This window comes from Lysobacter sp. yr284 (assembly GCF_900107375.1).
Classification (GTDB): domain Bacteria; phylum Pseudomonadota; class Gammaproteobacteria; order Xanthomonadales; family Xanthomonadaceae; genus Lysobacter.
The window spans coordinates 566859-680816 of the sequence record NZ_FNPT01000001.1; the positions used below are offsets into that span (position 1 = coordinate 566859).

Sequence of the window (113958 nt, forward strand, 5' to 3'; positions counted from 1 at the left end):
CGTCGCTGCGCTTGGCCAGCGCGCCCAGCGCCACCGACAGGCCGGCCGGGGCGCCGCCCAGCGGCGAATACAGCGCGGTGCCGGACACCGGCATCTCGCCCTGGTCGGACTTGGTCTTCCAGCGCACGCGGTCGCCGTCGCGCTGGAAGCTTTCCTCGACCTTGGCGCCGAAGGTCGAGGTGCCGGTCACCGCGTAAGTGCGGTAAGTGCCGTCTTCGGCCAGGGTGTAGGTCTCTTTCAGCTCGGGGCCGCGGCCGTTGTCCTTGAACACGAACTCGACCGTGGTGGTGCCGTCGTCGGCGCGGGTCACCACCTGCTGGCCGGCCTGCTTGCCGCCGTCGACCAGGGCCAGGTAGCGCGTGGTCTGCGCCGCCAGCGCGGTGACGCTGAGGCTCATCAACAGGCCCAGGGCCAGGCCGCGCGCGGCGAGGGAGGTCGGACGGGGATTACGCGGGCGCACAAGGGTCATCGGCACGGACTCGGCTGAGTGTTGCGGTGGAAGATCGGGGAAGCAAACGGGAAAACCGGGACGGACCGGCGCAGGCGCTCAGTCGTCCTGGCTGTGGGTGATCATCAGCACATAACCGTCCGGATCGCGCGAGCGGAACTCGCCGCGCGGACGGTAGAACGGATAGCCCATCGGGCCGGCTTCGAAGCCGGCGGCGAGCACGCGTTCGCGCATGCCGTCGACATCGTCGCAATAGACGTAGAACAGCACCGCCTGGACGCCGTCGTCGACCGGCCCGTCGGCGCGCACCAGCATCATCTGCGCGCCGGCGGGGCTTTGCATCCAGGCCCAGATCAACTCGTCGCCGTACTGCGGGACGCGGTGGACGTTGCCGATGGCGAAGCCGAGCAGTTCGTAGAACGCGATCGAGCGCGCCACGCTGGCGACGTGGATCATCGGCACGAACGCCTGCGCGGCCGGCGCGCTCGCGCCGCCTTGCGATGACTGGTTCATTCCACTGCTCCCGGCGTGAAGTGCCCGGAGTGTAAACCGCGCCGGTTGGCGCCGGCCCGGGCGGTTGGTCATGCGCGATCTGCCGGTTCGCGCACGCCCCGGGCCGCCGCGGCGTCGGCCCATGCCTTTCGTCATGGGCTGCCCCCGGGCCCATGGGGTAGGCTTCGGGGTTCCCTTTGACGAGGTTGAAGACATGAAGCACCCGCTCGCCGCAGCGCTGGCCGTGGCCCTGTTCGCCACCCTTCCCAGCCTGGCCCACAATGCCCAGGCCCAGGCCAAGACCGGAAACGCCGTGACCCAGACCGCCCCCAACGCCCAGCCGAGCGCCAACCCGTTCTTCCAAGCCAGCCCGTTGCCGCTGCACTACCCGCAGTTCGACAAGATCAAGGACGCCGACTTCGCGCCGGCCTTCGATCGCGGCATGGCCGACCAGCTCAAGGAAATGGCGGCGATCGCCGACAACCCGGAGCCGGCTAGCTTCGACAACACCATCCTGGCGATGGAGCGCTCGGGCCAGATTCTGAACCGGACGATCTACACCTTCTTCAATCTCGTCGGCACCGACACCAATCCGGCCCGCGAGAAGCTGCAGCAGGCCTACGCGCCCAAGCTGGCCGTGCACAGCGACGCGATCCACCTCAACGCCAAGCTGTTCGCACGGCTCAAGGACCTGTACGGCAAGCGCGAATCGCTTGGGCTGGACGCCGAAGGCGTACGCCTGATCGAGCGCTACTACTCCACCTTCGTCCGCGCCGGCGCCAACCTGGACGAGACGCAGAAGACCAGGCTCAAGGCGATCAACGCCGAACTGGCCGAGCTCGACGCCAAGTTCAGCCAGAACGTGCTGGCCGAGGTCAAGGATTCGGCGATCGTCGTCGATACCAAGGAAGAGCTGGCCGGCCTGTCCGAGGAGCGCATCGCCGCCGCCGCCGAAGCGGCCAAGGCGCGCAAGCTCGATGGCAAGTACCTGCTGACCCTGCTCAACACCACCGGCCAGCCGCCGGAGACCGACCTGACCAACCGCGCCCTGCGCGAGAAGCTGCACAAGGCCTCGGTGATCCGCGGCAGCCGCGGCAACCAGTACGACAACACCGCCATCGTCTCCAAGGTGGTGGCCCTGCGCGCCGAACGCGCCAAGATGATGGGCTACCCGAACTACGCGGCCTACGTGCTGGAAGACGAGACCGCCAAGTCGCCCGAGGCGGTCAACAAGATGCTCGGCCAGCTCGCCCCGGCCGCGGTCGCCAACGCCAAGCGCGAAGCCGCCGACCTGCAGGCGATGATCGACAAGGAACAGGCCGCCAAGGGCGAGAAGAGCTTCCAGCTCGAGCCGTGGGACTGGGCGTTCTACGCCGAGAAGGTGCGCAAGGAAAAGTTCGCCTTCGACGAAGCCGAGCTCAAGCCCTACTTCGAGATGAAGAACGTGCTCGAGAACGGCGTGTTCTACGCCGCCGGCCAGCTCTACGGCCTGAAGTTCAAGCAGCGCACCGACCTGCCGCTGTACCACCCCGACACCAGCGTCTACGACGTGTTCGACGCCAACGGCAAGCAGCTGGCGATCTTCATCGCCGACATGTACGCGCGCGATTCCAAGCGCGGCGGCGCGTGGATGAACTCCTACGTGGAGCAGTCCGAGCTGTTCGGCACCCTGCCGATCGTGGCCAACCACCTCAACATCCCCAAGCCGCCGGCCGGCAAGCCGACCCTGCTGACCTGGGACGAAGTCACCACCATGTTCCATGAGTTCGGCCATGCCCTGCACGGCATGTTCTCGGACGTGAAGTACCCCTACTTCTCCGGCACCAACGTGCCGCGCGACTTCGTCGAGTTTCCCTCGCAGGTCAACGAGATGTGGGCCGACTGGCCGTCGGTGCTGGCCAACTACGCCAAGCACTACCAGAACGGCCAGCCGATGCCGAAGGAACTGCTCGACAAGGTGCTGGCGGCGTCGAAGTTCAACCAGGGCTTCACCACCACCGAGTATCTCGGCGCGGCGATGCTGGATCAGAACTACCACCAGATCGGCGACGTGTCGCAGGTGCCGGCGCCGAAGGACGTGATGGCGTTCGAGACCGCTTCGCTGAAGAAGGACGGCATCTACTACCCGCCGGTGCCGCCGCGTTACCGCACCCCGTACTTCAGCCACATCATGGGCGGCTACGCGGCCGGCTACTACGCCTACATCTGGTCGGAAGTGCTCGATGCCAACACCGTGGAATGGATCAAGCAGCACGGCGGCCTGACCCGCGAGAACGGCGACCGCTTCCGCGCCACCCTGCTCTCGCGCGGCGGCAGCAAGGACGCGCTGCAGCTGTTCCGCGACTTCGCCGGCCACGAGCCGCAGATCCAGCCGCTGCTGGAGCGCCGCGGCCTGACCGCGCCGGCGCCGGCCAAGCCGGCCAAGTAATCCCGGCGGCCGCGGTCGCCCCGGGCCGGCTTCGCGCCGGCCCGGCAGACGCCGCCAGACCCGCCGAAACCCGCTGGACCGGCCTTGCGCCGGGCCGGCGCAAGAAGGGCGGCGTACCGTGTCCGGTGCGCCGCCCTTCTTGCGTTGGAGCGCACAAGGACCACATTCAATGCGTTATCACGATCTAAATATTGAGCTTTAATTGACTGTTTTTAGAGAACTTTTGGCGAATAAAGATTTATGTCACATTAGATTCCAATGGACCCCCATTAACCTGATATTGGATATCGACGGCACTGTTTCTACTTAAGAAAACAGCTTGAAGTTCGATCAACAGGGGACATCAGGATGGCCGCCATTTCAGCAGTCCACCCCGGCTCCAGCGTCAACGGCGCCGACCACCGCAACAGCCGCCGGGTCGCCGTGGTCGAGCGCGACCCGAACCTGCGCCAACAGATCCAGCATTCGCTGCTGACCCGCCAGTTCGCCGTGGTCGAGTGCGCCAACGCCACCGCGCTGTACCGCAACCTGCTGAGCGCGCCGTGCGACATCGCGGTGATCGCCAGCGACCTGCCCGACGACAACCCGCGCAACGTCGCCCTGCACCTTCGCCAGCATTCCGACATCGGCATCATCGTGCTCGACGCCGACGCCGGCTACGGCGCGTCCGACGGCTATCACGAGATCGCCGACGCCTGTTTCCGCAAGCCGGTCGACCTGGACGGACTGGCGACGGTGGTGACCGCCATGCACAGCCTGCAACACCACATGCGCGCGCTGCCCGCGCGCGCCGGCAGCGGCCAGGCCGAATGGGAACTGGCCCTGGACGGCTGGACCCTGCGCACGCCCGACGGCGCCAGCATCGACCTCAGCGCGCCCGAACGCAGCGTGCTGCTGCGCCTGGTCAACACCGGCGCCGGCGGCCACCCGGTCTCGCACGACAGCCTGATCGGCTCGCTGACCAACGACGTCTACGACTTCGATCCGCACCGGCTGGAGATGCTGATCTACCGCCTGCGCAAGAAGGTCGCGGTGATGAGCCCGTTGCCGCTGCCGCTGCGCGCAGTGCGCGGAATGGGCTACCTGTGCACGATCGTGCGCGCGAGCAACTGAGCCGCGCCGCCGGGTTGCGGCTTGCGCGATGCGGATAAGCACGACGGCGGCTGCGGCCGCCGTCGCTGTTTCGGCGGGCGGCGCGGTGCTACCGATTTGCGATCCGCGCGCAAACGCAGATCCAGAGACTTCAACGCCCTGCCTCGATGACGTCCTGGATGCCCGCCTTCGCGGGCATGACGGCAGGCGGCGTACGCGGCAACGCTCCCCACCGTCATCCCGCATAGGCGGGGATCCAGAGACTTCAGCGCCGCGCTTCATGCCAACCCCGACCATCCGCGGTCGCGCGCGCGACAGCGGGCGGACCCGGCGGACGCCCCTCGCTCACGCACACCCACCGCGCGACTGCGAACGTGATCACACGTGAGCGAGCGTGAAGCAGCATGAGTGCTTTGTCCGCGCGCGCTGCCTAGCCTGCAATCGCCGATGCGTCGTCCGCGCCAGCGAACCCGGACGACCGCGGCATCGGGGATTCAGGACAATTCGACGACGGCCGCGAGGCGGCCGCGCTGTGCGCCTGGCGCCTGCGATGCCGGTCGGCTTGCGCCGATTCCGACGGAGGCTGCCATGACCCAGCGCCAACTGCGCCACCCGCGTCACGCCCGTCCCTTCCCCCCGACCCCCGAGCGCCGCGCCAGCGCCTTGCTGCGCGCCTCGCTGCTCGCCGGCTGCATCGCCCTGGCCCTGCTCGCGCGCCCGGCCGTCGCGGCCGAACCGAACGATCCGGCCGCAGGCGCGGCGACCGCCCAGGCCGATCCGCCCGCGGCCACCGCCGTCGCCGAGTCCAGCGACAACATCGCGGCCGACGCCGATCCCTTCGCCAGCCCCGCGCCGATGCTGCCGCTGGTGTTCGACGGCATCCCCAACCGCGACACCTGGAGTTCGGCCAGCGCCTTCGACAGCGGCATGGTCTCGCCGATGAGCATCATCGAGCCGCCGCCCGCGCTCAACAACACCCTGCCCGGCCTGGGCAGCTACCTGCAGAACTGGCTGCTCGGCAACGACTACCAGTCCTGCGGCCTGCTCGGCACCGGCTGCCTGACCATCGACCGCGCCAATTTCAACTACTCCTACCTGTCGCTGATCCTCAACCTGATCCAGTTGCCGAACGCGGTCGACCTGGACGGCAACCAGCCCGCCAACCACCTCACCCTGATCGGCGCGGTGCATTCCGACAGCTACATCCAGTTCCAGGACAGCAACTACACCGGCAACAACAACAACGCCTCGTGCGTGGTGATCGGCGTGGCCTGCACCTGGCGCACCAACGCCGCCCAGAACAACCAGGTGTTGATCGGCGACGGCAGCTACGCCAACGGCTCCAACACCATCGTCATGGGCACCAACGCCCGCCACCAGTTGCCCACCATCAGCGCGGCCGCGGCCGGCTTCACCGGCGGCCCGGACACCAACTACGCCGCGCGCCTGGGCAACTCGGTGGTGATCGGCGACAACAGCTTCGGCAACGCCAACCGTCAGACCATCCTCGGCTTCGGCGCGACCTCGACCCATGCCAACAGCGTGGCGCTGGGCGCGGGTTCCTCGACCGCGGTCGGCGCGCAGACCGGCTACGCGGCGTTCGGCCTGGCCGCGCCGCAGACCTCGTCCGGCGAAGTGTCGATCGGCGCGGCCGGCGCGACCCGCAAGCTCAGCAACGTCGCCGCCGGCAGCGTCGGCACCGATGCGGTCAACCTGGCCCAGCTGCAGGGCGCGCTGGCCACCGCCGCGAGCGACCCGTTCGCGGTCAAGTACGACGATGCCGGCGGCTCGCCGAACCTGCAGAGCGTCACCTTGCAGGGCGCCGGCGGCACCACCCTGGCCAACGTCCGCGCAGGCGCGGTCAATGCCGGCAGCACCCAGGCGATCAACGGCGCGCAGGCGTTCGCGATCAGCCAGTCGAACGCGCAGCGGTTCGGCGGCGGCGCCACGGTGGCGCTCGACGGCACGGTGACCACGCCGAACTACCTCATCGCCGGCAACGGCTACAACAACGTCGGCGCCGCGTTGGCCGCGTTGGACGGCAACGCCCAGGCGCTGGACGCGTTCGCGGTGCAGTACGACGACGACGGCGCCGGCAACCCCAACTACGCCGCGATCACCCTGCGCGGACCGGCCGGCACCGGCACGGTGCTGGGCAACCTCGCCGCCGGGCAGATCGCCGCGGGCAGCCTGCAGGCGGTCAACGGCGGGCAGGTCTTCGGCATCGGCACGGCCGCCGCCAACCTGTTCGGCGCCGGCGCGACGTTCAACGCCGGCGGAACCTTCACCGCACCGAACTACGTGATCGGCGGCAACGCCTACGGCAACGTCGGCTCGGCGTTGGCGGCGCTCGACCTCGGGGCGCAGAACGCGGACGCGTTCGCGGTGCAGTACGACGACGACGGCGCCGGCAATCCGAACTACGCCGCGATCACCCTGCGCGGGCCGGCCGGCACCGGCACGACGCTCGGCAACGTCGCCACGGGGCAGATCGCTGCGAACAGTCTGCAAGCGATCAACGGCGGACAGGTCTTCAACCTCGGGACCGGCATCGCCAACATCTTCGGCGGCGGCGCTGCGTTCAACGCCGGCGGTACGTTCACCGCACCGAACTACCTCATCGGCGGCAACACCTATACCAATGTAGGCGCCGCGCTGAGCGCGCTCGACAACGGCCAGAGCGCCGGCAATGCCTTCGCGGTCCAGTACGACGACGACGGCGCCGGCAATCCGGACTACGCCGCGATCACCCTGCGCGGGCCGGCCGGCACCGGCACCGTGGTCGACAACGTCGCCGCCGGGCAGATCGCCGCCAACAGCCTGCAGGCGATCAACGGCGGGCAGGTCTTCAACCTCGGCACCGGCATCGCCAACATCTTCGGCGGCGGCGCCGCGTTCAACGCCGGCGGCACCTTCACCGCGCCGAACTACCTCATCGGCGGCAACACCTACACCAATGTCGGCGCCGCGCTGAGCGCGCTCGACAACGGCCAGAGCGCCGGCAACGCCTTCGCGGTGCAGTACGACGACGACGGCGCCGGCAATCCAAACTACGCCGCGATCACCCTGCGCGGGCCGGCCGGCACCGGCACCGTGGTCGACAACGTCGCTGCCGGGCAGATCGCCGCCGCGAGCCTGCAGGCCGTCAACGGCGGGCAGCTGTTCGACCTCGGCACCGGCGTCGCCGGCCTGTTCGGCGGCGGCGCGGCGTTCAACGCCGGCGGGACCTTCACCGCGCCGAGCTACTCCATCGGCGGCACCGCCTACCACGACGTCGGCGCCGCGCTGAGCGCGCTCGACGGCAACCAGAACGCCAGCAACGCCTTCGCGGTGCAGTACGACGACGACGGCGCCGGCAACCCCGACTACGCCGCGATCACCCTGCGCGGTCCGGCCGGCACCGGCACCGTGCTCGACAACCTCGCCGCCGGGCAGATCGCCGCCGGCAGCCTGCAGGCGATCAACGGCGGGCAGATCCAGACGATGGGCGACTCCATCGCCGCGATCTTCGGCGGCGGCTCGCTGTTCAACGCCGGCAGCTTCGGCGCGCCGAACTACACCGTGCAGGGCGCCGGCTACGGCGACATCGGCGCCGCCTTCGCCGCGGTCGACGCCAGCCTGACCACGATCAACAACCGCATCGACAACCTGCCGCCGGCGACCACGCCCGATCCGCGCGTGGCCATCGACGGCAGCGGCAACGCCTCGGTCGCGGCCGGGTCGCGCGGGGTCGCGGTCGGCGCCAGCGCCAGCGCCGGCGGCAGCCGCGCCACCGCGATCGGCGGCGACAGCTACGCGGCCGGCGCCAACGACACCGCGGTCGGCGGCAATGCGCGGGTCGAAGCCGATGGCAGCACCGCGCTCGGCGCCAACGCCAGCATCGCCGCCGGCGCGACCAACGCCGTCGCGCTCGGCGAAAGCGCCAGCGCCAGCGCGTCCGGCGCGGTCGCGCTGGGCCAGGGCGCGGTCGCCGACCGCGCCAACAGCGTGTCGGTGGGCAATGCCAACCAGCAGCGCCAGATCGTCAACGTCGCCGCCGGCAGCCAGGACAACGACGCAGTCAACGTCGCCCAGCTCAAGGCCTCGCAGACCGGCACGGTGCGCTACGACGGCAATCCCGACGGCAGCGTCAACACCACCCAGGTCACGCTCAACAACGGCGGCGCGGCGGTGGCCGTGCGCAACGTCCGCGCCGGCGTCGCCAACACCGACGCGGTCAACGTGCAGCAGCTCAACGACGGGGTGAACCGCGCGATCAACACCTCCAACCAGTACACCGACAACTGGGGCAACGCTCTGCGCCGCGACATCGGCCAGCTCGACGACAAGGCCAGCGCCGGGGTCGCCTCGGCGATGGCGGTGGCCGGCCTGCCGCAGTCGTACATGCCCGGCAAGAGCATGGCGGCGATCGCCGCCAGCAGCTTCCGCGGCGAGAGCGGCTTCGCCATCGGCATCTCCACCATCAGCGAGGACGGGCGTTACGTGTACAAGCTGTCCGGCAACAGCAACTCCAAGGGCGACGTCGGCGTGACCGTCGGCGCCGGCATCGTGTGGTGAGCGCGACGGCCGCAGGACGCGCGCCGTCGCCGCACCGCTGAACCTCTCACTGGGACCTCCCCCCGGCGACCCGCGAGCGCCCCGCCCGCGGGAAGCCAGGCCGCCCGGAGCGATCCGGGCGGCCTTTTTATCGGCCGCGATCCGGCACCGGCGCCCCCCGGCGCGAGCCGCTTCGCAAGCCGCGCACCCCCGATCCCGTACCATCGCGCCCGAACCCATCGGCCAGCGGGCGCGCATGTTCTACGTGGGACTCTCGGTGCAACCCGGACGCGAGGACGTGGCGGCGGCGTTCGCCGCGCACGCGCCGCAGGCGCGGCTGCGCTGGGGCGCGCTCGACGACGACTGCGCCGGGGCGGTGTTCCTGGAACTGCACCGCAACGCCAGCGAGTTTCCGTTCGCCCTGCACGCGACCAACCTGGCCGGCGGCGACGACTACGAACTGGGGCTGGCGATCGCGCGCACGCTGTCGCTGGCGCTGCGCTGCCGCAGCGTCTGCGACGGCACCCGCCACGGGCCGGGCCGGGCGCCGGGCTGGTGCGTGGTCTGGGACCAGGGCCGGGCTTATCTCGGCGACGACTACAACAGCCTGTTCTACGACGACTCGCCCGAACTCAGCGCCGAACAGCGCGCGCAGCTCGGGCCGGTCAGGCTGCTTCATCGGCTGGATCTCTAGCGCGTCGCCGGGCGCCTGGCCTGGGCCAGGCTTGGATTGGCCGCCGGCCGCACCCATTTCCTGCCCAGCCCACCGCCGCGCCCTGCCTTCGCATGAACGCCCAAGCCCCCGCCACCGACGACGCCGCCCAACGCCTGCGCGACTGGCTGCGCCCGCACCGCCACGTGTTCGTGCTGACCGGCGCCGGGATCAGCACCGGTTCGGGCATTCCGCATTACCGCGACGAGAGCGGCGCATGGCAGCGCAAGCCGCCGATCGATTTTCGCGCCTTCACCGGCGATGCCCGCGCGCGGTCGCGCTACTGGGCGCGCAGCTTCGTCGGCTGGCCCTCGTTCGACCGCGCCCAGCCCAACGCCGGCCACCGCGCGCTGGCGCGCTGGCAGCAGCGCGAGCCCGCGCATGCGCTCGTCACCCAAAACGTCGACGCGCTGCACAGCCGCGCCGGCAGCCTGGACGTGGTCGATCTGCACGGCCGGCTCGACGAAGTGGTCTGCCTGGACTGCGGTACGCGCCGGCCGCGCGCGCAGGTGCAGGACGAACTGGCGCAGCGCAATCCGGACTGGCGCGACCTCGACGCCGCCGTCCTGCCCGACGGCGACGCCGACCTGGAAGGACTGGAGTTCGAACGCTTCCAGATTCCGCCCTGCGCCGCCTGCGGCGGCCTGCTCAAGCCCGACGTGGTGTTCTTCGGTGAGAACGTGCCGCGCGCGCGCGTGGCCGCCGCACAGCAGTCGCTGGCCCAGGCCGACGCGATGCTGGTGGTCGGCTCTTCGCTGATGGTCTATTCCGGCTTCCGCTTCGCCCGCGCCGCGCGCGAGGCCGGGCTGCCGCTGGCGCTGCTCAACCGCGGCGTGACTCGCGCCGACGCCATCGCGACCTTGAAGCTGGAAGCCGATTGCGGCGAAACGCTCGATGCCGCCCTGGCGTAGCCGCGTTCGCTCCTTGTAGGAGCGGCGCGAGCCGCGACCGCGACAACACGACTGCGGCGCAAGTTACGGCGTAGTTGGTTTGTCGCGGTCGCGGCTCGCGCCGCGCCTACAGGGGACCGTTTTACTTCGCGACCGGGGCGATCTTGCTGTGTTCCAGGAACAGTTTGCGCGCGGCCACGCCGATGTCGGGGTTGTCGATGAAGAAGCCCTGCACGCCCAGGCCGTACAGCTGCAGCGCCTCGCCCAGCGCGCTCTGGTCGATGCCGTTGGCGGTCTGGGTCAGGAACGGTTCCTCGGCGCGCACGGTGTAGGGATGCACCTGCAGGCCCAGCGCCAGCGCGCGCGCGAGCAGCGGGTGGATCAGGCCGGTGTTGCGCGTGGCCAGCAGCGCGTGGCCGTCGCCGTCGGCGTCGCGCTTGGCCGGCAGCGGCGCGCGCTCGATCAGGCTGGCCTTGTACGGGCCCAGGCCGGAGACGTAGTTCGCCTGCATCCACCGCAGCGCCGCCGGTTCGGTCAGCGCGCCGTAGCGGGCCGCGGCCAGGCCGCCGGGGATGGCCTGGGCGAGGCCGCCGTAGATCCGCGCCAGGTCCGCGCCGGTGCGCTGGTGGTAGACGATGTCGTAGGGCGTGTCGCGCTCGAAGTCGCCGTACAGCTGCACCAGCGGCAGGTCGATCCCGGCCTTGGGCAGGATGCGCTGCTTGAGCTCGATCAGGTTGCCGACCTCGAAGCTCTGGATGTAGACGCGGTGCGGGTCGGTGAAGCCCTCGGCGACCAGCGTGTCGACCAGTTTCTGGCCGAGCGAGATCCTGATCGGGCTGCCGTCCAGGTGCCGGCCCTCGCTGGCGAACCAGGTCGGGTGCTTGGTTTCCGGGTAGATGCCGACGACCCGGCCGTCGCGGCTCTCTTGCTTCGCCAGCGCGATCACTTCCTTCAGCGTCGCGATCGGGAACTGGCCGTCGTAGCGGGTGTTGCCGGGACGCACCTGCGGGATGCGCTCCTTCGCGCGCAGGGTCTTGAGCTCGGCGAGGGTGAAGTCCTCGGTGAACCAGCCGGTCAGGGTCTCGCCGTCGATGGTCTTGGTGGTCTTGCGGTCGGCGAATTCGGGATGCGCGGCGACGTCGGTGGTGCCGGAGATTTCGTTCTCGTGGCGCACCACCAGCTCGCCGTCGCGGGTGGCGACCAGGTCCGGCTCGATGAAGTCGGCGCCCTGGCGGATCGCCAGCCGGTAGGCCTCCAGGGTGTGCTCGGGGCGATAGCCGCTGGCGCCGCGGTGGGCGATCACGATCAGGCCCTGCTGGCCGAGCGCGGCGGAGGTCGGGGGCGAGGCGTGGGGCATGGACGGCTTCCGTTCGGGCGCGGCGGCGCCGGCGGCGGCGGCGAACAACAGCAGCGCGAGCGCGGCCAACGGGCGGCGCGGGACGTTCAAATGCGGCATCGGGGAATCCTAGATCGTACGCAAGCGGGATGCACGGCGACGCGGCCGTGGGCCCAGCGTGCCCGGCGCCGATGACAGCCGTTGCGGCGGCGGCTTGCGACAGCGGCTCGCGGCGGCGGGGCCGCTACGGGGCGCGAGCGCGAGGCCCGCTTGAGGGAACCGCCAGCGCAGCCGGCCGCGCCGCTCGGCCACGCGGCGGGCTCGCCCGGCCCGCCTCACTGCGCCGGCAGGCGCAATTCGAACGCCGATCCCGGCGACGCCGGCGCCCAGCCGGCCGCCAGGCCGAGCCGGATCGCCGCGGCGACCTGCGCCGGCGCGATCGTCGCCACGGGTTCGCCGAGCCAGCGATCCGGCCGCGCCGCGGCCGCGACGACATGCAGGACCTGGCCTTCGCCGGCCCCGGCCTGCTGCACCGCAAAACTCAGCGGCGCGCCCAGGCCCTGCGCGTAGGTCGGCCGCGGCCGCAGCGTCCAGCGGTAGGCCTGCCCGTCGACGACGATGCGGCGGCTGCCCTTGCTTGCGATGGCCATGCGCGGCGCGGCCTCCTGCCGGTACGGGGAAGCGCACAGCCTAGGAGTTGCCGCGGCCGCGGCCAAGCGGTGTCGGCCCCGGGGCCGTCGGCCTGTCGCCCTGGCAGGCGCGTCGCGCTGTCGGGCGAGGCTCCCGCCCTGCTCGCCCGCCCGTCCGCGGGCCTGCGAGCGCGAGCGAAGCCTGATGCACAGGGCGCGGCGAACGTCGCGCGGAGCAGCGGACCGGCCACCGGCCCGCCGCCCCGCGCCGACGCCCCTGCAACCTCAGTGGCTGGCCGTGCCGACCGCGACGATGGTCACCTTGCCGTCGTCCACGGTCATGAAGATCCGATCCGGCTCGCGCTTGCCGCCCGGGTAGATCTCGATCATGTCGTGGCTGCTCTTGACCTTCTGCGCAACGATCGGCGAGCGGGCGAGCAGCCCCAGCCACTGGTTGACCTGGTCGCCGTCGACCGGCTCGGTCATCCCGGCCAGGGTCGAGATGGTCTGCAACACCGCCTGGGCCTGTTCGGGGTCGGCGAGCTTCTGGATCTTCTTGGGGTCGACGTGGTTCTGGTACTCGTACGGCATGCGGGCACTCCTGGCGGCGCAAGGTCGGGGCGGCCGCGTAGCGGCGGCGGACGGAGCCGGCGCCGCCCGGGGCGGACGCCTCAGTTTAGATAACGTCCCGCCTGCCGCGTTGTGAGCTCCGCCCGCACGCTATCGCGCCGGCCGACCATGCGCCGGCGTCCGCCGCCGGCCCGCCCAGCCGCTATGATTCGGCGGTCATTCGTATCGGAGCGCTCGATGAGCCTGGTCGCCAAGATCCTGCGGCACAAGTCGGTGGAACAACTGCAGGCGGAGGCGGGCAAGCGCTCGGACTTCCGCCGCGTGCTCGGGCTCTGGCAGCTCACCGCCATCGGCATCGGCGGCATCATCGGCGTCGGCGTGTTCGTGCTCGCCGGCCACGAGGCCGCCACCAACGCCGGCCCGGCGGTCGCCCTGGCGTTCCTGATCGCCGGCATCGCCAGCGCCGCCGCGGCGCTGTGCTACGCCGAGTTCGCCGGCATGATCCCGGTCACCGGCAGCGCCTACACCTACAGCTACGCCACCCTGGGCGAGCTGGCGGCGTGGCTGATCGGCTGGGACCTGCTGCTGGAGTACGCGTTGATCGTGGCGGTGGTCGCGATCGGCTGGTCCGGCTACGTGCAGGTGCTGTTGGAAGGCGCCGGCATCCACCTGCCGGTGTGGGCGCAGGGCGCCTACGGCACCGGCGAGGGCCGGGTGTTCAACCTCATCGCCGCCGCGGTCACCCTGGCCGTCTCGGCGCTGCTGGTGTTCCGCACCGAATGGGGCGCGCGCTTCAATACCCTGATCGTGGCGATCAAGGTGCTGGCGGTGGTGCTGGTGATCGGCGTGGGCGTGTTCTACATCAACACCGCCAACTGGGTGCCCTTCATTCCCGAGCGCATCGTCGGCGAAGACGGCGTCGGCCACTTCGGCTGGAAGGGCGTGGGCACCGCCGCGGCGGTGGTGTTCTTCGCGGTGTTCGGCTACGACACCCTGACCACCGCGGCCGAGGAATCCAAGAACCCGCAGCGCGACCTGCCGCGCGCGGTGCTGCTGTCGCTGGGCGTGTCGATGGTGCTGTACCTGGCGGTGTCGCTGGTGCTGACCGGCATCGCCCACTACTCCACCCTCGGCGGCGACGCGCCGGTGTCCGACGCCTTCGCCGCGCTGGGCCTGCCGTGGATCGCCAAGGCGATCGCGTTCTCGGCCGTGATCGGCATCGCCAGCGTGCTGTTCGCCTTCATGCTCGGCGCGGCGCGCATCTGGTTCTCGCTGTCGCGCGACGGCCTGCTGCCGGGCTGGTTCGCCAAGATCCATCCCAAGTACGGCACCCCGCACCGCCCGACCGTCGCCCTGGGCGTGTTCACCGCCCTGGTCGCCGGCTTCCTGCCGATCGGCGAGGTCGCCAAGCTGGTCAACATCGGCGTGCTCTCGGCCTTCATCATCATCTGCGCGTCGGTGTGGGTGCTGCGGGTGCGCAAGCCGGACCTGGAGCGCAGCTTCCGCACCCCGCTGGTGCCGCTGATCCCGATCGTCGGCATCGCCTTCTCGATCTGGCTGCTGGCCGAGCTGGCGGCGATCACCTGGCTGATCTTCCTGATCTGGGTGTCGCTGGGGCTGCTGGTGTATTTCTGCTACGGCATCCGCCACAGCAAGCTGGCGCAGGAAACGCAGGGGTAATCGCAACGGCGCCGGCGCATCGAGAGGTTGCGCCGGCGTTCGAGTTGGCGCGGTCGCGGCTCGCGCCGCTCCTACAGGTAGGTCGCGTTGTCGCGATGGCGCCCTGTAGGAGCGGCGCGAGCCGCGACCGCGAATCCGCAACCACGACGCCACCTGCCTTATTCGCGCCGCGCCCCGTCGCGGCGCGCTCGCCCGCTCATCGCGGCGCGACGTACCCCCCGGGCACCCCGTTCGGCGACAGCACCAGCTGCCACAGCTGCGCATGCCGGGTGCGGAAGGTCGCCATCGACGCGGCCAGGTAGAACCGCCACATCCGCCGGAAGCGTTCGTCGTAACGCGCGTCCAGCCGCGCCCAGGCGGCCTCGACGTTGTCGCGCCAGGCCTGCAGGGTCCGGTCGTAGTCGGCGCCGAAGTTATGCCAGTCCTCGATCACGAAGCGGTCTTCGGCGTGTTCGGCGATCTGCCGCGCCGAGGGCAGCATCGAGTTGGGGAAGATGTACTTGGCGATCCACGGGTCGGTGTGGCTCACCGACTTGTTGCCGCCGATGCTGTGCAGCAGGAACAGCCCGCCGTCGTCGCTGGCGGGGTCCAGGCAGCGCCGGGCGACGTCGAAGTAGCCGGCGTAGTTCCTGACCCCGACGTGCTCGAACATGCCCAGCGAGAAGATCCGGTCGAAGCGCTGGTCCAGCTCGCGGTAGTCCTGCAGGCGGATCTCGACCGGCAGCCCGCGGCACAGTTCGCGCGCGAACTCGGCCTGCTCGTGCGAGACGGTGACGCCGACGCCGGCGACGCCGTAGCGCTCGGCGGCGAACTTCAGCGCCTCGCCCCAGCCGCAGCCGATGTCGAGCACGCGCATGCCGGGCTTGAGCCGCAGCTTGCGGCAGACCAGGTCCAGCTTGGCCTCCTGGGCCGCATCCAGGTCGTGCAGCGCGCGGCCGTCGCGGTCGCGCCAGTAACCGCAGCTGTAGACCAGCCGCTGGCCGAGCATCGCGCGGTACAGGTCGTTGCCCAGGTCGTAGTGGCGCTCGCCGACGGTGAAGCTGCGGCGGTGGCTCTGCAGGTTGATCAGGTGCGCGCGCAGGCCGTCGAGGATCGCCGCCCAGCCGTGCACCTGTTCGTCGATGTGCGCGCGCATCAGCCGTTCGAGCAGGCCGTCGAGCGACTGCGCCTGCCAGGCGCCGTCCATGTAGGTCTCGCCCAGGCCGAGCGAGCCCTGCGCGATCACCCGCGAATAGAACGACTCGTCCTCGACCTGCAGGTCCCAGGGCCGGTCGCCGCCGATGCGCACGTCGGCCTGTCGCAACAGTGCTTCGACCCGTTTGTGCAACGACACAAGCGACATGGCGACCTCGTGCTCGGGGCGGGGGACGCCCGGTGGGTGCTCGACCTGCGGGTGCTGCGCCGACGGGATGAGGCGACATCGGCCCGCCCCGCTCGTTCCAGGACGGCGACCCGCCCGGCGCGCGTGCGTCGCACGGCGGATCGACGATAGCAAAGCCGCGCCGGCGCGCGATGCCGATCCTGTCGCCAGCAACGAACGCTGCGTTGCGGCGGTTGTGAGGGGCTCTTCCGGTACGGGGCTTCGCTGAACGGTGCGAGGGCCTTCAGGCCCGACGCTTTCGTTCCAGATCGCTGCTATCGCAGCGGAAGGCGTCGGGCCTCAAGGCCCTCCCGCAGTTCGGCAAAACCTGGGCCTGAAGGCCGTTGCGCACCTCAGGACGGGCTCGGGCCGAAGGCGGTCCTCAGCGGCTCAGACGCCGCCGAGGAACAAGCCGCGATAGGCCGGGGCCAGATGCGGCAGCAGCACCGAAGCCGGCACTTCCACCGTCTGGGTGCCGTCCGAGTACGGGCCGACCTCGTAGGGCGCGAACACGAACTTGAGCGCGCTGAGCTTGCCGTCGGCGCCGCGCACCGGTTCGAACATGGCGAAGTTGGCCGGATCGGCGCCGGTGCCGTCGTCGATCATGCGGCCGCCGGTCTCGATCTGCTCGGCGCGCACCGCCGGGGCCAGGTCGTCGGCGTCGATGCGCTGCGACAGCGCCGAGTGCAGCTGCTCGCGCACGTACTGCGAGACCGCGGCCCAGCCGGCCTTGTCCGGGATCAGTTCCGGCGCGGTCAGCAACTTGTTCTGCCGCGGCAGCCAGACGAAGCGCGCGATCAGCGGCGCGGCGTGGGCGCCGCCGGTGTAGCTGCTGCCGTCGGCGGAGACCGCGACCAGCTCGGGCGTGTCGACCACGTCGTCGAAGGTCAGCGACAGCTCGTACGGCGAGGGATTGTCCTTGGCGGTGCGGCCGTTGGCGGCGTCGATCAGCTCGGCGCGGGCGCCGTCGGCGTAACGCTTGAGCTCGCGCGCCAGGCCCGGGTACTTGGCCGCCTGGGTGGTGTAGGTGATGCCGACCACGTAGCCGGGCGTGGTCTCGACCACTTCCTTGAGCTCGACCGGCGCATCGGCGGCGTCGGCCACCGGCGGCGGCAACGCCGCGGTCGGCGCCGGCGCGGTCGACTGGCTGGTCGCGGGCGTGTCGGCTTCCTTCTTGCAGGCCGCCAGGGCCAGGGCCAACAGGCAGACGGCGGCGGTGACGCGCTTCATGCAGCGATCCTTTTCGGGGCGTCCATGGGAGTTTCGCGCGACATTATCGCCCAAGGCGTGATGCCGGCATCTAGGCCGCGGCGTTGGAGCCGCCGGCTGCGGCGCGCGGCCGCGCGCGCGTTTGCCCGGCGTTCACCACTGCGTGCGTTGCGGCAACAGCCCTTGCAGCTCGGCGTCGGTGAGATTGCGCCATTGGCCCGGCTTGAGCCGGCCCAGCTTGACGTTGCCGATGCGCGCGCGCAGTAGCTGCTTGACCCGGAAACCGAAGTGCGCGGCCATCAGCCGGATCTGCCGGTTGAGGCCCTGCACCAGCACGATGCGGAAACCGAAGCGGCCGAGCTTGCCGGTCTTGCACGGCAGCGTGGTCTGGCCGTGGATCGGCACGCCGCGGCCCATGCCGCGCAGGAATTCCGCGGTGACCTCGTGGTTGACCGCGACCAGGTATTCCTTTTCCAGCTTGTTCTCGGCGCGCAGGATCTCGTTGACGATGTCGCCGTTGCTGGTCAGCAGGATCAGGCCTTCGGAATCCTTGTCGAGGCGGCCGATCGGGAAGATCCGGCGCTCGTGGCCGACGAAGTCGACGATGTTGTCCTTGACCCCGGACTCGGTGGTGCAAACCACGCCGACCGGCTTGTTGAGCGCGATGTAGACGTGCTGGCGCTTGCCCTTCGCGGCGACGCGCACGCGCAGGACGTCGCCGTCGATGCGGACCTCGTCGCCCTCGCCCACTTCGCTGCCGACCCGGCCGCGCACGCCGTTGACGGTGACCCGGCCCTCGGCGATGAGGCGGTCGGCCTCGCGGCGGGAGCAGAAACCGGTGTCGCTGATGTGTTTGTTCAGGCGCATGGGCGAAGCATGCCGGAAAACCGGCCTGCGGAAGGCGTGGGGGGCGCGTAGGCTGGCACAGTCGCGCGGCGAAGGCGAGTGCGGCGGCGCCGATGGGGCGCGGATGGCTCAGGTTCGGGCCTTCTCACGGCCCGGCGGCTTCCGAGCCGCCGCAGGAGGACGGCTCTTGTGGGAGGGCTTCAGCCCCGACGCTTTTGTGCCGGGTCGCCAGAATCCGAGCGGAAAGCGTCGGGGCCGAAGCCCCTCCCACAACCGCAGCGCCCAAGCGGGCTTGCGGGGGTTCAGCCTCGATGCGCGGCCGGCTCAGGCCGGATGCGCGGCCGACTCAGGCCAGCAGCTGCGAATACTCCGGATGCCGCTCGGCCCAGGCCGCGGCGTAGGAGCACGCCGGGCGCACCTTGTAGCCGGCCTGGCGCGCGTAGTCGAACGCGGCCCGGACCAGGTCGCTGGCGATGCCGCGGCCGCCGATGGCGTCGGGCACGCCGGTGTGGGCGATGACGAGCTGGTCGCCGCGCAGCTGGTAGTCCAGTACCGCCTCCACGCCGTCGACGACGGCGGTGAAGCGCTGCTGCGCGGGGTCGTGGTTCACGGGGACTGGCATGGTCGGGTCCTGTGCGGGTCGGGGGCGGCGGATCGCGCCGCCGCCGCCGCGGCGCGCCGCCTGGGCGCGCCGCGGCCGGCATCGAAGCGATCCGATACCGACGAAATCCGGCGTCGCCGGTGCGGCGACGCCGGCGGCGGGGCTCAGCGGTTGTCGCGCTTGCCCTGGTTATGGCGGTCCTGGCTGCCGATCGCGCCCTGGATCGCGTCCATCCGGCTCTCGGCCGCGTGCAGTTCGCCGGCCTTGTGCGCGGCGCTCTCGGACTGCGGGCCCGGCGCGGGCACCTGGCCGTGGCCCTGGTCGAGCTGCTGCCACGGCTGCGGCTCGCGCGCGGCCTCCTGCTTGGCCTGGAGCAGGCGGCGGGTGTTTTCCAGCGCCTGTTCGGGGGTGATGTGCGCAGTCGGCTCGGCGTTGGACTCGTCGGATTCGGCCGTCGCGTCGCCGTGCGGTTGCGCGCCGGCAACCGTCGCCTCGGCCTCGGCCTGGGCCGCATCGCGGTCCGCTGCGGCTTGCGATTCCAGCGCGGTTTCCGCCGCACCTTGAGCCACCGCGCTCGGCGCGGCCGCAGGCTCGGCCGGCTGTTGCGGCTCGGATTGCAACGCGGGCGCGGCGCCCTGCGAAGCGGCGCCGGCCGCGACCAGCGAACCGGCCGGGACCGAGGACGGCGCTTCGGCGGCCGGCTTCGGCGCCGGCTTGGCCTTGGGCTTGCGCTCGGCCTTGGGCGCGGGCGGCGTGGCCGCGGCTTCGGCGAACAGTTCGCCGCTACGCTGCGGCTCGTCCTGCGTCAGCGCGGCCGGCACCGGCTTCGTTCGCGCGGGCTTGGCGGCCGGCTTGGGCGCGCTCGCGGCGTCGGCGTTCGACGCTGCGGGCTGGGCTGGCTTGGCCGATGCAGAAGCCGGAGCGGACGCGGGCTTGGCCGCGGCAGCCGCAGGCTTGGCAATCGCAGGCTTCGTGGCGGCCGGCTTCGTGGCGGCCGGCTTGACTACGGCCGGCTTGCTCGCTACGGGCGTCGCGGCTGCGGGCGTCGCGACCGCAGGCTTGGCCGGCGACCGCTGGGGCGCCGGCTTGCTCGCCGCAGCGGCCGCAGGCGGCCGCTTCGCCGGCGCCGCGGCGACCGGCGCCGCACGCACGGCCTTCTTCGGCGCCGCTGCCGGCTGCTTCGTCGCAGCCTTCTCGACCGCGGCCTGCCTGGCCACGACCGGCGTGCTCGACGCCTTCGCGGCCGCAACCTTCTTCGCGACCGGCTTCTTCGCCGCCGCGACCTTGCCGGCGGACTTCTTTGCGACCGGCGTGCGGGCCACGACCTTCTTGGTCGCGGCCTTCTTCGCCAGCGGCTTCTTGGCAGCCGGCTTGGACGTCTTCTTCACGACCTTCCCGGCCACCGCCTTATTGCTCGCGGCCTTCTTGCCGGCCGCCTTCTTCGCGACCTTGACCGTGGAAACCTTCGTCGTCTTCTTAGCTGTCTTGGCCGCGGAAACCTTCGTCGTCTTCTTCGCAACCTTGGCCGCGGAAACCTTCGTCGTCTTCTTAGCAGCCTTGGCCGCGGAAACCTTCGTCGTCTTCTTCGCGGTCTTGGCGGCGGACGCCTTCTTCGCAGCCTTCTTCGCCGCGACCTGCCTGACGGGCTTCGCCGCCGCGGTCTTCTTCGTCGCTTTCTTCGCCGGCGCCGGCTTAGCCACGGCCTTCTTCGCTTTCTTGACCGCGCCCTTGGCGGCCTTGGCCGCGCGCTGGGTCGCGGTCTTCTTGCCCGCGGCGCGGGTGCGCGCCGACTGGGCCGTCTTGCTTGCGGACTTGCCCGCCTTCTTGCTCGCCATGCTTGACTCCTCGTCGAGTGTTTGCGAATGCGCGAATGATAGCGGCTGCCCCCGTGACCACATCAGCCTTGTGCTGTTGGCAACACGCGTCCGTGTTAGCACGCGCCACCTTCATGGCGGGTGAGCGGAAGTGAGACTGCGCCGCGCTGCGTCAGGCGACTGATCGTGGCCGGCTTGTGTTGACGCTTCGCGTCACTTTTCGGTCATACAAGCTGGGGAAAACCCTGGCATGGAACCTGCGTGGAACTGTGCGTAAGTCCACAGTTACGACGAAGGGGAATTCCAATGGCTCGCCAGATCGACCGCTACAGCGACGACGCGCACAGCAACGCCGTCATCACCCGCCTGTTCGACCTCGCCCGCAACGGCGAAGGCGACGATGCCGAGCTGCGCGACCTCGACGCGCAGATCCAGGCCGGGCTGGCCGCGGCCTACGGCGAAGGCGAGCTGGAACTGGAGAACCCGCTGGCGGCGTGAGCCCTCGCCGCGCCGCGACGCGACGCAAAAAACTCGGGCCCGAAGTCCGTCCCGCCGCTGCGGGAGGCCTTCGGGCCCGTTGTTTTTGGCGCCGCCATCGCCCCGCCTTTGCGGGAGGGGCTTCAGCGCCGATGCTTTCGTGCCGGACCGCTGCGACTTGAGCGAACAGCGCCGGGGCCGAAGCCCCTGCCACCCAAGCGCATCGATCCGCCGGCGTGCGGCCTCAGCCCATGAACCCCGGCCCGCGCGGGCTGGCCAGGCGCTCCAGGAAGAACCAGAACAGCGCCGGCTTCATCAGCAGCATGAACAACAGGCCGTAGATCGCCCCGGAGAGATGCGCGTTGTGGTTGATGTTGTCGCCGCCGCGCTTGTCCATCCAGTACGAATAACCGACGTAGGCGATGGCGTAGACCACCGCCGGTACCGGTATCACGAACACGATGATCCAGTTCCACGGGTCCACCAGCACGAACGCGAACAGCACCGCCGACACCGCGCCGGACGCGCCCAGGCTGACGTAGCCGGCGTCCTTGCGATGGCGCAGGTAGCTCGGCAGGATCGCGACCACGATCGCCGAGAGGTAGAACAGCGCGAACATCCCCGGCCCGACCAGCTGCGAGAACACCCCTTCGACCGCGCGGCCGAAGAAGTACAGGGTGATCATGTTGAACAGCAGGTGCATCCAGTCGGCATGCACGAAGCCGTGGGTCAGCAGCCGGTCGTACTGGCGAAAGCGCTCGACCCCCGGCGGCCACAGCACCAGCCGCTCGTACAGGCGGCGCTTCTCGAACGCTTGCCACGACACCAGCACGGTCACGGCGATCAGGACGAAAGTGATCATGGTCGGGTCGGGCTCGCGGATCGGAAAGGCTCGGGAAGACGTTCAACCATGGCCGCTAGGCGGTGCGGTAGTGGTCCTGCATCGGGTAGCGCCGCGCGTACAGGCCGAAGGCCGCCGCCGCCACGAACGCGAAGCCGGCGAAGAAGAACATCAGGAACGCGTTCTCGCTCAGGCCGGTGGCGGCGATGTGCGAGGTCACCGCCTCGTTGCGCACCGCGGCGTTGGTCAGCATCACCCACAGGTTGCCGAAGGTGCTGGTGAGGTACCACAGCGCCATGATCACGCCCTTCATCGACTGCGGCGACTGGCTGTAGGCGAACTCCAGCGCGGTCGCCGAGACCAGCACTTCGCCGAAGGTCAGCAGGATGTAGGGAAGGATCTGCCATGCCAGCGACATGGGGTGGCCGGCGTCCATATACAACTGCAGCACCGCCGCGACGATCCACGACAGGCCCGAGACCGCGATGCCGAAGCCCATCCGCCGCAGCGGCGTGGGGTTGATCCCGATCCGGCGCAGCGCCGGGTACAGGACCAGGTTGTTGAACGGGATCAGCAGCATCACCAGCAGCGGGTTGATCGCCTGCATCTGCGAGGCCGCGGCCTTGGCCCCGCCCTCGCCGGAGATCAGCCAGCTCGGCCACCACCACAGCTCGGTCGGCACCACCATGCGCTGGCCCTGCAGCACCCAAGTCGAGGCCTTCTGGTCGAACAGCGACCAGAACGGGGTGACGAAGGCGAACACGATCAGGATCCGCAGCACCGCGCGCACGCCGTCCACGGCCGCGTCGGGGTGGATGCCGCGCGCGCGTTCGAGCTGCAGCGAGATGCCGTAGCCGCCGAAGCCGATCAGTAGGCCCAGCGCCATGCACGCGCTCTTGACGAAGCCCAGGCTCGGGATCAGCGCCAGCGCGCCGGCGGCCAGGGCCACGCCGACCGCGGCCACCGCCACGCCCGGGTTGCCCTGCCCCGGCGCCTTGGCGCGCAACGCGGTGCGGGCGACGTTGAAGAACGAATCCGGGTCCGGCGCGTTGCGGGTCGGCGGCACCATCACGTAGCGCTTGCGGCCGAGCCAGAAGATGAAGGTGGCCAGGAACATCAGCGCGCCGGGGATGCCGAACGCCACCGAGGGGCCGTATTCGCGCAGGAAGATCGGCATCAGCAGGGACGCGAACAGCGAGCCGAAGTTGATCGTCCAGTAGAACGCGTCGAACACCAGCTTGGCCTTGTGCTTGTTGCTCTGGTCGAACTGGTCGCCGCAGAACGACACCACCAGCGGTTTGATGCCGCCGGCGCCGAAGGCGATCAGGAACAGGCCGGTGTAGAAGCCGGTCTGGTTGTGTTCGAACAGCGCCAGGCAGGCGTGGCCGGCGCAGTAGACCAGCGAGAACCAGATGACGGTGTTGTACTTGCCGAAGTAGCGGTCGGCCAGCCAGCCGCCGAGCAGCGGGAAGAAGTAGGTGCCGATCATGAACGTGTGGAACACGTCCTTGGCCATGCGCTCGCGCTCGGCGAGGTCGCCGGTGGAGGCCATCAGCAGGGTCCCGACCAGGAACGCGGTCAGGATGTTGCGCATGCCGTAGAAGCTGAAGCGCTCGGCCGCCTCGTTGCCGATGATGAAGGCGATCTGGCGGGGCATCTTGCCCTGCGAATCGGCGGGGGCGGTGGCGGCTTGGGTCATGCGGCGGTCCTGGTCGTCGGTCGAATCGCGCGTCCTTCGCGGGGCCCGGCGCATGCGCCGGGCGGTCCAGCGCCACAGACTACCCCATCGTCCGCGCCGCCGGCTTGGCCGGCGCAGTCGCCAGGGCCGCGCCGGCGGGCGCCGGGCCCTGCCCCGCGGCTGCGCGCGCCCGGCCGGCGCGCGGCCGAACGACCGTTCAGATCGCCGGGTCGCCGACCTGCAGCTGGTACTCGAAGTTCTGCTGCATGCGGCCGTACTCGGAATCGTACGGATTGCCGTAATTGGCGCCGACGCTGAGCCGGTGCGGCCCCGGCGCCAGCGGCGGCAGCAGCAGCCAGTAGCCGTCGGCGGCGGCGCGGTAGCGGCCGCCGCGGTCCGGGCCGGCGTGCGCGCGCGCGGCCTGCGGATCGAAACAGCGCGAGGCCAGCCGCAGCGGCCGCGCCAGCGGCTTGCCGTCGAGCAGCACCACCGCGCTGGCCAGGTAGTCGTTGTTGACCGCCGCCGCCCGCTTGACCTCGGCGCAGTCCATCGCATTGGGGCCGGCGGTGGGCGCGTGGAAATACATGTTGATGACCGGGACCAGCAAGTGCGCGCCGGCCGGGACCCGGCAGCGGCGCTGGGCGGTAAAACTGCCGTCGGTGCCGGCCAGGAACCAGACCGGGCCGTCTTCGTCCTGGCCCGTCGCGCACAGCCGGCCGTCGCGGTCGCGGTACGGCGCCAGGCCGCCGGGGAAGGCGTTGTTCGCCCAACGCCACCAGCGCACCGTCCACTCGGCCGCGGAGACGCCGGCGACCGCGGCGGGCAGCGCGGCGGCCTTGGCGGGGGCGGCCGGCGCAGCCGCGACAGCAGGCGCGGCCGGCGCCGCTGCCGCCATCGCCGCGGCAGCGGCCGAACTCAACGCCAGCGCCGCGCACCATGCGGCGCGGCGGCGAAACGGGACACCGGGACGAGCCCTGCAGTCGCGCTCCTTGCGGGGGTCTTGGATCGGGCTCAGGCCCACTCTTCCAGGCCTTCGCGCCGGTACAGCTCGGCGAAGCTCGGCCGCGCCTTCATCCGCCGCGCCAGCGCGCCCAGGTGCGGCCAGTCGTGCGCCGGCCGCGGCAGGTTGCGGCTCCAGCGCATCAGCATGGTCAGGTAGAAGTCGGCCGCGCTCAAGCGCTCGCCGAGCAGGTACGGCCCGCGCTCGCGCAAGTGTGCGTCCAGGCGTTCGCAGGCGGCCTCGAAGCGGGCCTGGGCGCCGCGGCGCACCGCGTCGTCGTCGCACTGCAGGTCGCCCGGATACCACCACAGCCGCAGCGGCGCCTGCACGGTGGCGGTGAGGTTGAACATCCACTGCAGGTACTCGGCGCGCTGCGGGTCCGCGGGCGCCGGCGCGAACGCGCCGTCGCCGTGGCGGTCGGCCAGCAGCATCGCCAACGCCGCGGCCTCGTAGCGCGGCTGGCCGTCGACCAGCAGGGTCGGCACCACGCCGTTGGGGTTCAGCGCGAGGTAGCCGGCGCCCTTGTGTTCGCGCCCGTCCATGTCGACCGTGCGCAGCTCGTGCGCCAGGTCCAGTTCGATCAGCAACCAGTGGACGACGAAGCTGGCGGTTCCGGGCGAGTAGTACAGCGTGTACATGGCGGCTCCTGGCGGCGGCGCACGCGCGGGATGCGGCGTGCGCAGGATGCGGAGTCTAGGCGATGCCGGCCGCGCGCGCGGGCCGCGCGGCATGACTGCTGTCATCTCTCGACAGCAGGCCGTTTCGCGCACAGGCGCAGGCCGGCGCGATCCCTTACATTTAGCCGGCCGCACATTCAGCCGGCGCTCGCCGCGAGCGCCTCCCACCCGACATCGCGCCGCCGCGTCAGCGGCCCACGCCGCGCTTTCTTCCGGAATACGCAATGACCCGCCAACCCGAGTTCCGCGCCTGCCTGCCCTCCGCCCTCGCCGCCCTGTGCCTGGCCAGCGGTTTCGCCGCGCCGGCGCTGGCCGCGCAGCCGCCGCTAACCACCGTGTCCGAGCGCAGCGGCTTCCTCAAGACCGGCCGCTACGAGGAAGTGATCGAACTGTGCGCGCGCTTCGCCGAGCGCTATCCCGACGCGGTGCGCTGCGAGGACTTCGGCACCACGCCGGAAGGCCGGCCGATGAAGGTGCTGGTGGTCACCCGCAGCGGCGCGTTCGCGCCCGAACAGGCGCAGGCCAAGAATCTGCCGGTGCTGCTGATCCAGGGCGGCATCCACGCCGGTGAGATCGACGGCAAGGACGCCGGCTTCCTGGCCCTGCGCCAGGCGCTCGACGGCGAAGCGGCCAAGGGCGCGCTGGCCAGGCAGGTGCTGCTGTTCGTGCCGGTGTTCAACATCGACGGCCACGAGCGCTTCGGCGCCTGGAACCGCCCCAACCAGCGCGGTCCGGAGGAAATGGGCTGGCGCGTGACCGCGCAGAACTACAACCTCAACCGCGATTACCTGAAAGCCGACGCACCGGAAATGCAGGCCATGCTCAAGCTGGTCCAGCGCTGGGACCCGCTGGCCTACGTCGACCTGCACGTCACCGACGGCGCCAAGTTCGAGCACGACGTATCGATCCAGGTCGAGCCGGTGCACGCCGGCGACGAAGCCCTGCGCAAGGCCGGCGCCGCGCTGCGCGACGGCACCATCGCCAAGCTCGCCAAGCAGGGCTCGCTGCCTCTGCCGTATTACCCCTCGTTCGTCGAATCCGACAACCCGGCCTCCGGCTTCGAGGACGGGGTGCCGCCGCCGCGCTTCTCGCACGGCTATTTCTACCTGCGCAACCGCCTGGCGATGCTGGTGGAAACCCATTCGTGGAAGGACTACCCGACCCGGGTGCGGATCACCCGCAACGCCATCGTCGACCTGCTCGAGCTGGTCGCCGCGAACGGCGCGCAGTGGCGCGGCGAAGCGCTGGCCGCCGACGGCCGCGCCAGCCGGCTCGGCGGGCAGGACGTGGCGCTGGACTACAAGGTCGGCGACAAGAGCCGCACCGTCGCCTTCCGCGGCTATGAATACACGCGCACGCCGTCGGACGTGTCCGGCGCGCTGATGACGCGCTACGACGAGACCAAGCCGCAGGTGTGGAACGTGCCGCTGAAGTACGACATCCAGCCCGGCCGGCAGGTGCCGGCGCCGCGCGGCGGCTATCTGGTGCCGGCCGCGCAGGCGGCGTGGGTGGCGGCCAAGCTCGACCAGCACGGCATCGAGTACCGGCGCCTGGATGCGGCGCTGAGCGGCGCCCAGGTCGAAGCCTTCCGCGCCGACAAGGCCGAACTGTCGCCGCAGTCCAGCGAAGGCCACCAGCGCAATACGTTGAGCGGGCAGTGGAAGCGCGAGACCCAGGACCTGATCGCCGGCGCGCTGTTCGTGCCGATCGCCCAGGCCAAGTCGCGCCTGGCGATGGCCCTGCTGGAGCCACAGGCGCCGGATTCGCTGGCCGCCTGGGGCGAGTTCAACAACGCCTTCGAGCGCAAGGAATACATGGAGGATTACGTGGCCGAGGACGTGGCGCGCGAAATGCTCAAGGACCCGCAGGTCAAGGCCGAGTTCGAAGCCAAGCTGCGCGACGATCCCGTCTTCGCCAAGAGCCCGCAGGCGCGGCTGGACTTCTTCTACCGCCGGCATACCGCGTGGGACGAGCGCTACAACCTGTATCCGGTGCTGCGCACGCAGACGGTGCCGCGCTGATCGCGGCGTAGCGGCGCGATCTTCCCGTAGGCGCGGCGCGAGCCGCGACTGCGACAACGCAGCCATGCCGGAGCTTGCATCGCAGTTGCGTTGTCGCAGTCGCGGCTTGCGCCGCGCCTACAGGGGGAAAACCGTCCCGGTGCGGGCGGCTGCAAGGGCTTGGCGTTATCCTCGACGCGTCGCTCGCTTCAGGAAACGCCGCATGCGCCGTCTCGCCTTCCTCCCGCTCGCTGCGCTCTGGCTCGCGGCCTGTTCCGCACCCGCGCCCGCCCCCAGCGCGCAACAGGCCAAGCCCGCGGCCGTCGCGGCGCCGGCCGGCCCGGTGTTGCGCGCGGTCGGCACCGAGCCGGGTTGGTCGGTCGAAGTCGGGCCGGGCAAAACCCCGACGATCCGGCTGGATCTGGATTACGGCGAGCGCAAGCTGGTGGTGCGCGACGCCACCCCGCTGGAGGATGTCTCCGGCTACACCGGCTATACCGCCGACGGCGTGTGGGTGTCGCTGGCCTACCGGCGCGAGCAATGCAGCGACGGCATGAGCGACCGCGACTATATCGCCAGCGTGGAGCTGCAGGTCGGCGACCGGCAGTACCGCGGCTGCGCCGAGTCGGCGCCATGAACGGCGCACGCTGGCGCCGCGGCGCCGGCGCAGCGCTCGCCGCCGCGCTGTGCGCGCTGGCCGCGTGCGCGGCGCCGCAGCACGCCGCCGCGCCGGCGCGCGATGCCCAGGCCGGCGAAGTGCGCGTGCTGACCCTCAACCTGTGGCACGACAAGGGCGACTGGCCGCGCCGGCGCGCGCTGATCCTGGCCGAAGTCGCGCGGCTGAAACCGGACCTGATCGCGCTGCAGGAAGTGCTGCAACGGCCGGGCCTGCGCAACCAGGCGCAGGACCTGGGCGAGGCGCTGGGCTATCGGGTCGGCTTCGTCTCGGTCGATCCGCCCGACGCGCCGCGGCGCTACGGCAACGCGATCCTGATCGCCGGCGCCGGCGCCGGCGCCGAGGTGCAGCAACGCAGGCTCGAACCGCTGGACGACTACCGCAGCGCCGCGCACGTGCGCGCCGACAAGGCGGACACGGACTTCTACGCCACCCACCTGCACAACGAACGCGGCGGCGGCGCGATCCGCGCGCGCCAGGTCGCCAGCCTGCTGGCGTTCGTCGACGCCAGCGCGCGCGGCACGCGCACCGTGATCGCCGGCGACTTCAACACCGAGGCCGACGCGCCGGAACTGGCCGCGCTGCGCGCGCGCTACGCCGACGCTTTCGCCACCGCCCATCCCGGCCTCGCCGGCGATCCGGCGCGCGCCAGCACGCTCAACCCGGCCTACCTGCCGGCGCAGCGCATCGACCACGTGTTCTACGACCGCCGCGGCTTCGCGGTGAAGGAAGCGCGGATCGTGCTCGACCAAAGCCGCGACGGCGTGTGGCCGTCGGATCACTTCGGCTTGTTCGTGCGCCTGCAGCCGTTGCCGCCGGCCGAGGAGCCAGCGCCGGCGCGCCGCTGAGGCGGCCGCGCGCGGCTCAGCCCTGCAGCGGCCACTCGCCCAGCAGCGAATACTCGTTGCGCTTGCCCAGCACGCTGTGCAGCAGCACGAAGCGGTCGATCCGCCACGCCAGCGGCTCGATCGCCAGCGGCGGGCTCAGCCCGTGCCCGGCTTCGCGCACGATGGTGACGTGCGGCGCGTGCGCGCGATGGCTGGCGACGACCTTGACGCCCTGCCTGGCCAGGGCCACGCCGAGGCGGTCCCACAGCGCCGCCAACGCCGGATTCGGCTCGGCGCTGCCCAGCCACCACGGAATGTCGCGGTTGGCGAAGCTGCCGGCGCGGTCCAGGGCGAAGTCGAAGGCGTCGGCCCGCACCGCCGCGGCCGCGGCGCCGGCGCGCTGCGCCAGCGCTTGCGGCAGTTCGGCGAAATCGCCGAGGAATTGCAGGGTCAGATGATAGCGATGGGCGCCGATCAGGCGCCCGCCTGGCCGCTGCGCCGCCTCCAACGCCAGCGCGCGTTCGCGGATCTGCGCGCGCGTGCCGGCGTCGGGCCACAGGGCGAAGAACAGGCGGTGCAATTCGGCGGGTTGGCGCGGCGCGGGATCGCCGAACAGGGACGACTGGTGCATCGCGCAAGTCTAACCCTTGCCCGCGCCGCGCCGCCGCTCAGGGCTTGCCCGCAGGCTTGGCTTGCGGCTTTTGCGCAGGCGGGGCGTTGCTCTTGGCCGGCTCGGCATACGTCCCCGCCGGCTCGCTTTCGAGCTTGCGCGTATCGGCCAGCAAGGCCTCGGCGGCGACCCGGCGCACCGCGGCCGGATCGGCCTGGCGCAAGTCGGCGTCGGCGCCCAGTCCCAGCGCCTTGGCGGCGTCGGTCAGCACGCGCTTGTTGGCGTAGGGATGCGGGTGGTCGAGGTCGTCGTCCTGGGCGCGGTAGAACCGGTCGAGCAACTTGCCGCGGCTGCTGTCGGCCTGGGCCAGCTCGACCAGCTTGGCGCGGTACTCCAGCCGCCACGGCGGCAGCTTCGGCCAGCGCGCGAGGTCGGCGAAATGCTGGGCCTCGTGGCCGAGGAAGCTGACCTTGAAGTCCTCGCCCTGCAGGTCGCCGTAGGACTCGCGCACCGCGTACAGGCCCTCGGGCTTGACCCAGCCGGCCGCGCCGGTCTTGCCGCAGGCGGTGTAATGGCTCCAGCCGCGGCTGATCCAGCCGTCCATCACGAACACCTTGACCGGCTGGGCGACGCCGCCGGGCAGTTCGACCGTGTAGTCGCGCTGCTCCTGCCCGCCCCACAGGAACAGGTCGTACAGCGGCGGCGTGCGGCCCTGCAGCGGGTGCAGGCCGCGCTCGCGCAGGCGCGCGTCGAGCTTGGCGTAGAGCGCTTCGAACGCGTCCTCGCCCTCGCCCGGCGCCGGTTCGCCGACGGCCGCGGCCAGTTCGGCCTTGAGCGTGCGCTCCAGTTCGCCGCGCCGCTGCGGTTCGCGCACCGCATGCCACCAGTAGCGCTGGTAGATGCCCAGCACTTTCGCGGCGAACGCATCGTGCGGCGCGTTCGCCGCCGGCGGCGGCGCCTTGCGCTCGTGGCGCTCGAGCATGCATTGGCGGAAGTCCGCGTCCTGGCCCTGGAACTGCGCGGCCGGCGCGTCCTTGAGCGCGGCCAGCGCCGCCGGCACGTCGGCGCGCAGCGCCGCGCCCAGCGCCTGGCTGACCGCGCTGGCGGCCTGCGCGCCGCTGGTGGGCGCGGCCGCCGGCGGCGCGGCGGTGGCGCCGATCGCCCAGGCGATCAACACCGGCAGCGCGGCCGCCGGCAACAGGAACAACAACGGGGAACGGTGTCTCATGGCAGGGCTCCGGGGTCGCGCGGCGCGCGTGTCGGGGCCATTAAGCGGCGCGGGCGGCGTCGGGGTCTTGTACGCACTTGATCTTGGTTCCGATCCGGCACTCGACCGGCCCCAGCACCTGCCGCCGCAGTTGCAGCGGCGTGCAGCCGGCGTGCGCGACCACGACCTTGTGCAGGTGGCTCTGGTCGGCGAAACCGGCCGCCGCGGCGACCTCGGCCAGCGGCATCGGCGCGGCCAGCAGGCGCAGCGCCCGGCGCCAACGCGCCTCGCGCCGCAGCGCGCGCGGCGACATGCCGAAGCTGCGGCCGAGCGCGCGGCTGGCGTGTTCGGCGCAGACGCCGAGCTCGCGCGCCAGTTCGCCGATCTCGCGCTCGTCCTCGGCCATGCGCCGCAGCAGTTCGCCCTGCCAGTCCGGCAACGCCGCCGCCTGCAGCGGTTGCGCGCAGGCCAGCAGGTCGGCCAGGCGCTGCGGCGCGCGTTCGAACACCTCGCGCGCTTCCGCCAGGTCGTGCACGCGCCAGGCGCGCGCGGCGAAGGCCGGATCGGCGGCCACGCCGGGCGTGGCCGACTGGCTCAGCTCCAGGTTGATCGCGCTGGCGCCACTGCGACCGAAGCGGTCGCCGTGGGCGTGGAAGGCCGGATGCAGGACCAGCGTCCCCGGCGCGCACGGCAGCGGGCCGTCGAGGCTGGCTTCGGTGTAGTCGCCGTCGAGCACCAGCGCGGCGTAGGGCTCGCGATGGCGATGCGTGGCCAGGGTGGCGTTGCGTTCGTGGCGGGTGCGGTAGGCGGCGGTCATGCGGGTTGCGATGCGGCGGCGAGCGGGCGAATGCGGGCCTCGGGCGCGGGATGTGACGCAGCGGGGGCGTGGCGGACGGCGCGCATCGGGGCTCCTGCGCCGGTGAGCGGCGTCGATGCGGCGATTACGGGCTTGCGGCGGGGGCGGCGCAATGGCCGGAAGTTGGGGGATGCGGGGTCTTGGTTGCGCAATGGAGCGCGCCGGGCGCGCGAGCGCCCCCAACCAGCGCCGGGTTCTTGTGCGACGGTCGGTACCGGGCGGCGTTGCGTCCGGCGCGGTGTCGCGGCGGAGCGGAAGGCGTCGGGGCTGAAGCCCCTCCCACAACAGCCGGCGGGGCCGCAGCCCCGCCCATCGAGCCCTGCCCCGGCTCAGCCTTCCAGTTCGGCCCAGCGCGAGTAGGCGTGGTCGAGCTCGGCCTGGGCCTTGGCCAGTTCGGCGTTGTGCGCGGCCATCGCAGCGGCGTCGCGCTGGTAGAAGGCCGGGTCGTTCATCTGCGCGGTCAGGCCGGACACGCGGGTTTCCAGCGATTCGATCCGCGCCGGCAGTTGCTCCAGCTCGCGCGCGTCCTTGTAGCTGAGCTTGCGCTTGGCCGCGGCGGGTTCGGGCGCCGGCGCGACGGCGGCGGCGACCGCGGGCCGGGCCATCGCCGCGGCGGTGGCTCTGGCCGGCGCGGCCGCGGCCGGCCGCTGGCGCAGCCAGTCGCTGTAGCCGCCGACGTATTCGCCGACCGCGCCCGCGCCCTCCATCACCAGCGTGGAGGTCACCACGTTGTCGAGGAAGTCGCGGTCGTGGCTGACCAGCAGCAAGGTCCCCGGATAGTCGCCGAGCAGTTCTTCCAGCAGCTCCAGGGTTTCCACGTCCAGGTCGTTGGTCGGTTCGTCCATCACCAGCAGGTTGGACGGCTGGGCGAACAGCTTGGCCAGCAGCAGGCGGTTGCGCTCGCCGCCGGACAGGCGGGTGATCGGCGCGCGCGCGCGCTCGGGGGTGAACAGGAAATCCTGCAGGTAGCCGATGATGTGCTTGCTCTTGCCGCCGACTTCGACGTACTCGCGGCCTTCGGCGACGTTCTCGATCGCGTTCCAGTCCTCGCGCAGGGTCGCGCGGTACTGGTCGAAATAGGCGATCTGCAGATTGCTGCCCAGACGCACTTCGCCGGCCTTCGGCGCCAGGTCGCCGAGCAGCACCTTCAGCAGCGTGGTCTTGCCGCTGCCGTTGGGGCCGATCAGGCCGATGCGGTCGCCGCGGAACACGGTGCCGGAAAAGCCGCGCAGCATCGGCTGGCCGCCGTAGTCGAAGTCCACGTCCTTGGTTTCGAGCACCTTGCGCCCGGACTGCTCGGACTGGGCGAACTCCATGCGCACGTTGCCGACGCCGTCGCGGCGCTGGGCGCGCTCGGTGCGCATGGCCTTGAGCCGGCGCACGCGGCCTTCGTCGCGGGTGCGGCGGGCCTTGATGCCCTGGCGGATCCACACCTCTTCCTGCGCCAGCAGCTTGTCGAAGCGCGCGTTCTCCTGCGCCTCGGCGTTGAGCCGCTCTTCGCGCCGGCGCAGGTAGTTGTCCCAGTCGCCGGGCCAGCTGGTGACCCGGCCGCGGTCGATCTCGACGATGCGGGTGGCCAGCGCGCGCAGGAAGCGGCGGTCGTGGGTGACGAACAGCAGCGCGCCGCTCCAGGACTTGAGGAACTGTTCGAGCCAGTCGATGGCTTCGATGTCGAGATGGTTGGTCGGTTCGTCCAGCAGCAGCAGATCCGGCGCGGAGACCAGCGCGCGCGCCAGCAGCACGCGCCGCTTCATCCCGCCGGACAGGCCGGAAAACGCCGCTTCGCCGTCCAGGCCGAGCCGGGTCAGGGTCTCTTCGACGCGCTGGTCCAGGCCCCAGCCCTGGGCGTCCTCGATCTTGGTCTGGACCTTGGCCACCGCGTCGGCGTCGTAGTGCTCGGCGTGGCTGAGGTGGTGGAACTCGGCCAGCCAGTGGCCGAGTTCGCCGAGGCCGTCGGCGACCACGTCGAACACGGTGCCGGTGGCGCCGGCGGGGACTTCCTGCTCGAGCCGGGCGACGCGCACGCCGCCCTCGCGGCGGATTTCGCCGTCGTCGGGCGTCAGCTCGCCGGCCAGCAGTTTCATGAGCGTGGACTTGCCCGCGCCGTTGCGGCCGATCAGGGCGATGCGTTCGCCCGGCTCGATGGCCAATTCGACGTTTTCGAGCAGCAGCGGGCCGCCGACGCTGTAGTCGGCGTTCTGTACGGTGATCAAAGGCATCCGCCCATGGTATCAGGCGCCGCCGCTCCGGCGCTGTATGGGTTGAGCGGCCGGCCCGCTACGCAGCCGGCCGGCAGGCTCTCAAATCGGGTCCACCCCGATGCAGACCCGATGCTCGAACCACAGCTCGAATTCGGCCCCGCCCAGCCGCCAACGGCCCGACTCCAGGCCGTGATCGAACCCGCCCAAGCGCGCCGGCCGGCCGAGGTAGAACTCCACCTCGCTCAACGGCAGCGCTTTGACCAAGCCCGCCAACATCGCCCCGTCGACGGCCCGGCGGGCGCCGATTTCGGCCGCGAGCAGCGCCGCGTGCCGATTGGACGCTTCCACCCGCAGCCTGAACTGCGCGAGCGGTCGCCGGTAATCGCCGACTGTCACATACGTGGCCGAACAACCGAAACAAATCGCGGCCGCATCGGCCGACGGCCCATCGCCGTCGAGCAGGGGCAAGCCGCACACGAAACAATCGCGATGCGCGGACCGATTGCTTATCGCCGGCAAATCGATATCGAAACAAGGCACCTCGCGCGCAGCCCTGAGTTTCTCGATCCGGGCGGGCAACGAAGGGAAATCGACGATTCTGCTTTTCAGCATGGGTCCGGCCGGGTTTGTCGGGTTTATCGGCGGCTATCGGCTTGCCGAGCCCGCAGCCTGGCATGCGCCCGCTCCCCTGGCGAGCGCGGCCCTCTGACACGCCTGCCCGCGCGGGCGCATACTCGGCGCAGGCGCCCGGCATCCGCCGCCGCGCCAGCCAACCAGGACAACGTCATGAGCAAGGGCATGGACCGAAAGAAAGAAACCAAGAAGAAACCGGCCAAGACCATGAAGGAAAAGCGCGCCGAGAAGAACGAGAAGAAAACGACCAAGGGCTTCGGACCCGCCTGACCCCCGGCCCGGCCCCGCCCGGGCCGGCCTCGTCCTGCAGCGGCGACGCAAGCCGCAACCACGCCGACTCACCCGCCTCGAACCTGCTTCCCCGGTCTTGGTCCTGGTCCTGGTCCTGGTCGTCGCCCCGCCGATCGCCGCCGGCCGGCGCACTGCGCCGATCGCCGCCGCGCGCTTACGAACTGCACGACAACATCGAACACCCCGCCTTCTCGCGCGCCCACTGCGGCCGCCGCGCCGCGAACGCCTCGCGTCCGGGCTGGTCCTCATACGGCCGGCGCATCACCTCGAGCAATTCGGCGACCCCGCCCGGGTCGCCTTGCTCGGCGCGGTCGATCGCCTGCTGGGCCAGGTAATTGCGCAGCACGTAACGCGGATTGGCGGCGTTCATGCGCGCCACCCGCTCGTGCGCCGGCCACGCGTCGGCGCGCGCGCGCTGCGCGTAACGCGCCAGCCACGCGCGCAACGCCGGCGCGCCCTCGCCGGCCTTGGCCGGATCGTAGAAGGCGTCCGCGAACACGCCGGTATCCGCGGCGTCACCGCCCACATCCACCTGCGCCAAGGCGCGGAAGAAGATCGTCATGTCGACCTCGTTGGCTTGCAGCCAGCCGCGCAGTTCCTGCATCAGCGCCACGTCCTCGTCGCCGCAATCGCGCAGGCCGAGCTTGCCGGCGATGGCATCGCGTTCGGCTGCGTTGTAGGCCTCGACGTAACGCCGCAAGCCGTCCTGCAAGACCTCGGTCGCGATCAGCGGCGACAGCGCGCCGGCCAGCCGGCTCAGGTTCCAGTACGCCACCTGCGGCTGCTGGCCGTAGCGGTAGCGGCGGCGGCCGGCGTCGGTGGTGTTCGGGGTCCAATCGGGATCGTAGTCGTCGACCCAGCCGTACGGGCCGTAATCGATGGTCAGGCCGAGGATCGACAGGTTGTCGGTGTTCATCACCCCGTGCACGAAGCCGACCCGCATCCAGTGCGCCATCAGCGTCGCGGTGCGCTGCGCCACCTCACCGAACCATTCGCCGTAAGCGCGCTCGCCGGGTTCGCCCAGGTGCGGGAAATCGCGGCGGATGCAGAAGTCGACCAGGGTCTTCAGCAGCGCGGTATCGCCGCGCGAGGCCGGCAGTTCGAAATTGCCGAAGCGCAGGAACGACGGCGCGGCGCGGCACACGATCGCGCCGGGCTCGGCTTGCGGGCGGCCGTCGTAGAACATGTCGCGGACCACGTCCTCGCCGGTGCCGACCAGGCTCAGCGCGCGCGTGGTCGGCACGCCGAGGTGGTGCATGGCCTCGCTGCACAGGAATTCGCGGATCGAGGAACGCAATACCGCGCGGCCGTCGGCGCTGCGCGAGTACGGCGTGGGGCCGGCGCCCTTGAGCTGCAGTTCCCAGCGCCGGCCGTCGTCGGCGAGCGCTTCGCCCAGCGAGATCGCGCGGCCGTCGCCGAGCTGGCCGGCCCAGGCGCCGAACTGGTGGCCGCCGTAGTTGGCCGCGTACGGCTGCATGCCCGGCAACAGCGCGTTGCCGGCGAACGCCCGGGCGAACTCGGCGCTGGCGACCTCGGCCTCGCTGAAACCCAGCGCCGCGGCCATTTCGGCCGAATGCGCCAACAGCGCCGGCGCCGCCACCGGGGTCGGATCGACCCGCGAATACAGCGCGCCGTGGACCTGGCGCACGCCCGGCCCGGTGTCCGGGTCGCCCGGCAGGTCGCGGACGAAGGCGTTGTCGAAGCGCAGTGCGTGCATGGGCGGCGGGAACGGTCGGAGATGCAGGGGAGATGGGTGCCGACGGTGGCGAATCCAAGCGGCGGACGGGTTTCGCCGCGCCTGCCCCAGCCGTCATTCCCGCGAATGCGGGAATCCAGGGACTTCAGCGCCCTTTACCCCGAACACCATCGCCGCAAGCACCCGGCGATCTCAGCCCAACAGCGAATACGGCCCGCCCTTCTGCAACGCCCGCTGGTACGCCGGCCGCGCGCGGATGCGCTCGACGAAGGCCTGCATCCGCGGCCGGCCGCCGCCGGCGCGCGCGGCGGCGGCCTCGACCGGGAAACTCATCTGGATGTCGGCGGCGGTGAAGCGCTCGCCGGCGAACCATTCGTGCTTGCCCAGTTCGCTCTCGATGTAGCCCAGGTGCAGCGCCAGCTGCGGCCCGACGAAGGACTGCATCGCCTTGTCGGCGATGCCGCGCGCGACCGGCTTGACGAAGAACGGCATCGGCGCGGACTTGATCCGCGAGAACACCAGGCTCAGCAGCAGCGGCGGCATCGCCGAGCCTTCGGCGTAGTGCATCCAGTAGCGATAGCGCAGGCGCTCCTCGCCGTCCAGCGGCTGCAGCGGCGGCGACACCCGCTGCTCGCTGTCGTAGCGCTCGCACAGGGTTTCGATGATCGCCGCCGACTCGGCCAGCACCTGCCCGTCCAGTTCCACCAGCGGCGACTTGCCCAGCGGATGGATCGCGCGCAGCTGCGCCGGCGCCAGCATGGTCTTGGGATCGCGCTGGTAGCGGACCACCTCGTAGGGCAGCTCCAGCTCCTCCAGCAGCCACAGCACGCGCTGGGAACGGGAGTTGTTGAGGTGGTGGACCTTGATCATGGCCGGCGCCGTCGCGGGGAGGATGCGCGCATGGTAGCCGGCCTGCCGCGGGCGCGCCGGCTCAGCCGCGGCTGAACACCAGTTGCGCCGCCAGCCGCCGCTTCCACTGCTCCAGCTCGCCCTCCACCCACGGGCACTCGGCACGGAAGTTGTCCCACTCGATCTCCCAGGCGGCGATGTCCGGCAGGGCGTCGTCGGCCCAGTCGGCGTAGTCGCGGTTGCAGCGGATCGCCTCCACGAACAGGCGCAGCGGCATGTTGCAGTGCTCGGCCAGCAGCACCGCGTCGTACAGGTCCTTGCCCTGCGGCCACATGTCGGTCTGCAGCCACACCAGCTTCCACGCCAGCGACAGTTCGGCGGTGACGCCCAGCAGCGACACCGGCTCGCCTTCGGTCAACGGGATCTCGACCGGCACCGGCGGCTGCGGCAGGCGCTCGCAGAACACGAAATCGAACTGGACCTGGCCTTCCGGCAAATCGTCCAGCGACCAGACGATGGTCATGCGCCGGCCTTCGGCGCGCTCGTAGGTCCAGATGTCGTCGTGGCCGACCCGGTCGCAATGGATCCGCACCGGGCCGATGGTTTCGCGCTCCGTCAGCAGACCCGCCAGCGCCTGCAGCATCCCGCGCGCTTGCTCGTCGGTCGGCTTGAGCGTGTCCGGCAGCACCACCCAGTCGATGTCGCCCGGCGCCCGCGCGCGCTCGCCGAGGTGGGCGTGCAGCAGCACGCTGCCGCGCAGGACCAGCCGGTCGCGCCACGGCGACAGGCCGATCGCGCGCAGCATCTGCGCCTGCACCGATGCGCGCGCGGCGTACCAGCGGTCGCGGTCCGCGTCGCTGGCGAAGGCCGGATCGCCGGTGCGGAAGGCGTCGCGGCGATGCTTGAGCGCCGGGTCGAACAGGTCCGGCCGGCCCTGGCCGCTGAGCTGGGTGCTGTCGGGGTAACGGATCTCGCGCGGGTGCGCCGCTTCCTGCGCCGCGCGATGCGCTATCGCGAACGCCCGCGCCCGCGCCCGTTCCGCCGCCGCGGCTGCGGCCTTGTCGGCCGGGCTATCGCCCTGCACGCCCAGCCAGCGGCTCATCCTTTCCCATATCGATCCAGCCATCGTCCACCGCCAGGTTGTCGTCGTACACCACGTATTCGGTTTCCGCGCCGAGCCGGCGCAGCCCCATCGCATCGAGTTCGCCGAGCAGCGCGCGCAGTTGCGCATACGCCCGCTCCAGGCCGCCATGGCTGCGCTGGGTGACGAAACGCTCGCCCTGCCCGTCCTCGCGCGTGCGCAGCGCGTTGCGCGACAGGTGCGCGCCATGGCCGCCGATCCGCGCGGCCAGCGCCGCCAGGTCGGCGCAGGCGGGCAGCAGCAGCTTGATGTGGCTTTCGAAATAGCGGCCGGCGACCGCGCCGGCATCGTCCTGCGGCACGCCGCGGTTGCCCGGCGCGGCCTCGATCTTGATCCGCACCGGCGCCAGGCCGGCCGCGCGCAACTGCGCCGCGACCGCCTCGGCGCGTGCGCGCTGCTGCGCGAACCCGCCGCGGCCGCGCCAGCTCAGCATCGGCTGCAGCGGCTGCGCGCCGCGCGCCAGTTCGATGTGCAGGCACTTGAGGCCATGCGCGGCGGCGAAACGCTGCAGCGCGCCGCCGCAGTCCGCGGCGACGGTCAGGTGGGTTTCGAATTCGCCTGCGAACCCGGCCGCCTCGCTGTCGAACCCGGCCGCATCCGGGCCCGCGGCGGCGCGCGGCGCGGCGGGCGGGGTTGGCGGGCGGCGCTGGGCGGAATCGGTGTCCATCGGGGCGGTTTCGCGGCGGGGCGCGGGCAATCCATGCGGCGAGCGAGCATAGCAGCGCCAGGCGGCGCTTCCGCGTCGCCGCGCGGCCGTTTGCGCGCCACGCATCGGCCGACCGGCGGCGCGCGCGGCCGGCGGCGGATGCGCGCGGCCAGCGCTCGCATGACGGCGCGCGCCCCGCGGCCGCACAATGCGCATCGCCCCCTCGCCCGCCCGCCATGACCGACACCTCCGCCGCGCCGCCGGCCGCTTCGCAGATCTGGGTCGACGCCGACGCCTGCCCGGTGGTGATCAAGGACATCCTGTTCCGCGCCGCCGAGCGTGCGCAGATTCCGCTGACCCTGGTCGCCAACCAATGGTTGCGCACGCCGCCGTCGCGCTGGATCCGCGCGATCCAGGTCCCGTCCGGGGCCGACGTGGCCGACACCGAGATCGTGCAGCGGCTCGCCGCCGGCGACCTGGTGGTGACCCAGGACATTCCGCTGGCCTCGCTGGCGCTGGCCAAGGGCGCGGTCGCGCTGAACCCGCGCGGCGACCTCTACACCCGCGACAACATCGCCGAGCGCCTGTCGATCCGCAATTTCATGGAGGAGCTGCGCGGCGCCGGGGTCCAGACCGGCGGGCCGCCGGCGCTGCACGCGCGCGACCGGCAGGCGTTCGCGGCGCAGTTGGACCGCTGGCTGGCGAAGCGTCCGCGCTGAGGCGGCTCGCGCGCCGGCGCCGGTCAATCGATCCGGTAGCACTCGCCAGCGATCTTGCTTTCGACCCAGGCTCGTTCGACCCAGGTGCCCTTGAAGTGGCGGCAGAAGAAGCGGCCGAACACGCTGCCGTCCAGATACGCCACCGCCGCGACGGCGGCGAGCGCGACGACCATACACGCGAGGGCGCGCTGCATCTGGCGCCGCCTCAACGCTTGCGCGCGGCGACCAGGCGCGCGCTCGCCGCCACCGCCGCCAGCGCGACGCCGAGCGCGCCGAACGCCACCGCCAGGCTGCTGGCCTTGGCGATCCAGCCGATCCCGGCCGGGCCGATCAGGATGCCGGCGTAGCCGAGCGTGCTGACCGCCGAGATCGCCGCGCCGGCCGGCATCGCCTTCTGCGCGCCGGCGGCGCTGAACAGGATCGGCACGATGTTGGAGCAGCCCAGCCCGACCAGGGCGAAGCCCAGCAAGGTCGTGCCGATCCACGGCAGCGCCGCGGCCAGCGCGAAACCCGCCGCCGCGCACACCCCGCCCAGCGCCATTACCGGCCGCGCGCCGAAGCGCTGGACGATGCGGTCGCCGCTGAACCGGCCCACGGTCATCGCCAGCGCGAACACCGCATAGCCCAGGCCGCCGGCGCTGGCCTCGGCGCCGCGCTGCGCCACCAGCAGCAGCGCGCTCCAGTCCAGCATCGCGCCTTCGGCCAGGAACACCGCGAAGCACAGCGCGCCGACCAGGATCACGATCCCGTGCGGCAGCACGAACATCGCGCCGCCGGGGCTGTCGTCGCCGTAGCGCAGCAGCCCGCGGCTGCCGGCCAGCATCAGCAGCGCCAGCAACACCGCCACGCTCAGCGCCGCGACCAGCGGCGTCGCCTGCAGCCACAGCAAGGCGCTGACCAAGGCCGCGCCGGCGATGCCGCCGACGCTGAAGAACCCGTGGAACCCGGACATCAGCGGCCGGCCGCTGGCCTTTTCCACGATCACCGCCTGGATGTTGATCGCCACGTCGATCGCGCCGACGGCGGCGCCGAACGCGAACAGCGCCGCGGCCATGCCGGCGACCGTGTCGAGTTGCGCCAGCAGCGGCAGCGCCGCGGCGACCGCGGCGCTGGCCAGCAGGATCACCTTGCGGCAGCCGATCCTCGCGGCCAGCGCGCCGGTCAGCGGCATCGTGGTCATCGAGCCGGCGCCCAGCGCCAGCAGCAACAGGCCGAGGGTGCCTTCGTCGATTCCGGTGCGGGCCTTGGCGTAGGGCACCAGCGGCGCCCAGCCGGCCATCGCCAGGCCGGCGATGAAGAAGGCGATGCGGGTGGACAGGCGTTCCAGCGCGCCGATCGGGCCGCCGCGGGCGGCGGAGTCGGAGGCTGCGGCGGGGGGCGAGTCGCTCATTGGAATCTCTTCGGGTTCAAAGGTCGGTGGCCGGCGATCGGGGAGCCAGAGCGGCGGGACCGAAGTCGCTCCCACAAAGGCCAAAGCGGCGGGACTGAAGTCGCTGCCGCGAAAGCCGAAAGCGTCGCAGCTGAAGGCCCTCCCACAGTGGAGGGGTGCAGCGCGAGCGCTGCTGTGGGAGGGCCTTCAGCCCCGACGCCTTGCATTGCGCCGCCGCGCCGCCGCGGCTGCGCTCATTGCGCCGGCCCGGCGCGCAGCACCCGCGCGCCCTTGGCCGCGAACGCGCGCGCCTGCGCGGCGTCGCCGTCGTGCTCGATCACCAGCGCCGCCACCGCATCGGCGGCGAGCACGGTGAACGGCGCGGCGGTGCCGAACTTGTCGTCGGTGACCACCACCGCGACCGCGCGCGCGGCGTGGGCGGCGGCCTGCTTGAACTGCGCGTCCTCGTAGTCGCGCGCGCTGATGCCGGCCTCGTGGTCGGCGCCGCACACGCCCAGGAAATACCAGTCGCTGCGGATCGCCTCGACCTCGCGCATGGCGCCGGCGCCGAGCGCGGCGCCGATGCGCGGCTCGATCCGGCCGCCGATCGCGATCAGCTGCAGGTCCTCGCGCGGCGCCAGCAGGGCGGCGATGGCCGGGGCGTTGGTGGCCACGGTCAGGCCGTAGTCGGCCGGCAGCGCCTGGGCGATGGCGATGTTGGTCGAGCCGGCATCCAGGAACAGCACCTGGCCGCGCTCGACCAGGCCGACCGCGGCGCGCGCCAGCGCCGCCTTGCGCCCCGGCGCCTGGGCCTGGCGCTGGACCAGGGTGCCGCGGTCCGGCGCCAGCGGCAGCGCGCCGCCGTAGACCCGCCGGCATTGCCCGGCCGCGGCCATCTCGCGCAGGTCGCGGCGGATGGTGTCGTGCGACACCTCCAGTTCGCGCGCCAGATCGACCGCGATCACCCGGCCCTGGGCCAGCAGGCGCTCCAGGATCAGGCGGTGGCGTTGCTGCGGCAGCAGTTCCTCGGCGGACATCGGGGCACCGGATCGTTCACGATTGGATGCAATCGTGCACAAACGTGCAATCACGTGCAAGCCTGCCACGGCCGCCATCGCTCAGCGGACCGATCCGGCACAGCCGCGCCGATGCCGGGCGCCGGGCGATCGGCCGCGCCCGCCGGCCGCGCTCGCCGCCCCGCCGAGCGCCCGCCTGCACCTGCCGCAGCGCACGAATCCGCGCATTTTCGCGCCGCGCCCGGTTCGGTCGCGCCGCCGCGGCAGGCCCGCAAGCCCGCCATGGCGGCCTCGCCGCACCGCCGCGCACATCCGAGCCGTAGCTCCACCCGCATCGGAGTAAACTGGTCGGTCATCCGACCGGCCCTGCCGGCGCTGCAAGAGCCTCGACATGAGCGCCGACACCCCCACCGACGCGCCTTCCTCCCCCAAGTTCACCGACCTCGCCCTGTCCGAGCCGCTGCTGCGCGCGCTCGCCGACGTCGGCTACGAATCGCCCTCGCCGATCCAGGCCGCCACCATTCCGCCGCTGCTGGACGGCCGCGACGTGCTCGGCCAGGCCCAGACCGGCACCGGCAAGACCGCCGCGTTCGCGCTGCCGATCCTGGCCCAGATCGATCCGACCCAGGCCAAGCCGCAGGCGCTGGTGCTGGCGCCGACGCGCGAACTGGCGATCCAGGTCGCCGAGGCGTTCCAGAAGTACGCCACCCACCTGCCCGGCTTCCATGTGCTGCCGATCTACGGCGGCCAGAGCTATTACCCGCAGCTGCAGGCGCTCAAGCGCGGCGTGCAGGTCGTGGTCGGCACCCCCGGCCGCGTCATCGACCACCTCGAGCGCGGCTCGCTGGACCTGTCGCAGCTGCGCTGCCTGGTCCTGGACGAAGCCGACGAAATGCTGCGCATGGGCTTCATCGACGACGTCGAGAACGTCCTCAAGAAGACCCCGGAATCGCGCCAGGTGGCGCTGTTCTCGGCGACCATGCCGGCGCAGATCAAGCGCATCGCCCAGACCTACCTGAAAAATCCGGTCGAGATCGCGATCAAGTCGACCACCACCACCTCGGCCAACATCCGCCAGCGCTACTGGTCGGTCAGCGGCGTGCACAAGCTCGACGCGCTGACCCGGATCCTGGAGGCGGAAACCTTCGACGCGATGATCGTGTTCTCGCGCACCAAGCTCGGCACCGAGGAACTGGCCGAGAAGCTGTTGGCGCGCGGCATCTCCGCCGCGGCGATCAACGGCGACGTGCAGCAGGCGCAGCGCGAGAAGACCATCGCGAACCTCAAGGACGGCAAGATCGACGTGCTGGTCGCCACCGACGTGGCCGCGCGCGGCCTCGACGTGGACCGCATCAGCCACGTGCTGAACTACGACATCCCCTACGACACCGAGAGCTACGTCCACCGCATCGGCCGCACCGGCCGCGCCGGGCGCAAGGGCGAGGCGATCTTGTTCGTGACCCCGCGCGAGCGCGGCATGCTGCGCGCGATCGAGCGCGCCACCCGCCAGCCGATCGAGCCGATGGAGCTGCCGAGCGTGGAGACGGTCAACGAGCAGCGCGTCTCGCGCTTCCTCGGCCGCATCTCCGAGGCGCTGGAAGGCGACGAGCTGGGCCTGTTCCGCGACCTGGTCGAGCGCTACGAGCGCGAGAAGAACGTGCCGGCGGTGGAGATCGCCGCGGCGCTGGCCAAGCTGGTGCAGGGCGACAACCCGCTGCTGCTGGCCCCGCCGGCGGCGGCGCCGAAGTACGCGCGCGAGGAGCGCGAAGGCCCGCGCGAGCACCGCGGCCAGGCCACGCGCAAGTTCATCGAGCGCGACAACGCCTCCAACTCGGGCGCGCACCGGCGCGAGTTCCGCGACGACAACCGTCGCGACGACAGCCGCCGCGAAGCGCCGCGCCACGAGCCGCGCGCGCCGCGCGACGAGCGTCCGGCGCCGCGCCACGAGGACCGCCAATACACCCCGCCGGGCGCGTCGCGTCCGCCGGTCAACCGCGCCGAATCGTTCTTCGACGACGATGCGCCCGCGCCCGCGCCGCGTCAGGTCCGCAGCGAGCGGGCGCCGGCGCGCGAGAGCGACGTCGGCATGGAGACCTTCCGCATCGAGGTCGGCCACAGCCACGGCGTGCAGCCGGGCAACATCGTCGGCGCGATCGCCAACGAGGCGGATCTGGAAAGCCGCTACATCGGCCGCATCGACATCCGCGACGACTACACCCTGGTCGACCTGCCCGAAGGCATGCCGCGCGAGTTGATGGAGCACCTGAAGAAGGTGCGCGTGGCCGGGCAGCCGCTGCGCATCCAGCGCGCCGGGCCGGGCGACGCCGAAGGCGGGCGCAGCGCTCGCGGCGCCGGCCGTCCTCCGAGCGGTCCGGGTCCGCGCGGGCCGAAGCCGCACGGCGCCGGGCCGCGCAAGCCGTTCAAGCCGCGCGGGCCGCGCTGAGGCCTGCCCTCGCCCCAACCCCTCTCCCGCACGCGCGAGAGGGGCTTGCGGCCGCCGCGCCGTGGGCCGTTGCTTCTTCCGCCTGCGGGAGAAGGTGGCCGGAAGGGCCGGATCGGGGCCGCCGCGCGAAGAAGTCATAAGCGCCGACGCCCCACAGCGCCGCGCGCTTTGGCATAGTCGCAGGCGTAAGCCGCCGCTAGCCGCTCATGTCCCGCATCCTGGTCTTCCAACACGTCGCCGCCGAACCGCTCGGCACCCTGGATCCGCTGATCCGCCGCCGCGGCCACCGCATCCGTTTCGTCAACTTCGACCGCGACCCCGGCGCCGCGCCCAACCTGGAGCGCTACCGCGGGCTGGTCGTGCTCGGCGGCCCGATGAACGTCGAGGACCGCGCCGCGCGCCCGCACCTGACGACCGAACTGCGCGCGATCGAAGCCATGCTCGAACAAGGCAAGCCGGTGCTCGGCATCTGCCTGGGCGCGCAATTGCTGGCGCACGTGCTCGGCGCGCCGGTGCGCAAGCACCACGTGCCCGAGATCGGCTGGTACCCGCTGCACAGCACCGACGCCGGCCGCACCGATCCGGTGCTGGCGCCGCTGGCCGGCAGCGCGCCGGTGTTCCAGTGGCATCGCTACAGCTTCGAGATCCCGCATGGCGCCCATCACCTGGCCCGCACCCAGACCTGCGAGCAACAGGCCTTCCGCTGGGGCGACAACGCCTACGGCTTCCAGTTCCACCTGGAGATGGACGTGCCGCTGATCGAGCGCTGGCTGGCCAACCCGGCGTATCGCGCCGAACTGGCCGAACTGGGCCACGACACCAGCGAGGACGCGATCCGCGCGCTGACCGCGCAGCACATCGCCGGCATGCAGCAGCGCGCCGACGCGGTGTTCAACAACTTCCTCGACCTGATCGGCCGGCCGCAACGCCGCTACACCCTGCCCTCGCGCGAGTGGGTGTGAGGGCCGCGGTTGCGGCGATGCGGTCACGACGAAACTTTCGGCGCGGGCGGACGCTCCGCGGTCGCGACTTGCGTCGCTCCTACAGGGGCTCCAGGCAGTTTCCGCAGGACGACTGTAGGAGCGGCGAGAGCCGCGACCGCGAGCCCGCAACCGCGTCGAACCCGGCAACGCGCCGGCGAACGACTCCCGCCGCTCCTACAACGCCAGCCCGCTCTCGAACCGCCGCTCGCCCCCATCCAGCGGATCGACGAAGCGCAGCGACTGCGCCAGCAACTTCAATGGCTGCGAGAAATCCTCGTCGTCCGCCTCGCCGCGCGCCTGCAGCGGATAGAAGCGATCGCCCAGGATCGGCGCGCCGAGCGCGGCCATGTGCACGCGCAGTTGGTGCTTGCGCCCGGTGACGGGATACAAGGCGTAGGTCCAGGCCTGCGGCCCCCGCGAAACGACCTCCACCTTGGTCTCGCTGTTGGCCTCGCCGTGCGCCTCGCGCATCAGGAAGAACGGCTCGCCCGCCTCGATCCGCGAGCGCCGCAGCAGCGGGAAGGCCAGCGCCGGCAGCGGCGGCGCCAGCGCGAGATAGCGCTTGTCGATGCGCCGTTCGCGGAACAGCGCCTGGTAGGCGTCGCGGCTGGCGCGCTGGCGCGAGAACAGCACCAGCCCGGCGGTGGCCGCGTCGAGCCGGTGCAGCGGCGCCAGATCCGGTTCGCGGTAGCGGCGCTGCAGCCGCGCCAGCAGGGTTTCGGCGACGAAACGGCCGGCCGGCGCGACCGGCAGGAAATGCGGTTTGTCGACCACCAGCAGGCGCTCGTCGGCATGCACGATGCGTTCGGCGAACGGAATCCGCGGCTCGCGCTCGACTTCGCGGAAATACAGGATCTCCAGGCCGACCTTGTACGCCGCCGCCGCGTCCAGCGCGCGACCGTCGCGCGCATCGAGCACGCGTCCGCGGGCGAAACGCTCGCGCCAGCGCTCGCGGCCGATAGCCGGAAAGCGCGCGCACACGCCGTCGAGCAGGTTCGTCCACGGCCCCGGCGGCAGTTGCAGGCGGCTGGGCGCAGGCGCATCCGGCGCGGACGCGTCCGGCGAGCCTGGGTCGAATGGCGCATCCGGCGGCGGAATCGGCATGCGACCATCATCGCTGGTTTCGCCCGCAGGCGCCGGGCGGAACCGCCCCAGCCCGCGACGAACACGACGACGATGCAGATGCCGATCGCCAACGCTCCGACCGCGGAGCGCCCCGCCGAACAACGCCTGGACGTGATCGACGCCCTGCGCGGCTTCGCCCTGGCCGGCGTGCTGCTGTCGAACCTGCGCGACTTCAGCCTCTATACCTTGCTCGACGAGAACGCGCAGCCCGGCGGCGAACGCTGGCTGCGGATGCTGCTGGCCGCGCTGCTCGACGCCAAGGCGATGACGGTGTTCGCGCTGTTGTTCGGGGTCGGCTTCGCCCTGCAGCTGGAACGCGCCGAGCACGGCGGCGCCGCCGAGCGCCTGCGGGCGCGGCGCCGCTATGCCTGGCGGCTGTGCCTGCTGCTCGGCTTCGGCCTGCTGCACGCGGCGTTCTGGTACGGCGACATCCTGCGCTACTACGCCGTGCTCGGGCTGTTGCTGCTGCCGCTGGCGCGCTGCCGGCCGGCGACGCTGGCGCTGCTGGGCGCGTTCGTCGCGGTGATCGCGACCGCGGCGCTGCAACCGTTCATGCGGCCGTGGGCCGCGCAGTTCGCCCCCGCCGCGCAGGCCGCCGCGGCCGCGCGCGCCGCGTTCGAATCGCCGCACTGGGCCGGCATGCTGGCCGGCAACCGCGACTACGACCTGTGGCTGCACGCCACCGCCTGGAGCCTGCCGTTCTTCACCCTCGGCCGCCTGCTGCTGGGCATGGCGATCGGCCGCGCCGGCTGGCTGCAGCGGCCGCAGCAGCACCTGCGCGCGTGGCGCCGCCTGCTCGCCTGGAGCCTGCCGACCGGCCTGGTCCTGGCGGCGTATTTGCTGTTGCGCGATTTCGGCGGCCTCGGCCCTGAGCTGTTCGGCCTGCGCGGCGACGCCGCGCGCGCGCTGAGCCGGCTGCTGCGCAACCTCGCCTACCTCTCGCTCGGCCTGGGCTACGTGGCCGGTTTCGTGCTGCTGTTCCAGCACCCGCGCGCGCGCCGCTGGCTGGGCTGGCTGGCGCCGGTGGGTCGGATGGCGCTGAGCAACTACCTGGCCCAGACCGCGCTCGGCCTGGCCCTGTTCTACGGCGTCGGCGCGGGCCTGGGACCGCGCTACGGGCTGGCCGGCGTGCTGGCCGCGTTCGCGGCCGTGTTCGCCGCGCAGGCCGTGTTCAGCCACTGCTGGCTGCGGCGCTTCCGCTACGGGCCGCTGGAATGGTTCTGGCGCTGCCTGACCTACCGCCGCGCGTTGCCGCTGCGGCGCGCGCCGGCGGCCGCGGCCGCGCCGGAGCCGGCGCGCGGGTAGAATGCGCGCTGTTTTCCCGCAGGCTCCGCCCATGGCGCTCAACGCCACCATCGTCAAGATCGAACTGCAAATCAGCGACATGGACCGGCACTACTACGCCGCCCACGCCCTGACCCTGGCCCAGCATCCCTCCGAAACCCAGCAGCGGCTGATGGTGCGCACGCTGGCCTTCGCCCTGAACGCGCACGAACGCCTGGAATTCGGCCCCGGCCTGAGCGCCGAAGGCGAGGAACCGGAGATCGCGCTGCGCGACTACACCGGCGACATCGAGCTGTGGATCGACGTCGGCCAGCCCGACGAATCGCGCATCCGCAAGGCCTGCGGACGCTCGCGCCAGGTGGTGGTGGTCAACTACGGCGGCAACGCCGCCGACATCTGGTGGGACAAGAACGCCAACGCGCTGCAACGGCTGAAGAACCTCGACGTGATCGACATCGACAGCGCGTCGGTGGAGGCGATGGCGGCGATGGTCGAGCGCAGCTTCCGCCTGGATTGCCAGATCCAGGACGGCGAAGTGACGCTGACCACCGACAAGGCCAGCCTGAGCCTGGTCCCGCGCCGGCGCCTGGACGCGGGCGTGCGGGTGGCCTGAAGTGGCCGAGCGTTTCGACGCGCTGGTCGTCGGCGCCGGCGCCGCCGGGCTGATGTGCGCGCTGACCGCCGGCCGCCGCGGCCGCCGCGTACTGGTGATCGAGCACGCCAACAAGGTCGGCAAGAAGATCCTGATGTCCGGCGGCGGGCGCTGCAATTTCACCAACACCGGCACCGCGCCCGCGCATTACCTGTCGGCCAATCCGCATTTCTGCAAATCGGCGCTGGCGCGCTACACGCCGTGGGATTTCATCGCGATGGTCGAGCGCCACCGCATCGCCTACCACGAGAAAGAGCTGGGCCAGCTGTTCTGCGACGTGTCGTCCAAGCTGATCGTGAAGATGCTGGTCGACGAATGCCTGGCCGCGGGCGTGCGCATCGAGACCGATTGCGCGATCGAGCGCCTCGCCCACGAAGACGGCGGCGACTTCCGCGCGCACACCGCGCGCGGCGCGTTCGCCGCGCCGGCGCTGGCGATCGCCAGCGGCGGCCTGTCGATCCCGAGCATGGGCGCGTCGGGCTTCGGCTACGAAGTCGCCCGGCGCTTCGGCCACGAGGTGCTGCCGACCCGCGCGGGGCTGGTGCCGCTGACCCTCAGCGGCAAGCACCAGGAGCGCCTGGCCGATCTCAGCGGGCTGTCGTTGCCGGTCACGGCCAGCTGCAACGGCAGCGACTTCAGCAACCAGATGCTGCTCACCCACCGCGGCGTCAGCGGCCCGGCGATCCTGCAGATTTCCTCGTACTGGCAGCCCGGCGACGACCTGCGCCTGGACCTGCTGCCCGGCCACGACGCGCTGGACTGGCTGCAACGGCAGCAACGCGAACGCCCGGCGGCCGAGCTCAAGACCGCGCTCGGCGAGACCCTGCCCAAGCGTTTCGCCCAGCGATTGTGCGAGCACTGGCTGGCCAACAAGCCGCTCAAGCAATACAACCTGCCCGAACTCAAGCAACTGGCGGCGACATTGTCGGCGTGGCCGCTGGTCGCCAGCGGCACCGAAGGCTACCGCACCGCCGAGGTGACCCTGGGCGGGGTCGATACCGACGGCGTGTCGTCGAGCACGATGCAGTCCAAACGCGTGCCGGGGCTGTATTTCATCGGCGAGGTGCTGGACGTGACCGGCTGGCTGGGCGGCTACAACTTCCAGTGGGCGTGGGCGTCGGGCAATGCGGCCGGGCTGGCGATCTGAGCCGGGGCGGCGACTCGACGAAGCCTGCGGCGCGAACCGACACCCCGCGGTCGCGACTGGCGTCGCTCCTGCAAGGGCTCCGGCGAGTTTCGCAGTACGACTGTAGGAGCGGCGCGAGCCGCGACCGCTACACCGCAACTACGACGATGCCCGCGCCGCGAGCGGATGCCCCGCAGTCGCGGCTTGCGCCGCTCCTACAGGGCTTCGGGCGACCTCGCAGGGGGCTCAGTCGTTCTCGACCGCCTCGCCGAACAGATCGTGTTCGTCGCTGCCCATGATCTCGACATCGACGAACTGGCCCACGCGCAAGCCGGCGCTCTCGCCGTTCTGGATCTGCACCAGCCCGTCGATCTCCGGCGCGTCGGCCATCGAGCGCGCGATCGCCAGTTCGCCGTCGATGGCGTCGACCAGGCAGCGCTGCCGGCTTCCGACCTTGGCTTCGAGCTTGGCCGCGGAAATCTCCGCCTGCCGCTCCATGAAGCGCGCCAGCCGCTCCTGCTTGACCTCGTCCGGCACCGGGTCCGGCAGGTCGTTGGCCTTGGCCCCGTCCACGGGCGAATAGGCGAACGCGCCGACCCGGTCGAGCTGGGCCTCGTCGAGGAAATCCAGCAGTTCCTCGAACTCGGCGTCGGTCTCGCCGGGGAAGCCGACGATGAAGGTGCTGCGGATGGCGATGTCCGGCGCGATCGAGCGCCAGCGCTGGATCCGCTCGAGAGTCTTGTCGACCGCGCCCGGGCGCTTCATCAGCTTGAGCACGCGCGGGCTGGCGTGCTGGAACGGGATGTCCAGGTACGGCAGCAGCTTGTCGTCGGCCATCAGCGGAATGATCTCGTCCACGTGCGGGTACGGATACACGTAATGCAGGCGGGTCCAGACACCCAGCTCGCTGAGGCCTTCGCACAGCGCCTTCATCCGGGTCTGGTAGCCCTTGCCGCGCCACTGGCGCTCGGCGTACTTCACGTCCACGCCGTAGGCCGAGGTGTCCTGCGAGATCACCAGCAGTTCCTTGACCCCGCCCATCGCCAGTTTCTCGGCCTCGCGCAGCACCTCGTCGACCGGGCGCGAGACCAGGTCGCCGCGCATCGAGGGGATGATGCAGAAGCTGCAGCGGTGATTGCAGCCTTCGGAAATCTTCAGATAGGCGTAGTGCTTCGGGGTGAGCTTGACCCCGATGTCGTTGTCGGCGGCCCGGCGCGGGACCAGATCGACGAACGGGTCGTGCCTGGGCGGCAGCGCCGCGTGCACCGCGCTCATCACGCTGCCGTAGTCCTGCGGGCCGCTGATCGACAGCACGTCCGGGTGCGCCTCGCGGATCAGCTCCGAGCGCTTGCCCAGGCAGCCGGTGACGATGACCTTGCCGTTCTCGGCGATCGCCTCGCCGATCGCGTCCAGCGATTCGGTCACCGCCGAATCGATGAAGCCGCAGGTGTTGACCACCACCACGTCGGCGTCGTCGTAGGTCTGGACGATGTCGTAGCCCTCGACCCGCAGCTGGGTGAGGATGCGCTCGGAATCGACCAGGGCCTTGGGGCAGCCCAGGCTGACGAAACCGACTTTGGGATTGGCGGGGGCGCTGGCGGACATGCTGGCGGCGGAACCTGATGAGTGGACCTGAACGAACGCGGCGGGCCCGCGACGGCGGGCCTGGGCGTGCGGCGGTGCCGGAGACGGCGGGAAAACCCGTGGGGGCGCGGATTATAGCCTGCGGGGCTAAACTGCCTGCGAATCGGTTTCATCCGCACGGTTTCGCCCGTACAAGGAGCATCCCCCCATGGCTCATTGGATCGACCTGGACACCCCCGCCGGCCCGGTGCGGGCCTGGCGCGCCGACCCCAGCGGCCTGCCGCTCGGCGGCGTGGTGGTCCTGCAGGAAATCTTCGGCGTCAACGAACACATCCGCGCGGTGGCGCAGCGCTTCGCCGACGCCGGCTACGTCGCCCTGGCCCCGTCGCTGTTCGACCCGGTCGAGCGCGAGGTCGAGCTGGACTACGGCCAGGACGCTTCCGCCCGCGGGGTCGAGCTGCGCAACGCGGTCGGCTTCGACCGCGCCAGCGACATCGTCGGCGCCGCCGCCCACCTGCTCCAGAGCGAAGGCCTGCGCACCGGCGCGGTCGGCTTCTGCTGGGGCGGTTCGCTGGCGTTCCTGGCCAACACCCGCCACGGCCTGCCGGCGGTGAGCTATTACGGCGCGCGCACCCTGCCCTTGCTCGGCGAGCCGCTGCGCGCGCCGATGCTGTTCCACTTCGGCAGCCGCGACGCCAGCATTCCGCCAGAGGCGATCGAGCAACACCGCCAGGCGCTGCCGAACGCGCCGATCCACCTCTACGACGCCGGCCACGCCTTCAACCGCGACGTCGGCGACCACTACGAACCCGACAGCGCCGCACTGGCCTGGACCCGCACCCTGGACTTCCTCGCGGACGCGCTGAAATGAATCCCTGGCACCTGCATCCGCAACTGGCCGACGACACCCATCCGATCGCCCAGTTCGAACTGTGCGAACTGCGGCTGATGGACGACGCCAACCATCCCTGGCTGATCCTGGTGCCGCGGGTCGACGGCGCGACCGAACTGGTCGATCTCGACGAGGCCCAGCAGCAGGCGCTGACCCGCGAGATCGCCAAGGTCAGCCGCGCCCTGCAGGCCGGGTTCGCGCCGCACAAGCTCAACGTCGCCGCGCTCGGCAACCTGGTGCCGCAGCTGCACGTGCACGTGATCGCGCGTTACCGCGAAGACATCGCCTGGCCGCGGCCGGTGTGGGGCATGGCCACCGCCCAGCCGTATTCGCCGGAGGCGCTGGTGCAGCGCCTGCACCTGCTGCAGCGCGCGCTGGCGCAGTGAACGATCCGGGCGCGAACGCATCCGCCGCCGAGCGGCCGCCGCGCGAGGCCGTCGAGTTCGAGGCGCTGGCCGACGACGCCTGGCTGCTGCGCCTGGGCGAACGCATCGACGAGGCGCTCAACGCGCGCGTGCACGCGCTGGCCGCGCGGGTGCGCGCGCAGGCGCCGCCCTGGCTGCGCGACCTGGTGCCGGCCTACGCCAGCCTGGCGGTGTTCTTCGACGCCCAGGCGATCGAGGCCGATGCCGTGCGCGCCTGGCTGCTGCGGCAGTGCGGCGAGACGGCCGGCGGCGACCGCCGCGCGGCCGCGGCACCGGCGCGCATCGTCGAAATCCCGGTCGCCTACGGCGGCGAATTCGGTCCGGACCTCGATGAGGCTGCGGCGCAGCTCGGCCTGACCGCCGCCCAGTTGGTCGAACGCCACAGCGGCGGCGACTACCGCGTGGCGATGATCGGCTTCGCTCCCGGCTTCCCGTACCTGTCCGGCCTCGATCCGGCGCTGGCGTTGCCGCGCCTGGCCACCCCGCGCACCCAGGTCGCCGCCGGCAGCGTCGCCATCGGCGGCGCCCAGACCGGCATCTATCCGCGTCCGGGGCCCGGCGGCTGGCGCCTGCTCGGGCGCACGCCGCTGCGCCTGTTCGATGCGCTGCGCGAACCGCCGAGCCTGCTCCAGCCCGGCGACCGCGTGCGCCTGCGCGCGATCGGCGCCGACGAATTCCGTTCGCTCGGCGCCCCCGCGCAGGCGACGCCCGCATGAGCCCGGCGCGGCGCGCATCGCTCGTCCGCGCCCGGCCCGGCCGCGCTGCCGCCGGCGCCTTCGCGAGCGCGCCGCCATGACCGCCGCGGCGCCGCGCAACGAGTGGATCGAAGTGATCGCGCCGGGCGCGCTGAGCTGCGTGCAGGACCTCGGCCGCAGCGGCTGGCGCCACCTCGGCGTCGGCCGCGGCGGCGCCCTGGACCCGCGCTGCGCGCGCCTGGCCAATGCGCTGGTCGGCAATCCCGCCGAGGCCGCGGTGCTGGAACTGACCCTGCACGGCCCGACCCTGCGCCTGCGCGCGCCGACCCGGCTGGCCCTGCTCGGCGCGCCCTGCGAACTGCGTTTCGACGGCCGCCCGCTGCCCGCGGCGCGGCCGCTGGAACTGCCCGCCGGCACCGTGTCGATCGGCGGCATGCGCGCCGGCGTGCGCGCCTGGCTGGCGGTGGCCGGCGGCTTCGCGGTCGAGGCCGCGCTCGGCAGCCGCGCCACCGACCTGCGCGGCGGCTTCGGCGGCCTGGATGGGCGCGCGCTGCGCGCCGGCGACCGCCTGCCGTTGGGACCGGGCCGGCCGCCGCAGCGCATCGATGCGCCGCGCGTGCCGGGCTGGTGGATCGATCCGGACGCCGGCCTGGACCCGCACGCGCCGATCCGCTACGTCGCCACCGCCGCGCCTGCGCTGGCCGCGGCCGCGCAGCGCTTCGGCGACAGCGGCTGGCGGGTCGATCCGGCCAGCAACCGGCAAGGCCTGCGCCTGGGCGGCGAGGCGCTGGAAACGCCCGCCGCCGCCGGCGCCGGCGTGTCCGAACCGGTCGCGCCGGGCACCCTGCAGCTGCCCGCCGACGGCCAACCGATCGTGCTGCTCGCCGACGCCCAGACCGTCGGCGGCTATCCGCGCCTGGGCCGGGTCATCGCCGCCGACCTGCCGCGGCTGGCGCAGGCGCGGCCCAACGCCAAGTTGTATTTCCGCGCCTGCGGCGAGGACGAGGCGCGCGACGCGCGCCGGCGCATGCAGGCAGACACCGCGCGGCTGCACTGGGCCATCGTCGACCGCCTGGGCGGCCGCTGACGCCGGCGTCGCGCGCGACGCGGCACTCGACCAAAACCTCGAAAATTCAAAGGCAACCCGGCTCAGGCAACGAGCCGGCGTAGCGTCGGCAGATACCGGCAAGCGGCATGAAGATGCATAAAAAACATGCACATCGCGCTAAAAATGCGTGGACAAAAAGCTCCATCGCACACGAATAGTGCCAATCGGCAATTGCACGCCTCCCTACATGACGATATGCAATGTCGAGGGCACGTTCTTTCGGAACGTGTGTTATCGACAAGACCACACGATTGGCGTAATCATTTTAAAAATTAGACACAGCCTGGCGGCTCGAGCTAATGAAAATCCCATCGTCTCGTCGAAGCTAAACCGGACATGACTGAAGACAGCCCCCCGCCCGAATCGGCGGCCGCACCCGCCGGGCCGGCAGAGTTCGAGTTTCCGCAGGCCACCCTGGACTCGGTCACCCAGCTCATCGTCGCCGCGCAGGGCGGCCAGCCCGGCGCCTGGGACCGGGTCTACGCGCTGCTCTACAACGATCTGCACGAAGCCGCCTCGCTGCAGATCCGCCGGCGCTGGCGGCGCGGCAGCAAGCGCTCGCCGACCTCGCTGATCAACCGCACCTGGCTGCGCTTGAACCAGGACAAGCTCACTCTCAACAACCGCCAGCACCTGCTCGCGGTGCTGTCGCAGGCGATGCGCTACGCGCTGCTCGACGAAGTGCGCCGGCTCAAGCGGCTCAAGTACGAGGAAAGCTATCTGGCCGACAAGGCCGATCCGCACTACGAGCCTTCCTACGATCCGGACCTGGACCAGTTGCTGTCGATCGATCGCGCCCTGGAAGCGCTCAGCGCGGTCGAGCCGCGCCTGACCCAACTGGTGGAGATGCGTTACTTCGCCGGCATGAGCGATATCGAGATCGGCGAAGTGCTGGGCCTGACCGACCGCACCATCCGCCGCGATTGGCGCAAGGCGCGCGCGTTCCTGGCCGCGCACCTGCGCGTCGGCCCCGGCCTGGACGGCGAGGACGACGCCGCCTGAGCGCACGCGGCCACCGCCCTGCCCCTCGCGCCGAGCCGCGCGCATGAACGCCAACGCGGCCCGCGCCCTGCGGTTGTTCGACGAATTCGTCGAGCTGCCCGCCGCCGAACGCGAACGCCGGCTCGCGGCGCTGGCCGCCGCCGAACCGGAACTGCACGCCGCGCTGCGCGCATTGCTGCAGGCCGATGCCGACGACGACGCCGGCGTGCTCGACCGCTCGCCCGCGCGGATCCTCGCCGACCACCGCGACCGCGCCGCGGCGACGGCATCGACGCCGGCGCCGCCCGCGGCCGCCGACCTGCGCGTCGGCGCGCGCCTGGGCGCGTGGCGGATCGACCGCGAGATCGGCCGCGGCCGCATGGGCACGGTCTACCAAGCCCACCGCGACGACGGCGAGTACCAACAGCGGGTCGCGCTCAAGTGCGTGCGCGCGGAACTGGATTCGCCGCAGGCGCTCGCGGCGCTGCGCGAGGAACGCAACCTGCTCGCGCGCCTGGACCATACCGGCATCGCCGCGCTGGTCGACGGCGGCGTCGACGACGCCGGCCGGCCGTGGTTCGCCCTGCGCTACGTCGAAGGCGAGCCGATCGACGCCTGGTGCGACCGCCGCCGCCTCGGCGTCGCCGCGCGCGTGGACCTGCTGCTGCAGGTCTGCGACGCGGTCGCCTACGCCCACGCCCAGGGCGTGCTGCACCGCGACCTCAAGCCGTCCAACGTCCTGGTCACCGGCGACGGCCGCGCGCAGTTGCTCGACTTCGGCCTGTCCGCGCAGATCGGCCCCTTGCGCGAGGCGGCCGCGCAACCGGCCGCGCCGACCCCGCACTACGCCGCGCCGGAAGCGCGGGAGCGCGGCGCGCAGGGGCCGGCCACCGACCTGTACGCGCTCGGCGTGCTGACCTATCGCCTGCTCGCCGGGCAGTGGCCGACGCCGCTGCACAGCCTGCGCGAACTGGCGCCGGGCGCGGGCGCGGATGCGCCGATGACGATGGCGCTATCGCTCGAGGACGCGCCCGACGCCGTCGCCCACGCGCGCGGCGCCGCCAGCGCGGCGGCGCTGGCGCGGCAACTGCGCGGCGACGTGTCGGCGGTGGCGCTCAAGGCGGTCGCGGTGCGCGCCCAGGACCGCTACGCCAGCGTCGCCGAGTTCGCCGACGAACTGCGGCGCTGGCGCCAGCGCCGGCCGGTGCGCGCGCTTCCCGGCAGTTGGCTGTCGCGCACGCGCAAGTGGCTGCGGCGCCATCCGGCCGCCGCCGGCCTGGGCGCGGCGCTGATCGTGGCCGCGGCCGCCGGCCTGGGCGCGGCGGGATGGCAGCACCGCCAGGCCCAGCGCGAGGCCGAGGCCGGCGAACAGGTCGGCCGGCTGTTCGCCTCGACCCTGGGCACGGCGACGCTGTCGGGCCTGGGCAGCACCCGGTTTTCCTCGCGCGCGCTGCTCGAGCGCACCGAGCGCGAATTGCGCGCGCTGCCGCTGGGCGACCAACCCACGCTGAACGCGCACGCGCTGGCGACCTTGGCCCGCAGCTACGCCCAGATCGGCGATTACCGTCGCGGCGAGGACCTGGCCGACCAAGCGCAGCGCCTGCTCGACCGCGCCGGCATCGTCGACGAGGAAAACCTGATCACCGCCACGCGCCTGTCCCTGCTCAACCGGCGCGGCCGCTACGACGAGGCGCTGGCGCTGGCGCGGCAACGGCTGCAGGAGCTTTCTTCTCGCGACGACGAAGTCGCGCGCGAGTCGCGGATCGCCGTCGGCGCCGAACTCGCGCGCACGCAGTGGGCGCGAGGCGAGACCCTGGCCGCGCTGACCGGCGCCGACGACCTGCTGGCCCGCGCCGAGGCGCTGCCGCGCGGCCACGACGAGCTGATCGCGCAAGTCTTGATCCTGCGCTCGGACTTCCTGCGCGGCCTGAGCCGCTACAAGGCGGCCGAAGACGACGCCCAGCGCGCGCTGGAACTGGCGCGGCCGCTCAATCCGGTGCTGGAGGACGATGCGCTGGAACGGCTGGTGGACTCGCAGCGGGCGCGGCTGAGCCCGCAGTACCCGGCCAACGCCGAACTGCTGCTGGAGCGGCGCCGGCGCTCGTTGGGAGCCACGCACCCCAAATCCGCGCAGGCCGAGGTCTATGTCGGGCTCAACCGTTATCCGAACCTGCCGCGCGCCGACGCGGCGCGGACCCTGGCCCGCCTGGAGTCGGCGTACGGCCGCGACAGCGCGGTCTATGCGCTGGCGCTGTCGCGCATGGCCTTCGCCCTGGTCGATACCGACGAGGCGGAGGTGCCCCTGCAGCGCGAAGCGGTGGCCATCCTCGCGCGCGACCGTTCCAACCAGGAAATGCTGTTCATCGCGCAACTGAGTCTGGCCCAGGCGCTGATCGGACGAAAGATGCAAGGACCGCCGCCGAACGAGCGCGAAGGCGTGGCGCTGCTGCGCCGGCTCATCGCCGCGCGCCACCGCGCGGGCCTGCAAGCGCCGCGCGAGCAGTACGTGCTGATCAACTACCTGGCCCGCTACGGCAGCGACGCGCAGCTGGCGCTGGCGCGCGCGACCCTGGACCAGGCGCTGCGCTCGGCGCCGCAGCTGTATTCGCCCGCGGACGCGGAATGGACCAGCCTGCGCATGCTCGACAACCTGGTGCGCTACCGGCAGGGACAGCGCGCCGAAGCCGACGCGGGTTTCGAGCGCCTGCTGCGCGAGACGCCGCCCGACGGCCTCGGGCTGTCGCAGTCGCGCATCGACATGTGCCGCATCGTCGCACTGCTGTACCGCGGCCGCTATGCCTTCGAAACCTGCCGCACGCCGCAGGCGATCTCGCTGCTGCGCCAGGCCGAAGCGCTCGCCCAGGCGCGCATGTCGCCGCGCGACCGGACCCAAGCGGACGCGGTCGAGGCGCTCAGCAACGCGTTGGCCGGCCGCCAGGGCTCCCGGCTGCCCTTCATGGTTCGCGACGATGGACACGGCGCGCTGCTCGCCTGCCGGCCGCAGGACCGGCGAGCCCGCAGCGCCGCCCCGCACCGCGGGGAAGACCCGCGCGCCGGCGACACGCCATGAGCGAGGCGTTCGCCCGCGCGCTGGCGTTGTTCGACGACTACGTCGAGCTGCCCCGGCCCGAACGCGAGCGCCGGCTGGCCGCGCTCGCCGCCGGCGATCCGCCGCTGCACGCCGCCCTGCGCGCGCTGCTGGAGAGCGACGACGAGGACGCCGGCGTGCTCGACCGCTCGCCGGCGCAGATCGTGGCCGAGCGGCAACCGCGCCCCGCGCCCGGCCCGGCCGCCGATGCCGACGCCGATGCGCACGACGAGGACGACGGCGCCGACCGCCGCGTCGGCGGCCTGCTCGGCGCGTGGCGGATCGACCGCATCCTCGGCCGCGGCGGCATGGGCACGGTCTACGAGGCGCACCGCGACGACGGCCAGTTCCAGCAGCGCGTCGCGATCAAATGCATCCGCAGCGGGCTGGAATCGCCGGAGTTGGCCGCCGCGTTCCGCGAGGAGCGCAACCTGCTCGCGCGCCTGGACCATCCCGGCATCGCCGGCGTGGTCGACGGCGGCATCGATGCCGACGGCCGGCCGTGGTTCGCGCTGCGCCGGGTCGAGGGCGAACCGATCGACGCCTGGTGCGACCGCCGCCGGCTCGACCCGGGCGCGCGCGTCGACCTGCTGCTGCAGGCCTGCGACGCGCTCGCCTACGCGCACGCGCAGGGCGTCCTGCACCGCGACATCAAGCCGTCCAACCTGCTGGTGACCGACGACGGCCGCGTGCAGTTGCTCGACTTCGGCATCTCCACCCGCTTCAACGGCCTGGCCGGCGGCGAGGCCGGCGCGCACCTGGCGATCACCCCCGACTACGCCGCGCCGGAAGCGCGCCAGCACGGCACCCAGGGCCCGGCCACCGACCTGTACATGCTCGGCGTGCTCAGTTACCGGCTGCTGTGCGGGCAATGGCCGACCCGGCTGCACAGCCTGCGCGAACTGGTGCCGATCGCCGCGGCCGGCGAGCCCGAGCCGATGGACCGGCTGGTCGGCGACGACGACGCGCTCGCGCGCCAGCGCGGCTTCGACACGCCCGACGCGCTGCGCCGCGCGCTCGCCGGCGACCTCGCCGCGGTCGCGCTCAAGGCGGTGGCGAAACGGCCGCAGGACCGCTACCCGAGCATCGCCGAGTTCGCCCGCGACCTGCACGCCTGGCGCAGCCATCGCCCGGTCGGCGTGCGCCGCGGCGGCTGGCGCGAGCGCGCGCGCAAATGGCGCCGGCGCAACCCCGCCGCCGGCGCGATGTTCGCCGCGCTGGCGCTGGTGGTGGCGGCCGGCGCCGGCGCGATCGCCTGGCAGCACCAGCGCGCCCAGCGCGAAGCGCGCGCCAGCCAGAGCGTCGCCCGCCTGTTCGCCGCGACCCTGGGCAGCGCCACCCAATCGGGCCTGGGCAGCGCGCCGTTCTCCTCGCGCGCGCTGCTGGAACGCACCGAGCGCGAACTGCGCGCGATGCCGCTGGCCGAGCAGCCCGGCCTGCGCGCGCGCAGCCTGGCGACGCTGGCGCGCAGCTACGCCGTGCTCGGCGACTACCGCCGCGCCGAGGCGCTGGCCGAAGAGGCCCAGCGCGCGCTCGGCGCGCAGGCCGACCGCGACGGCTTCGTCGCCGTGACCCGGCTGTCCCTGCTCAACACCCAGGCGCGCTACGCCGATGCGATGCGGCTGGCGCGCGAACGGCTGGAACAACTGGACGGGCGCGACGACGAACTCGCGCGCACCTCGCAGGTGACCGTCGGCGCCGAACTGGCGCGCGCGCAGTGGTACCTGGCGCGGCCGCGCGATGCCCTGGCCACCGCCGACGGCCTGGTCGCGCAGGCCCGCGCGCTCGGCCGCGGCCATGAGGAACTGCTGGCGCAGGCGCTGATCCTGCGCGCCGGCCTGGGCTATCGCCTGAACCGCGCGGCGCCGGCCGAGGCCGATGCGCGCGAGGCCATCGCCCTGGCCCGGCCGATCAATCCGGTGCTGGCCGACGACGCCCTGGAAATGCTGATGCGCGCGGTCCAGCTGCAGCCCAACCTCAAGGCCCGCGATCTGGCCCACGAACTGGTCCGGCGCCGCACCGCCACGCTCGGCCCCGCGCATCCCAAGACCGCCTACGCGCAGGTGCGGCTGAGCATCTTTCCCGATTCGGGCCTGTCGCGGCAGGACGTGGCCGCCGCGCTCGCCGCGATCCGCCAGGCCTACGGCGAGGACAACCCGCAATACGCCGTCGCCGTCGCGAACGGCTACTGGGCCATCGCCGACAGCCGCGGCGAACAGATCGCCCTGTTGCGCCGGGCCATCCGCGTGCTCGACCGCCACCTGCCCGATGGCAGCGAGTGGCGCATGGCCGCCCGCTACAATCTCGCCCTGCTGCTGTTGTACGAGGATCCGGCGCCGACGCCGGAGCAAGTCGCGCAGGGCCTGGATGCGCTGCGCGAGGCCATCGCCGCCGAACACAGGGGCGGCCTGCCGGCCAACAGCGACGAACTGCTGCTGGCGAACTACCTGATCGACCGCGGCGGCCCGGCGCAGCTGCCCGAGGCCGCGCAGGTGCTGGCCAGCCTGCGCGCGGAAACCGTCGCCCTGTTCGGCGCCGACAACTACCGCCTGCAGGACATCGACTATTACCAGGCCAAATTGCAGTTCCGCCAGGGCCGGCGCGCGCAGGCCGACGCCGCGTTCGCGCGCCTGCTCGCCGCCGACCGCGCCTTCCTCGACAGCGGCGGCACCGGCCAGGGCGCGCTGGTCGACTTCCAGACCCGCAGCCTCTACCTGACCCGCTCCCTGCTCTACCGCGGCCTGTACGCGCTGCAGACCTGCCGCCGCCGGCAGGCCGAAGACTTCATGCAGCAGGCGGTGCGGCTGAGCTCGACCGCGCCGCTGATCGACGCGCAAGAGCGCGCGGTGGTGCGCGCCTACCTCGACGGCGCGCGCCGCGGCGAATTCGCGCAGGCCGGCCGCGACCTGCTCGTCGCCGGCGAGCGCGAAGCGCTCGACCAGGCCGCGCGCCGCTGCGGCCGCCCGCCGCCGCCGTGACCGCGCCGGCGCCTGCCCCGCACATGTCGAAAGTCACTGTGCAAGCGCCGCGCAAGCGCACAGGATGGTCCGCCGTAGCGCCGCGCAAACCGGCGCGCCGGGCGTGCCCGCCGCGTCCGCCCTGGCCCTCCGGAGACCCCCGCAATGCGTCGTAGCCTGCGCCTGCTGTCCCTGTCCGCCTGCGTCGCCGCCGCGCTCGCGGCCGGCTGCACGTCCGAAACCGCCCCGCCCGCCGCCGACGGCGCCGCCGCGCCGGCCGCGGCCCAGCCCGCCGGGGCCGAATGGAACGCCGCCGTCGACGCGTTCTTGCAGGGCTATTTCGAACACAACCCGGTCGCCGCCGCCAACGCCGGCAAGCACGAGTACGACGGCAAGCTGCCCGACTATTCGCCCGAGGCCCTGCAGCGCAACATCGCCTGGCTGCGCCAGCAGCGCGACGCGGTCGCGGCCTTCGGCGACGACCGCCTCGACGCCGGCCAGCGCTTCCAGCGCGACTACGTGCTCAACGTCATCGACGGCCAGTTGTTCTGGCTGCAGGACTCCGGCTTCGCCGCCAAGAATCCCTCGTTCTATCTCGGCGACCTGTCGCCGAGCATGTACCTGACCCGTCCCTACGCGCCGCTGGAACAGCGCATGGCCGCGTTCGCGGCCTACCAGGAGGCGCTGCCCAAGGCCGCCGAACAGATCCGCGGCAACCTCAAGGGCCCGCTGCCGGCGAGCTACATCGACCTGGGCGTGATGGGCTTCGGCGGCATGGCGCAGTTCTTCAAGGACGACGTGCCCCAGGCCTTCGCCCAGGTCCAGGACGAGGCGCTGCAAAAGCGCTTCGCCGCCTCCAACGCCAAGGCGATCGAGGCGATGCAGGGGTTGGCCGACTACCTGACCCAGCAGAAACCGCAGGCCACCCAGGACTTCGCCCTGGGCGCGGACAAGTTCGCGCGCATGCTCAAGGCCACCGAGGGCGTGGACCTGCCGCTGGACCAGCTCAAGGCCGCCGGCGAAGCCGACCTCGCCCGCAACCTGGCCGCGCTCAAGAGCGCCTGCGAGGCCTTCGCCAAGGGCCAGACCCTGCAGGCCTGCGTCGACAAGGCCGGCGCCGACAAGCCGGTCGGCGGCGCGGTCGAGGGCGCGCGCGCGCAGCTCGCCGGGCTGCGCCAGTTCGTGGTCGACAAGGACCTGGTCTCGATCCCCGGCACCGAGCAGGCCAAGGTCGAGGAAGCGCCGCCGTTCAACCGCAGCAACTTCGCCTACATCGAGATTCCCGGGCCGTACGAGAAGAACCTGCCGTCGGTCTACTACATCGCCCCGCCCGATCCGAAGTGGCCCAAGGCCGAGCGCGACGCCTACGTGCCGGGCAAGGCCGACCTGCTGTTCACCTCCGCGCACGAAGTCTGGCCGGGGCATTTCCTGCACTTCCTGCACGCCAACCGCTCGCAGTGGAAGTTCGCCCAGCTGTTCGTCGGCTATGCCTATACCGAGGGCTGGGCGCACTACACCGAAGAGATGATGTTCGACGCCGGCCTCGACGGCGCGACCCCGGAAATCCACATCGGCCAGCTCACCAACGCGCTGCTGCGCGACGTGCGCTACGTGTCGGCGATCGGCCTGCACACCGGCGGCATGACCGTGGCCCAGTCCGAGCAGCTGTTCAAGGACAAGGCGTTCCAGGACCCGGGCAACGCGCGCCAGCAGGCCGCGCGCGGCACCTACGACCCGGGTTATCTCAACTACACCCTGGGCAAGCTGATGATCATGCAGCTGCGCGAGGACTGGACCGCCAGCCGCGGCGGCCGCAGCGCGTGGAAGGCCTTCCACGACCAGTTCCTGAGCTACGGCGGGCCGCCGGTGCCGCTGGTGCGCGGGCAGATGATGGGCGGCAAGGCCGAGACCAAGTTGTGGACGGCGCCTGCCGCGGGTGCGCCGGCGGCTATGCCGGCTGCGGCGCCGGCCGGTGCGCCGGAGGCTGCTGCGCCCGCTGCTGCGCCGGCCGGGGACGCGGCCAAGTAAACACGCGACGGCCCGCGTTCGCGGGCTGCGCAAGGATTCGATTTGGCGAGATCTTTCGCTTGGAACACGGGGCCGTTCGCGGCCCCGATTTTTTGTCTGCGGGCTTGATGTTGGTTGCGGGGGCGGTGGCCGATCGGTGCCGCGTTGCTTTAGCTGGGTGGCTTTAGCTGGGTGGCTTTAGCTGGGTGGCTTTAGCTGGGTGGCTTTAGCTGCGAATCCCTCAACCCGTCGTTCCGGCGAAAGCCGGAATCCATTTTGACTTTGCTGTCGCTCCGGCTTTTGCCGAGGCGGCGAGTGACGACAAGCATCGATCAAGAGCTTCCGTCCGCAAGCGGCCGGGTCACTTTCTTTGTCTTAAGCCACAAAGAAAGTAACCAAAGAAAAGGCCTTAATCTTTTTCGAATCAAAAGCCACCAGGTCCAGCACCGGGCGCGGGGCCGCGCCATAAGGGGCATCCTGCCCCATGGCGCGCGTGCGCATCCATGCGCACGCCCTCCGGGGCTGCGGAACGTGGGCCTCGGGCAAGGTTGCGTCCAAGCCAAGAGCTAAAGCGCAACAACAACGGCAACGGCAGGATCAAGATGGATTCCGGCGTTCGCCGGAACGACGGCCTGTGGAATATTCGCTCTCACACCTCGTCATTCCGGCGAACGCCAGAATCCATTTTGCCGTTGCTTCTGCCGTCGCTACTTCCGTTGCCCTTGGCTTGGACGCAACCTCGCCCGAGGCCCATGTTCCGCAGCCCCGAAGGGCGCGCGCATGGATGCGCGCGTGCGCCATGGGACAGGATGTCCCTTATGGCGCAGCCCCGCGCCCGGTGCTGGACTTAGTGGCTGGTGACTTTAGACCAGCGTTTTTCTTTGGTTACTTTCTTTTGGCGCGCTGCCAAAAGAAAGTAACTCGGCCGCTTGCGGACGAAAGCCCTTGATTGCCGCTTGTCGTCACTCGTTCGTTAACGACGGCTGCGCAGTTGCGTATCCGACTGTAGGAGCGGCGCAAGCCGCGACCGCGACAACACAACTTACGACGAAACTTACGCAATCGCCGCGATGGCGCGGTCGCGGCTCGCGCCGCTCCTACAGCAAGCGCGCCGCAGCAACGTCGGCCCCGCATACGCGCACGCACCAAGAGACAACCAAGGCCCAAGCCCCCGCCCGCAAGCAACCGAACCGCACCCACACCCACACCCGCACCGATGCGACACCGACCCACCGCTCATCCCCAACCCGCCCCCCAACCACATCCCGCCCCCGTTCACCTATCGCCCCATAGTCCCGCCGCCCCAACCCGACTAGACTCGTCCCCGTCCCGGGCCCAGCCGCCCCCGCATCGCAGCGAGACCGCAACAGCATGAAATCCCACGTCGTCGGCGCCCTGATCCTGATCGTCATCGGCACCTTGTTCCTGCTCAACAACCTGGGCTTCACCAACCTCAGCGTCACCAAGCTGCTGGTGACCTGGTGGCCGGCGATCCTGATCGCGGTCGGCCTGGGCCTGCTGTTCAAGCGCAACTGAGCGCCCGCGCGCCCTTATTGCATCGCACCATGTCCGGACGCATCGACTTCAACTGCGATCTCGGCGAAGGCTGCGGCGACGACGCCGCGATCCTGCCCTACGTCAGCTCGGCCAACATCGCCTGCGGCGGCCACGCCGGCGACGAGGCCAGCATGCGCCAGACCCTGCGCCTGTGCCGCGCCCACGGCGTCGCCGCCGGCGCGCATCCGGGCTACGAGGACCGCGAGCACTTCGGCCGCCGCGCGCTGGCGCTGGCGCACGACGAAGTCGTCGCGCTGGTGGCGCGGCAGCTCGCGCGCCTGGCGGCGATCGCCGACGAGGAAGGCGTCGCGCTGACCCACCTCAAGCCGCACGGCGCGCTCTACAACCTCGCCGCCGACGACCGCGGCGTGGCCGAGGCGATCGCCGGCGCGGTCGCGCAGCACGATCCGCGCCTGATCGTGTTCGGCCTGGCCCAGTCCGAACTCACCGACGCCGCACAGCGCCTGGGCCTGCGCGTCGCCCACGAAGTGTTCGCCGAGCGCGGCTACGCGGCCAACGGCCGGCTGCTGCCGCGCGGCCAGCCCGGCGCGGTGATCGAATCGCTCGACCAGGCCATCGCGCAGGTGCGCGAACTGGCCGTGCACGGGCGCGTGCGCGCCGCCGGCGGCGAGACCGTCGCGCTGCGCGCCGACACCCTGTGCCTGCACGGCGACCGCAGCGACGCGGCGCAGTTCGCGCGCGCGGTGCGCGCCGCGCTCGAGGCCGAGGGCGTGAGGGTCGCCGCCCTGTGACGGCGACGACGCGCGAGGCGAAGGATCGCCGCCCGGCTCGCTGCCGGCCCCGCTTCGATCCCCGCTCCGCCCCGCCCTTCCTTCCGCCACGCGAGGACGCTGCCACATGAACTATTGGCCCCTGATCGGCGTCGCCGCGCTCGCGCTCGGCTTCGTGCTGCGGCTCAACCCGGCGCTGGTGGTGGTCGCCGCCGGTTTCATCACCGGGCTGGCGGCGAAGATCTCGCCGCTGGAGGTGCTCGAAGTGCTCGGCAAGGCCTACACCGAGAAACGCTTCCTGCTGCTGTTCCTGCTGACCTTGCCGGTGATCGGCCTGCTCGAGCGCCACGGCCTCAAGGAACACGCGCAACGCTGGGTCGCGCGCCTGCGCGGGGCGACCATGGCGCGGCTGCTGATCGCCTACCTGCTGATGCGCCAGCTGGCCTCGGCGGTCGGCCTGACCAGCCTCGGCGGCCATCCGCAGACGGTGCGCCCGCTGCTGGCGCCGATGGCCGAGGGCGCGGCCCAGGCCAACCACGGCGACCTCGACGAGGACACCCGCCAGCGCATCCGCGCGATGGCCGCCGGCACCGACAACGTCGGCCTGTTCTTCGGCGAGGACATCTTCATCGCCTTCGGCGCGGTGCTGCTGATCCAGAGCTTCTTCACCGAGCACGGCCTGACCCTGGACCCGCTGCACATCGCACTGTGGGGCATCCCGACCGCGATCTGCGCCTTCGTCATCCACTGCATCCGGGTGCTGCGCTTCGAACGCGCGCTGGTGCGGCGGCTGGCGCAGCAGCGCGCGGCCGAAACGGCGGCGCTGGCCGACCAGGCGCGCGACGCATGATCGGCCTGACCTTGGTCTACTGGCTGATGGGCCTGTACTTCGGCGCGCTGGCCTGGCGCGGCGCGCGCGATGCGGCCAACCCGCGGCGCTGGACCACGGCCGCGTTCTGGGGCCTGATCGCGGCGCTGATGTTCCTGGCCGAGCACCTGCCGCACCAGGTGGTCGGCGCCTGCGTGGTCGCGCTGGCGCTGCTGGCCGGCTTCGGCGGCCTCGGCCGCGGCCGCTACGCCGACTCGGACGATGCGGAAAAACACAGCGAATCGCTGCGCCTGGGCAACCGCCTGTTCTGGCCGGCGCTGCTGATCCCGGCGGTGACCCTGATCGTCGCGCTCGGGATCAAGCACGTGCGCATCGGCGCGACGCCGCTGCTGGACGCGGCCAACGTCACCCTGATCGGCCTGGCCCTGGCTTGCATGGTCGCGCTCGCCGCGGCGTGCAAGCTGACCCGGCAGACCCCGTGGAGCGGCGTGGAGCAATCGCGCCGGCTGGTCGACGCGATCGGCTGGGCCGCGCTGCTGCCGCTGCTGCTGGCCACGCTCGGCAGCGTGTTCGAGGCCGGCGGCGTCGGCCAGGCGGTGGCCGGCGTGGTGCGCATGGTGATCCCGGTCGACAACGCCTTCGCCGTGGTCGCGGCGTACGCGCTGGGCATGGCGCTGTTCACCGTGATCATGGGCAACGCCTTCGCCGCGTTCCCGGTGATGACCGGCGGCATCGCCCTGCCGCTGCTGGTCGGCCACCACCACGCCGACGCCGCGCCGCTGGCCGCGATCGGCATGCTCTCGGGCTATTGCGGCACGCTGTTCACGCCGATGGCGGCGAATTTCAACCTGGTGCCGGCGGCGCTGCTGGAACTCAAGGACCCCTACGGCGTGATCCGCGCGCAGTGGCCCACCGGCGCGATCCTGCTGGCCTGCAATGTGCTGCTGATGTACTGGATCGCGCTGCGATGAATACCGACTTCGACCAGGCCCCGGTGCTGCTGACCGGCTTCGCGCCGTTCGGCGGCGAGACCGGCAACCCCAGTTGGGAAGCGGTGCAACGCCTACACGGCGAGCGCATCGGCGGCCGTCTTGTGGTCGCCCATTGCCTGCCGGTGGCCTACGACGGCTGCCTGCCGCAGCTGCGCGAACGCCTGGACGCGCTGCGCCCGGCGCTGGTGCTGTGCATCGGCCAGGCCGGCGGCCGCGCGCAACTGTCGATCGAGCGCATCGCGATCAACGTCGACGACGCGCGCATCCCCGACAACCAGGGCCGCCAGCCCATCGACGAGCCGGTGGTCGCCGGCGGCCCGGCCGCGTACTTCAGTTCGCTGCCGATCAAGGCCCTGCGCGCGGCCCTGCACGAGGCCGGCATTCCCGCCGAGATCTCGCAAAGCGCCGGCACCTACCTGTGCAACCACGTCTTCTACGGGCTGCTGCACGAGCTGCACCTGCGCGGCGACGCGCGGGTTCGGGGCGGCTTCATCCACATCCCGTATTCTCCCGCGCAAGCCGCGCGCCACGCCGGCGCGCCGAGCCTGGACAGCGAACACGTGGTCCGCGCGCTGCGCGTCATGGTCGAGACCGCGCTGGCCACCGAGGTCGACCGCCGGCTGGCCGGCGGCGCCGAACACTGAGCGCCGGCCGGCCTGCCGCAGCGAAACACCGACCGCCGGCGCCCGCGCCGTCGGGCCCCGCGCGGCCGCCCGTCCACCACGCCCACCCCTGACCGCGGCCGCCGCCGGCCGCACCGCCGGAGACCGCCATGCACCGCCCCCTGACCGCCGCCCTGCTCGCCCTCGCCCTCGCCGCGGGCGCCGCCGCGCCCGCCCGCGCCGGGCTGTTCGACAAGAATCCCGACCAGGTCGCGCAGGACGCGGTGGCCAAGGACCTGCGCGCAGTGACGCTGTGGGTCGACGCCACCTGGGGTTTCCGCAACCAGGGCGCGGCCAACGCCCTGAGCCGCGCGCACCAGGCCTTCGTCGGCCGCGGCTACGACGTGGTCAGCGTGGAGCCGTACATCGAGAACGGCGATCTGCAGGGGTTCTTCGTCACTTACCAAAAGCCGCGCGGCTGATCGGGGCGAAGCGGCGGTAGCGGGTTGGCGTCACAACTGCGTTGTCGCGGTCGCGGCTTGCGCCGCTGCCACAGGAAGCCGTTGCGAAGCGAGCCGCGACGGCGGCCGCGACCGCGCAAACGCCACGTCCACGCCCGCCGCGACACGACGCATCGCCGCGCCGCCGGCGCGACAGGCATAAAAAAACGCGCCGGCGCATCGAGCGCCGGCGCGTTTTCATGACGGCTCGTCAGGCTGCGCTCAGCGCGCGACCACCACGCGGGTGCCGGCGATCTGGTCGTGCAGGCAACGGCGGTCCTGGCGGAAGATCATCAGGACGTCGACCAGCGAGATCAGGCCGCCCAGGCACGGAATCAGGCCGATGCCGTTCTGGAACAGATAGCGCTTGCCCATCAGCGTGACCAGGTCGGGCTTGTTGCCGTCCTGGTCGACGATCTTGATCTTCATGACCTTCTTGCCCCAGGTCTGGCCGCTCTGGCTCAGCGGCAGGTACTGGACGGCGAAGAACAGCAGCAGGGCGCCGACGCCCCAGGCGATCTGCAGGCCGTAAGGCTGCTGACCGGTCTGCGCGGCTTGCATCACTGCGTCCATGTAGCCGCCGATGAACATCAGCGGCACCAACAGCACCATCAAGATCACACCGTCGATGATCGCGGCGACCAGGCGGATGCCGCGGTCGGCCAGTTCCTGCTCGCCGCCGTTCGGGGCGATCAGCGGCGACTGCGGGCTCTGGTAAGGGTTTTGCGGGTCCATTCGTCTACTCCTTGGTGGGATGGGTCCGGGCGATTCCCCGTCGCGCCGGCCCAGGTTGAGGCACGGGAAAGATAACAGGGACAGCGCCGGTTCAACGCATCCCAATGCGTTCTTTTTCTTGGCCGCAGCCACGCTCGTGGCGCGCCCGGTGCGCGCTCGGCGGCGATCCGCGCACCGCCGCGGCGCCGGCCGAGGGGGCTAGCGGCCGCGATCGCGGGCCAGAAACGAGCGAGGGCGCGCAACGCGCGCCCTCGCAGTCGGCGACGGCCGAGCCCGGCGGCGAAACCGCGCCGGCCGATGCGGCGCGACGCCGCGCCCACGGACCGGGCGGGCCGGCCGCGGCTCAGGTGCGCGGCAGGGTCACGCCGGTCTGGCCCTGGTACTTGCCGCCGCGGTCGCGGTAGGAGGTGTCGCAGACCTCGTCGGACTGGAAGAACAGCATCTGCGCCACGCCCTCGTTGGCGTAGATGCGCGCCGGCAGCGGCGTGGTGTTGCTGAATTCCAGGGTCACGTGACCCTCCCACTCCGGCTCCAGCGGGGTCACGTTGACGATGATGCCGCAGCGCGCGTAGGTGCTCTTGCCCAGGCACACCACCAGCACGTCGCGCGGGATCCGGAAGTACTCGACCGTGCGCGCCAGCGCGAACGAGTTCGGCGGGATGATGCACACGTCGGATTCCACGTCGACGAAGCTGCCGCTGTCGAAGTGCTTGGGATCGACGATGGTCGAGTTGATGTTGGTGAACACCTTGAACTCGCGCGAGCAGCGCACGTCGTAGCCGTAGCTGGAGGTGCCGTAGCTGACGATGCGCTGGCCGTCGGCGGACTGCTTGACCTGGCCGGGTTCGAACGGCTCGATCATGCCGCCGGGCTGCTCGGACATGCGGCGGATCCAGCGGTCGGACTTGATGCTCATGCGGTGTTCCTTCGGGGGCGCGGCCGGGCCGCGCGATGAACTCGGGGGACGCGGGCGCCGGCGGCGCCCGATCCGGGATTGTACGGGCTGCCGCGGCGGCGCCGGGCCGGGCGGACCGGCGCCGCGCGGTTACAGCAGCGAGGCGGAAATCGACGGCGCCACCCGCGGGCGCCGCGCCAGTTCCGCCGCCAGCCGGCGCGCGGTGCCGCGGTAGGCGCGCGCGGCGGCCGAATCGGGCTGGGCCGCGACCACCGGCACGCCGGCGTCGCCGTGCTCGCGGATCGCGATCTCCAGCGGCAGGCTGCCCAGCAGCGGCACGCCGTACTGCGCGGCCATGCGCGCGCCGCCGCCTTCGCCGAACAGATGCTCGGCGTGGCCGCAGTTCGAGCACACGTGCACGGCCATGTTCTCGATCAGGCCCAGCACCGGCACCTCGACCTTCTCGAACATCCGCAGCGCCTTGCGCGCGTCCAGGGTGGCCACGTCCTGCGGCGTGGTCACGATCACCGCGCCGGCGACCGGGATCTTCTGCGCCAGGGTCAGCTGGATGTCGCCGGTGCCCGGCGGCAGGTCGACGATCAGGTAGTCCAGCTCGCTCCACTGGGTGTCGTTGAGCAAGGTGGTCAGCGCCGAGGTCGCCATCGGCCCGCGCCAGATCATCGGCGTGTCCTGCTCGACCAGCGGGCCGATCGACATCGCCTCGATGCCGTGCGCGCGCAGCGGCTCGATGTGCTTGCCGTCGGGGCTGTCGGGCTTGCCGTGCACGCCGAGCATGGTCGGCACGCTGGGGCCGTAGATGTCGGCGTCGAGCACGCCGACGCGGGCGCCGTCCAGGGCCAGGGCCAGGGCCAGGTTGACCGCGGTGGTCGACTTGCCGACCCCGCCCTTGCCCGAGCCGACCGCGATCAGGTTGCGCACGTTCGGCAGCGGCGACAGCTTGGGCTGGACCGCGTGCGAGACGATCCGCGCGACCAGCTCCAGGCTGGCCAGGGCCAGGCCCTGCGGCGCCAGCGCGGCGGCGATCGACGCTTCCAGCCCAGGACGCAGGCCGTCCAGGGCGAAGCCGGCCTGGATCGACACCGCCACCCGGCCCTCGGCCGCGCCGGCGCGCACGCGCGCGCCGCTGTCGGCCAGGCTCAGGTCGGTATCGGGCAACGGCAGGGCCGCGAGGGTCGCGGCCAACGGGGAATGCAGGTGCTCGCTCATGCCGGCGATCCGGCCGGGCGCGGAAGAAGGTGTGTGCGCATGGGGACTCGTTACAGGGATGCCGCGTCGCGGCCGGCGTACATGTTAAGGCCTGGCCGGGCGGCAGGCGCCGCGGCGCGCGGCGGCGGTGGCCTGCGCGCACCCCGGGAAATACTGAACAAAGCAACTTGAAATTGCATTAAACAAACGGACGCCCTGTTCATGCGTGACGAATACACGCATTGCTTGCCCGGCGCGAATGCAACGCGATCTTGCCCACTCGCCCGAAAGCTGAACAATCAATTCATATAATTCAATCAGTTGAAAAACTGAATTGGGCAAAGGCAACCAACCCGCCATGCCAGAAAGCGAATGTTAGCTGCGTGTTAAGTTCAGTTTCGTAAAGGAACTGTTAAAACCAAGGAAGGCAACCAAAACACGTAGATCGACGCGGCAGCGCCCGCGTTCGCGCATTACTTTCCAGCTAGGGGAAACACCATGGCAGTACCCAATTCGTTCGGCCTGCACCGCAGCAGGCTGACGGCGGCGCTCGTGTCCGCGATCGCCTTCTCCGCCGCCGGCGCCGCCGGCGCCCAGCAGGCCGCGCCGGCCGAAGGCGCCGCCGCCGCGCCGACCGACATCGACGCGGTCACCGTGACCGGCTCGCGCATCAAGCGCATCGGCTTCGTCACGCCCTCGCCGGTGGTCGGCATCAGCGCCGAGGAGATCCGCGCCACCGGCGCGGTCACCATCTCCGACCTGATGACCACCCTGCCGCAGCTGTCGGCGACCTACACCATGGGCAATTCGACCCGCGCCATCGGCACCGCCGGCCTGGGCCTGCTCGACCTGCGCGGCATGGGCGCCTCGCGCACCCTGGTGCTGGTCAACGGCCGCCGCCATGTCGGCGGCGTGTCCGGCTCGACCTCGGTCGACATCAACACCATCCCGGTGGAACTGATCGAGCGCGTGGAAGTGATCACCGGCGGCGCCTCGGCCGTCTACGGCGCCGACGCGGTCGCCGGCGTGGTCAACTTCATCATGAAGAAGAAGTTCGACGGCTACGAACTGCGCGGCCAGACCGGCGACGCCAGCGAAGGCGACTTCAGCCGCTCGTTCTTCAGCTTCACCGGCGGCAACGAGTTCGCCGGCGGCCGCGGCAGCGTGGTGTACTCGGCCGAGTACAGCAAGCAGGACAACTTCGGCCGCGGCGACCGCGCGATCGGCCGCCGCAACCTGATCAGCATGCCGAACCCGGCCTACGACCGCAGCCGTCCGTCCACCCAGGACAATCCGCAGCGCGTGTTCATGGGCCCGGGCGGCAACTCCAGCATCTCCTACGGCGGCACCTTCGACGCCGGCGGCAAGCGCTACCAGTTCGACGACAACGGCAGCTTCCGCCCGACCCGTTACGACGGCCCGCGCGACGGCGCCAACACCTGCGTGAACTGCGACTTCGTCGACCTCAACAACGTCGCCGACCTGCAACCCGCGTTCGACCGCTACAGCGTCAACGCGCTGGTCAACTTCGATATCAACGAGAACCACAAGTTCTTCTTCGAAGGCAAGTACACCCGCACCGAGTCGCAGTTCAACGCCCAGCCGGCGTTCGACCAGCCGCTGCGCATCCGCCGCGACAACGCCTATCTGTCGCCGCAGCTGGCCGCGCTGATGGACGCCAACGGCCTGCGCGATCCCGACAACGCCGCGCAGGCGCTGCAGGTCTCGCGCTTCAACGTCGACGCCGGCCGCCGCGGCGAAGACGTCGAGCGCACCACCCAGCGCTACGTCGCCGGCCTGGAAGGCTTCCTCAACGAGAACTGGAGCTACGAGGTCTCGGCCAATTACGGCCAGACCGAGATCGACCGGCTCAACCTCAACAACCGCATCAACGAGCGCTGGCAGGCCGGCATGGACGCGGTGCGCGACGCCAACGGCAACATCGTCTGCCGCGTCTCGCTCGATCCCAACGCGATCAACCCCAACACCAAGCAGCGCTACCATGAGATCGCGCGCCAGGGCTGCGTGCCGTTCCAGGTGTTCGGCAACGGCGCGGTCGATCCGCGCGCGGCCGACTGGTTCAACTACGACGCCCGCAACCGCACCAAGCTGACCCAAAAGGTGTTCAGCGCCTCGGTCGCCAACAGCGCGCTGTTCGAGCTGCCGGCCGGCGGCGTCGGCTTCGCCGGCGGCGTGGAGTGGCGCAAGGAGAGCAGCCAGGAGATCACCGATCCGCTGGCCGCGCAGGGCCTGACCTTCCTCAACGCGATTCCGAGCCGCAAGGGCGAATACACGGTCAAGGAAGTCTTCGCCGAAACCACCATCCCGCTGCTGGCCGACCTGCCGGGCATCCAGCGCCTGAGCATGGACGTGGCCGGCCGCTACTCCGACTACAGCACCGTCGGCGAGACCAAGACCTGGAACGTCGGCCTGGACTGGGCGGTCAACGACTCCTTCCGCGTCCGCGCCAGCCTGGCCCAGGCGGTGCGCGCGCCGAACATCGGCGAGCTGTTCAACCCGGCGACGCAGAACTTCGCCACCATCTGGGACCCCTGCGACGTCCGCCCGGGCCGCCGCAACTCGGTCAACACCGCCGCCGATCCGGCGCTGCGCGCGCGCAACTGCGCCGCGCTCGGCCTGCCGGCCGACTTCAACGACAACTACGGCGGCCGCTTCCCCGGCACCAGCGGCGGCAATCCGGACCTGAAGGTGGAGACGGCGCGTTCGTTCTCCTACGGCTTCGTCTGGCAGCCCGAGTTCTTCGAAGGCTTCGGCCTGTCGGTGGACTACTGGCGGGTCAACCTCAAGGACGCGATCGACGCGGTCAGCGCCGAAGCCCTGGCGACGCGCTGCGTGGATTCGCCCGGCGGCATCGGCAACAAGTTCTGCGGCATGATCCAGCGCGCGCCGGCCGGCGGCCTGGTCGACGGCCAGGGCCGTGCGTTCCCGGCCGGCTCGATCTCCAACTGGATCGCGCTGACCGAGAACGTGGCGCGCTCGCGCCGCGCCGGCGTCGACGTGGAAGCCGACTACCGCTTCCAGGCCCTCGGCGGCCAGGCCGCGCTGCGCTTCGTCGGCACCCGCCTGATCACCTCGCGCGAATGGTCGTTCCAGGACTTCCCCAACGACTACCGGGAATACCTGAACTACGTCGCCGACCCGCGCTGGCGCGCCTCGCTCAACGCCAGCTACAAGCGCGGCGACTGGCGCGCGAGCTGGGACCTGCGCTACATCCACACCAACCTGCGGGTGGAGCCGTGGAGCTACGCGTCCAACCCGGGCCAGGTGAGCCCGATCCGCAACGGCTCGTACACCTACCACAACCTGCAGGTCGGCTATAAGGTCCCGGGCACCGGGCTGGACCTGTACGTCGGCGCCGACAACGTGTTCGACAAGGACCCGCCGCTGGGCTACTTCGGCGAGACCGAGGACAACTCGAACTACGACAACATCGGCCGCTACCTCTACCTCGGGGCCAGCTACAAGTTCTGACCGCCCGGTCGGGACCGTTCCACCGTTGCAGCGAAAAGCCCGGCACCTGCCGGGCTTTTCGTTTTCGCCGCCCGCGCGCGCCGCATTCGCCGCGGCCGGCCTGAACGCGCCCCGCGCGCCGCTTCCATACCTTTGCGGATGCGGTATAAAGAACCCGTCCCGCAGCGCCGGCCCAAGGCGCGCGGCCATCACGCTCACGTCTCTGGGAGGGGATACATGCGTAAACAACTGCTCGCCCTGCTGCTGCTCGCGCTGCCGGCGGCGGCGTTCGCCCAGGCCACGCCGGTCGGGTCCTGGACCACCATCGACGACAAGACCCAGAAGCCCAAGTCGGTCGTCGAGATCTACGAGGCCAAGGACGGCAGCCTCGCCGGCCGGGTCAACGAAGTGCTGCAGTCCGAGCACGGCCCCAACCCGACCTGCGACAAGTGCGACGGCGAGCGCAAGGGCAAGCCGGTCAAGGGCATGGTCATCCTGTGGGGCATCCGCAAGAGCGGCGACACCTGGGAAGGCGGCAAGATCCTCGATCCGGCCAGCGGCAAGGTCTATTCGGTCAAGGTCACCCCGCAGGACGGCGGCAAGAAGCTGGAAGTGCGCGGCTTCATGGGCTTCTCGCTGATCGGCCGCAGCCAGACCTGGATGCGCCACGAACCCTGACCGGCCGGCCCGCATGCGTGCAGCGGAAACCCGGCCTCGGCCGGGTTTCTTCGTTTTCGGCCTCTTGTGGGAGGGCCTTCAGGCCCGATGCCTTCCGATCAGTGGCCGCGATCTGAAACAAGAGCATCGGGCCTGAAGGCCCTCCCACAAGAGCCACCCGCCCGGCCCCCGCGGCCGCCCATGCCATAATCCACGACCACCTACGGCACCCGTCTATGTCCCGCGAAATCGTCGTCTCCAACGCCCTGCCCTACGCCAACGGCGACCTGCATCTCGGCCACCTGGTCGGCTACATGCAGGCCGACATCTGGGTGCGGGCGCAGCGCATGGCCGGGAACACGGTGCACTACGTCTGCGCCGACGATACCCACGGCACGCCGATCATGCTCGGCGCGGAAAAGGCCGGCACGACGCCGGAGGCCTACATCGCCCAGATCCAGGTCCGCCACGAGCGCGACTTCGCCGACTTCGGCGTGGCCTTCGATCATTACGACTCCACCCACTCGGCCGCCAACCGCCAGCTCACCGAGGCGATCTACGCGCGCCTGGACAACAACGGCCACATCGCCAAGCGTTCGGTCGCGCAGCTGTTCGACCCGGTCAAGGGCATGTTCCTGCCCGACCGCTACGTCAAGGGCATCTGCCCGAACTGCAAGACCCCCGACCAGTACGGCGACAACTGCGAGAACTGCGGCGCCACCTACGCGCCGACCGACTTGCTGGAGCCGCATTCGGTGGTCAGCGGCGCGACCCCGGAACTGCGCGATTCCGAGCATTTCTTCTTCGAGGTCGGCCACTTCGAGCAGTTCCTGCGCGAATGGCTCGCCGGCGACGTCGGCGTCCCCGGCGTGCGCGCCAAGCTGCACGAATGGCTCGACGCCGACGGCGGCCTGCGCGCCTGGGACATCTCGCGCGACGCGCCCTACTTCGGCTTCGAGATTCCCGGCCACCCGGGCAAGTACCTGTACGTGTGGCTCGACGCGCCGATCGGCTACCTCAGCAGCTTGCAGTCCCTGTGCGAGCGCAAGGGCCTGGACTTCTGGTCGTACCTGGCGCGCGACAGCCAGGCCGAACTGCACCACTTCATCGGCAAGGACATCGTCACCTTCCACGGCCTGTTCTGGCCGGCGGTGCTGCACGGCGCGGGCTTCCGCGCGCCGACCCGGCTGCACGTCAACGGCTACCTGATGGTCAACGCCGAGAAGATGTCGAAGTCGCGCGGCACCTTCATCCAGGCGCGCACCTATCTCGACCAGGGCCTGGACCCGGAGGCCCTGCGCTACTACTTCGCCACCAAGACCAGCGGCGGCGTCGAGGACATCGACCTCAACCTCGCCGACTTCGTCGCGCGGGTGAACTCCGACGTGGTCGGCAAGTTCGTCAACCTCGCCAGCCGCTGCGCCGGCTTCATCGAAAAGCGCTTCGACGGCCGCCTCGCCGACGCGCTGCCGGACCCGGCGATGTACGCGCGCTTCGTCGAGCAGCTCGCGCCGATCGCCGCCGCGTACGAGGCCAACGAAGCCGCGACCGCGCTGCGCCTGGCCATGGCCCTGGCCGACGAAGCCAACAAGTACATCGACGAGCGCAAGCCGTGGGTGCTGGCCAAGCAAGACGGCGCCGACGCCGAGCTGCAGGCGGTGTGCACCCAGGGCCTGAACCTGTACCGCGTGCTCGCCGCCGCGCTCAAGCCGGTGCTGCCGCGCGTGGCCGCGCAGAGCGAGGCCTTCCTGGCCGCGCCGGTCGCGCACTGGCACGACCTCGCCCAGCCGCTGCGCGCGCACGTCATCGGCGCCTACACCCCGTTGTTCACCCGTATCGACGCGAAACTCATCGAAGCCATGATCGAAGCCAGCAAGGAATCCCTCGCCGCCACCGCCGTCGAGGCCAAGCCCGCCAAGCCGGCGGCCAAGGCCGAAGCGCCCAAGGCCGAGGCCAAGCCCGCCGATGCCGCCGGCGCGGCGCCGGCGACGATCGCCCTGGACGACTTCGCCAAGCTCGACCTGCGCGTGGGCAAGGTGCTGGCCTGCGAGTTCGTCGACGGCTCCGACAAGCTGCTGCGCTTCGAACTCGACGCCGGCGAGCTGGGCAAGCGCCAGATCTTCTCCGGCATCCGCGGCTCCTACGCGCAGCCCGAGACGCTGGTCGGCCGCAGCGTGGTGTTCATCGCCAATCTCGCCCCGCGCAAGATGCGCTTCGGCGTCAGCGAAGGCATGATCCTGTCGGCCGGCTTCGACGGCGGCGGCCTGTTCCTGCTCGACGCCGACGCGGGCGCGCAGCCGGGCATGCCGGTGCGCTGAAACCGCGATCCAGCCAATAGAAGGCGCGAGACGGCCAGGGCCCTGGCCGAGCCGACCGGGTTTTGCCGGCTCCCGCTTTCCATCCGCCAACGCCCGCCCATGGACCTGACCGAACGCCTCGACCGCCTGCTGCCGCAGACCCAATGCGGCCAGTGCGGCTACGCCGGTTGCCGGCCCTATGCCGAGGCGATGGCGCGCGGCGAGGCCGACATCGATCGCTGCCCGCCGGGCGGCGACGACGGCGCGCGCGCGCTGGCGAAACTGCTCGACGTGGCGGCCAAGCCGTTCGACCGCGAACGCGGCCGCCACCTGGCGAGGCCGCCGCTGGCGCTGATCGTCGAAGCCGATTGCATCGGCTGCACCAAGTGCATCCAGGCCTGCCCGGTCGACGCCATCGTCGGCGCCGCCAAGCACATGCACACCGTGATCGAACCGCTGTGCACCGGCTGCGAGCTGTGCGTGCCGGCGTGCCCGGTGGATTGCATCGTGCTGGTCGAACCAGCGGCCTGAAACCCACGCGATCGACGCGACCTACCTGTAGGAGCGACGCGAGTCGCGACCGCGACAACGCAACCACGATGGAAGTTTCGGCGTAGCTGCGTTGTCGCGGTCGCGACTCGCGTCGCTCCTACAAGACGCACAGGAACCTTCGCGGGTCAGCGCTTGGGCATCGAACCGCTGTGCACCGGCTACAAGCTGTGCGTGACGGCCCTGTCCGGTGGAGTGCATCGTGCTGGTCGAACCAGCGGCCTGAAACCCGCGCAGCCTACGCGACTTACCTGTAGGAGCGACGCGAGTCGCGACCGAGACAACACAACCACGATGGAAGTTTCGGCGTAGCTGCGTTGTCGCGGTCGCGACTCGCGTCGCTCCTACAAGACGCGCAGGAACCTTCGCGGGTCAGCGCTTGGGCATCGAACCGCTGTGCACCGGCTGCGAGCTGTGTGTGCCGGCGTGCCCGGTGGATTGCATCGTGCTGGTCGAACCTGCGGCCTGAAACCCGCGCAGCCTACGCGATCTACCTGTAGGAGCGACGCGAGTCGCGACCGCGACAACGCAACCACGATGAACGTTTCGGCGTAGCTGCGTTGTCGCGGTCGCGACTCGCGTCGCTCCTACAAGACGCGCAGGAACCTTCGCAGGTCAGCGCTCGGGCATCGAACCGCTGTGCACCGGCTGCGAGCTGTGCGTGACGGCCCTGTCCGGTGGAGTGCATCGTGCTGGCCGAACCTGCGACCTGAAACCCGCGCGATCGACGCGGCCTACCTGTAGGATCGACACGAGTCGCGACCGCGACAACGCAACCACGATGAACGTTTCGGCGCAGCTGCGTTGTCGCGGTCGCGACTCGCGTCGCTCCTACAAGACGCGCAGGAACCTTCGCGGGTCAGTGCTTGGGCTCGGCCTTCCTGCTCTCACGCGGGTCGTCCTGCGTCAGCTTCACCGGCGGCGCCGCTGCGGGCGCCGGCGCCGGCATCGGCGCCAGGTCCGCGGTGCCGGCCGCGCAGGCCGAGCAGATGCGTTCGATCTTGTAGCCCTTCGCGCGCAGGCGCTCGACCAACCCGTCGTTGCCGAGCAAATGCAGGCTGCCGACCACGACCAGGGTGTCGCCCTTCTTCTGCTCGTCGAGCAGCTTCTGGATCTGCGGCACCCAGGCCTCGTTGCGCTCGACGTTGACGATGCGGTAGGTCTGCGGCGTCTTCTCCAGCATCTCCACCCGCGCCTTCTGGTCGAGCTTGGCCAGGTCGGCCTCGCGCCAGGCGGTGTGCATCTCTTCGAGCATGCCCGGCACTTCGGTCGGCTGGTCGAGGAACTCGCGCAGCGCCTTGACCTGCTCGTCGGCCGGGCTGGCGTCCATGACGTCGAGCTGGTGGTCCATGCTCTCCAGCCCCGAGGCGCCCTTGCCGGCTTCGGCGGCCTGGCGCATCAGGTATTGGTCCAGGCCCAACTGCGGGCTGAAGCCCAGCGACTGCGACACGCCCAGCACCAGCGACAGGTTGACGAACCACGGCTCCAGGCTGTCGACCTGGCTCAGCGAGCGGCCGTTCTTGGCCAGCACCCGGTTGAGCTTCTCGCGCAGGTCCGCCGGCAGGGTCTGGCTCAGGGTGCGGCCGTCCTGGTAGCGCGCGCGCTGCAGGAAGCGCTGGCCCACCGACGGGTCGAACATCTCGTCGGGGGCGACCTCGAACACCAGTTTTTCCGAACCGGCGAAGGCGCGCTGGATGTCGTCGGACAGCGGATAGTCGTCGGCGCGCAGCAGGTGGAACGAGCCCAGCAGGAACACCGCGTTGTCGGCGTCGGAGACCCGCCACAGCAGCGGCACCGGCGGCGGCTTGGCCGCGGCCTGGGCCGCCTGGGCGACCGCGCCGGTCGCGGTGGCCGAAGTCAGCGGCGCGCTCAGCGCGACCGCGGCGCACAAAGGCAGGACGAACAGCTTGAGCAACCGCATGGGCGACGCAGACCTCGAAGATGGGCGGACGGCCGCGCAGGACGAAGCGGCGGCGGCGCGAGAGAACGGGCGCCCAGTGTAAGGCGTCGGCCTCGCGCTTCGTATTACGGACCCGTAAACGCCGGCATTCGCATGCGGCGCGGCGACTCGGGGCGTTCGGCGGCGACGCGCCTTGCGGATGTTCGCTTGGGCGCCGCCGAATCCGGTCGGGGAATGATCGAAGCAGGACGCTGAAGTCTCTGGATCCCCGCGTTCGCGGGGATGACGGCCGGAAAGCGGCGCGACGACACCCGACCGCACGGACGCCGTTGTGGGAGGGCCTTCAGGCCCGACGCTCTCGTCTCAGAGTAGCGGCCACCACCAAAAACCCGCTCAGGCTAGCGCTCGCAGACCTCCACCGCCGCTGCGACGCCCAGCCCTCAAGACGCGTGCGCCGCCCCGGCGGCCGCCTTATACGTCTTCTCGCCCGCCGTGACCTCCAGGTCGAGCCGGTTGCCCTGCGGCGGCAGCGGGCAGGTCGCGAACGGGGTGAACGCGCACGGCGGGTTGTAGGCCTTGTTGAAATCGACCGTGACCTTGCCCTGCGGATTCGGCCGCGGCACGTCGAGGAAACGCCCGGCGCTGTAGCTGCCGTGGCCGCTGGTGCGGTCGGCGAACACCAGCATCAGCTCCTCGCCGCCCTGGTCCAGGGCCTCGATCCGGTAGCTGCGGCCGTCGCGCTCGAACTCGACCGCGCCGGGATTCGGCGTCGGCTCGACCACGCCGATGATGTTGGCGACCTCGATGGTCTGCCCGGCCGGATGGGCGACGAACTTGGCGCTGAGCTTCCAGTCCTGCCTCGCCGGCCAGTACTCGATGGCGCTGAAGCCGGTGCGGCTGGGCGCGTCGGCGTGGCGCACGCGCAGGTACCAGCGGCCGCCGCGCTTGATCGCGGTCAGCACGCCGCGGCCTTCGTCGAAGCCGATCCGGGTCGGGCCGGCCGGGGAATCGTCGGCCAGCAGCACCGCCGCGCCCTTGAGCGGCTGCTCGTTGAGGGTCAGCGCCAGGCCGCGCTCGGGCACGAAGCGCAGCCGGCCCTTGTCCAGGTTCAGCAGGCCGATGTGGCCGGGGCCGACGCCCAGGCGGATGCCGTTGTCGGCGTCGCTGCCGAAGTAATGCGCGCCCGGCTCGATCGGATGCAGCCCGACCAGGCTGGTCCAGCCGTCGGGCTTGAGCAGTTCGCGGTGGCGCTGCTCGCGCCAGATCTGCTGGTCGCGCTGGAAGTCCTGGTTGGCGTGGACCGCGCGCTCGGCCTCGCGCTCGGCGCGGGCCTGCTGTTCGGGCGAGCCGCAGCCGGCCAGCGCCAGCGCGGCGGCCGCGCACAACAGCCAGCGCGGCGCGCCGGATCGGAACGGAGGCAGGCCGGCGACGGCCACGGCGCACGAACGGACAGCGGCGGTCATCAGCGCCCTCGCAGGAACCAGCGGTCGATTTCCGACAGGGTGAAGCGGGCCCAGGTCGGGCGCCCATGATTGCATTGACCGGAGCGTTCGGTCGCCTCCATCTCGCGCAGCAAGGCGTTCATTTCCGGCAAAGTGAGACGCCGATTCGCGCGCACCGCGCCGTGGCAGGCCATGGTCGCCAGCAACTCGTCGCGGGCCGCGCCGACCCGGCGCGATTCGCCGTGTTCGCGCAGGTCCGCCAGCACGTCGCGCAGCAAGGCCTCGACGTCGCCGTGGGCGAGCAACGCCGGCACCGCGCGCAGCGCCAGCGACTGCGGGCCGGCGCGGGTGACCTCGAAGCCCAGCGCGACCAGGGTCGCCTCTTCGCGCTCGGCCACCTCGGCCTCGCGCTCGGACACCGCCAGGGTCGCCGGCACCAGCAACGGCTGGGTGCGCAGGCCTTCGTGGTCGTGGGCGAACTTGAGCTTCTCGTAGCCGATGCGTTCGTGCGCGGCGTGCATGTCGACCACGATCAGGCCCTCGGCGGTCTCGGCCAGCACGTAGATGCCGTGCAACTGGGCGACGGCGTAGCCCAGCGGCGGCAGGGTCTCGTCGTCGCTGTGCGGCAGCGCCGGCGCCGCGGCGTAGGCGCTGCCGGCGCCGGTGTAGCCTGCGCCCGCACCGGAGCCACCCGCATAGCTGCCCGCGGACGCGCCGCCGCCAGCGCCGCCGTTGTTGCCGTACAGCGCCGCATAGCCGGCCTGGGTCTCCTGCACCCGCAGCGCCAGCGGCGCGGTCGGGCGGTACTGGTACATGCCCGCCTGCGACGGCGGCGCGGCGGCGGACGCGTCGGCGCCATAGCCGGCGCCGGCCTCGCCGGTCTGCGCCGACGGCAGCGTCCCCGCGCGGGTTTCGGCCAGCGCGTCGTGGAGCGTGCGGTAGACGAAGTCGTGGATCAGCCGCGCGTCGCGGAAGCGCACCTCGTGCTTGGCCGGATGCACGTTGACGTCGACCCGGCGCGGGTCCAGCTCCAGGAACAGCACGTAGGCCGGCTGGCGGCCATGGAACAGCACGTCCGCATAAGCTTGCTTGACCGCGTGGGCGATGCTGCGGTCGCGCACCGCGCGGCCGTTGACGTACAGGTACTGCTGGTCGGCGCTGGCGCGGTTGTACGCGGGCTGCGCGATCCAGCCGTGCAGGCGCAGGCCGGCGCCGCTGTGGTCCACGCGCAGCGCGTTGCGGGCGAATTCCTCGCCCAGCGCCTCGCCGATGCGCACGTCCGACAGGCCCAGGTCGATCTGATCGCCCTCGCCTTTCCAGCGCCGGGTCGGCTTGCCGTTGTGCGACACCCGCAGTTCCACGTCGGGACGCGCCAGCGCCAGCTGCCGCAACCATTCCTCGATGTGGCCCAGCTCGGTGCGCTCGGCCTTCAGGAACTTGCGCCGCGCCGGCACGTTGAAGAACAGGTCGCGGACCTCGACCGTGGTGCCCTGCGGATGCGGCTTCGGCGCGACTTCGCCGAGCCGGCCGCCGTCGATCTCCAGCACCGCGCCGCGGTCCTCGCCGATCCGCCGCGACGACAGCGAGAAGCGGCTGACCGAGGCGATCGACGGCAGCGCCTCGCCGCGGAAGCCCAGCGTGGTCACGCCTTCCAGGTCGTCGAGCGAGGCGATCTTGCTGGTGGCGTGGCGCGACACCGCCAGCGGCAGTTCGTCGGCGGCGATGCCCTTGCCGTCGTCGCGGATGCGGATCAGCCGCACCCCGCCTTCTTCCAGGTCGATGTCGACCCGGCGCGCGCCGGCGTCGAGCGCGTTCTCGACCAGCTCCTTGACCACGGACGCGGGCCGTTCGACCACTTCGCCGGCGGCGATCTGGTTGATGAGGGTATCGGGGAGCTGGCGGATGGTCACGGCGGCGTTCCGGTGCGCGCAGGCACCGCGGGGGATTGGGGATCGATGATAGCCGCCGGGTCCGGCCGGCGCGATCCGCTGCTTGCGCTGCGCAGGGTCGCGCCGGCGCCGCGCTCAGCCGCGGGCGGCGGCCGCGCGCAGATCGTGCGGCCGCAGCGGCAGCTGCGCGAAGGTGTAGGCCAGGGCCTGCGCCAGCGTGTCGAAGCTCAGGCGCCGGTAGCTGAGGTAGAGATCGACGGCGTCCTCGTGGCGGTCCTGCCAGTCGTCGAAGCCGAGCAGGGTCGCGCCGTCGACGGCGCCGCGCCGCGCGGGCTTGAGGAAGTACTCGCGCTGCGCGGGTTCGCCCTGGTGCCAATAGCGCTGGTTGATCCACAGGCTGCCGCGCCCGGCCAGGCGCTGGCGGATCGCGGCGATCAATTCGGCGTCGGCGACCGCGTCGGCAGGTGCGCTGTCGTCGCCGCTCATCGAGGTTCGCTCAAACCGCGGGCTTGGCGGCCGCGCGGCCTGCGCCGGCGAGCGCGGTCAGGGGCTGCCGCCCCCGCCGAACCCGCCGCCCTGCGCCTGCTGCGCTTCGGCGCGCGCCGCGTACAGCGAGCCCGGCGGCGGCTGGCGGGTGAAGTAGTTGTTGATCCCGCCGAGTACCGCCCGCGCCAGCGCGCGCTGGTGCGAGGGATCGGTCAGGCGGCGCTCTTCTTCCGGATTGGAGATGAAATTCGTCTCCACCAGCATCGCCGGCATGTCCGAGGTGCGCAGGACCGCGAAGTTGGCCTTCTCCACGTGCGGCTTGTGGTTGTTGCCGACGTCGCGCAGGCCTTCGAGCACGTGCGCGGCAGCGTCCTCGGACGCCTTCATGTGGCCGCTCTGGGTCAGGTCGAGCAGCACCGAGGCCAGGGTGTTGTCGGTCTGCTGCAGGCGCACGCCGCCGATCAGGTCGGAGGCGTTTTCCTTGTCCGCCAGCCAGCGCGCGCGCTGCGAGGTCGCGCCCTTGAGCGAGAGCACGTACACCGACGAGCCGCGCGCGCTGCGGTTTTCCGCGGCGTCGGCATGGATCGAGACGAACATGTCGGCCTTGGCCTGGCGCGCCAGCTGGGCGCGCCGCGGCAGCGGGATGAACACGTCGGTGTCGCGGGTCATGTAGGCCTTCAGGCCCGGCGTGGAATTGATCTGGCGCGCCAGCTCGCGGCCGATCGCCAGGGTCACGTCCTTCTCGCGCTTGCCGCCCTGGCCGATCGCGCCCGGGTCCTGGCCGCCGTGGCCGGGGTCGATGGCGATGATCAGCGGGCGCATGCCGCGGCCGCGCATGACGTCCTTGAGGGTCTTGACCGCGCCGGCCGGCGGCGCGGGCTCGTTCGCCGGCGCGCTGGGCGCGGCGGCGGTCGGGTTGGCGTTGGCCGCCGCATTGGCCGCGGCCGAGCCCGGCATCGGGGTCGGCACGCCGGTGGCGATGCGGGTGGGCACGCCGGTGGCGATCCGGGTCGGGACGCCGGTCGCGACCGTGGTCGGCACCGGCGCCTGCGCGGCCTGTTCGAACGCGGCCTGGTTGGCGGCCTGCTGCGCGCCGTTGGGCGGCGGCGCGGACGCGACCGCGGCCGCCTGGGCGTTGGCGACGGCCGGGACGCCGGCCGCCGGCGCGCCCGCAGGCTGGGCGGTGTGCGGCGGCATCGGCGCAGGCGCACCCGCGGCGCCGCGCGCGGCGAGTTCGGAAATCAGCTTGCTGGTGGCGGCGTTGGACGCCAACGCCGGATCGGCCGGCTCGGCGCCGGGCGCGGCGTTCGCCACGGCCTGGGCCGGTACCGCTGCTGCGACCTCAGCGGGCGCGGTTGCGGTGGGCGCCGAAGCCGTCGGCGCGGGCGTCGGCGCCTTCGCCGCGACGACCGCCGGCTCGCTGCCGTCGCCGGGCCATTCCAGCACCAGGCGCGGACCGCCGGCGCCCTGCTCGATATGCGGCTTGAGCACCGCCACCGGCTGGACGAGGTCGAAGACGATGCGCGCGGTGCCGGGTTGCGGTTCGCCGACGCGCACGGATTTGATCACGCCGGCAGCGGCCGGCAGCTTGACGCCCTTGCCCAGGCGCGAGGCCGGCAGGTCGACGACGAGGCGGTCGGGGCCCTTGAGGCTGATGACCTTGTACTGGCCGGCGCCGTCGAGGGCGATCTCGGCACGGGTGCCGGTGGCACCGTTGCGCAGTTCCAAGCCCTTGATTTCGCTCGCATGAGCGAGATTCCAGGCCAGCGCTGCCAGGAGCGCCAGGCCCATCAGGACTTTCTGAACGGTGGCCCCCTTGACTCGCATGGGCGTAAGTCAAGCACCGCAATAGTGGAATTGCAAGTATTTTTTCCTTGCAAATCCGGGACCTGCCGTTACTTCCTAGGGAATCGTTCAGGAGTCGGCCGCAAACGCGCTTAGCCCGTGCCTGTGAATGCCGCAGTCGCAGCCGAGGATGCGACTCCTTCCAGCCAGGCCAGCGCCGCCGGGCTGGCGGCGCGCAAGCGGGCGCTGCGCCCGTCGCCGTCGACGGCCAGGTCGATGCGCAGGTCGGCCGGCGGCAGCCAGCCGCGGCCGCGCTCGGGCCACTCGATCAGCCACAGCGAGGCCTCGCCGCCGTCCAGGCCGAGGAACTCCAGCTCGCCGGCGTCGCCGATGCGATAGAGGTCGAGGTGCCAGGCCTCGCCGCCGTCGCTCAAGCCATAGCGCTCGACCAGGGTGTAGGTGGGGCTGCGGATCGCGCCCTGCACGCCGAGCGCGCGCAGCAACGCGCGCGCCAAGGTCGATTTGCCCGCGCCGAGGTCGCCGTGCAAGTGCACGTGCAGCGGCGGCGCGTTCGTCGGCAGGTTCGCGCGCGCGGCCGCGAGCGCGGCGCCGAGCGCGTCGGTGGCGTCGGCATCGGCCAGGTGCAGGCGCAATTCGGAACGGACGTCGTGACTCATCGCGAAATCATCGCTCATCCGCGCGCGGATTGGCGCAGCGGCGCAGCCACGGCATCAGGTCGCTCGGCAGCAGGCCGCGTTCGCCGTCGTCGCGCGCGGCGCGGTCGCCGGCCGCCGAATGCAGCAGCGCGCCGCAACTGGCCGCGTCGAACGCATCCAGGCCCTGCGCGCGCAGCGCGGCGATCGCGCCGCTGAGCACATCGCCCATGCCGCCGACCGCCATGCCCGGATTGCCGGCGCCGACGACGCGCACGTTCTGCCCCGGCGCGTGCACCAGCGTGCCCGCGCCCTTGAGCACGACCGCGCAGCGGTAACGCTCGCTCAAGGCGCGCACCGCGGCGTAGCGATCGCCCTGCACGCGCGCGGTGTCGCTGCCGAGCAGGCGCGCGGCCTCGCCCGGATGCGGGGTGAGAATGCAATCGGCGGGCAAGGCGCGCGGCTGCGCGGCCAGCAGGTTCAGCGCATCGGCGTCGAGCAGCAGCGGCTTGGCGCTGGCCAGCGCGGCGGCGAACAGATGCGCGCCCCACTCCTGCGTGCCCAGGCCCGGGCCGATCGCGATCACATCGGCGGCGTCGAGCGCGGCGCGCGCGTCTTGGCTGGACTCGACCGCGCGCGGCATCGCCTCGGGCAGGCGCGCCAGCAACGGCGCGACGTGATCGGCGCGGGTCGCCGCATCGACCAGGCCCGCGCCGCTGCGCAAGGCCGCCTGCGCGCACAGCAGCAAGGCGCCGCCGTGGCCGTGGTCGCCGCCGATGCACAGCACGCGGCCGTTGCGGCCCTTGTGGCTGTCGCGCCGGCGCGGGCGCAGCCAGCGGCCCAGATCGGGCGCGCGCAGCCACTCGGCGACCGGATACACCGCGTGTTCGGACAGGCTCACGCCCAGCGACGCCAAGATGCGTTCGCCGGCATGGTCCAGCGCCGCGCCGGTGCGCAGCCCGCGCTTGCGGGCGATGAATTCGAGCGTGCAGTCGGCCGCCACCGCGCGGCCCGCGACCGCGCCGCAATCGGCATCGACGCCGCTGGGAACGTCGAGCGCGAACACCGGCGCGCCATGGCCGTTGATCGCCTCGATCAGCGCCGCGGACGCGGCATCGGGCGGGCGCGACAGGCCGATGCCGAACAAGGCGTCGACGATCGCCTCGGCCGGCGGCAGCGCGCCGTCGAACTCGATCGTCGCGCCGCCGGCTTCGGCGTATTCGGCCGCCGCGCGCTGGGCGAGGTCGCCGCGCGGCGCGTGTTCGCGCAAGCGCACCACGCTCACCCGGCGGCCGTTGCGTTGCGCGTGGGTCGCCATGACGTAGCCGTCGCCGCCGTTGTTGCCGGGCCCGCACACCACCAGCAGCGAATAGGCCTGGGTCCAGCGGTCCAGCCACTCGCGCCAGGCCGCTTCGCCGGCGCGGCGCATCAGCGCGAACGCATCGCCCGACGCGGCGGCGGCGGCGCGCTCGGCCGCGCGCAATGCGGCGGCGTCGTAGAGCGGGCACAGCGGGGTCGCGGCGCGGGCGCCGGCGGAGTTGCCTTCAGTTTCGGCGGACCGGGACATGCCTGGATTCTATACTTGCCGCATCGTGAGCCAGATCGACGCCAGCCCCAGTTCTCCCGACCCGCCCGGCCATCCCGGCGGCCGGCCGGCGCCCGACTATTCGGCGCTGGCCCAGCGCATCCGCGCGCTGGCGCGCGAATTCGGCTTCCAGCGCTGCGGCATCAGCGGGATCGAGCTGGGCGAAGACGAGGCCCATCTGCTGGATTGGCTCGAACGCGGCCTGCACGGTTCGATGGACTGGATGGCGCGCCACGGCGAGCTGCGCGCGCGCCCGGCGCAACTGCTGCCGGGCACGGTGCGGGTGATCTCGGTCGGGCTGGACTACGGCCGCCGCGACGACGAGGAGGCCTGGGCCACCCTGGCCGACGGCGAGCGCGCCTACGTCGCCCGCTACGCGCTCGGCCGCGATTACCACAAGCTCATGCGCCAGCGCCTGCAGCGGCTGGCCGAGCGCCTGGCCGAACTGGTCGGGCCGTTCGGCCACCGCGTGTTCGTCGATTCCGCGCCGGTGCTCGAACGCGCGCTGGCGCGCAACGCCGGGCTCGGCTGGATCGGCAAGCACACCTGCCTGATCGACAAGGACGGCGGCTCGTGGTTCTTCCTCGGCGAGATCTACCTCGACCTGCCGCTGCCGGTCGACGCGCCGGCCAGCGCGCACTGCGGCACCTGCGTGCGCTGCATCGACGTCTGCCCGACCCAGGCCATCGTCGCGCCGCACCGGCTGGATGCGCGCCGCTGCATCGCCTACCTCACCATCGAGCACGACGGCGCGATCCCGCTGGAACTGCGCGAGCCGATCGGCAACCGCATCTTCGGCTGCGACGACTGCCAGCTGGTCTGCCCCTGGAACAAGTTCGCCAAGCGCAGCGACGAGCCGGACTTCCGCTCCCGCAACGATCTCGACCGCGCCACGCTGGCGCAGTTGTTCGGGTGGGACGAAGACGAATTCCTGCGCCGCACCGAAGGCTCGGCGATCCGCCGCAGCGGGCACGAGCGCTGGCTGCGCAATATCGCGGTGGCGTTGGGCAATGCGCCGACGACGCCGGAAGTGATCGCTGCGTTGCGTTCGCGCCAATCGCATCCCAGCGAGCTGGTCCGCGAGCACGTCGAGTGGGCGCTCGCAAAGCACGAAGCCTCCCTGTAGGAGCGGCGCGAGCCGCGACCGCGACAACGCAACTACGTCGAGGCTTTCGTCGTCGTTGCGTTGTCGCGGTCGCGGCTCGCGCCGCTCCTACAGGTAGCCGCCGCGGCGTCGCGGACGCCCAAAACGACGAACGGCGCCGAGGCGCCGTTCGTGGATGCGTGTGGCGACGGCTTATCCGCGCAGCCGCGCCAGCAGCTCGCGCGTCACCGGATCGTCCGCCTGCGCCTCGCCGGCCAGCGCCGGCAGCAGCTTGCTGGCGACCTGCTTGCCGAGTTCGACGCCGAACTGGTCGAAGGCGTTGATGCCCCAGAACACCGACTGCAGGTACACGCTGTGCTCGTACATCGCCAGCAGCGCGCCGAGCGAGGCCGGGGTCAGCGCGTCGAGCAGGATGGTCGTGCTCGGGCGGCCGCCGGCGTAGGCGCGGTGCGGGTCGTCGCTGCGCTGGCCGTTGGCGAAGGCCTCGGCCTGGGCCAGCAGGTTGGCGTGCAGGGCGCGATGGTTCTGCGGGTACGGCGCGTCGCTGCGGACCACGCCGATGAAGTCGGCCGGGACGATCGAGGTGCCCTGGTGCAGCGCCTGGAAGAAGCTGTGCTGGGTATCGGTGCCGGCCCCGCCCCACCACACCGGCACGGTGTCGCCGTGCACCGGCGAGCCGTCGAGCCTGACCGACTTGCCCAGGCTCTCCATCACCAGCTGCTGCAGGTAGTTCGACAGCAGCTTCAGGCGCTCGTCGTAGGCCAGCACCGCCTGGGTCGCGTAGCCCAGGCCGTTGCGGTTCCAGATCGAGGTCAGCGCGTGCCACGCGGCGAGGTTGTGCGGCAGCTCGGTCTGCAGCACGTGCGCGTCCATCTGCGCGGCGCCGGACAGGAACTGCTCGAACGCGTCCATGCCGATCGCCAGCGCGATCGGCAGGCCCACCGCCGACCACAGCGAATAGCGGCCGCCGACCCAGTCCCACATCGGCAGGATGCGTTCGGCGGGGATGTTGAAGGCCTGCGCGGGGCGCTCGAGGTTGGCGCTGATGGCGTACAGGCGCGAGTCGTCGCCGAGCCAGTCGCGCAGGATGCCGCCGTTGAGCAGCGTCTCCTGGGTGCCGAAGGTCTTGGAGATCAGCAGCGCCGCGGTGCGCTTGGGATCGAGCCCGGCCAGCGTGCGCTGGGCCGCGTGGCCGTCGACGTTGGACAGGAAGTGGACGCGCAAACGGCCCGGCTTCGGCCCGCTCAGCGCATCGACCGCCAGCCGCGGGCCGAGGTCGGAACCGCCGATGCCGACGCTGACGATGTCGGTGACCTCGCTCGCTTCCAGCGCCTGGACCGTCGCGCGCATCTGCGCGCGCGCCTTGAGCGCCTGGCCATGGGCCTGGTGCGCGGCCGGCGCGCGCGAGAAGTCGTCGCGCAGCGCGGTGTGCAGCGCCGGGCGGCCTTCGGTGACGTTGACGGTCTCGCCGTCGAACAGCGCCTGCAGCCGTTGCCGGCTGCCGGCCGCTTCGGCGGCGCGGAACAGCCAGGCCAGCGCGTCGCGGTCGTAATGCTGGCGGGCGAAGTTGGCGTAGACCGGGCCGACCTTGAGCGCGAAGTCGCCGGCGCGGGCCGGGTCGGCGGAAACCAGTTCGGACAGCGGCGTGGCAGCGACGCGCCCGACCTCGGCGCGCAGCTCGTTCAGTCGGGGGTCGTCGCTCATCGTGCGTCGGGTCTCAGGCGGCCTGTGCCGGCATCGAATGGTTGGTGTGGGTGAGCTGGTTGTCGCGGTCCACGTAGACCAGGGTCGGCTTGTACTTGGCCGCCTCGGCTTCGTCGCAGATGCCGTAGGCGCAGATGATCACCAGGTCGCCGGGCTGGGCCTTGTGCGCGGCCGCGCCGTTGACCGAAATCACTCCGCTGCCCTCTTCGCCGCGGATGGCGTAGGTGGAGAAGCGGTGGCCGCTGTTGATGTTGTAGATGTGCACCATCTCGTACTCGCGGATGCCCGAGATGTCGAGCAGGCGGCCGTCGATCGCGCAGGAGCCTTCGTAGTGCAGCTCGGCGTGGGTGACGGTGGCGCGGTGGATCTTGGCCTTGAGCAGGTTCAGTTGCATGTCGGTCACTCGTGGGCCCGCGGACGCGCGGGCGCGAAGGGTTTGAAGTCTAGCAGCGCATGGCGCGCTGCAACATGGTCCGGGCGCAGGCCGTACGGAACGCAGCTTTTCCGTGGGTGCCGGCCGCCGGCGCCCTGTTCAGGCGGCGAATTCGAGGTTGTCGATCAGGCGGGTGCGGCCCAGGCGGGCGGCGATCAGGGCCACGCGCTCGCCGTCGTCCGCGTCGCCCGCCTCCGGCAGGGTCAGGTCCGGGCGGCGCAGCACAGCGTAGTCGACCTCGAAGCCGGCATCCGTGAGCCGGCGCGCGGCTTCGGCCTCGACCGCCTCGCGCCCCTGCCCGGCCTGGACCGCCTCGCGGACCCACTGCAGGGTGCGGTGGATCTGCGGCGCGCGCGCGCGCTCGGCCTCGGACAGGTACTGGTTGCGCGAACTCATCGCCAGGCCGTCGGCGTCGCGCCGGGTCGGCGCGGCGACGATCTCGATCGGGAACGCCAGGTCGCGGACCAGGTACCGGATCACCGCCAGTTGCTGGTAGTCCTTGCGGCCGAACACGGCCACGTCCGGGCGGACCTGGTTGAACAGCCGCGCCACCACCGTGGCGACGCCGTCGAAATGGCCCGGGCGGTGGGCGCCCTCCAGGGTCTCGGTGACCGTGGGCACGGCCACCTGCACGGTGCGCTGCGCCCCGTACGGATACATGGTCTCCACCGACGGGCGCCACAGCAGGTCGCAGCCGGCCGCGCGCAGGCCGTCGGCGTCGGCCTCGGGGGTGCGCGGATAGCGGCCGAAGTCCTCGTTCGGGCCGAACTGGGTCGGGTTCACGAACACGCTCGCCACCACCCGGTCGGCACGCTCGCGCGCCAGCCGGATCAGCGAATGATGGCCTTCGTGCAGGTTGCCCATGGTCGGGACGAAGGCGACGCTGTGGCCGGACGCGCGCCAGGCCTGCAGGGTGGAACGCAGCGCGCCCAGTTGATCGACGGTCAGCATGCGGTAGCTCGCGGAAAGGACGAGGTGGAAGTGACGGCGCGATCCATGCGCGAGACGGGCCGCAGCGGCGGCCGGCCGGGGGACGCGACGCGTTCGGCGCCGCGCCCTGGCCTATGTCGGGCCTGGCCGCGGCGATTTCCAGGCCCGCGGCGGCGGCGCGCGCTCAGTCGTAGGAATGCGACGCGTCGGGGAAGCGGCCGCTGCGCACCGCTTCGCCGTAGGCGGCGAAGGCGCCGGCGACCGAGCCGCCTTCGGCCAGGAAGTCCTTGACGAACTTGGGCCGGCGGTGGCCCGAGTTGACCCCGAGCAGGTCGTGCAGCACCAGCACTTGGCCGTCGCAATGCGGGCCGGCGCCGATGCCGATGGTGGGAATCGCGATCTCGGCGGTGATCGCCTGGGCCAGCCCGGTCGGCACGCATTCCAGCACCAGCAGCGCGGCGCCGGCCTCGGCCACCGCGCGCGCGTCGGCGCGCAGCCGGGCCGCGGTAGCGTCGTCGCGGCCCTGCAGCTTGTAGCCGCCCAGGCGCAGCACCGACTGCGGAGTCAGGCCGAGGTGGGCGCAGACCGGGATCTCGCGTTCGACCAAAAAGCGGACGACCTCCAGCTTGTGCCCCGCGCCTTCGATCTTGACCATCGCCGCGCCGGCGCGCAGCAGCGCGGTGGACGCGTCGAGCGCGCGCTCGGGCGTCGCGTCGGAGGCGAACGGCAGGTCGGCGATCAACAAGGCCTTGGACAGGCCGCGGGCGACGCAGGCGGTGTGGTAGGCCATGTCGGCCGCGGTCACCGGCAAGGTGCTGCCGTGGCCCTGCACGACCATGCCCAGCGAATCGCCGACCAGGATCAGGTCGGTGCCGGCGGCGTCCATGGTGCGGGCGAAACTGGCGTCGTAGGCGGTCAGCATGACCAGCTTGCGGCCGTCGCGCTTGGCGTCGGCGAGCATGGGCACGGTCCAGGCCTTGCGCTTCTCGGAAGGCGTGGCATCGGTCGGAGCCGAGGTATACATGGGCGGAAGTCCGGTGGCGACGGACGTGGTGGGGAGGCGGCTAACTTAACAGGTTGCCGCCGGCTGGCGACTCTCGCCGGCGGAACGCTGTCGGGCCGCCACGCGGCGGCAAGCGGGCGGGCAAGCGCAGCGCACCGCCGCAGCCCCGTTCGCCCCCTGCAGGAGCGGCGCAAGCCGCGACCGCGCCAATGCGACTACGACGCGCGCCACGCGATCGCCGTCGAAGCGGGTTGATCGAAAGATCGTATGCGGCCGTACGGCTCGGGGGCTTTCGCGGTCGTTGCATTGCCGCGGTCGCGGCTTGCGCCGCTCCTACAGGGGCCCTTCCTGCGGCAGGGCTTCGATGCCGCCGGGGTCGATCCGCGCCAGCGCGGCGCGCGCCGGGCCGATGCCGGGGATGGCCGCGTCCGGCGCGATTTCCACCAGCGGCGCCAGCGCGAACGCGCGCTCGTGCAGGTGCGGGTGCGGCACGTGCAGCCCGGCTTCGGCGATGACCGCCTCGCCGTACAGCAGCAGGTCCAGGTCCAGCGTGCGCGGGCCCCAGCGGTCGCTGCCGTCGGCGCGGCGCGCGCGCCCGGCCTCGCGCTCGATCGCGAGCATGGCCGCGAGCAGTTCGCGCGCCGGCAGCGCGGTGTCCAGCCACGCCACCGCGTTGAGGAAGTCCGGCTGGTCGGTGCGGCCCCAGGCCGCGGTGCGGTACAGGCGCGAGGCGCGCCGCAGGCGCGAATGCGGCAGCGCGGCGAGCGCATCCACGGCCGCGCGCAACACCGCGGCGCTGTCGCCGAGATTGCTGCCCAGGCCGATGTAGGCGGAAACGGTTGGCGTCATGGCGATGCGGCGCGAACGGACGGCGAACGGGCCGACGCCGCCGGCCGCGAGGCGGACGGCGTGCGGCGATGCGAAACGGATGCTGCTGGAACCGGGTCGGCGCAAGCGGCGCGAACCGCTTCGCAGCGGCCTGCCCCGGCCGACCGGAGCGGACCGGGCGCGCCGGGCGACGACGCAACGCGTCGCCGCGCGCTTACTCCGCGGCGCCGCCCACCGGCGCGCCGCGACGGCGCCGGCGGCGCTTGCGCGGAGCGCGGCCCTCGCCGCCCTCCTCGTCGCCGCCGTCTTCGTCCGCGCGCTCGTGCTGCGCTTCGTGCTGGGCCAGCGACTCGTTCGGGTGCTGCTGCGCCTCGCGCCAGAACTCGACGTCGGCCGAATGCTCGTCCGAAGCGGCCATGCGCAGGCTCAGGAAATCGAACGCGGCGCGGAAGCGCGGGTGCGACAGCAGCCGGAACACGCGCTTGCGCTGGCGCTGCTGGAAGCGCGACTGCAGCAGCCAGATCTCCTGCATCGGCAGCGAGAACCGGCGCGGCAGCGCGATCGTGGCGAGCTGGTGCAGGGTGACCCGGTCGGCCGCGCGGCGCTGCGCTTCGGCGGTATGCACGCCCTGCGCCTGCAGGCCCATCAGGTCGCGGCAATACGCCGGCCACAGCAGCAGCGCGAACAGGAACGCCGGCGATACCGGCTCGTCCGCGGCGACCCGCGCGTCGGTGCCCTTGAGCCCTTCCAGCACCATCCGCCGCAACGCGCCGCTGCGGTTGGACTTCAGCGCCGCGGCGCTTTCCGGCAGCAGCGCCGGCAGCAGGCCGTAGCGCTCCAGGCCGAGGAAGCTCTCGACCGCGTGGCCGGACAGGAACAGCTTGAGGCATTCCTCGAACAACCGCGCCGGCGCGGCTTCGGCCAGCAGCGGCGCCAGCCGCGGGATCGGCGCGGCGGTGTCGCGCTCGATCTCGAAGCCGAGCTTGGCCGCCAGGCGCACCGCGCGCAGCATCCGCACCGGGTCTTCGCGGTAGCGCGTTTCCGGATCGCCGATCAGGCGCATGAGCCGGTTCTGCACGTCCTCGAAGCCGCCGACGTAGTCGCGCACCGAGAAGTCCTCGACCGCGTAGTACAGGGCGTTGGCGGTGAAGTCGCGGCGCACCGCGTCGTCCTCGATGCTGCCGTAGACGTTGTCGCGCAGCAGCCGGCCGCCGTCGTCGGTCTCGCGGTCGCCGCTGCCGTCGTCGATGTTGGCGCGGAACGTCGCCACCTCGATGATCTCGCGGCCGTAGACCACGTGGGCCAGGCGGAAGCGCCGCCCGATCAGGCGGCAGTTGCGGAACAGCCCCTTGACCTGCTCGGGCGTGGCGTCGGTGGCCACGTCGAAGTCCTTGGGATGGCCGCCGACCAGGATGTCGCGGACCGCGCCGCCGACCAGGTAGGCGCCGAAGCCGCTGTCGCGCAGCCGGTACAGCACCCGCAACGCATTAGGGCTGATGTCCTTGCGCGAGACGTTGTGCTGGTCGCGCGGGATCACCCGCAACGAGGTTTGGATATGGGATGAGATGTTGTCGGCTTGCATCGAACGCGGACGCGCCGCCTTTTGAAAGAATTCATGGGTCAGGCCGTTGCCGGAGGCTGCGGCGGCGCATATACTAGCAGGCCGCACGGGATTGAGAGACTGTGCGGTCCACCAGGAAGCCTCCGGTCGCCGGAGCCCCCGGTCGGAAGCTCCAACGCTCCCTTCGTCTAGAGGCCTAGGACGTGGCCCTCTCAAGGCTAAAACACGGGTTCGAATCCCGTAGGGAGCGCCATCCAGGCGACCATGTCGCAGAAAAAGCCCGCCTCGCGCGGGCTTTTTCGTTGCTGGGGCGGGTCCGGCCGGGGCCGGCCGCCCGGACGGGGCGGCCCGCACCCGACCGCCCGGCCCGCGCCGGCCGCCACGGGCCGCGCGCAAGCGCCCCGGCATTGCGATCCGCGCCGCCGCCCCCAGCCTGCGCGAGGCCGCGGATGCGGGCCGACGCGGCGCGCACAACCGCGCCATCGAGCAGTTCCGTCCGTGGCGTTACCCGCTTCCCAGCTTGCGTAAGAGAACACGCGCAGCCTTGGGCCGGCGCGGCGCGAGTGGCTACACTATCGACCGCCCGGCCTGCACCGCACCGGATCACCTACAGGACCCAGCCATGCCCTTCGTCGTCACCGAGAACTGCATCAAGTGCAAGTACACCGACTGCGTGGAGGTGTGCCCGGTGGACTGTTTCCATGAAGGCCCGAATTTCCTGGTGATCGATCCGGACGAGTGCATCGACTGCACCCTGTGCGAGCCGGAGTGCCCGATCAACGCGATCTACCCCGAGGACGACGTGCCCGCCGGGCAGGAGGCCTTCGTCGCCCTCAACGCCGAACTGGCCCAGGCCTGGCCGGTGATCACCACGCGCAAGGACAGCCTGCCCGACGCCAAGGACTGGGAAGGCAAGACCGGCAAGATCGACCTGCTGGAACGCTGAGCGCGGCCGGCGCGCGCCGGAAAAGTTCCGCAATTCCCTGAATTCGCATGGTTTGCGGCGCGGATGCGTTCATCCGCGCGTGCCTATGCTGGCCGCGGTCCCCTACCGCAGCGCCGCCATGTCCAAGCTCCTGCCCTTTGGCCTGTTGCTCGCGTTGTGCCTGACCCCGGCGGCGACCGGCGCGCAGCACCGCGGCTTCGATCTGTCGCAACTGGATCTCTCGCAACTCGACCTGTCGCGGCTGGATCCGGCCGCGATCATGGCCAGCGCCAACGACACCCTGATGCGCGCGCCCGACAGCCGCATCGACGGGCTGTTCCAGGCCCTGCGCAGCGCATCGCGCGACCGCGACGACGCGGCCACGCTGTGCGCACTGTTCGATCCGCGCGCCGACCGCAGCGCGCAGGCGCTGATGGCGGCGGCGCAGCGGCTCAGTCCGGACAGCCACCAACGCTTCGGCAACGCCTTGATCGAGATCGCCGCCAGCGGCCTGCAGAGCCCGCGCCAGGCCTACGACGCCGGCACGGCCAAGCAATCGCTGAAGTCGGCCGCGGCGCAGGCGATGATGCTGCACGACGGCTTCGGCGCCGGGCTCAACGCCGACGGCGCCGACGAGGCCTCGCGCCAGGCGCGCTGCCAGTCCTTCGCCTGGCTGCTCGACGCGCTGGGCGAGCAGCCGCTGGCGCAGCGCGCCGGGGCGATGCGGTTGCTGTTGAACGAGGGGATGAACCGGTTGACGGTGCGCTGAGGCGGGCCGTTGGCGATCTGGAACAAAAGCATCGGGCCTGAAGGCCCTCCCACAAGAGCGGACGGCCCTGCCATCGGGCCGGGCTCTTGTGGGAGGGCCTTCAGGCCCGACGCTTTCGGCTCAGCCCGCCACGCCACCGCAAACGAAAACGGGCGCCAGCGGCGCCCGTTTCCGCATCCGGCCGAAGCCGGAAGGATCGATCAACGCCCGCCCAGCGCCGCCTTCAGGTCGGCGATCAGCTTGGTCGGGCCGGCGCCGGACGCCGGCAGGCCGCGCGGGTCCACCGCCGACACGTAGGCGCCCGCCTCGACCGCGCTGACCCGGACCAGGAAGCTGGCGCCCTGGTAGCTGACGTCGTAGGCGCCCAGCAGCTGGGCGCGGCTGGCGATGGTCAGGCCCTCGGTCTTGCCGAGGACCTCGCCGACCTTGTTGAAGGCGTCGTCGCGGTTGCCGTTGAGGGTGAAGCCCAGCGCCGAGGACGCCGGCGCGCCCGGCTGGGCCTGGATCGGACGGTTGGCCGAGGCCACCGCCGAGCCGCCCGGGATCGCCATGGCGCCGTCGGTGCGCGGCTGGTCGAGGTCCGGCGGCACTTCCAGCGGACGGTTTTCCGGCGCTTCGGCATAGAGCTTGTTGCCCTTGCGGAACCAGCTGCAGCCCGAAGTGGCGACCACCGCCAGCAACAGACCGGCGACGACCGCACGGGACAGGGAAACGTTGGAACGCATGGGTATCTCCTGCAAGGGTTCAGGCCGCGAGGTTGGCGCGGCTCAGGTGTTCGAGTTCGACGGCCAGGGCGCTGGCCTGGCGGGCGGCATCGGCGTGCGCGGGCGACAACGCCTGCAACGGCAGGCGCAGCCCGTGGCCGATGCCTTGTGCGGCCAGCAGCGCCTTGACCGGGATCGGGTTCGGCTCGATGCCGAGGAAATCGTAGGCCGGACGCAGGCGCGCGTCCCAGGCCTCGGCCTCGCCGCGCTTGCCGGCGCGGGCCAGGTCGGCGAGGCGGCGGAACGCGGCGGGCATGGCGTTGGAGCCGACCGAGACGATGCCGTCGGCGCCGGCCAGCATGGCCCGGCACGCGCTCGGATCGTCGCCGCTGAGCACGGCGAAGCCGTCGGACTTCAGCGCCAGCAGTTCGTGCATGCGCGGCGGGTCGGACACCGCTTCCTTGATGCCGACGATGCGCGGATGCGCGGCCAGTTCGGCCACGGTGGCCGGCAGCAGGTCGCAGCCGGTGCGGCCTGGCACGTTGTAGAGCACCACCGGCAGCGCGCCGTCGTCGGCGATCGCGCGGTAGTGCGCGAGCAGGCCGGCCTGGGTCGGGCGCACGTACGGCGGTGCGACCACCAGCGCCGCGTCGGCGCCGAGCGCGGCCACGCGCCGGTTCAGTTCGATGGTCTTGGCGGTGTTGGACAGGCCGGTGCCGGCCAGCACCGGGATGCGCCCGGCGACGAATTCCACCGCGCTGCGCAGCAGGGTGTCGTACTCCGCGTCGAACAGCGCCGCCGCCTCGCCGGTGGAACCGGCGACGACCACCGCCTGGGTGCCGCCCTCCAGCTGTTTCGCCAGCAGCGTGCGCCAGGCGTCCAGGTCGAGTTCGGCGGACGCGGTGAACGGCGTCGCCAGCGCGGTGATGCTGCCGGTAAGTCGCAAGTTGGAACCTGTTTGAGCGTTGGGGAGCGGCCGCAGGGCGGTCGCCGGGGGGCGGGCGGGACGGCGCGGACGCCGCGGCCGCGGGCCGCAGCGGCGGTCGGCCGAGCGGGCGCGGTCGCAACCGACCGGAACCGGGCCTGCGGACACGAAACCATGCCCACGGACGGCCATACACCGGGCGATGTTACTTGCGGCGCGAAAGCGCGGGCAAGTATGCTGGCCTGCAGTCGCGGCCCGCGCCCGGGCCGCCGTTCATTCTCCGAGCCGACATCCGCTCCCCTTGCAGGCGCCGCCTTGACCGATTCCGCTTCCCGGCCGTCGCCGAACGATAACCACCTCCTGATCAACGCCTACACGACGCATCCGGAGTCGCCGCTGCTGGCGGTCACCCGCCGGATCGCCGACTCGGGCTGCAATCTCGTCGACGCGCGCCTGGCCACCGTCGGCCGCGACGTCTCGGTGACCGCGCTGGCCCAGGGCTCGTGGGACTCGGTCGCCAAGCTCGAAGCCATGATGGCCCGGCTGGAGCGCGAGGAAGGCCTCAAGCTGGTGTGGTACCGCACCGGCGCCAAGCAGGTGCAGTCCAACCTGCTGCCCTACATCGTCGAAGTCGTCGCCGCGGACAAGCCCGGCATCCTGTTCCAGCTGGCCGACTTCTTCGACCGCCAGGGCATCACCATCGAAAGCCTGCACTGCTCGCGCTACCGCGCGATGCAGACCGGGGCGGACATGTTCTCGGCCCAGATCACGATCGGCGTGCCTTCGAGCATGCACATCGCCGCGCTGCGCGACGATTTCCTCGAGTTCTGCGACCACCTGAACCTGGACGCCATCATGGATCCGATGAAGTTCTGACGGGTAGTCTCCAATCATGCTCGACACCGGCGATCGCGCCTACGGCGGCAAAGCCCCCAACTACGACCTGGCCCTGTCCAGCGGCGAAACGGTCAAGCTCAAGGACTACGCCGGCGGCTGGCTGGTGCTGTACTTCTACCCGAAGGACAGCACGCCCGGCTGCACCACCGAAGGGCTCGACTTCAACGCCCACCTGGCCAGGTTCAAGAAGCTCGGCGCGACCGTGCTGGGCGTGTCGCGCGACTCGATCAAGTCGCACCAGAACTTCTGCGCCAAGCAGGGCTTCGAGTTCGACCTGGTCAGCGACAAGGACGAAACCTTGTGCAACGCCTTCGGCGTGATCAAGGAAAAATCGCTGTACGGCCGCAAGTACATGGGCGTGGAGCGCAGCACCTTCCTGATCGACCCGAAAGGCGTCATCGTGCAGTCATGGCGGCCGGTGAAAGTCGCCGGGCATGCCGAAGCCGTACTCGCCGCACTCAAGGACCACGCCGCCCAGTGAGGCCGCCCCTTTTCCCGACGCGCCGCCGTCCCGCCCCGCGGGCCATGGCGGCGCCGCCGTGCGCGCGCACCTGCGCGCCGGCCCGCAGCCTTCCGATTTCCTGTCCCCCGGCGTGCCGCCACGCCATTCTCCCGCGGAGCTGTCGATGACACGAAGCAAGCGCATCTACGTGCTGGATACCAACGTGCTGATGCACGATCCCACCGCGCTGTTCAAGTTCGAGGAGCACGACGTCTACCTGCCGATGCAGGTCATCGAAGAGCTCGACAACGGCAAGAAAGGCACCTCCGAAGCCAGCCGCAACGCGCGCCAGGTCAGCCGTTTCCTCAACGAGCTGATCGAGGTCGAGGGCACCGACAAGATTTCCAGCGGCATCTCGCTGGTGCGCCCGCAGGGCCTGCAGCTGCGCGGCGCGCAGAGCATCGGCAAGCTGCGTTTCCAGACCGACTCCTTCGATGCCGGCAAGCGCTTCGGCACGGTGATCCCGGACAACCACATCCTCGGCGCGGTGCTCGCGCTGAAGGAAAGCGACCCGGGCGCGCCGGTGGTGCTGGTGTCCAAGGACATCAACCTGCGGATCAAGGCCTCGATCGCCGGGATCGTGTCGGAAGACTACGAGAACGACCGCGCGCTCGACGATTTCAGCCTGCTCTACACCGGCGCCACCGCGCTGCCGGAAGACTTCTGGCAGCGCCACGGCAAGGACCTCAAGTCCTGGACCGAGAAGGGCCGCACCTTCTACGAAATCGCCCGCACCGAAAACGACGACTGGTATCCCAACCAGTTCCTGTACCTGCCCGGCGACGACGAGTCCGAGCTCAAGGTCACCAAGGTCGGCGAGGAACGCGTCACCCTGCAGATCGTCGACGACTTCCGCCACCACCAGCACGCGGTGTGGGGCATCAGCGCGCGCAACCGCGAGCAGAACTTCGCGCTCAACGCGCTGATGGACCCGGAGATCGACTTCGTCACCCTGCTCGGCACCGCCGGCACCGGCAAGACCCTGCTGGCGCTGGCCGCGGGCCTGGCCCAGACCATGGACCAGCAGCGCTACCGCGAGATCATCATGACCCGCGCCACGGTCAGCGTCGGCGAGGACATCGGCTTCCTGCCCGGCACCGAGGAAGAGAAGATGACCCCGTGGATGGGCGCGCTGACCGACAACCTGGAAGTGCTGACCCACAACCAGGACGGCGGCGCCTGGGGCCGCGCGGCGACCAACGACCTGCTCGCCTCGCGGATCAAGATCCGCTCGATGAACTTCATGCGCGGGCGCACCTTCCTCAGCCGCTGGCTGATCCTGGACGAGGCGCAGAACCTCACCCCGAAGCAGATGAAGACCTTGATCACCCGCGCCGGCCCGGGCACCAAGATCGTCTGCCTCGGCAACGTCGAGCAGATCGACACGCCCTACCTCACCGAGACCACCTCGGGCCTGACCTACGCGGTCGACCGCTTCAAGGGCTGGGCGCACAGCGCGCACGTGACCCTGCGCCGCGGCGAGCGCTCGCGCCTGGCCGATTACGCTTCGGAAGTGCTGTAAACGATGCCGGCAACGACAAGGACGTTGTCGCGCGGGCTGCGCATCGCGCTGGCGATTTTCGCCATCGCGCTGCTGGCGCGGATCGGCTTCCAGTGGTGGGCCGACGATGTGCAGGGCGAGCCGCTGGAGGACGCGCCCATCGCCGTCGCCAGCGGCGGCGCGCTGGATGCGCGCATCCGCCTGCGCGTGCGCGACTCCTACCGCATGCAGTTGGTGTTCCTCATCCCGCCCGGTGGCCGCGAGCGACTGCGCGACCTGCTCGCCGAACCGGTGCCTCGCCACGGCCCGCAGGTCTCCGAAGGCGTGGTGGTGCCGCTGCGCTGGTCGCTCAGCGAGGCCGACAGCGGCCGCATCGTCGCCCAGGGCGAACCGCGGACCGAAGGCCTGGACGCCTGGAACAGCGACATGTTCTGGCGCCAAGCCGGCAGCTTCGCCGCGCCGCCGGGCTGGTACCGGCTGCAGGTCCAGGCGACCCGGCCGGTGCCGGAACTGGCCGGCGTGACGACCCTGATCAACGTCGGCCTGCGTCCCAAGGTCAGCGGCAGCTGGCAGACCGAGTGGGCGTGGTTCGGGCGCTTGCTCTGCGTGTTCCTGGATCCGTTGATGGCGCTCGCGGCGCTGCTGCTGACGTGGCTCGTCGGCCGCCGCCTGTGGACCGCGCGACGCGCGGCCGCGGCGCCGACACCGGCCTGAACCGGGCCGCCGCGCCGCGATGACGCCCGCATCGGCGCTGCCGCGGCGGGCGCTTTTCGCTACGCTGGCGCCATGAGCGCACCCTCCCCCATTTCCGCCCTGACCATCGCCGGCTCCGACTCCGGCGGCGGCGCCGGCATCCAGGCCGACCTCAAGACCTTCGCTGCGCACCGCGTGCACGGCCTCAGCGCGCTGGCCGCGCTGACCGCGCAGCACACCCGCGGGGTGACCGCGGTGCACGTGCCCGACACCGGCTTCCTGCGCGCGCAGATCGACGCCTGCTTCGACGACTTCGACGTGCGCGCGGTCAAGCTCGGCATGCTCGCCACCGCCGAAGTCATCCACGCGGTGGCCGATGCGCTGGAGCATCACCAGCCGCGCTGGCTGGTGCTCGACCCGGTGATGGTCGCCACCTCCGGCGCGCGCCTGCTCGAGCCTTCCGCGCTGGACGCGCTGCGCACGCGGCTGCTGCCGCTGGCGAGCGTGGTCACCCCGAACCTGCCCGAAGCCGAGCTGCTGCTCGGCGCGCCGATCGCCGACCGCGACGCCATGCGCGCCGCGCTCGACGGCCTGTTCGCGCTCGGCGCGCGCGCGGCGCTGCTCAAGGGCGGCCACCTGCCCGGCGACGGCGACGTGGTCGACCTGTTCGCCGCGCCCGGCGCCGCGCCGCGCGAGATCGCCCATCCGCGCCTGCAGGTCGACGCGCACGGCACCGGCTGCACGCTGGCCTCGGCGGTCGCGGCGAACCTGTGCCTGGGCCGTTCGCTGGAAGACGCCAGCATCGCCGCGGCCGACTACGTCCACCTCGCGCTGCGCCAGGGCTATAAGCCCGGCCGCAGCGAAGTGCTGGTGCTCGATCACTTCGGCGCCGCGCCGCGTGGCTGAGCCGATCGACCGCGAACCGCGCGCACTGGCCGCGGCCGACGGCCACGCCTGGTCGCTGAGCTGCGCGATCCCGCCGCGCCCCAGCGCCAGCCTGCTGTGGCTGCCGGCGCTCGGCGTGGCCGCGCGCCACTACCAGCCCTTCGCGCAAGCGCTGGCCGCGCGCGGCATCGCGGTGTTCGTGCACGAGTGGCGCGGCAACGGCAGCAGCAACCTGCGCGCCAGCCGCGCTGTGGATTGGGGCTACCGCGAACTGCTGCTCGACGACCTGCCGCTCAGCGACGCCGCAGTCGCCGCCGCGCTGCCGGGCGTGCGCCGCATCGTCGGCGGCCACAGCCTCGGCGGGCAGATGGCGTGCATGCGGCTCGGGTTGGCCGCGCTGCACAACGACCCGCACATTCCCACCGCGCTGTGGCTGGCCGCCAGCGGCGCACCGTACTGGCCGACCTGGCCGATGCCGCAGCGCCTGGCGATGCCGCTGATCTACCGTTTCCTGCCGTGGCTGGCGCAAGTCAACGGCACCCTGCCCGGCCGCCGCATCGGTTTCGGCGGCACCGAAGCGCGCAGCCTGATCCGCGACTGGGGCCGCACCGCGTTGAGCGGCGTTTACGCGGCGCGCGGGATCGAGGCGGACATGCAAGCCGGCATGGCGCGGGTGCGCGTGGACGCGCGCGCGGTGCGCATGGTCGACGATTGGCTGGTGCCGCGCGCGTCGCAGGATTTTCTGCTCGGCAAATTGCCGCTGGCCAAGGTCGAATCGACCGAACTGGACGCGCGGGCGTTGGGCGCTCGCGCCGATCACTTCGCCTGGATGAAGCAGCCCGACGCCGTAGTCGCTGCGTTGCTGCGCTAGTCGTTCGCGGGAGCGCGAACTGGCCCGCCTGTCGTTCCCGCGAACGCGGGAATCCACGGCTTTATCGAAACATGACGCTGAAGTCTCTGGATCGCCCGCCTACGCGGGGATGACGTCTGGAACGAACGCGACGCCACCCAGCTACCGTCATTCCCGCGAACGCGGGAATCCAGGGCTTTATCGAAGCATGACGCTGAAGCCTCTGGATCCCCGCCTTCGCGGGGATGACGGCTTGTGAGCGCGCAACGCCCCCCGCTCCCACACGCGCGACTTCCGACATTTACGCCTCCGGCGCGATCTTTTACGCCGAATTTACGCGCCGGCGCCGATCGCGAAATAGCGGCTTTACGCCCGCCCTTCCGAGAATGAGCACGTGGCCGAACCGGCCTCTTTCGCTTCTTTCCGGATACTTCCATGTCGTCGTCGCACCATCTGTTCCGCCGCCGCGAGGCCGCATTGCCGCTGCTACTGGCCGGCTGCGCCGGTCTCGGCCTGCTCGCGCTGGGCGCGGATGCGCGGGCCGAGCAGGCGCCCGCCTTCACCCTCAGCGGCTCGGCCGCGCTCACCAGCGACTACGTCTGGCGCGGCAGTTCGCAGACCCAGGGCGACCCGACCGCGCAGGTCGGCGTCAAGGCCGCCCATCGCAGCGGTTTCTATGCCTCGGCCTGGGGCTCGGGCGTCGAGTTCGCGCCGGACACCCACGCCAGCAGCGAGCTCGATTTCACCGTCGGCTGGGCCGGCAAGCTCGCACCGGACTGGACGCTGGACCTCAACGTCCTGCATTACCGCTATCCGTCCACCACGGTCGATCTGAACTGGACCGAGCTCAACGGCACCGTGACCTGGCGCGACAACTACTGGCTGTCGCTGGCGTATTCCAACGAAGCGCTCGGCAGCAAGGACCGCGGGCTGTATTCGCAAGTCGGCGCGCGCGTGCCGGTCAACGACGCGCTGCGTTTCGAAGCCGCGCTGGGCCATTACTTCCTCGACGACGTCTACGACCGCAGCTACACCCACGGCCAGCTCAGCGCGATCTGGGCGTTCCGGTCGCCGTTCGAGCTGCGCCTGAGCGCGCACGCCACCGACCGCAACGCCGAGCGGATCTTCGGCGATTCCCTGGCCGGCTCGCGCATCGAAGCGGCCGTCCAGGCGTCCTTCTGACAGGAGATACGACCATGCCCGGCTGGCTCTCGATGCTGTGCGCGATCTCGGTCCTGGTGGCCGCCGCGTACCTGCTCTACGTCGTGCTGCGCCCCGAGGACTTCTGAGGCGCGCCCGCGGCGCGGGACGCGCCGCGGTTCCACTTTCCTTCGCGCGACGGCGACCGAGCCGTCGCGCGCGAGGCCGCCGCCGCGCCGGACGCGCGGTCGCGGCCCCATCACCGTCCGGTGTTCGTCATGATCGAAATACTCCTCGTCTTCGCGCTCGCCATCGGCCTGGGCTGGCCGCTGGGCCAGTACCTGGCCCGGGTCATGCGCGGCGACCGCTCGCGTCTGGATCCGCTGTTCGCGCCGCTGGAACGCGCGATCTACCGCGCGCTCGGCACCGATCCGGCGCGCGGCATGAGCTGGCGCGGCTACGCGCTGGCGTTCGCGCTCAGCAACGCCGTGCTCGCCGTATTGGTCTGGGTCTTGTTCATGACCCAGGCCTGGCTGCCGCTGAATCCCGATGCCGCGCCCAACATGCGCTGGGACACCGCGCTGCACACCATGGTGTCCTTCCTCACCAACACCAACCAGCAGCACTACTCCGGCCAGGCGCAGCTGAGCTATCTGGCGCAGATGGTCGGCATCGTCGGCCTGCAGGTAGCGACGCCGATGATGGGCCTGGGCATCGTCGTCGCGACCCTGCGCGGCCTGTTCGGCGGCCGCCAGGCGATGGCCGACCCCGGCGCGGCGGCGCGCGAAGGCGAAACCCGCGACCTGGGCAACTACTGGGTCGACGTCACCCGCGCCACCCTGCGCTTCATGCTGCCGCTGTGCCTGCTGTGGGCGGCGCTGCTGACCTGGCAGGGCGTGCCTTCGACGCTGCAGAGCGGCGCGACGGTTGCGCCGCTGGATCAAAGCGCCGAGCTGAAGCAACAGAAGATCCCGGTCGGGCCGGTCGCGGCGATGGTCGCCGCCAAGCAACTGGGCACCAACGGCGGCGGCTGGTACGGCCCCAACAGCACCGTCGCGCTGGAGAACCCGACCCCGTTCTCGAACCTGATCGAAACCCTGGCGCTGATCCTGATCCCGGTCGCGGTGACCTTCATGGTCGGCCCGTTCACCGGCCGCCGCAAGCTCACCGCGCTGGTGTTCGGCAGCATGTTGCTGATGTCGACCGTCTCCACCGGCCTGTCGGTGTGGTCGGAAGCGCATTCGGCCACCGCCGCCGACGCGGCGCTGATGGAAGGCAAGGAAACCCGCTTCGGCGCCAGCGACTCGGCGCTGTGGTCGGCGCTGACCACCCAGAGCAGCAACGGCTCGGTCAACGCCATGCACGACTCGCTGGCGCCGCTGACCGGCGCCATGGCGATGGTCAACATGCTGATCAACGCGATCTGGGGCGGCATCGGCTGCGGCCTGCAGCAATTCCTGGTCTACCTGCTGCTGTCGGTGTTCCTCGCCGGGCTGATGACCGGGCGCACGCCGGAACTGTTCGGCCGCAAGATCGAAGCGCCCGAGGTGCGCCTGCTGGCGCTGCTGATCCTGTTGCAGCCGCTGGTGGTGCTGGGCTTCAGCGCGATCACCTTGGCGCTGCCCTCGATCACCGGCAATTCCAATCCCGGCTTCCACGGCATCGGCCAGGTGTTCTACGAGTACACCTCGGCGTTCGCCAACAACGGGTCGGGGTTCGAAGGCCTGGGCGACGCCACGTACTGGTGGAACCTGAGCTGCGCCGCGGTGCTGGCGCTGGGCCGCTATCCCGCGCTGATCGTGCCGCTCGCCGTCGCCGGCCTGCTCGCGCGCAAGCGGGTCGCGCCGCAGAGCGGCGGCACCCTGCACGCGGAAACCCCGACCTTCGCGCTCACGCTGATCGCGGTGATCGCGATCCTGACCGTCCTGCAATTCATGCCTGCGCTGGTGCTCGGCCCGATCGCCGACCACCTGACGCTGGCGACCAAGGCTCTGTGAGGTAAAGCCTTATGAACAACAACACTGCTCCCGGCCATCCCGGCGCCCAGCGCCGCACCGGCGCCGTCGCCGGACTCGACGCCGCCGGCCTGCGCGCGGCGATCCGCGAATCCTTCGTCAAGCTCGCCCCGCAGCACGCGGTGCGCAGCCCGATCATGGCGGTGGTCCTGCTCGGCACCGTGCTGTCGGCGCTGATCACGCTGTTCGTTCCCGGCAACGCCGCGTTCGGCGCCGCAGTCACCGCGATCTTGCTGATCACCGTGCTGTTCGCCAACTTCGCCGAAGCCGTCGCCGAAGCGCGCGGCCGCGGCCAGGCCGCCTCGCTGCGCGCCGCGCGCCGCGACTTGGTGGCGCGCAAGCTCGATGCGGTCGGCCGCAACGAAACCCGCGTCGCCGCGTCCACGCTCAAGCCCGGCGACCGGGTCGTCGTCTCCGCCGGCGAGCTGGTTCCGGCCGACGGCGAGATCGTCAAGGGCCTGGCCACGATCAACGAATCGGCGGTCACCGGCGAATCCGCGCCGGTGCTGCGCGAGGCCGGCACCGACCGTTCCGGCGTGATCGGCGGCACCAAGGTGCTGTCGGACGAGATCGTGGTGGAAGTCAGCGCCGAGCCCGGCCAGAGCTTCCTCGACCGCATGATCGCGCTGGTGGAAGGCGCCAACCGGCAGAAGACCCCGAACGAGATCGCGCTGACCATGCTGTTGGCGGCGATGACGCTGACCTTCCTGATCGTGGTCGCGACCTTGCCGTTCTTCGCCGGCTTCGTCGGCGCCAAACTCGACCCGCTGCTGCTGATCGCGTTGCTGGTCTGCTTGATCCCGACCACCATCGGCGGCCTGCTGCCGGCCATCGGCATCGCCGGCATGAACCGCGCGCTGTCGGCCAACGTGCTGGCGAAATCCGGCAAGGCGGTGGAAATCGCCGGCGACGTCGACGTGCTGCTGCTCGACAAGACCGGCACCATCACCCACGGCGACCGCCAGGCGACCGCGTTCCACCCGCTCGCCGGCATCGACCGCTCGCAGCTGCGCGACGCCGCCCTGCTCGCCTCGCTCGCCGACCCGACCCCGGAAGGCAAGTCGATCGTGCGCCTGGCGCGCGAGCAGCACAGCGCGGTGGCCGAACCCGAGCGCGCCGACTACCTGCAGTTCACCGCGCAGACGCGCATGTCCGGCGTCGACCTGCCCGCCGATTACGACGGCGGCGCGCGCTCGATCCGCAAGGGTGCCGGCGACGCCATCGGCAATTACGTACGCTCGCTCGGCGGCGAAGTCGCGCCGGAGCTGGCCGCGCGCATCGAGCAGGTCGCGCGCGGCGGCGCCACCCCGCTGGTGGTGGCCGAAGGCCGCTACGTGCTCGGCGTGGTCGAGCTGTCGGACGTGGTCAAGCACGGGGTCAAGGAACGCTTCGCGCGCTTGCGGGCGATGGGCGTGCGCACGGTGATGATCACCGGTGACAACCCGCTCACCGCCGCCGCGATCGCCGCCGAAGCCGGCGTGGACGACTACATCGCCGAAGCCCGGCCCGAGGACAAGCTCGCCCGCATCCGCGCCGAGCAGGCCGGCGGCCGCCTGGTGGCGATGGTCGGCGACGGCACCAACGACGCCCCGGCGCTGGCCCAGGCCGACGTCGGCCTGGCGATGAACTCCGGCACCCAGGCGGCCAAGGAAGCCGGCAACATGGTCGATCTGGATTCGGACCCGGCCAAGCTGCTGGCGGTGGTGGAAGTCGGCAAGCAGCAGTTGATCACCCGCGGCGCGCTGACCACGTTCTCGCTGGCCAACGACGTGTCCAAGTACTTCGCGATCCTGCCGGCGCTGTTCGCCGCGGCGATCCCGCAGATGGCCGCGCTCAACGTCATGCGCCTGTCCAGCCCGGCCAACGCGGTGCTGGCGGCGCTGATCTTCAACGCGATCATCATTCCCGCGCTGATCCCGCTGGCCCTGGCCGGCGTGCGTTTCAAGCCGGCCACCGCGGTCGCGCTGTTGCGCCGGAACATGCTGGTCTACGGCCTGGGCGGCGTGCTGCTGCCGTTCGCCGCGATCAAGCTGATCGACATGGCCCTGTCCGCGATCTTCTGACTCCGAAAGCCCCTCTCCCGCGTGCGCGAGAGGGGTTGGGTGAGGGCCGCGCCCTCACACACTACAAGGAACACCACCATGACCGCCCAACCCACCTGCGCCTCCAGCATCGACGACCGCCAATCCCTGCGCGCGCCGTTGCTCTTCGCTGCCGTCTCCCTGCTCGGTTTCGGCCTGGCCTACTCGCTGGCCGGCACCGCCATCGGCCGGGTCGCGTTTCCGGCGCAAGCCGCCGGCTCGATCGTCGAGCGCGACGGCCGCGCCGTCGGCTCGGCGCTGGTCGCCCAGCCGTTCGCCGACGCGCGCTACTTCCAACCGCGCCCGTCGGCGGCCAAGTACGACCCGATGGCCGCGTCCGGCAGCAACCAGGCGCGCAGCAATCCCGACCTGCGCAAGCGCCTGGCCGAGGAAACCGCGGCCATCGCCAAGCGCGAGGGCATCGCCGAAAGCGCGGTGCCGGCGGAGCTGGCGACCCAATCCGGCGGCGGCCTCGACCCGCACATCTCGCCGCGCTCGGCGCAAGTGCAGGCCGCGCGCGTGGCCCGCGCGCGCGGGCTCGATCCCGCCAACGTCGAAGCGCTGATCGCGCAGAGCACCCAGGCGCCGCAATTCGGCGTGCTGGGCGAGCCGCGCGTCAACGTGCTCGAACTCAATCTCGCGCTGGATGCGGCGCGCTGAGCGCGTGCGCGCATCCAGGCGCGGATCGACGCACCGCAGCGATGCGGCCGCGCGACGCGCCCGGCGCGGAAAAACAACTGTCAAAATCGCAACTGTTGCGATCCGTAGAACTGCGAACGCGATTCGCTCCGTGCGAATGCGAGCCCTTAGGCTCGAATCGCCAGAACGATCTGGCGCCAAGGAGAGAAGCACATGAAGCGCTTGTTCGAAGGAAAGAAGAAAATGCTGCTGGCCCTGGCCGGCGCCGCCACCTTCGCCGCCGGTTTCGCCTACGCCGCCGCGCACCCGTGCGTGGAATGCGGAATCGAACGCGACCGCTGCCTGGCCTCCGGCACCAGCCCCACCCTGTGCCAGGCGATGTACAAGACCTGCTGGCAGGAAAACGGCTGCAACCCGGCCAATCCGGGCAACCCGCGGTAACGCCCGCGCCTGCGTGGCCGGATTCGGGCATCGTCCCGATCCGCGCCGCGCCGGCTTGCGCGCCGCAGCCCCAGGCACCATGCTGCGCGCGAGCCCCGCGCCGATGCGGTCCGCGCATCGGCGCGACCGGGGCGGCCGGCGGCCCCCATCCGCCCGGCGCCGCCGGCGAAGATCCCGACCGATGAGCGACCCGCGCAGCGCCCAAGCCGATGCCCTGATGGGCGAACTGCAACGCCAGGGCGCCGGCCGCCTCACCATCTTCCTCGGCGCCGCGCCCGGGGTCGGCAAGACCTACGCCATGCTCGGCCGCGCGCGCGAACTGCAGCGCCGCGGGATCGACGTGGTGGTCGCCATCGTCGAGACCCACGGCCGCGCCGAGACCTCGGCCTTGGTCGACGGCCTCGAGGTGCTGCCGCGCAAGCGCAGCGACTACCAAGGCCGCACGCTCGACGAGATGGACCTCGACGCCCTGCTCGCGCGCAAGCCCCAGGTCGCCCTGGTCGACGAACTCGCCCACCGCAACGCCCCCGGCAGCCGCCACGAGCGGCGCTGGCAGGACGTGCTGGAACTGCTCGACGCCGGCATCGACGTCTACACCACGGTCAACATCCAGCATCTGGAGAGCCTCAACGACGTCGTCCACCGCATCACCGGCGTGCGCGTCAACGAGACCGTGCCCGATGCGCTGTTCGACCGCCTGCGCGACATCGTCCTGGTCGACCTGCCACCGCGCGAGCTGATCGAGCGCCTGCAGCAGGGCAAGGTCTACGTGCCCGAGCAGGCCGCGCACGCGCTGCAGGCGTTCTTCTCGCCGTCCAACCTGACCGCGCTGCGCGAACTGGCGATGCAGACCGCGGCCGACCGCGTCGACAGCGACCTGCGCGAGGCGCAGACCGCGCGCGGCCTGCCCGGGGTGCCGCTGCGGCGCGCGGTGATGGTCGCCATCGACGGGCTCGGCCAATCCGAATACCTGGTGCGGGTGGCGCGGCGCCTGGCCGAACGCCGCGACGCGCCGTGGCTGGTGGTCACCGTGCAGACCGGCGGCGCGCCCGACGCGCAGCGCCAGGGCGAACTCGACCGCGCCTTCGCCCTGGCCCGCCGGCTCGGCGGCGAGGCGGTGGTGCTGCACGGCAACAGCATCGTCGATGCGCTGCTCGATCACGGCGAACGCGCCGGCGTGTCGACGATCGTGCTCGGCCGCACCCGCGAGCGGCCGCTGGCGCGGATGGTCAACCGCACCCTGACCCAGCAGCTGATCCAGCGCGGCGCGCACTACGAGCTGACCATCGTCAGCACGCCCGAGGCGCGCGCCCGCGCGCGCCGCAGCCTGCGCGAGAACGGCGGCCGCCTGCGCGGCCTGCTCAGCCGCAGCGACGCCGCGCTGGCTGTGTTCGCGGTGGCGATGGCGGTGGTGCTGGCCGGGTTCGCCGAACGCTGGATCGGCCTGGACGACCTGTCGCTGGTGTTCATCGTCGCGGTGGTGGTGGTCGCCGCGCGCACCCGCATGACCGCCGCGGTGCTGGCCTCGGCGCTGTGCTTCCTGGCCTACAACTTCTTCTTCATCGAACCGCGCTACACCCTGCTGATCGGCGCGCGCCAGGGCGTGACCACGGTGACCTTGTTCCTGGTCGCGGCCCTGGTCGCCGGGCGGCTGGCCTCGAAACTGCGCATGCAGGTGCTGGCGTTGCGCGCGGCCAACGCCCACGCCACCGAGTTGCAGACGCTGGGCCGCGAACTCGCCACCGCCGCCGACGCCGGCCAGGTGGTGCGCGCGGGCAAGCGCGCGCTCAAGCGTTCGCTCGGCGCGGAAGTGTTCGTCTATCTCGGCGGCGCGCCGCTGGCCGGGCCGAGCCTGCCCGAGCTCAGCGACAAGGACCGCGCCGCCGCCGATTGGGCGCTCAAGCACCGCCAGCCGGCCGGGCGCTACACCGACACCCTCGCAGGTTCGGAATGGTGGCTGTTGCCGCTGAGCGGCGACGCCGGCGACAAGCCCGCGGCCGGGCTGGTCGGGCTGCGCCTGCCGCCGTCGCTGACCCGCCTGGGGCCGGAGCAACGCCGCCTCGCCGAAGCGATGACCGACGACATCGCCCAGGCCGCGCTGCGCACGCGCCTGGTCGCCGACCTGGAAGACTCGCGCGTCGGCGGCGAGACCGAACGCCTGCGCTCGGCGCTGCTGTCCTCGGTCTCGCACGACCTGCGCTCGCCGCTGGCCTCGATCATCGGCGCGGCCAGCAGCCTGGACAACTACGCCGAGGCGATGCCGCGCGAGGACCGCCACGCCCTGCTGGAAACCATCCGCATCGAGGGCGAGCGGCTGGACCGCTACATCCAGAACCTGCTCGACATGACCCGGCTCGGCCACGGCGGCCTCGCCCTCAACCGCGACTGGATCGGCGTCGACGAACTGATCGGCTCGGCGGTGACGCGGCTGCAGCGCTACGAGCCGGCCGCGCGCTTCGAGGTGCGCGTGCAACCGGGGCTGGGGCCGATCTGGGTGCATCCGGCGCTGATCGAGCAGGCGCTGTTCAACGTGCTGGAGAACGCGGTCAAGTTCTCCCCGCCCGACGCGGCGGTCGCCATCGACGCGCGCCGCGTCGACGGCGAGCCCGGCGGCCCCGAGCATGTGCTGCGCATCGACGTCGGCGACCGCGGCCCCGGCATCCCCGAGGACGAACGCGCGCGCATCTTCGACATGTTCTACAGCGTCGAGCGCGGCGACCGCGGCCGCCAGGGCACCGGCCTGGGCTTGGCGATCTGCCAGGGCATGATCGGCGCCCACGGCGGCAGCGTCGTCGCCCTGCCCGGCCAGCCCGACGCCCAGGGTCGCCGCGGCACCACGATCCGCATTACCCTGCCGCCCATCGAACCCGAACCCAGGCCCGACGCCGCGCCATGACGCAGGATCACGCCCCGCCTCCGCAGGCCGCGCCGCCCGCACGCGTGCTGGTGGTCGACGACGAACCGCAGATCCGCAAGTTCCTCGACATCGCCCTGCGCGCGCAGGGCTACGCGGTGGAACTGGCCGACACCGGCAACGCCGGCCTGGAGCGCCTGGCGAGCCGCGGCGCCGACCTGATGATCCTCGACCTCGGCCTGCCCGATCGCGACGGCTTCGATGTGCTGCGCGAGCTGCGCCAGTGGTCGGGCGTGCCGGTGATCCTGCTGACCGTGCGCTCCAGCGAGGCCGAGAAGGTCGCCGCGCTCGACGGCGGCGCCAACGACTACGTGACCAAGCCCTTCGGCGTGCAGGAGCTGATGGCGCG

96 protein-coding genes, 1 tRNA gene and 2 pseudogenes (2 of these 99 running past the window's edge) are annotated in these 113958 nt (G+C 71.5%); 53 read left to right on the top strand and 46 right to left on the bottom strand.

What is annotated here, in order from left to right; genetic code table 11:
- Both BLV01_RS02320 and BLV01_RS02325 read right to left on the bottom strand, forming a co-directional pair.
- A protein-coding gene (locus BLV01_RS02320) for an amidohydrolase family protein (RefSeq protein WP_091793665.1) crosses the window boundary here: on the bottom strand, positions 1–469 show its beginning. 1604 nt of this gene lie to the left of the window's left edge; only the first 469 of its 2073 coding nucleotides appear in the window; it begins with the start codon at positions 467–469; the stop codon falls past the left edge of the window.
- Positions 470–547: 78 nt separating this feature from the next.
- A complete protein-coding gene (locus tag BLV01_RS02325; protein WP_091793666.1) occupies positions 548–961 on the bottom strand; it encodes a VOC family protein in 414 nt (137 codons plus the stop codon).
- A gap of 193 nt (positions 962–1154) precedes the next feature.
- Here BLV01_RS02325 and BLV01_RS02330 point away from each other — a divergent pair, with 193 nt between their 5' ends.
- The 5 genes from BLV01_RS02330 to BLV01_RS02350 all read left to right on the top strand — a co-directional run bounded on the left by BLV01_RS02330 (position 1155) and on the right by BLV01_RS02350 (position 10619).
- Positions 1155–3368 carry a M3 family metallopeptidase gene (locus BLV01_RS02330; RefSeq protein ID WP_091793668.1) on the top strand — a complete coding sequence of 738 codons (2214 nt, stop codon included), beginning with the start codon at positions 1155–1157 and terminating at the stop codon, positions 3366–3368.
- A 348-nt stretch (positions 3369–3716) separates the two neighbouring features.
- On the top strand, positions 3717–4481 hold the full coding sequence (locus BLV01_RS02335; protein ID WP_091793670.1) for a response regulator transcription factor: 765 nt from the start codon (positions 3717–3719) through the stop codon (positions 4479–4481).
- Positions 4482–5048: 567 nt separating this feature from the next.
- Entirely contained in the window at positions 5049–9017 is a 3969-nt protein-coding gene (locus BLV01_RS02340; RefSeq protein ID WP_091793672.1) for a YadA family autotransporter adhesin, read from the top strand.
- A gap of 235 nt (positions 9018–9252) precedes the next feature.
- Positions 9253–9690, top strand: a complete 438-nt coding sequence (locus BLV01_RS02345) for a hypothetical protein (protein ID WP_091793674.1) — start codon at positions 9253–9255, stop codon at positions 9688–9690.
- 92 nt (positions 9691–9782) lie between these two features.
- Positions 9783–10619 (top strand): NAD-dependent protein deacetylase, encoded by an 837-nt coding sequence (locus tag BLV01_RS02350; RefSeq protein ID WP_091793675.1) that lies wholly within the window; start codon positions 9783–9785, stop codon positions 10617–10619.
- A gap of 121 nt (positions 10620–10740) precedes the next feature.
- Here the strand turns inward: BLV01_RS02350 and BLV01_RS02355 are convergent, their stop codons facing one another.
- From BLV01_RS02355 to BLV01_RS02365, 3 genes are all read right to left on the bottom strand, one after another.
- A complete protein-coding gene (locus tag BLV01_RS02355) occupies positions 10741–12054 on the bottom strand; it encodes a glycerophosphodiester phosphodiesterase family protein (protein WP_091793678.1) in 1314 nt (437 codons plus the stop codon).
- Between the two features lie 215 nt (positions 12055–12269).
- Complete coding sequence (locus BLV01_RS02360) at positions 12270–12584, bottom strand: hypothetical protein (protein WP_091793680.1); 315 nt, start codon at positions 12582–12584, stop codon at positions 12270–12272.
- Positions 12585–12848: 264 nt separating this feature from the next.
- A complete protein-coding gene (locus BLV01_RS02365; protein WP_091793682.1) occupies positions 12849–13154 on the bottom strand; it encodes a hypothetical protein in 306 nt (101 codons plus the stop codon).
- Between the two features lie 216 nt (positions 13155–13370).
- Here BLV01_RS02365 and BLV01_RS02370 point away from each other — a divergent pair, with 216 nt between their 5' ends.
- The gene (locus tag BLV01_RS02370; RefSeq protein ID WP_091793684.1) at positions 13371–14813 is read left to right on the top strand and encodes an amino acid permease; all 1443 of its coding nucleotides are present in this window, start codon (positions 13371–13373) and stop codon (positions 14811–14813) included.
- 196 nt (positions 14814–15009) lie between these two features.
- On the opposite strand, the gene cfa is transcribed toward BLV01_RS02370, so the two are convergent.
- The 5 genes from cfa to BLV01_RS26035 form a co-directional block, all read right to left on the bottom strand.
- Positions 15010–16155 (bottom strand): cyclopropane fatty acyl phospholipid synthase, encoded by a 1146-nt coding sequence (cfa, locus tag BLV01_RS02375; RefSeq protein WP_091793685.1) that lies wholly within the window; start codon positions 16153–16155, stop codon positions 15010–15012.
- A gap of 408 nt (positions 16156–16563) precedes the next feature.
- Positions 16564–17403, bottom strand: coding sequence for a DUF3298 and DUF4163 domain-containing protein (locus BLV01_RS02380; RefSeq protein WP_091793687.1), 840 nt, complete (start codon positions 17401–17403; stop codon positions 16564–16566).
- 132 nt (positions 17404–17535) lie between these two features.
- Positions 17536–18249, bottom strand: a complete 714-nt coding sequence (locus BLV01_RS02385; protein WP_091793689.1) for a pseudouridine synthase — start codon at positions 18247–18249, stop codon at positions 17536–17538.
- 325 nt (positions 18250–18574) lie between these two features.
- Positions 18575–18850 (bottom strand): GNAT family N-acetyltransferase, encoded by a 276-nt coding sequence (locus tag BLV01_RS02390; RefSeq protein WP_091793691.1) that lies wholly within the window; start codon positions 18848–18850, stop codon positions 18575–18577.
- Positions 18851–18993: 143 nt separating this feature from the next.
- Positions 18994–20664 carry a hypothetical protein gene (locus tag BLV01_RS26035; protein ID WP_175485742.1) on the bottom strand — a complete coding sequence of 557 codons (1671 nt, stop codon included), beginning with the start codon at positions 20662–20664 and terminating at the stop codon, positions 18994–18996.
- A gap of 285 nt (positions 20665–20949) precedes the next feature.
- Between BLV01_RS26035 and BLV01_RS02405 the strand changes: the two genes are divergently transcribed.
- Complete coding sequence (locus tag BLV01_RS02405; RefSeq protein ID WP_091793695.1) at positions 20950–21141, top strand: hypothetical protein; 192 nt, start codon at positions 20950–20952, stop codon at positions 21139–21141.
- Between the two features lie 223 nt (positions 21142–21364).
- Here the strand turns inward: BLV01_RS02405 and BLV01_RS02410 are convergent, their stop codons facing one another.
- The 4 genes from BLV01_RS02410 to BLV01_RS02425 all read right to left on the bottom strand — a co-directional run bounded on the left by BLV01_RS02410 (position 21365) and on the right by BLV01_RS02425 (position 25277).
- Positions 21365–21982: a rhomboid family intramembrane serine protease gene (locus tag BLV01_RS02410; protein ID WP_091793696.1), complete on the bottom strand. Its 618-nt coding sequence runs from the start codon at positions 21980–21982 to the stop codon at positions 21365–21367.
- Between the two features lie 55 nt (positions 21983–22037).
- The gene (locus BLV01_RS02415; protein WP_091793698.1) at positions 22038–23660 is read right to left on the bottom strand and encodes a POT-type proton-dependent oligopeptide transporter; all 1623 of its coding nucleotides are present in this window, start codon (positions 23658–23660) and stop codon (positions 22038–22040) included.
- A gap of 196 nt (positions 23661–23856) precedes the next feature.
- Positions 23857–24558: a hypothetical protein gene (locus BLV01_RS02420; RefSeq protein ID WP_254782482.1), complete on the bottom strand. Its 702-nt coding sequence runs from the start codon at positions 24556–24558 to the stop codon at positions 23857–23859.
- A gap of 92 nt (positions 24559–24650) precedes the next feature.
- On the bottom strand, positions 24651–25277 hold the full coding sequence (locus BLV01_RS02425; RefSeq protein WP_091793700.1) for a glutathione S-transferase family protein: 627 nt from the start codon (positions 25275–25277) through the stop codon (positions 24651–24653).
- 263 nt (positions 25278–25540) lie between these two features.
- Between BLV01_RS02425 and BLV01_RS02430 the strand changes: the two genes are divergently transcribed.
- The 3 genes from BLV01_RS02430 (at position 25541) to BLV01_RS02440 (ending at position 28840) form a co-directional block, all read left to right on the top strand.
- Entirely contained in the window at positions 25541–27337 is a 1797-nt protein-coding gene (locus BLV01_RS02430; RefSeq protein WP_091793702.1) for a M14 family metallopeptidase, read from the top strand.
- 202 nt (positions 27338–27539) lie between these two features.
- Entirely contained in the window at positions 27540–27953 is a 414-nt protein-coding gene (locus tag BLV01_RS02435) for a hypothetical protein (protein WP_091793704.1), read from the top strand.
- Positions 27950–28840, top strand: coding sequence for an endonuclease/exonuclease/phosphatase family protein (locus tag BLV01_RS02440; RefSeq protein WP_091793706.1), 891 nt, complete (start codon positions 27950–27952; stop codon positions 28838–28840). The genes BLV01_RS02435 and BLV01_RS02440 overlap by 4 nt, the downstream gene beginning before the upstream one ends.
- Positions 28841–28856: 16 nt before the next feature.
- Here BLV01_RS02440 and thpR read toward each other — a convergent pair whose 3' ends face one another.
- From thpR to BLV01_RS02485, 9 genes are all read right to left on the bottom strand, one after another.
- Entirely contained in the window at positions 28857–29450 is a 594-nt protein-coding gene (thpR, locus tag BLV01_RS02445) for an RNA 2',3'-cyclic phosphodiesterase (RefSeq protein ID WP_091793708.1), read from the bottom strand.
- Positions 29451–29487: 37 nt separating this feature from the next.
- Entirely contained in the window at positions 29488–30657 is a 1170-nt protein-coding gene (locus tag BLV01_RS02450; RefSeq protein WP_139178399.1) for a hypothetical protein, read from the bottom strand.
- 40 nt (positions 30658–30697) lie between these two features.
- Entirely contained in the window at positions 30698–31453 is a 756-nt protein-coding gene (locus BLV01_RS02455; protein ID WP_091793712.1) for a helix-turn-helix domain-containing protein, read from the bottom strand.
- Positions 31454–31821: 368 nt separating this feature from the next.
- Positions 31822–33711, bottom strand: a complete 1890-nt coding sequence (locus tag BLV01_RS02460) for an ATP-binding cassette domain-containing protein (RefSeq protein ID WP_091793714.1) — start codon at positions 33709–33711, stop codon at positions 31822–31824.
- An 81-nt stretch (positions 33712–33792) separates the two neighbouring features.
- On the bottom strand, positions 33793–34305 hold the full coding sequence (locus BLV01_RS02465) for a hypothetical protein (RefSeq protein ID WP_139178401.1): 513 nt from the start codon (positions 34303–34305) through the stop codon (positions 33793–33795).
- A gap of 466 nt (positions 34306–34771) precedes the next feature.
- Positions 34772–36334: a protein adenylyltransferase SelO gene (locus BLV01_RS02470; RefSeq protein ID WP_091793717.1), complete on the bottom strand. Its 1563-nt coding sequence runs from the start codon at positions 36332–36334 to the stop codon at positions 34772–34774.
- 171 nt (positions 36335–36505) lie between these two features.
- A complete protein-coding gene (locus BLV01_RS02475; protein ID WP_091793718.1) occupies positions 36506–37183 on the bottom strand; it encodes a glutathione S-transferase in 678 nt (225 codons plus the stop codon).
- A gap of 61 nt (positions 37184–37244) precedes the next feature.
- The gene (locus BLV01_RS02480; RefSeq protein ID WP_175485743.1) at positions 37245–38264 is read right to left on the bottom strand and encodes a nucleotidyl transferase AbiEii/AbiGii toxin family protein; all 1020 of its coding nucleotides are present in this window, start codon (positions 38262–38264) and stop codon (positions 37245–37247) included.
- A complete protein-coding gene (locus BLV01_RS02485) occupies positions 38233–38970 on the bottom strand; it encodes a hypothetical protein (RefSeq protein ID WP_217633427.1) in 738 nt (245 codons plus the stop codon). Before BLV01_RS02485 ends, BLV01_RS02480 begins: the two co-directional genes overlap by 32 nt.
- Positions 38971–39185: 215 nt before the next feature.
- Here BLV01_RS02485 and BLV01_RS02490 point away from each other — a divergent pair, with 215 nt between their 5' ends.
- Entirely contained in the window at positions 39186–39668 is a 483-nt protein-coding gene (locus BLV01_RS02490; RefSeq protein WP_091793721.1) for a YaiI/YqxD family protein, read from the top strand.
- A 23-nt stretch (positions 39669–39691) separates the two neighbouring features.
- Here BLV01_RS02490 and BLV01_RS26040 read toward each other — a convergent pair whose 3' ends face one another.
- From BLV01_RS26040 to BLV01_RS02500, 3 genes are all read right to left on the bottom strand, one after another.
- Entirely contained in the window at positions 39692–39862 is a 171-nt protein-coding gene (locus BLV01_RS26040; RefSeq protein ID WP_175485744.1) for a hypothetical protein, read from the bottom strand.
- Positions 39863–39873: 11 nt separating this feature from the next.
- Positions 39874–41058 (bottom strand): MFS transporter, encoded by a 1185-nt coding sequence (locus BLV01_RS02495; protein WP_254782483.1) that lies wholly within the window; start codon positions 41056–41058, stop codon positions 39874–39876.
- Positions 41059–41291: 233 nt separating this feature from the next.
- Positions 41292–42074, bottom strand: a complete 783-nt coding sequence (locus BLV01_RS02500; RefSeq protein ID WP_091793723.1) for a DeoR/GlpR family DNA-binding transcription regulator — start codon at positions 42072–42074, stop codon at positions 41292–41294.
- Between the two features lie 370 nt (positions 42075–42444).
- On the opposite strand from BLV01_RS02500, the gene BLV01_RS02505 reads away from it, so the two are divergent.
- The gene (locus tag BLV01_RS02505) at positions 42445–44496 is read left to right on the top strand and encodes a DEAD/DEAH box helicase (protein ID WP_091793725.1); all 2052 of its coding nucleotides are present in this window, start codon (positions 42445–42447) and stop codon (positions 44494–44496) included.
- Positions 44497–44702: 206 nt separating this feature from the next.
- Positions 44703–45458 carry a type 1 glutamine amidotransferase gene (locus BLV01_RS02510; protein WP_091793727.1) on the top strand — a complete coding sequence of 252 codons (756 nt, stop codon included), beginning with the start codon at positions 44703–44705 and terminating at the stop codon, positions 45456–45458.
- A 195-nt stretch (positions 45459–45653) separates the two neighbouring features.
- Here BLV01_RS02510 and BLV01_RS02515 read toward each other — a convergent pair whose 3' ends face one another.
- On the bottom strand, positions 45654–46583 hold the full coding sequence (locus BLV01_RS02515; RefSeq protein ID WP_091793729.1) for a pseudouridine synthase: 930 nt from the start codon (positions 46581–46583) through the stop codon (positions 45654–45656).
- A gap of 72 nt (positions 46584–46655) precedes the next feature.
- On the opposite strand from BLV01_RS02515, the gene BLV01_RS02520 reads away from it, so the two are divergent.
- The 3 genes from BLV01_RS02520 to BLV01_RS02530 are packed head-to-tail and all read left to right on the top strand — an operon-like array spanning position 46656 to position 49687.
- Entirely contained in the window at positions 46656–47909 is a 1254-nt protein-coding gene (locus tag BLV01_RS02520; RefSeq protein ID WP_091793731.1) for a DUF418 domain-containing protein, read from the top strand.
- A 31-nt stretch (positions 47910–47940) separates the two neighbouring features.
- Positions 47941–48501, top strand: a complete 561-nt coding sequence (locus BLV01_RS02525; protein WP_091793733.1) for a YaeQ family protein — start codon at positions 47941–47943, stop codon at positions 48499–48501.
- 1 nt (position 48502) lies between these two features.
- Positions 48503–49687, top strand: a complete 1185-nt coding sequence (locus BLV01_RS02530) for a BaiN/RdsA family NAD(P)/FAD-dependent oxidoreductase (RefSeq protein ID WP_256375565.1) — start codon at positions 48503–48505, stop codon at positions 49685–49687.
- Positions 49688–49912: 225 nt separating this feature from the next.
- Here BLV01_RS02530 and rimO read toward each other — a convergent pair whose 3' ends face one another.
- Positions 49913–51271, bottom strand: a complete 1359-nt coding sequence (rimO, locus tag BLV01_RS02535; protein WP_091793735.1) for a 30S ribosomal protein S12 methylthiotransferase RimO — start codon at positions 51269–51271, stop codon at positions 49913–49915.
- Positions 51272–51458: 187 nt separating this feature from the next.
- Between rimO and BLV01_RS02540 the strand changes: the two genes are divergently transcribed.
- The 14 genes from BLV01_RS02540 (at position 51459) to BLV01_RS02605 (ending at position 68596) form a co-directional block, all read left to right on the top strand.
- A complete protein-coding gene (locus BLV01_RS02540) occupies positions 51459–52121 on the top strand; it encodes a dienelactone hydrolase family protein (RefSeq protein WP_091793737.1) in 663 nt (220 codons plus the stop codon).
- Complete coding sequence (locus BLV01_RS02545; protein ID WP_091793738.1) at positions 52118–52528, top strand: HIT domain-containing protein; 411 nt, start codon at positions 52118–52120, stop codon at positions 52526–52528. The genes BLV01_RS02540 and BLV01_RS02545 overlap by 4 nt, the downstream gene beginning before the upstream one ends.
- Positions 52525–53283, top strand: a complete 759-nt coding sequence (gene pxpB, locus BLV01_RS02550; RefSeq protein ID WP_217633428.1) for a 5-oxoprolinase subunit PxpB — start codon at positions 52525–52527, stop codon at positions 53281–53283. Before BLV01_RS02545 ends, pxpB begins: the two co-directional genes overlap by 4 nt.
- Before the next feature lie 76 nt (positions 53284–53359).
- Complete coding sequence (locus BLV01_RS02555) at positions 53360–54349, top strand: 5-oxoprolinase subunit C family protein (RefSeq protein WP_175485745.1); 990 nt, start codon at positions 53360–53362, stop codon at positions 54347–54349.
- 357 nt (positions 54350–54706) lie between these two features.
- Positions 54707–55372: an ECF-type sigma factor gene (locus tag BLV01_RS02560; protein WP_091793741.1), complete on the top strand. Its 666-nt coding sequence runs from the start codon at positions 54707–54709 to the stop codon at positions 55370–55372.
- A 43-nt stretch (positions 55373–55415) separates the two neighbouring features.
- Complete coding sequence (locus BLV01_RS02565) at positions 55416–58421, top strand: serine/threonine-protein kinase (protein WP_091793743.1); 3006 nt, start codon at positions 55416–55418, stop codon at positions 58419–58421.
- Positions 58418–61417, top strand: coding sequence for a serine/threonine-protein kinase (locus BLV01_RS26045; RefSeq protein WP_091793744.1), 3000 nt, complete (start codon positions 58418–58420; stop codon positions 61415–61417). The genes BLV01_RS02565 and BLV01_RS26045 overlap by 4 nt, the downstream gene beginning before the upstream one ends.
- Positions 61418–61561: 144 nt before the next feature.
- Complete coding sequence (locus tag BLV01_RS02575) at positions 61562–63424, top strand: DUF885 domain-containing protein (RefSeq protein ID WP_091793746.1); 1863 nt, start codon at positions 61562–61564, stop codon at positions 63422–63424.
- Between the two features lie 1350 nt (positions 63425–64774).
- Positions 64775–64939, top strand: coding sequence for a LiaI-LiaF-like domain-containing protein (locus BLV01_RS26050; RefSeq protein ID WP_091793749.1), 165 nt, complete (start codon positions 64775–64777; stop codon positions 64937–64939).
- Positions 64940–64968: 29 nt separating this feature from the next.
- A complete protein-coding gene (locus tag BLV01_RS02585; RefSeq protein WP_091793751.1) occupies positions 64969–65712 on the top strand; it encodes a LamB/YcsF family protein in 744 nt (247 codons plus the stop codon).
- A gap of 106 nt (positions 65713–65818) precedes the next feature.
- A complete protein-coding gene (locus tag BLV01_RS02590; protein WP_091793753.1) occupies positions 65819–66541 on the top strand; it encodes a DUF969 domain-containing protein in 723 nt (240 codons plus the stop codon).
- Positions 66538–67491, top strand: coding sequence for a DUF979 domain-containing protein (locus BLV01_RS02595; protein WP_091793754.1), 954 nt, complete (start codon positions 66538–66540; stop codon positions 67489–67491). Before BLV01_RS02590 ends, BLV01_RS02595 begins: the two co-directional genes overlap by 4 nt.
- Positions 67488–68156 (top strand): pyroglutamyl-peptidase I, encoded by a 669-nt coding sequence (pcp, locus tag BLV01_RS02600; protein ID WP_091793756.1) that lies wholly within the window; start codon positions 67488–67490, stop codon positions 68154–68156. The genes BLV01_RS02595 and pcp overlap by 4 nt, the downstream gene beginning before the upstream one ends.
- 128 nt (positions 68157–68284) lie before the next feature.
- Entirely contained in the window at positions 68285–68596 is a 312-nt protein-coding gene (locus BLV01_RS02605) for a hypothetical protein (RefSeq protein WP_091793758.1), read from the top strand.
- 240 nt (positions 68597–68836) lie between these two features.
- Here BLV01_RS02605 and BLV01_RS02610 read toward each other — a convergent pair whose 3' ends face one another.
- From BLV01_RS02610 to apbC, 3 genes are all read right to left on the bottom strand, one after another.
- Entirely contained in the window at positions 68837–69349 is a 513-nt protein-coding gene (locus tag BLV01_RS02610; RefSeq protein WP_091793760.1) for an RDD family protein, read from the bottom strand.
- A 343-nt stretch (positions 69350–69692) separates the two neighbouring features.
- Positions 69693–70265 carry a dCTP deaminase gene (gene dcd, locus BLV01_RS02615; protein WP_057948085.1) on the bottom strand — a complete coding sequence of 191 codons (573 nt, stop codon included), beginning with the start codon at positions 70263–70265 and terminating at the stop codon, positions 69693–69695.
- A gap of 129 nt (positions 70266–70394) precedes the next feature.
- Positions 70395–71471 carry an iron-sulfur cluster carrier protein ApbC gene (apbC, locus tag BLV01_RS02620; protein WP_091793762.1) on the bottom strand — a complete coding sequence of 359 codons (1077 nt, stop codon included), beginning with the start codon at positions 71469–71471 and terminating at the stop codon, positions 70395–70397.
- Between the two features lie 477 nt (positions 71472–71948).
- On the opposite strand from apbC, the gene BLV01_RS02625 reads away from it, so the two are divergent.
- The 5 genes and pseudogenes from BLV01_RS02625 to BLV01_RS25120 form a co-directional block, all read left to right on the top strand.
- Entirely contained in the window at positions 71949–74942 is a 2994-nt protein-coding gene (locus BLV01_RS02625) for a TonB-dependent receptor plug domain-containing protein (protein WP_091793764.1), read from the top strand.
- 216 nt (positions 74943–75158) lie between these two features.
- Positions 75159–75599 carry a DUF2147 domain-containing protein gene (locus tag BLV01_RS02630; protein ID WP_091793766.1) on the top strand — a complete coding sequence of 147 codons (441 nt, stop codon included), beginning with the start codon at positions 75159–75161 and terminating at the stop codon, positions 75597–75599.
- A gap of 215 nt (positions 75600–75814) precedes the next feature.
- Positions 75815–77896 (top strand): methionine--tRNA ligase, encoded by a 2082-nt coding sequence (metG, locus tag BLV01_RS02635; RefSeq protein ID WP_091793768.1) that lies wholly within the window; start codon positions 75815–75817, stop codon positions 77894–77896.
- Positions 77897–77977: 81 nt separating this feature from the next.
- Positions 77978–78406, top strand: a complete 429-nt coding sequence (gene rnfB, locus BLV01_RS02640) for an Rnf electron transport complex subunit RnfB (protein WP_217633446.1) — start codon at positions 77978–77980, stop codon at positions 78404–78406.
- 403 nt (positions 78407–78809) lie between these two features.
- Positions 78810–78893 (top strand): annotated as a pseudogene (locus tag BLV01_RS25120) (4Fe-4S binding protein); the annotation flags it as partial.
- 390 nt (positions 78894–79283) lie between these two features.
- Here BLV01_RS25120 and BLV01_RS02645 read toward each other — a convergent pair.
- From BLV01_RS02645 to BLV01_RS02675, 7 genes are all read right to left on the bottom strand, one after another.
- Positions 79284–80345, bottom strand: a complete 1062-nt coding sequence (locus tag BLV01_RS02645; protein WP_091793772.1) for a TraB/GumN family protein — start codon at positions 80343–80345, stop codon at positions 79284–79286.
- A gap of 419 nt (positions 80346–80764) precedes the next feature.
- Positions 80765–81787, bottom strand: coding sequence for a DUF1684 domain-containing protein (locus BLV01_RS02650; protein ID WP_091793774.1), 1023 nt, complete (start codon positions 81785–81787; stop codon positions 80765–80767).
- Entirely contained in the window at positions 81787–83676 is a 1890-nt protein-coding gene (mutL, locus tag BLV01_RS02655; RefSeq protein WP_091793775.1) for a DNA mismatch repair endonuclease MutL, read from the bottom strand. The genes BLV01_RS02650 and mutL overlap by 1 nt, the downstream gene beginning before the upstream one ends.
- Positions 83677–83790: 114 nt before the next feature.
- On the bottom strand, positions 83791–84141 hold the full coding sequence (locus BLV01_RS02660) for a hypothetical protein (protein ID WP_091793777.1): 351 nt from the start codon (positions 84139–84141) through the stop codon (positions 83791–83793).
- Between the two features lie 57 nt (positions 84142–84198).
- Positions 84199–85932 (bottom strand): N-acetylmuramoyl-L-alanine amidase, encoded by a 1734-nt coding sequence (locus tag BLV01_RS27090; protein WP_175485746.1) that lies wholly within the window; start codon positions 85930–85932, stop codon positions 84199–84201.
- A 146-nt stretch (positions 85933–86078) separates the two neighbouring features.
- A complete protein-coding gene (gene tsaE, locus BLV01_RS02670; protein ID WP_091794630.1) occupies positions 86079–86603 on the bottom strand; it encodes a tRNA (adenosine(37)-N6)-threonylcarbamoyltransferase complex ATPase subunit type 1 TsaE in 525 nt (174 codons plus the stop codon).
- Between the two features lie 7 nt (positions 86604–86610).
- Complete coding sequence (locus BLV01_RS02675) at positions 86611–88146, bottom strand: NAD(P)H-hydrate dehydratase (protein ID WP_091793781.1); 1536 nt, start codon at positions 88144–88146, stop codon at positions 86611–86613.
- Between BLV01_RS02675 and queG the strand changes: the two genes are divergently transcribed.
- A complete protein-coding gene (gene queG, locus BLV01_RS02680; protein WP_091793783.1) occupies positions 88145–89290 on the top strand; it encodes a tRNA epoxyqueuosine(34) reductase QueG in 1146 nt (381 codons plus the stop codon). The two genes, BLV01_RS02675 and queG, sit on opposite strands and share 2 nt — an antisense overlap.
- Before the next feature lie 171 nt (positions 89291–89461).
- On the opposite strand, the gene pgi is transcribed toward queG, so the two are convergent.
- The 6 genes and pseudogenes from pgi to pcnB all read right to left on the bottom strand — a co-directional run.
- Positions 89462–90973 (bottom strand): glucose-6-phosphate isomerase, encoded by a 1512-nt coding sequence (gene pgi, locus BLV01_RS02685; RefSeq protein WP_091793785.1) that lies wholly within the window; start codon positions 90971–90973, stop codon positions 89462–89464.
- Positions 90974–90986: 13 nt separating this feature from the next.
- Positions 90987–91367: an aspartate 1-decarboxylase gene (gene panD / locus BLV01_RS02690; RefSeq protein ID WP_057948096.1), complete on the bottom strand. Its 381-nt coding sequence runs from the start codon at positions 91365–91367 to the stop codon at positions 90987–90989.
- A 138-nt stretch (positions 91368–91505) separates the two neighbouring features.
- Positions 91506–92357 (bottom strand): pantoate--beta-alanine ligase, encoded by an 852-nt coding sequence (gene panC / locus BLV01_RS02695; RefSeq protein WP_091793790.1) that lies wholly within the window; start codon positions 92355–92357, stop codon positions 91506–91508.
- A 163-nt stretch (positions 92358–92520) separates the two neighbouring features.
- On the bottom strand, positions 92521–93360 hold the full coding sequence (panB, locus tag BLV01_RS02700) for a 3-methyl-2-oxobutanoate hydroxymethyltransferase (RefSeq protein ID WP_091793793.1): 840 nt from the start codon (positions 93358–93360) through the stop codon (positions 92521–92523).
- A 312-nt stretch (positions 93361–93672) separates the two neighbouring features.
- Positions 93673–94188, bottom strand: coding sequence for a 2-amino-4-hydroxy-6-hydroxymethyldihydropteridine diphosphokinase (gene folK, locus BLV01_RS02705; protein ID WP_091794632.1), 516 nt, complete (start codon positions 94186–94188; stop codon positions 93673–93675).
- A gap of 193 nt (positions 94189–94381) precedes the next feature.
- A pseudogene (gene pcnB / locus BLV01_RS02710) lies at positions 94382–95710 on the bottom strand (polynucleotide adenylyltransferase PcnB); the annotation flags it as partial.
- Between the two features lie 195 nt (positions 95711–95905).
- Between pcnB and BLV01_RS02715 the strand changes: the two are divergent.
- The 3 genes from BLV01_RS02715 to BLV01_RS02725 all read left to right on the top strand — a co-directional run bounded on the left by BLV01_RS02715 (position 95906) and on the right by BLV01_RS02725 (position 97422).
- Positions 95906–95981: transfer RNA gene (locus BLV01_RS02715), tRNA-Glu, on the top strand.
- A 369-nt stretch (positions 95982–96350) separates the two neighbouring features.
- Positions 96351–96674 (top strand): ferredoxin FdxA, encoded by a 324-nt coding sequence (fdxA, locus tag BLV01_RS02720; RefSeq protein WP_091793800.1) that lies wholly within the window; start codon positions 96351–96353, stop codon positions 96672–96674.
- 118 nt (positions 96675–96792) lie between these two features.
- Entirely contained in the window at positions 96793–97422 is a 630-nt protein-coding gene (locus tag BLV01_RS02725; protein WP_139178403.1) for a hypothetical protein, read from the top strand.
- 200 nt (positions 97423–97622) lie between these two features.
- Here the strand turns inward: BLV01_RS02725 and BLV01_RS02730 are convergent, their stop codons facing one another.
- Entirely contained in the window at positions 97623–98147 is a 525-nt protein-coding gene (locus BLV01_RS02730) for a hypothetical protein (protein ID WP_091793806.1), read from the bottom strand.
- Positions 98148–98166: 19 nt separating this feature from the next.
- Positions 98167–99072: a 4-hydroxy-tetrahydrodipicolinate synthase gene (dapA, locus tag BLV01_RS02735; RefSeq protein WP_091793808.1), complete on the bottom strand. Its 906-nt coding sequence runs from the start codon at positions 99070–99072 to the stop codon at positions 98167–98169.
- Positions 99073–99285: 213 nt separating this feature from the next.
- On the opposite strand from dapA, the gene BLV01_RS02740 reads away from it, so the two are divergent.
- From BLV01_RS02740 to BLV01_RS02805, 14 genes are all read left to right on the top strand, one after another.
- Complete coding sequence (locus BLV01_RS02740) at positions 99286–99927, top strand: glycine cleavage system transcriptional repressor (RefSeq protein ID WP_091793811.1); 642 nt, start codon at positions 99286–99288, stop codon at positions 99925–99927.
- Positions 99928–99943: 16 nt separating this feature from the next.
- On the top strand, positions 99944–100429 hold the full coding sequence (locus BLV01_RS02745) for a peroxiredoxin (protein WP_091793814.1): 486 nt from the start codon (positions 99944–99946) through the stop codon (positions 100427–100429).
- 145 nt (positions 100430–100574) lie between these two features.
- A complete protein-coding gene (locus BLV01_RS02750; protein WP_091793817.1) occupies positions 100575–101972 on the top strand; it encodes a PhoH family protein in 1398 nt (465 codons plus the stop codon).
- Between the two features lie 24 nt (positions 101973–101996).
- Positions 101997–102665: a hypothetical protein gene (locus tag BLV01_RS02755; protein ID WP_091793820.1), complete on the top strand. Its 669-nt coding sequence runs from the start codon at positions 101997–101999 to the stop codon at positions 102663–102665.
- Positions 102666–102737: 72 nt separating this feature from the next.
- Positions 102738–103550 (top strand): bifunctional hydroxymethylpyrimidine kinase/phosphomethylpyrimidine kinase, encoded by an 813-nt coding sequence (gene thiD, locus BLV01_RS02760; protein ID WP_091793822.1) that lies wholly within the window; start codon positions 102738–102740, stop codon positions 103548–103550.
- Positions 103543–104400, top strand: coding sequence for an alpha/beta hydrolase family protein (locus BLV01_RS02765; protein ID WP_254782484.1), 858 nt, complete (start codon positions 103543–103545; stop codon positions 104398–104400). Before thiD ends, BLV01_RS02765 begins: the two co-directional genes overlap by 8 nt.
- 414 nt (positions 104401–104814) lie before the next feature.
- The gene (locus tag BLV01_RS02770; protein ID WP_091793823.1) at positions 104815–105561 is read left to right on the top strand and encodes a TorF family putative porin; all 747 of its coding nucleotides are present in this window, start codon (positions 104815–104817) and stop codon (positions 105559–105561) included.
- Between the two features lie 14 nt (positions 105562–105575).
- Positions 105576–105668 carry a potassium-transporting ATPase subunit F gene (locus BLV01_RS02775; RefSeq protein WP_057948112.1) on the top strand — a complete coding sequence of 31 codons (93 nt, stop codon included), beginning with the start codon at positions 105576–105578 and terminating at the stop codon, positions 105666–105668.
- A gap of 129 nt (positions 105669–105797) precedes the next feature.
- Positions 105798–107516: a potassium-transporting ATPase subunit KdpA gene (gene kdpA / locus BLV01_RS02780; protein ID WP_091793825.1), complete on the top strand. Its 1719-nt coding sequence runs from the start codon at positions 105798–105800 to the stop codon at positions 107514–107516.
- Between the two features lie 11 nt (positions 107517–107527).
- The gene (gene kdpB / locus BLV01_RS02785; protein ID WP_091793827.1) at positions 107528–109597 is read left to right on the top strand and encodes a potassium-transporting ATPase subunit KdpB; all 2070 of its coding nucleotides are present in this window, start codon (positions 107528–107530) and stop codon (positions 109595–109597) included.
- 78 nt (positions 109598–109675) lie between these two features.
- Positions 109676–110275 carry a potassium-transporting ATPase subunit KdpC gene (kdpC, locus tag BLV01_RS02790; protein WP_091793829.1) on the top strand — a complete coding sequence of 200 codons (600 nt, stop codon included), beginning with the start codon at positions 109676–109678 and terminating at the stop codon, positions 110273–110275.
- A gap of 192 nt (positions 110276–110467) precedes the next feature.
- On the top strand, positions 110468–110695 hold the full coding sequence (locus tag BLV01_RS02795) for a hypothetical protein (protein WP_091793831.1): 228 nt from the start codon (positions 110468–110470) through the stop codon (positions 110693–110695).
- A 181-nt stretch (positions 110696–110876) separates the two neighbouring features.
- Entirely contained in the window at positions 110877–113591 is a 2715-nt protein-coding gene (locus BLV01_RS02800) for a sensor histidine kinase (protein ID WP_091793834.1), read from the top strand.
- On the top strand, positions 113588–113958 hold the 5' portion of the coding sequence (locus BLV01_RS02805) for a response regulator (protein WP_091793836.1). 352 nt of this gene lie beyond the right edge of the window; 371 of the gene's 723 nt are visible here — the first part of the coding sequence; it begins with the start codon at positions 113588–113590; the stop codon falls past the right edge of the window. The genes BLV01_RS02800 and BLV01_RS02805 overlap by 4 nt, the downstream gene beginning before the upstream one ends.

Excerpts from the sequence above, each read along its gene's own strand:
- BLV01_RS02415 (WP_091793698.1), bottom strand. The coding sequence starts at position 23,660 with ATGACCCAAGCCGCCACCGCCCCCGCCGATTCGCAGGGCAAGATGCCC.
- panC (WP_091793790.1), bottom strand. The coding sequence starts at position 92,357 with ATGCTGACCGTCGATCAACTGGGCGCGCTGCGTTCCACCCTGCAGGCC.
- BLV01_RS02725 (WP_139178403.1), top strand. The coding sequence starts at position 96,793 with ATGTCCAAGCTCCTGCCCTTTGGCCTGTTGCTCGCGTTGTGCCTGACC.
- BLV01_RS02795 (WP_091793831.1), top strand. The coding sequence starts at position 110,468 with ATGAAGCGCTTGTTCGAAGGAAAGAAGAAAATGCTGCTGGCCCTGGCC.
- thiD (WP_091793822.1), top strand. The coding sequence starts at position 102,738 with ATGAGCGCACCCTCCCCCATTTCCGCCCTGACCATCGCCGGCTCCGAC.
- BLV01_RS26040 (WP_175485744.1), bottom strand. The coding sequence starts at position 39,862 with ATGCAGCGCGCCCTCGCGTGTATGGTCGTCGCGCTCGCCGCCGTCGCG.
- tsaE (WP_091794630.1), bottom strand. The coding sequence starts at position 86,603 with ATGAGTCACGACGTCCGTTCCGAATTGCGCCTGCACCTGGCCGATGCC.
- BLV01_RS02745 (WP_091793814.1), top strand. The coding sequence starts at position 99,944 with ATGCTCGACACCGGCGATCGCGCCTACGGCGGCAAAGCCCCCAACTAC.
- BLV01_RS02565 (WP_091793743.1), top strand. The coding sequence starts at position 55,416 with ATGAACGCCAACGCGGCCCGCGCCCTGCGGTTGTTCGACGAATTCGTC.
- BLV01_RS02545 (WP_091793738.1), top strand. The coding sequence starts at position 52,118 with ATGAATCCCTGGCACCTGCATCCGCAACTGGCCGACGACACCCATCCG.
- BLV01_RS02750 (WP_091793817.1), top strand. The coding sequence starts at position 100,575 with ATGACACGAAGCAAGCGCATCTACGTGCTGGATACCAACGTGCTGATG.
- BLV01_RS02410 (WP_091793696.1), bottom strand. The coding sequence starts at position 21,982 with ATGATCACTTTCGTCCTGATCGCCGTGACCGTGCTGGTGTCGTGGCAA.
- BLV01_RS02675 (WP_091793781.1), bottom strand. The coding sequence starts at position 88,146 with ATGTCCCGGTCCGCCGAAACTGAAGGCAACTCCGCCGGCGCCCGCGCC.
- BLV01_RS02470 (WP_091793717.1), bottom strand. The coding sequence starts at position 36,334 with ATGCACGCACTGCGCTTCGACAACGCCTTCGTCCGCGACCTGCCGGGC.
- BLV01_RS02595 (WP_091793754.1), top strand. The coding sequence starts at position 66,538 with ATGATCGGCCTGACCTTGGTCTACTGGCTGATGGGCCTGTACTTCGGC.
- rimO (WP_091793735.1), bottom strand. The coding sequence starts at position 51,271 with ATGTCCGCCAGCGCCCCCGCCAATCCCAAAGTCGGTTTCGTCAGCCTG.
- dcd (WP_057948085.1), bottom strand. The coding sequence starts at position 70,265 with ATGAGCATCAAGTCCGACCGCTGGATCCGCCGCATGTCCGAGCAGCCC.
- BLV01_RS02335 (WP_091793670.1), top strand. The coding sequence starts at position 3,717 with ATGGCCGCCATTTCAGCAGTCCACCCCGGCTCCAGCGTCAACGGCGCC.
- folK (WP_091794632.1), bottom strand. The coding sequence starts at position 94,188 with ATGACGCCAACCGTTTCCGCCTACATCGGCCTGGGCAGCAATCTCGGC.
- BLV01_RS27090 (WP_175485746.1), bottom strand. The coding sequence starts at position 85,932 with ATGGGCCTGGCGCTCCTGGCAGCGCTGGCCTGGAATCTCGCTCATGCG.
- BLV01_RS02610 (WP_091793760.1), bottom strand. The coding sequence starts at position 69,349 with ATGGACCCGCAAAACCCTTACCAGAGCCCGCAGTCGCCGCTGATCGCC.
- BLV01_RS02495 (WP_254782483.1), bottom strand. The coding sequence starts at position 41,058 with ATGAGCGACTCGCCCCCCGCCGCAGCCTCCGACTCCGCCGCCCGCGGC.
- kdpB (WP_091793827.1), top strand. The coding sequence starts at position 107,528 with ATGAACAACAACACTGCTCCCGGCCATCCCGGCGCCCAGCGCCGCACC.
- pcp (WP_091793756.1), top strand. The coding sequence starts at position 67,488 with ATGAATACCGACTTCGACCAGGCCCCGGTGCTGCTGACCGGCTTCGCG.
- fdxA (WP_091793800.1), top strand. The coding sequence starts at position 96,351 with ATGCCCTTCGTCGTCACCGAGAACTGCATCAAGTGCAAGTACACCGAC.
- BLV01_RS02460 (WP_091793714.1), bottom strand. The coding sequence starts at position 33,711 with ATGCCTTTGATCACCGTACAGAACGCCGACTACAGCGTCGGCGGCCCG.
- BLV01_RS02660 (WP_091793777.1), bottom strand. The coding sequence starts at position 84,141 with ATGAGCGGCGACGACAGCGCACCTGCCGACGCGGTCGCCGACGCCGAA.
- BLV01_RS02425 (WP_091793700.1), bottom strand. The coding sequence starts at position 25,277 with ATGTACACGCTGTACTACTCGCCCGGAACCGCCAGCTTCGTCGTCCAC.
- BLV01_RS02475 (WP_091793718.1), bottom strand. The coding sequence starts at position 37,183 with ATGATCAAGGTCCACCACCTCAACAACTCCCGTTCCCAGCGCGTGCTG.
- BLV01_RS02540 (WP_091793737.1), top strand. The coding sequence starts at position 51,459 with ATGGCTCATTGGATCGACCTGGACACCCCCGCCGGCCCGGTGCGGGCC.
- BLV01_RS02385 (WP_091793689.1), bottom strand. The coding sequence starts at position 18,249 with ATGCGCCTGAACAAACACATCAGCGACACCGGTTTCTGCTCCCGCCGC.
- BLV01_RS02645 (WP_091793772.1), bottom strand. The coding sequence starts at position 80,345 with ATGCGGTTGCTCAAGCTGTTCGTCCTGCCTTTGTGCGCCGCGGTCGCG.
- BLV01_RS02360 (WP_091793680.1), bottom strand. The coding sequence starts at position 12,584 with ATGGCCATCGCAAGCAAGGGCAGCCGCCGCATCGTCGTCGACGGGCAG.
- kdpA (WP_091793825.1), top strand. The coding sequence starts at position 105,798 with ATGATCGAAATACTCCTCGTCTTCGCGCTCGCCATCGGCCTGGGCTGG.
- BLV01_RS02430 (WP_091793702.1), top strand. The coding sequence starts at position 25,541 with ATGACCCGCCAACCCGAGTTCCGCGCCTGCCTGCCCTCCGCCCTCGCC.
- BLV01_RS02325 (WP_091793666.1), bottom strand. The coding sequence starts at position 961 with ATGAACCAGTCATCGCAAGGCGGCGCGAGCGCGCCGGCCGCGCAGGCG.
- BLV01_RS02505 (WP_091793725.1), top strand. The coding sequence starts at position 42,445 with ATGAGCGCCGACACCCCCACCGACGCGCCTTCCTCCCCCAAGTTCACC.
- BLV01_RS02605 (WP_091793758.1), top strand. The coding sequence starts at position 68,285 with ATGCACCGCCCCCTGACCGCCGCCCTGCTCGCCCTCGCCCTCGCCGCG.
- BLV01_RS02455 (WP_091793712.1), bottom strand. The coding sequence starts at position 31,453 with ATGACCGCCGCCTACCGCACCCGCCACGAACGCAACGCCACCCTGGCC.
- BLV01_RS02575 (WP_091793746.1), top strand. The coding sequence starts at position 61,562 with ATGCGTCGTAGCCTGCGCCTGCTGTCCCTGTCCGCCTGCGTCGCCGCC.
- BLV01_RS26035 (WP_175485742.1), bottom strand. The coding sequence starts at position 20,664 with ATGGCGAGCAAGAAGGCGGGCAAGTCCGCAAGCAAGACGGCCCAGTCG.
- BLV01_RS02435 (WP_091793704.1), top strand. The coding sequence starts at position 27,540 with ATGCGCCGTCTCGCCTTCCTCCCGCTCGCTGCGCTCTGGCTCGCGGCC.
- kdpC (WP_091793829.1), top strand. The coding sequence starts at position 109,676 with ATGACCGCCCAACCCACCTGCGCCTCCAGCATCGACGACCGCCAATCC.
- BLV01_RS02590 (WP_091793753.1), top strand. The coding sequence starts at position 65,819 with ATGAACTATTGGCCCCTGATCGGCGTCGCCGCGCTCGCGCTCGGCTTC.
- panD (WP_057948096.1), bottom strand. The coding sequence starts at position 91,367 with ATGCAACTGAACCTGCTCAAGGCCAAGATCCACCGCGCCACCGTCACC.
- BLV01_RS02405 (WP_091793695.1), top strand. The coding sequence starts at position 20,950 with ATGGCTCGCCAGATCGACCGCTACAGCGACGACGCGCACAGCAACGCC.
- queG (WP_091793783.1), top strand. The coding sequence starts at position 88,145 with ATGCCTGGATTCTATACTTGCCGCATCGTGAGCCAGATCGACGCCAGC.
- BLV01_RS02380 (WP_091793687.1), bottom strand. The coding sequence starts at position 17,403 with ATGAAGCGCGTCACCGCCGCCGTCTGCCTGTTGGCCCTGGCCCTGGCG.
- BLV01_RS02465 (WP_139178401.1), bottom strand. The coding sequence starts at position 34,305 with ATGCTGAAAAGCAGAATCGTCGATTTCCCTTCGTTGCCCGCCCGGATC.
- BLV01_RS02740 (WP_091793811.1), top strand. The coding sequence starts at position 99,286 with ATGCTGGCCTGCAGTCGCGGCCCGCGCCCGGGCCGCCGTTCATTCTCC.
- BLV01_RS02630 (WP_091793766.1), top strand. The coding sequence starts at position 75,159 with ATGCGTAAACAACTGCTCGCCCTGCTGCTGCTCGCGCTGCCGGCGGCG.
- pgi (WP_091793785.1), bottom strand. The coding sequence starts at position 90,973 with ATGAGCGACGACCCCCGACTGAACGAGCTGCGCGCCGAGGTCGGGCGC.
- BLV01_RS02345 (WP_091793674.1), top strand. The coding sequence starts at position 9,253 with ATGTTCTACGTGGGACTCTCGGTGCAACCCGGACGCGAGGACGTGGCG.
- BLV01_RS02525 (WP_091793733.1), top strand. The coding sequence starts at position 47,941 with ATGGCGCTCAACGCCACCATCGTCAAGATCGAACTGCAAATCAGCGAC.
- BLV01_RS02485 (WP_217633427.1), bottom strand. The coding sequence starts at position 38,970 with ATGGACACCGATTCCGCCCAGCGCCGCCCGCCAACCCCGCCCGCCGCG.
- cfa (WP_091793685.1), bottom strand. The coding sequence starts at position 16,155 with ATGTCGCTTGTGTCGTTGCACAAACGGGTCGAAGCACTGTTGCGACAG.
- BLV01_RS02500 (WP_091793723.1), bottom strand. The coding sequence starts at position 42,074 with ATGTCCGCCGAGGAACTGCTGCCGCAGCAACGCCACCGCCTGATCCTG.
- BLV01_RS02585 (WP_091793751.1), top strand. The coding sequence starts at position 64,969 with ATGTCCGGACGCATCGACTTCAACTGCGATCTCGGCGAAGGCTGCGGC.
- BLV01_RS02480 (WP_175485743.1), bottom strand. The coding sequence starts at position 38,264 with ATGAGCCGCTGGCTGGGCGTGCAGGGCGATAGCCCGGCCGACAAGGCC.
- BLV01_RS26045 (WP_091793744.1), top strand. The coding sequence starts at position 58,418 with ATGAGCGAGGCGTTCGCCCGCGCGCTGGCGTTGTTCGACGACTACGTC.
- BLV01_RS02330 (WP_091793668.1), top strand. The coding sequence starts at position 1,155 with ATGAAGCACCCGCTCGCCGCAGCGCTGGCCGTGGCCCTGTTCGCCACC.
- BLV01_RS26050 (WP_091793749.1), top strand. The coding sequence starts at position 64,775 with ATGAAATCCCACGTCGTCGGCGCCCTGATCCTGATCGTCATCGGCACC.
- BLV01_RS02730 (WP_091793806.1), bottom strand. The coding sequence starts at position 98,147 with ATGCGTTCCAACGTTTCCCTGTCCCGTGCGGTCGTCGCCGGTCTGTTG.
- thpR (WP_091793708.1), bottom strand. The coding sequence starts at position 29,450 with ATGCACCAGTCGTCCCTGTTCGGCGATCCCGCGCCGCGCCAACCCGCC.
- BLV01_RS02350 (WP_091793675.1), top strand. The coding sequence starts at position 9,783 with ATGAACGCCCAAGCCCCCGCCACCGACGACGCCGCCCAACGCCTGCGC.
- BLV01_RS02770 (WP_091793823.1), top strand. The coding sequence starts at position 104,815 with ATGTCGTCGTCGCACCATCTGTTCCGCCGCCGCGAGGCCGCATTGCCG.
- BLV01_RS02625 (WP_091793764.1), top strand. The coding sequence starts at position 71,949 with ATGGCAGTACCCAATTCGTTCGGCCTGCACCGCAGCAGGCTGACGGCG.
- BLV01_RS02650 (WP_091793774.1), bottom strand. The coding sequence starts at position 81,787 with ATGACCGCCGCTGTCCGTTCGTGCGCCGTGGCCGTCGCCGGCCTGCCT.
- apbC (WP_091793762.1), bottom strand. The coding sequence starts at position 71,471 with ATGAGCGAGCACCTGCATTCCCCGTTGGCCGCGACCCTCGCGGCCCTG.
- BLV01_RS02560 (WP_091793741.1), top strand. The coding sequence starts at position 54,707 with ATGACTGAAGACAGCCCCCCGCCCGAATCGGCGGCCGCACCCGCCGGG.
- BLV01_RS02370 (WP_091793684.1), top strand. The coding sequence starts at position 13,371 with ATGAGCCTGGTCGCCAAGATCCTGCGGCACAAGTCGGTGGAACAACTG.
- BLV01_RS02775 (WP_057948112.1), top strand. The coding sequence starts at position 105,576 with ATGCCCGGCTGGCTCTCGATGCTGTGCGCGATCTCGGTCCTGGTGGCC.
- BLV01_RS02555 (WP_175485745.1), top strand. The coding sequence starts at position 53,360 with ATGACCGCCGCGGCGCCGCGCAACGAGTGGATCGAAGTGATCGCGCCG.
- BLV01_RS02520 (WP_091793731.1), top strand. The coding sequence starts at position 46,656 with ATGCAGATGCCGATCGCCAACGCTCCGACCGCGGAGCGCCCCGCCGAA.
- BLV01_RS02365 (WP_091793682.1), bottom strand. The coding sequence starts at position 13,154 with ATGCCGTACGAGTACCAGAACCACGTCGACCCCAAGAAGATCCAGAAG.
- BLV01_RS02510 (WP_091793727.1), top strand. The coding sequence starts at position 44,703 with ATGTCCCGCATCCTGGTCTTCCAACACGTCGCCGCCGAACCGCTCGGC.
- panB (WP_091793793.1), bottom strand. The coding sequence starts at position 93,360 with ATGTATACCTCGGCTCCGACCGATGCCACGCCTTCCGAGAAGCGCAAG.
- BLV01_RS02355 (WP_091793678.1), bottom strand. The coding sequence starts at position 12,054 with ATGCCGCATTTGAACGTCCCGCGCCGCCCGTTGGCCGCGCTCGCGCTG.
- BLV01_RS02440 (WP_091793706.1), top strand. The coding sequence starts at position 27,950 with ATGAACGGCGCACGCTGGCGCCGCGGCGCCGGCGCAGCGCTCGCCGCC.
- BLV01_RS02515 (WP_091793729.1), bottom strand. The coding sequence starts at position 46,583 with ATGCCGATTCCGCCGCCGGATGCGCCATTCGACCCAGGCTCGCCGGAC.
- BLV01_RS02450 (WP_139178399.1), bottom strand. The coding sequence starts at position 30,657 with ATGAGACACCGTTCCCCGTTGTTGTTCCTGTTGCCGGCGGCCGCGCTG.
- BLV01_RS02800 (WP_091793834.1), top strand. The coding sequence starts at position 110,877 with ATGAGCGACCCGCGCAGCGCCCAAGCCGATGCCCTGATGGGCGAACTG.
- BLV01_RS02390 (WP_091793691.1), bottom strand. The coding sequence starts at position 18,850 with ATGCCAGTCCCCGTGAACCACGACCCCGCGCAGCAGCGCTTCACCGCC.
- BLV01_RS02490 (WP_091793721.1), top strand. The coding sequence starts at position 39,186 with ATGACCGACACCTCCGCCGCGCCGCCGGCCGCTTCGCAGATCTGGGTC.
- BLV01_RS02340 (WP_091793672.1), top strand. The coding sequence starts at position 5,049 with ATGACCCAGCGCCAACTGCGCCACCCGCGTCACGCCCGTCCCTTCCCC.
- metG (WP_091793768.1), top strand. The coding sequence starts at position 75,815 with ATGTCCCGCGAAATCGTCGTCTCCAACGCCCTGCCCTACGCCAACGGC.